The sequence below is a fragment of the Pedobacter ginsengisoli genome (assembly GCF_002736205.1).
GTDB lineage: Bacteria > Bacteroidota > Bacteroidia > Sphingobacteriales > Sphingobacteriaceae > Pedobacter > Pedobacter ginsengisoli_A.
The window spans coordinates 1,960,830-2,076,172 of the sequence record NZ_CP024091.1 but is presented as its reverse complement, the minus strand read 5'-3'; the positions used below and the strand labels follow the sequence as shown (position 1 = coordinate 2,076,172).

The 115,343-nt window shown below is 38.4% G+C and carries 93 protein-coding genes and 2 tRNA genes (1 of these 95 only partly in view); 62 read left to right on the top strand and 33 right to left on the bottom strand.

Translation table 11 applies throughout. The features are described from left to right. Positions 1 to 155: 155 nt before the first annotated feature. Entirely contained in the window at positions 156 to 800 is a 645-nt protein-coding gene (locus CPT03_RS08525) for an FkbM family methyltransferase (protein WP_099438457.1), read from the bottom strand. Between the two features lie 218 nt (positions 801 to 1,018). On the opposite strand from CPT03_RS08525, the gene katG reads away from it, so the two are divergent. Together katG and CPT03_RS08515 are read left to right on the top strand one after the other, a co-directional pair. Then, positions 1,019 to 3,295 (top strand): catalase/peroxidase HPI, encoded by a 2,277-nt coding sequence (katG, locus tag CPT03_RS08520; RefSeq protein ID WP_099438456.1) that lies wholly within the window; start codon positions 1,019 to 1,021, stop codon positions 3,293 to 3,295. A 230-nt stretch (positions 3,296 to 3,525) separates the two neighbouring features. Then, on the top strand, positions 3,526 to 4,461 hold the full coding sequence (locus CPT03_RS08515; protein ID WP_099438455.1) for an SRPBCC family protein: 936 nt from the start codon (positions 3,526 to 3,528) through the stop codon (positions 4,459 to 4,461). A 51-nt stretch (positions 4,462 to 4,512) separates the two neighbouring features. Here the strand turns inward: CPT03_RS08515 and CPT03_RS08510 are convergent, their stop codons facing one another. After that, positions 4,513 to 6,978, bottom strand: coding sequence for a glutaminase family protein (locus tag CPT03_RS08510; protein WP_099438454.1), 2,466 nt, complete (start codon positions 6,976 to 6,978; stop codon positions 4,513 to 4,515). Positions 6,979 to 7,162: 184 nt separating this feature from the next. Then, positions 7,163 to 7,267 (bottom strand): agmatine deiminase family protein, encoded by a 105-nt coding sequence (locus CPT03_RS08505; RefSeq protein WP_262497715.1) that lies wholly within the window; start codon positions 7,265 to 7,267, stop codon positions 7,163 to 7,165. 401 nt (positions 7,268 to 7,668) lie between these two features. On the opposite strand from CPT03_RS08505, the gene CPT03_RS08500 reads away from it, so the two are divergent. The 5 genes from CPT03_RS08500 to CPT03_RS08480 all read left to right on the top strand — a co-directional run bounded on the left by CPT03_RS08500 (position 7,669) and on the right by CPT03_RS08480 (position 12,399). After that, positions 7,669 to 8,256, top strand: coding sequence for an RNA polymerase sigma factor (locus CPT03_RS08500; RefSeq protein WP_099438453.1), 588 nt, complete (start codon positions 7,669 to 7,671; stop codon positions 8,254 to 8,256). 84 nt (positions 8,257 to 8,340) lie between these two features. After that, positions 8,341 to 9,465, top strand: a complete 1,125-nt coding sequence (locus tag CPT03_RS08495; RefSeq protein ID WP_099438452.1) for a FecR family protein — start codon at positions 8,341 to 8,343, stop codon at positions 9,463 to 9,465. A 444-nt stretch (positions 9,466 to 9,909) separates the two neighbouring features. After that, on the top strand, positions 9,910 to 10,647 hold the full coding sequence (locus tag CPT03_RS08490) for an HNH endonuclease (RefSeq protein WP_099438451.1): 738 nt from the start codon (positions 9,910 to 9,912) through the stop codon (positions 10,645 to 10,647). Positions 10,648 to 10,732: 85 nt separating this feature from the next. After that, entirely contained in the window at positions 10,733 to 12,220 is a 1,488-nt protein-coding gene (locus tag CPT03_RS08485) for a hypothetical protein (protein ID WP_099438450.1), read from the top strand. After that, complete coding sequence (locus CPT03_RS08480) at positions 12,217 to 12,399, top strand: hypothetical protein (protein WP_099438449.1); 183 nt, start codon at positions 12,217 to 12,219, stop codon at positions 12,397 to 12,399. Before CPT03_RS08485 ends, CPT03_RS08480 begins: the two co-directional genes overlap by 4 nt. A 75-nt stretch (positions 12,400 to 12,474) precedes the next feature. On the opposite strand, the gene CPT03_RS08475 is transcribed toward CPT03_RS08480, so the two are convergent. From CPT03_RS08475 to CPT03_RS08460, 4 genes are read right to left on the bottom strand one after another with little or no spacing between them, the layout of a single operon-like run. After that, positions 12,475 to 13,371 (bottom strand): HNH endonuclease, encoded by an 897-nt coding sequence (locus CPT03_RS08475; protein WP_099438448.1) that lies wholly within the window; start codon positions 13,369 to 13,371, stop codon positions 12,475 to 12,477. 5 nt (positions 13,372 to 13,376) lie between these two features. Further along, a complete protein-coding gene (locus CPT03_RS08470) occupies positions 13,377 to 13,757 on the bottom strand; it encodes a hypothetical protein (RefSeq protein ID WP_157766384.1) in 381 nt (126 codons plus the stop codon). Positions 13,758 to 13,798: 41 nt separating this feature from the next. Beyond that, positions 13,799 to 15,274: a hypothetical protein gene (locus tag CPT03_RS22945; RefSeq protein ID WP_216641622.1), complete on the bottom strand. Its 1,476-nt coding sequence runs from the start codon at positions 15,272 to 15,274 to the stop codon at positions 13,799 to 13,801. Between the two features lie 3 nt (positions 15,275 to 15,277). Continuing rightward, on the bottom strand, positions 15,278 to 15,832 hold the full coding sequence (locus tag CPT03_RS08460) for a hypothetical protein (protein ID WP_157766383.1): 555 nt from the start codon (positions 15,830 to 15,832) through the stop codon (positions 15,278 to 15,280). A 182-nt stretch (positions 15,833 to 16,014) separates the two neighbouring features. On the opposite strand from CPT03_RS08460, the gene CPT03_RS08455 reads away from it, so the two are divergent. The 9 genes from CPT03_RS08455 (at position 16,015) to CPT03_RS08415 (ending at position 22,636) form a co-directional block, all read left to right on the top strand. Further along, entirely contained in the window at positions 16,015 to 16,305 is a 291-nt protein-coding gene (locus tag CPT03_RS08455) for a helix-turn-helix domain-containing protein (RefSeq protein ID WP_099438445.1), read from the top strand. Between the two features lie 189 nt (positions 16,306 to 16,494). After that, positions 16,495 to 16,905 carry a plasmid mobilization relaxosome protein MobC gene (mobC, locus tag CPT03_RS08450; RefSeq protein ID WP_099438444.1) on the top strand — a complete coding sequence of 137 codons (411 nt, stop codon included), beginning with the start codon at positions 16,495 to 16,497 and terminating at the stop codon, positions 16,903 to 16,905. Beyond that, positions 16,890 to 18,158 carry a relaxase/mobilization nuclease domain-containing protein gene (locus tag CPT03_RS08445; protein WP_099438443.1) on the top strand — a complete coding sequence of 423 codons (1,269 nt, stop codon included), beginning with the start codon at positions 16,890 to 16,892 and terminating at the stop codon, positions 18,156 to 18,158. Before mobC ends, CPT03_RS08445 begins: the two co-directional genes overlap by 16 nt. A 13-nt stretch (positions 18,159 to 18,171) precedes the next feature. Beyond that, positions 18,172 to 19,449, top strand: coding sequence for a YWFCY domain-containing protein (locus CPT03_RS08440; RefSeq protein WP_099438442.1), 1,278 nt, complete (start codon positions 18,172 to 18,174; stop codon positions 19,447 to 19,449). Positions 19,450 to 19,452: 3 nt separating this feature from the next. Then, complete coding sequence (traK, locus tag CPT03_RS08435) at positions 19,453 to 20,070, top strand: conjugative transposon protein TraK (RefSeq protein ID WP_099438441.1); 618 nt, start codon at positions 19,453 to 19,455, stop codon at positions 20,068 to 20,070. Positions 20,071 to 20,072: 2 nt separating this feature from the next. Next, complete coding sequence (locus CPT03_RS08430) at positions 20,073 to 20,288, top strand: hypothetical protein (protein WP_099438440.1); 216 nt, start codon at positions 20,073 to 20,075, stop codon at positions 20,286 to 20,288. A gap of 20 nt (positions 20,289 to 20,308) precedes the next feature. Next, the gene (traM, locus tag CPT03_RS08425; RefSeq protein WP_099438439.1) at positions 20,309 to 21,370 is read left to right on the top strand and encodes a conjugative transposon protein TraM; all 1,062 of its coding nucleotides are present in this window, start codon (positions 20,309 to 20,311) and stop codon (positions 21,368 to 21,370) included. Between the two features lie 29 nt (positions 21,371 to 21,399). After that, a complete protein-coding gene (locus tag CPT03_RS08420; RefSeq protein WP_099438438.1) occupies positions 21,400 to 22,392 on the top strand; it encodes a hypothetical protein in 993 nt (330 codons plus the stop codon). A 67-nt stretch (positions 22,393 to 22,459) separates the two neighbouring features. Continuing rightward, positions 22,460 to 22,636 carry a histone H1 gene (locus CPT03_RS08415; protein WP_099438437.1) on the top strand — a complete coding sequence of 59 codons (177 nt, stop codon included), beginning with the start codon at positions 22,460 to 22,462 and terminating at the stop codon, positions 22,634 to 22,636. 33 nt (positions 22,637 to 22,669) lie between these two features. On the opposite strand, the gene CPT03_RS08410 is transcribed toward CPT03_RS08415, so the two are convergent. Then, positions 22,670 to 26,428 (bottom strand): PIN domain-containing protein, encoded by a 3,759-nt coding sequence (locus tag CPT03_RS08410; RefSeq protein WP_099438436.1) that lies wholly within the window; start codon positions 26,426 to 26,428, stop codon positions 22,670 to 22,672. A 551-nt stretch (positions 26,429 to 26,979) separates the two neighbouring features. Here CPT03_RS08410 and CPT03_RS08400 point away from each other — a divergent pair. The 7 genes from CPT03_RS08400 (at position 26,980) to CPT03_RS08370 (ending at position 34,675) form a co-directional block, all read left to right on the top strand. Then, positions 26,980 to 27,519, top strand: coding sequence for a hypothetical protein (locus CPT03_RS08400; protein WP_099438434.1), 540 nt, complete (start codon positions 26,980 to 26,982; stop codon positions 27,517 to 27,519). A 185-nt stretch (positions 27,520 to 27,704) separates the two neighbouring features. Beyond that, entirely contained in the window at positions 27,705 to 27,911 is a 207-nt protein-coding gene (locus CPT03_RS08395) for a hypothetical protein (protein ID WP_099438433.1), read from the top strand. After that, complete coding sequence (locus CPT03_RS08390; RefSeq protein ID WP_099438432.1) at positions 27,889 to 28,950, top strand: DUF932 domain-containing protein; 1,062 nt, start codon at positions 27,889 to 27,891, stop codon at positions 28,948 to 28,950. The genes CPT03_RS08395 and CPT03_RS08390 overlap by 23 nt, the downstream gene beginning before the upstream one ends. Before the next feature lie 188 nt (positions 28,951 to 29,138). Further along, a complete protein-coding gene (locus CPT03_RS08385; protein ID WP_099438431.1) occupies positions 29,139 to 30,167 on the top strand; it encodes a bacteriophage abortive infection AbiH family protein in 1,029 nt (342 codons plus the stop codon). Positions 30,168 to 30,368: 201 nt separating this feature from the next. After that, on the top strand, positions 30,369 to 32,615 hold the full coding sequence (locus CPT03_RS08380) for a Piwi domain-containing protein (RefSeq protein ID WP_157766382.1): 2,247 nt from the start codon (positions 30,369 to 30,371) through the stop codon (positions 32,613 to 32,615). Further along, on the top strand, positions 32,603 to 33,490 hold the full coding sequence (locus CPT03_RS08375) for a hypothetical protein (protein WP_099438429.1): 888 nt from the start codon (positions 32,603 to 32,605) through the stop codon (positions 33,488 to 33,490). The genes CPT03_RS08380 and CPT03_RS08375 overlap by 13 nt, the downstream gene beginning before the upstream one ends. Before the next feature lie 120 nt (positions 33,491 to 33,610). Beyond that, the gene (locus CPT03_RS08370) at positions 33,611 to 34,675 is read left to right on the top strand and encodes a PIN domain-containing protein (protein WP_245870007.1); all 1,065 of its coding nucleotides are present in this window, start codon (positions 33,611 to 33,613) and stop codon (positions 34,673 to 34,675) included. Between the two features lie 146 nt (positions 34,676 to 34,821). Here CPT03_RS08370 and CPT03_RS08365 read toward each other — a convergent pair whose 3' ends face one another. The 5 genes from CPT03_RS08365 to CPT03_RS08345 all read right to left on the bottom strand — a co-directional run bounded on the left by CPT03_RS08365 (position 34,822) and on the right by CPT03_RS08345 (position 40,572). Next, positions 34,822 to 36,111: a site-specific integrase gene (locus tag CPT03_RS08365; RefSeq protein WP_099438427.1), complete on the bottom strand. Its 1,290-nt coding sequence runs from the start codon at positions 36,109 to 36,111 to the stop codon at positions 34,822 to 34,824. 221 nt (positions 36,112 to 36,332) lie between these two features. Beyond that, a tRNA-Lys gene (locus tag CPT03_RS08360) sits at positions 36,333 to 36,405 on the bottom strand. Between the two features lie 38 nt (positions 36,406 to 36,443). Beyond that, positions 36,444 to 36,519 (bottom strand) — tRNA-Lys (locus tag CPT03_RS08355). A gap of 137 nt (positions 36,520 to 36,656) precedes the next feature. Next, a complete protein-coding gene (locus CPT03_RS08350) occupies positions 36,657 to 38,594 on the bottom strand; it encodes a KUP/HAK/KT family potassium transporter (protein WP_099438426.1) in 1,938 nt (645 codons plus the stop codon). 130 nt (positions 38,595 to 38,724) lie between these two features. Next, positions 38,725 to 40,572, bottom strand: coding sequence for a glycoside hydrolase family 2 protein (locus CPT03_RS08345; RefSeq protein ID WP_099438425.1), 1,848 nt, complete (start codon positions 40,570 to 40,572; stop codon positions 38,725 to 38,727). A 196-nt stretch (positions 40,573 to 40,768) separates the two neighbouring features. Here CPT03_RS08345 and CPT03_RS08340 point away from each other — a divergent pair, with 196 nt between their 5' ends. The 4 genes from CPT03_RS08340 (at position 40,769) to CPT03_RS08325 (ending at position 48,125) form a co-directional block, all read left to right on the top strand. Further along, positions 40,769 to 44,773, top strand: coding sequence for a hybrid sensor histidine kinase/response regulator transcription factor (locus CPT03_RS08340; RefSeq protein WP_099438424.1), 4,005 nt, complete (start codon positions 40,769 to 40,771; stop codon positions 44,771 to 44,773). An 8-nt stretch (positions 44,774 to 44,781) separates the two neighbouring features. After that, positions 44,782 to 45,966 (top strand): nicotinate phosphoribosyltransferase, encoded by a 1,185-nt coding sequence (pncB, locus tag CPT03_RS08335; protein ID WP_099438423.1) that lies wholly within the window; start codon positions 44,782 to 44,784, stop codon positions 45,964 to 45,966. Positions 45,967 to 46,053: 87 nt separating this feature from the next. Beyond that, complete coding sequence (locus tag CPT03_RS08330; RefSeq protein WP_099438422.1) at positions 46,054 to 46,845, top strand: NIPSNAP family protein; 792 nt, start codon at positions 46,054 to 46,056, stop codon at positions 46,843 to 46,845. 5 nt (positions 46,846 to 46,850) lie between these two features. After that, positions 46,851 to 48,125, top strand: coding sequence for a glycoside hydrolase family 71/99-like protein (locus tag CPT03_RS08325; protein ID WP_099438421.1), 1,275 nt, complete (start codon positions 46,851 to 46,853; stop codon positions 48,123 to 48,125). Here the strand turns inward: CPT03_RS08325 and CPT03_RS23365 are convergent. Beyond that, complete coding sequence (locus CPT03_RS23365) at positions 48,115 to 48,387, bottom strand: alpha-L-rhamnosidase C-terminal domain-containing protein (protein WP_410522629.1); 273 nt, start codon at positions 48,385 to 48,387, stop codon at positions 48,115 to 48,117. The two genes, CPT03_RS08325 and CPT03_RS23365, sit on opposite strands and share 11 nt — an antisense overlap. Before the next feature lie 62 nt (positions 48,388 to 48,449). Continuing rightward, positions 48,450 to 50,927, bottom strand: a complete 2,478-nt coding sequence (locus CPT03_RS08315; protein ID WP_099438420.1) for a family 78 glycoside hydrolase catalytic domain — start codon at positions 50,925 to 50,927, stop codon at positions 48,450 to 48,452. 93 nt (positions 50,928 to 51,020) lie between these two features. On the opposite strand from CPT03_RS08315, the gene idi reads away from it, so the two are divergent. From idi to CPT03_RS08235, 16 genes are all read left to right on the top strand, one after another. Next, positions 51,021 to 51,575, top strand: coding sequence for an isopentenyl-diphosphate Delta-isomerase (gene idi / locus CPT03_RS08310; protein ID WP_245870006.1), 555 nt, complete (start codon positions 51,021 to 51,023; stop codon positions 51,573 to 51,575). 28 nt (positions 51,576 to 51,603) lie between these two features. Next, entirely contained in the window at positions 51,604 to 52,797 is a 1,194-nt protein-coding gene (gene fabV, locus CPT03_RS08305; RefSeq protein ID WP_099438418.1) for an enoyl-ACP reductase FabV, read from the top strand. Positions 52,798 to 52,864: 67 nt separating this feature from the next. After that, positions 52,865 to 53,332: a hypothetical protein gene (locus tag CPT03_RS08300; protein ID WP_157766381.1), complete on the top strand. Its 468-nt coding sequence runs from the start codon at positions 52,865 to 52,867 to the stop codon at positions 53,330 to 53,332. 242 nt (positions 53,333 to 53,574) lie between these two features. Beyond that, the gene (locus CPT03_RS08295; RefSeq protein WP_157766380.1) at positions 53,575 to 55,809 is read left to right on the top strand and encodes a beta-N-acetylhexosaminidase; all 2,235 of its coding nucleotides are present in this window, start codon (positions 53,575 to 53,577) and stop codon (positions 55,807 to 55,809) included. A gap of 9 nt (positions 55,810 to 55,818) precedes the next feature. Continuing rightward, on the top strand, positions 55,819 to 56,616 hold the full coding sequence (locus CPT03_RS08290) for a HipA family kinase (RefSeq protein ID WP_099438415.1): 798 nt from the start codon (positions 55,819 to 55,821) through the stop codon (positions 56,614 to 56,616). Beyond that, positions 56,594 to 56,980: a DUF3037 domain-containing protein gene (locus CPT03_RS08285; RefSeq protein ID WP_099438414.1), complete on the top strand. Its 387-nt coding sequence runs from the start codon at positions 56,594 to 56,596 to the stop codon at positions 56,978 to 56,980. The genes CPT03_RS08290 and CPT03_RS08285 overlap by 23 nt, the downstream gene beginning before the upstream one ends. Continuing rightward, on the top strand, positions 56,980 to 58,887 hold the full coding sequence (locus tag CPT03_RS08280) for an AAA domain-containing protein (protein WP_099438413.1): 1,908 nt from the start codon (positions 56,980 to 56,982) through the stop codon (positions 58,885 to 58,887). The genes CPT03_RS08285 and CPT03_RS08280 overlap by 1 nt, the downstream gene beginning before the upstream one ends. A 76-nt stretch (positions 58,888 to 58,963) precedes the next feature. Next, on the top strand, positions 58,964 to 59,773 hold the full coding sequence (epsC, locus tag CPT03_RS08275) for a serine O-acetyltransferase EpsC (RefSeq protein ID WP_099438412.1): 810 nt from the start codon (positions 58,964 to 58,966) through the stop codon (positions 59,771 to 59,773). A 50-nt stretch (positions 59,774 to 59,823) separates the two neighbouring features. After that, a complete protein-coding gene (cysM, locus tag CPT03_RS08270; RefSeq protein ID WP_099438411.1) occupies positions 59,824 to 60,696 on the top strand; it encodes a cysteine synthase CysM in 873 nt (290 codons plus the stop codon). A gap of 140 nt (positions 60,697 to 60,836) precedes the next feature. Next, the gene (locus tag CPT03_RS08265) at positions 60,837 to 62,333 is read left to right on the top strand and encodes a tagaturonate reductase (RefSeq protein ID WP_099438410.1); all 1,497 of its coding nucleotides are present in this window, start codon (positions 60,837 to 60,839) and stop codon (positions 62,331 to 62,333) included. A gap of 36 nt (positions 62,334 to 62,369) precedes the next feature. Next, positions 62,370 to 63,743 (top strand): MFS transporter, encoded by a 1,374-nt coding sequence (locus tag CPT03_RS08260; protein WP_099438409.1) that lies wholly within the window; start codon positions 62,370 to 62,372, stop codon positions 63,741 to 63,743. 33 nt (positions 63,744 to 63,776) lie between these two features. After that, a complete protein-coding gene (locus CPT03_RS08255; protein WP_099438408.1) occupies positions 63,777 to 65,402 on the top strand; it encodes an NADP-dependent glyceraldehyde-3-phosphate dehydrogenase in 1,626 nt (541 codons plus the stop codon). A 659-nt stretch (positions 65,403 to 66,061) separates the two neighbouring features. Then, on the top strand, positions 66,062 to 67,396 hold the full coding sequence (locus tag CPT03_RS08250; RefSeq protein ID WP_099438407.1) for an alpha-L-fucosidase: 1,335 nt from the start codon (positions 66,062 to 66,064) through the stop codon (positions 67,394 to 67,396). A gap of 8 nt (positions 67,397 to 67,404) precedes the next feature. Then, a complete protein-coding gene (locus CPT03_RS08245) occupies positions 67,405 to 68,604 on the top strand; it encodes an SGNH/GDSL hydrolase family protein (RefSeq protein ID WP_099438406.1) in 1,200 nt (399 codons plus the stop codon). A gap of 8 nt (positions 68,605 to 68,612) precedes the next feature. Beyond that, positions 68,613 to 70,664, top strand: a complete 2,052-nt coding sequence (locus tag CPT03_RS08240; protein ID WP_099438405.1) for an alpha-galactosidase — start codon at positions 68,613 to 68,615, stop codon at positions 70,662 to 70,664. Between the two features lie 59 nt (positions 70,665 to 70,723). Continuing rightward, a complete protein-coding gene (locus tag CPT03_RS08235) occupies positions 70,724 to 73,384 on the top strand; it encodes an outer membrane beta-barrel protein (RefSeq protein ID WP_099438404.1) in 2,661 nt (886 codons plus the stop codon). A gap of 13 nt (positions 73,385 to 73,397) precedes the next feature. Here CPT03_RS08235 and CPT03_RS08230 read toward each other — a convergent pair whose 3' ends face one another. Continuing rightward, the gene (locus CPT03_RS08230) at positions 73,398 to 74,426 is read right to left on the bottom strand and encodes a phosphotransferase enzyme family protein (RefSeq protein ID WP_099438403.1); all 1,029 of its coding nucleotides are present in this window, start codon (positions 74,424 to 74,426) and stop codon (positions 73,398 to 73,400) included. 81 nt (positions 74,427 to 74,507) lie between these two features. After that, positions 74,508 to 75,527 carry a LacI family DNA-binding transcriptional regulator gene (locus CPT03_RS08225; protein WP_172954150.1) on the bottom strand — a complete coding sequence of 340 codons (1,020 nt, stop codon included), beginning with the start codon at positions 75,525 to 75,527 and terminating at the stop codon, positions 74,508 to 74,510. Positions 75,528 to 75,973: 446 nt separating this feature from the next. On the opposite strand from CPT03_RS08225, the gene CPT03_RS08220 reads away from it, so the two are divergent. From CPT03_RS08220 to CPT03_RS08210, 3 genes are all read left to right on the top strand, one after another. Then, positions 75,974 to 77,326 carry a Gfo/Idh/MocA family protein gene (locus CPT03_RS08220; RefSeq protein WP_099438402.1) on the top strand — a complete coding sequence of 451 codons (1,353 nt, stop codon included), beginning with the start codon at positions 75,974 to 75,976 and terminating at the stop codon, positions 77,324 to 77,326. Positions 77,327 to 77,437: 111 nt separating this feature from the next. Beyond that, positions 77,438 to 77,668 carry a hypothetical protein gene (locus CPT03_RS22775; protein ID WP_157766379.1) on the top strand — a complete coding sequence of 77 codons (231 nt, stop codon included), beginning with the start codon at positions 77,438 to 77,440 and terminating at the stop codon, positions 77,666 to 77,668. 250 nt (positions 77,669 to 77,918) lie between these two features. Further along, the gene (locus tag CPT03_RS08210; RefSeq protein WP_099438400.1) at positions 77,919 to 78,248 is read left to right on the top strand and encodes a helix-turn-helix domain-containing protein; all 330 of its coding nucleotides are present in this window, start codon (positions 77,919 to 77,921) and stop codon (positions 78,246 to 78,248) included. A gap of 43 nt (positions 78,249 to 78,291) precedes the next feature. Here the strand turns inward: CPT03_RS08210 and CPT03_RS08205 are convergent, their stop codons facing one another. The 3 genes from CPT03_RS08205 to CPT03_RS08195 form a co-directional block, all read right to left on the bottom strand. Further along, on the bottom strand, positions 78,292 to 78,945 hold the full coding sequence (locus CPT03_RS08205; RefSeq protein WP_172954149.1) for a bifunctional 4-hydroxy-2-oxoglutarate aldolase/2-dehydro-3-deoxy-phosphogluconate aldolase: 654 nt from the start codon (positions 78,943 to 78,945) through the stop codon (positions 78,292 to 78,294). Positions 78,946 to 78,956: 11 nt separating this feature from the next. Further along, positions 78,957 to 79,952 (bottom strand): sugar kinase, encoded by a 996-nt coding sequence (locus CPT03_RS08200; protein WP_099438399.1) that lies wholly within the window; start codon positions 79,950 to 79,952, stop codon positions 78,957 to 78,959. Positions 79,953 to 80,046: 94 nt separating this feature from the next. Further along, a complete protein-coding gene (locus CPT03_RS08195; RefSeq protein ID WP_172954148.1) occupies positions 80,047 to 81,084 on the bottom strand; it encodes a LacI family DNA-binding transcriptional regulator in 1,038 nt (345 codons plus the stop codon). 183 nt (positions 81,085 to 81,267) lie between these two features. Here CPT03_RS08195 and CPT03_RS08190 point away from each other — a divergent pair, with 183 nt between their 5' ends. The 4 genes from CPT03_RS08190 to CPT03_RS08175 all read left to right on the top strand — a co-directional run bounded on the left by CPT03_RS08190 (position 81,268) and on the right by CPT03_RS08175 (position 87,831). Further along, positions 81,268 to 81,867 (top strand): TetR/AcrR family transcriptional regulator, encoded by a 600-nt coding sequence (locus CPT03_RS08190; protein ID WP_099438398.1) that lies wholly within the window; start codon positions 81,268 to 81,270, stop codon positions 81,865 to 81,867. A 167-nt stretch (positions 81,868 to 82,034) separates the two neighbouring features. Then, the gene (locus tag CPT03_RS08185) at positions 82,035 to 83,159 is read left to right on the top strand and encodes an efflux RND transporter periplasmic adaptor subunit (protein ID WP_099438397.1); all 1,125 of its coding nucleotides are present in this window, start codon (positions 82,035 to 82,037) and stop codon (positions 83,157 to 83,159) included. A gap of 25 nt (positions 83,160 to 83,184) precedes the next feature. Next, on the top strand, positions 83,185 to 86,382 hold the full coding sequence (locus CPT03_RS08180) for an efflux RND transporter permease subunit (protein ID WP_099438396.1): 3,198 nt from the start codon (positions 83,185 to 83,187) through the stop codon (positions 86,380 to 86,382). A 39-nt stretch (positions 86,383 to 86,421) separates the two neighbouring features. Beyond that, entirely contained in the window at positions 86,422 to 87,831 is a 1,410-nt protein-coding gene (locus CPT03_RS08175) for a TolC family protein (protein ID WP_099438395.1), read from the top strand. Positions 87,832 to 87,905: 74 nt separating this feature from the next. Here CPT03_RS08175 and CPT03_RS08170 read toward each other — a convergent pair whose 3' ends face one another. Then, a complete protein-coding gene (locus CPT03_RS08170) occupies positions 87,906 to 88,709 on the bottom strand; it encodes a murein L,D-transpeptidase catalytic domain family protein (protein ID WP_099438394.1) in 804 nt (267 codons plus the stop codon). Positions 88,710 to 88,922: 213 nt separating this feature from the next. On the opposite strand from CPT03_RS08170, the gene CPT03_RS08165 reads away from it, so the two are divergent. Together CPT03_RS08165 and CPT03_RS08160 are read left to right on the top strand one after the other, a co-directional pair. Next, entirely contained in the window at positions 88,923 to 89,513 is a 591-nt protein-coding gene (locus CPT03_RS08165) for a GNAT family N-acetyltransferase (protein WP_099438393.1), read from the top strand. Continuing rightward, the gene (locus CPT03_RS08160) at positions 89,510 to 89,845 is read left to right on the top strand and encodes a cupin domain-containing protein (protein WP_099438392.1); all 336 of its coding nucleotides are present in this window, start codon (positions 89,510 to 89,512) and stop codon (positions 89,843 to 89,845) included. The genes CPT03_RS08165 and CPT03_RS08160 overlap by 4 nt, the downstream gene beginning before the upstream one ends. Positions 89,846 to 89,854: 9 nt before the next feature. Here the strand turns inward: CPT03_RS08160 and CPT03_RS08155 are convergent, their stop codons facing one another. Beyond that, complete coding sequence (locus CPT03_RS08155) at positions 89,855 to 90,577, bottom strand: class I SAM-dependent methyltransferase (protein ID WP_099438391.1); 723 nt, start codon at positions 90,575 to 90,577, stop codon at positions 89,855 to 89,857. Positions 90,578 to 90,752: 175 nt separating this feature from the next. On the opposite strand from CPT03_RS08155, the gene CPT03_RS08150 reads away from it, so the two are divergent. The 3 genes from CPT03_RS08150 to CPT03_RS08140 all read left to right on the top strand — a co-directional run bounded on the left by CPT03_RS08150 (position 90,753) and on the right by CPT03_RS08140 (position 94,191). Then, positions 90,753 to 91,319, top strand: coding sequence for a porin family protein (locus tag CPT03_RS08150; RefSeq protein ID WP_099438390.1), 567 nt, complete (start codon positions 90,753 to 90,755; stop codon positions 91,317 to 91,319). Between the two features lie 213 nt (positions 91,320 to 91,532). Then, the gene (locus CPT03_RS08145) at positions 91,533 to 92,894 is read left to right on the top strand and encodes a M16 family metallopeptidase (RefSeq protein WP_099438389.1); all 1,362 of its coding nucleotides are present in this window, start codon (positions 91,533 to 91,535) and stop codon (positions 92,892 to 92,894) included. 13 nt (positions 92,895 to 92,907) lie between these two features. Further along, a complete protein-coding gene (locus CPT03_RS08140; RefSeq protein WP_099438388.1) occupies positions 92,908 to 94,191 on the top strand; it encodes a M16 family metallopeptidase in 1,284 nt (427 codons plus the stop codon). On the opposite strand, the gene CPT03_RS08135 is transcribed toward CPT03_RS08140, so the two are convergent. Next, on the bottom strand, positions 94,185 to 94,808 hold the full coding sequence (locus tag CPT03_RS08135) for a phosphatase PAP2-related protein (protein WP_099438387.1): 624 nt from the start codon (positions 94,806 to 94,808) through the stop codon (positions 94,185 to 94,187). The genes CPT03_RS08140 and CPT03_RS08135 overlap by 7 nt on opposite strands. 277 nt (positions 94,809 to 95,085) lie before the next feature. Between CPT03_RS08135 and CPT03_RS08130 the strand changes: the two genes are divergently transcribed. The 3 genes from CPT03_RS08130 (at position 95,086) to CPT03_RS08120 (ending at position 97,249) form a co-directional block, all read left to right on the top strand. Next, on the top strand, positions 95,086 to 95,469 hold the full coding sequence (locus CPT03_RS08130) for a DoxX family protein (protein ID WP_099438386.1): 384 nt from the start codon (positions 95,086 to 95,088) through the stop codon (positions 95,467 to 95,469). A 24-nt stretch (positions 95,470 to 95,493) separates the two neighbouring features. Continuing rightward, a complete protein-coding gene (locus CPT03_RS08125) occupies positions 95,494 to 95,916 on the top strand; it encodes a VOC family protein (RefSeq protein WP_099438385.1) in 423 nt (140 codons plus the stop codon). A gap of 277 nt (positions 95,917 to 96,193) precedes the next feature. After that, positions 96,194 to 97,249 carry a patatin-like phospholipase family protein gene (locus tag CPT03_RS08120; RefSeq protein WP_099438384.1) on the top strand — a complete coding sequence of 352 codons (1,056 nt, stop codon included), beginning with the start codon at positions 96,194 to 96,196 and terminating at the stop codon, positions 97,247 to 97,249. Positions 97,250 to 97,638: 389 nt separating this feature from the next. Here CPT03_RS08120 and CPT03_RS08115 read toward each other — a convergent pair whose 3' ends face one another. The 3 genes from CPT03_RS08115 to dinB form a co-directional block, all read right to left on the bottom strand. Further along, complete coding sequence (locus CPT03_RS08115; RefSeq protein ID WP_099438383.1) at positions 97,639 to 97,950, bottom strand: hypothetical protein; 312 nt, start codon at positions 97,948 to 97,950, stop codon at positions 97,639 to 97,641. Positions 97,951 to 98,269: 319 nt separating this feature from the next. Further along, positions 98,270 to 98,848 (bottom strand): hypothetical protein, encoded by a 579-nt coding sequence (locus tag CPT03_RS08110; RefSeq protein WP_099438382.1) that lies wholly within the window; start codon positions 98,846 to 98,848, stop codon positions 98,270 to 98,272. A gap of 101 nt (positions 98,849 to 98,949) precedes the next feature. Next, entirely contained in the window at positions 98,950 to 100,005 is a 1,056-nt protein-coding gene (gene dinB / locus CPT03_RS08105) for a DNA polymerase IV (RefSeq protein ID WP_245870033.1), read from the bottom strand. Between the two features lie 119 nt (positions 100,006 to 100,124). On the opposite strand from dinB, the gene CPT03_RS08100 reads away from it, so the two are divergent. The 3 genes from CPT03_RS08100 (at position 100,125) to CPT03_RS08090 (ending at position 102,326) form a co-directional block, all read left to right on the top strand. Further along, the gene (locus CPT03_RS08100; RefSeq protein WP_099438381.1) at positions 100,125 to 100,367 is read left to right on the top strand and encodes a hypothetical protein; all 243 of its coding nucleotides are present in this window, start codon (positions 100,125 to 100,127) and stop codon (positions 100,365 to 100,367) included. 50 nt (positions 100,368 to 100,417) lie between these two features. Beyond that, positions 100,418 to 101,407 carry a Gfo/Idh/MocA family protein gene (locus tag CPT03_RS08095; protein ID WP_099438380.1) on the top strand — a complete coding sequence of 330 codons (990 nt, stop codon included), beginning with the start codon at positions 100,418 to 100,420 and terminating at the stop codon, positions 101,405 to 101,407. A 67-nt stretch (positions 101,408 to 101,474) separates the two neighbouring features. After that, entirely contained in the window at positions 101,475 to 102,326 is an 852-nt protein-coding gene (locus CPT03_RS08090; protein WP_099438379.1) for an HD domain-containing protein, read from the top strand. 281 nt (positions 102,327 to 102,607) lie between these two features. Here the strand turns inward: CPT03_RS08090 and CPT03_RS08085 are convergent, their stop codons facing one another. The 5 genes from CPT03_RS08085 to CPT03_RS08065 form a co-directional block, all read right to left on the bottom strand. Then, positions 102,608 to 103,072, bottom strand: a complete 465-nt coding sequence (locus CPT03_RS08085) for a hypothetical protein (protein WP_099438378.1) — start codon at positions 103,070 to 103,072, stop codon at positions 102,608 to 102,610. A gap of 24 nt (positions 103,073 to 103,096) precedes the next feature. After that, the gene (locus tag CPT03_RS08080) at positions 103,097 to 106,375 is read right to left on the bottom strand and encodes a hypothetical protein (RefSeq protein ID WP_099438377.1); all 3,279 of its coding nucleotides are present in this window, start codon (positions 106,373 to 106,375) and stop codon (positions 103,097 to 103,099) included. 67 nt (positions 106,376 to 106,442) lie between these two features. Next, on the bottom strand, positions 106,443 to 107,609 hold the full coding sequence (gene porV, locus CPT03_RS08075; RefSeq protein ID WP_099441046.1) for a type IX secretion system outer membrane channel protein PorV: 1,167 nt from the start codon (positions 107,607 to 107,609) through the stop codon (positions 106,443 to 106,445). A gap of 4 nt (positions 107,610 to 107,613) precedes the next feature. Then, positions 107,614 to 108,114: a T9SS type A sorting domain-containing protein gene (locus tag CPT03_RS08070; RefSeq protein ID WP_099438376.1), complete on the bottom strand. Its 501-nt coding sequence runs from the start codon at positions 108,112 to 108,114 to the stop codon at positions 107,614 to 107,616. A gap of 195 nt (positions 108,115 to 108,309) precedes the next feature. Beyond that, entirely contained in the window at positions 108,310 to 110,685 is a 2,376-nt protein-coding gene (locus CPT03_RS08065) for an ABC transporter permease (protein WP_099438375.1), read from the bottom strand. A gap of 188 nt (positions 110,686 to 110,873) precedes the next feature. On the opposite strand from CPT03_RS08065, the gene CPT03_RS08060 reads away from it, so the two are divergent. Further along, on the top strand, positions 110,874 to 112,658 hold the full coding sequence (locus CPT03_RS08060; protein ID WP_099438374.1) for a glycoside hydrolase family 15 protein: 1,785 nt from the start codon (positions 110,874 to 110,876) through the stop codon (positions 112,656 to 112,658). Positions 112,659 to 112,667: 9 nt separating this feature from the next. Here the strand turns inward: CPT03_RS08060 and CPT03_RS08055 are convergent, their stop codons facing one another. Together CPT03_RS08055 and CPT03_RS08050 are read right to left on the bottom strand one after the other, a co-directional pair. Next, positions 112,668 to 114,845: a bifunctional alpha,alpha-trehalose-phosphate synthase (UDP-forming)/trehalose-phosphatase gene (locus tag CPT03_RS08055; protein ID WP_099438373.1), complete on the bottom strand. Its 2,178-nt coding sequence runs from the start codon at positions 114,843 to 114,845 to the stop codon at positions 112,668 to 112,670. 44 nt (positions 114,846 to 114,889) lie between these two features. Beyond that, a protein-coding gene (locus CPT03_RS08050; protein ID WP_099438372.1) for a FadR/GntR family transcriptional regulator crosses the window boundary here: on the bottom strand, positions 114,890 to 115,343 show its 3' portion. The gene runs 251 nt beyond the window's last position; only the last 454 of its 705 coding nucleotides appear in the window; the start codon falls outside the window, past its right edge; the stop codon is at positions 114,890 to 114,892.

Here is a 115,343-nt window from a genome sequence, read left to right as displayed (position 1 = left end):
ATAGTTCTTATTAAATGGTTAAAGAAACAAATAAAAATTCAAATAAATTGTCAACTTAAATTACAGTATCTAAAGAGTAATAAAAAATGTTATTTTACGATTTAATATTTAAGATATGCGAAATTCTTACTTTGCATATACACTTAGCTGATTGATTATATATTAAGACAATTGTTTGGTCTATAAAACACAGAGGTGCATTTAGATATAATTACTCCGGGTGCAATTCCTGAAAACGGAATGTGTTTAAAACCATTTTGCATTAAAAAGGATACACCTTCTGCATACTGACTTCTTTCCGAATCATCTAATACTACAACACCTTTTTTAGTTAAAGCATTGATTGCATGTTTACAGCAATTTACCCTATCTCTTCCATCAATAATAATAACATCAAATTTCTTTTTAGTATGCTCTGCACTCCTGCAATAGTCTCCGTTAGGAATAAGATTGCAAAAAATAAGATGGACATTCCGGAGCATTGATGCCTTATTTTTCTTGAACCAAATTTTGTCATGCTCAACAGAGTAAACTTCTCCTGCCAGACCGGCATAAAAGAAAGTTGAATTACCTGAACCAAACTCAAATACGGATTGCAATTTATTAAGCCTTTCTTTAATAAAATCAATAAAAGAATACGTGACCCAGGCAATAGGTTTTCCGGCTTCATCAATAGCCGATTTTGTTTTATAGGCATCAAACCATCCTTTATCAGCCAGGTAACCTTTAAGACCTAAGGATAGTAAAACCCTTAGCTTGTTGGGCTGGAATAGGGTTAGGGGCGATATTTTGTTTTTCATAGGGGGTGGGATAGATTATAGTTTTTACATAAACTGTAACGGCCACGATTACCCTTTATTACTGAATTCTCTAAGCAGAAGCTTTTACTAATGCCAATAATAGATTTTAGCTATCGAAATATAGAATTAAATGATTGTGATTATTTATCCTAATGTCCTAAATTTATAATAATCAGAATAAGACCTGTAAATAAGTTCAATACCATAAATTAATAAAGATGGAAACAGAATCAAACGATATCAGTAAATGCCCATTTCATAATGGCAGCATGAAACACAATGTAGGTGGTGGTGGTACCAGAAATCGAGACTGGTGGCCAAATCAGTTAAAGCTAAGTATTTTGCGTCAGCACTCTTCACTGTCAAATCCAATGGGCAAAGATTTCGACTACGCAGAAGCTTTTAAAAGCCTTGATCTGGAAGCGGTAAAAAAAGACCTTCATGCATTAATGACGGATTCACAAGACTGGTGGCCGGCAGATTTTGGGCATTATGGTGGTTTGTTTATTCGTATGGCATGGCATAGTGCCGGTACCTATCGTGTAGGCGATGGCCGCGGTGGGGCAGGTGCAGGGCAGCAACGTTTTGCTCCCCTTAATAGCTGGCCGGATAATGTGAGTTTAGATAAGGCCCGCAGATTGCTTTGGCCAATTAAACAGAAATACGGCAGTAAAATCTCGTGGGCCGATTTAATGATTCTTACCGGAAACATAGCACTTGAGTCAATGGGCTTTAAAACGTTTGGTTTTGCCGGCGGGCGTCCGGATGTATGGGAACCAGATGAGGATGTGTATTGGGGCTCTGAAAGTACCTGGCTTGGTGGTGATTTGCGATATGCCCAAGGATCTGAAGGTGTGGAAGAGAATCATGGAGTAGTGTCGTCTGATGATAATGCTGATGGTAAGATCCACTCACGTAATCTAGAGAAACCATTGGCTGCTGTACAAATGGGACTTATCTATGTGAATCCTGAAGGTCCTGATGGTAATCCGGATCCTATTGCGGCCGCTAAAGACATTCGTGATACTTTTGGCCGTATGGCAATGAATGACGAAGAAACAGTTGCTCTGATTGCTGGAGGCCATAGTTTTGGTAAAACTCATGGTGCTGCACCAGCAACCAATGTAGGTAAAGAACCTGAAGCTGTAGATATGGATATGCAAGGCCTTGGCTGGAAAAACAGTTATGGCTCGGGTAAGGGTGCTGATGCTATAACTAGCGGACTTGAAGTAATCTGGACAAAAACCCCAACTCAATGGAGCAATAATTTCTTTGAAAATCTGTTTGGTTTTGAATGGCAACTTACTAAAAGTCCGGCTGGCGCACATCAATGGGTAGCTAAAGATGCAGAAGCCATTATTCCGGATGCTTTTGATAGTTCAAAAAAACATGCACCTAGTATGCTCACAACAGACCTATCCTTAAGGTTTGATCCGGCTTACGAAAAAATATCCAGACGCTTTCTGGAAAACCCAGACGAATTTGCTGATGCTTTTGCCCGTGCATGGTTTAAATTAACACACCGTGATATGGGACCGCGGGCAAGGTACCTTGGCGCAGATGTACCTTCAGAAGAATTGATTTGGCAAGATCCAATTCCTGCAGTCGATCATAAACTTATAGACGAAAATGATATTGCTGCGCTAAAAGCAAAAGTATTAGCATCTGGATTAACCGTTTCAGAGCTGGTTTCTACAGCATGGGCTTCAGCCTCCACCTTCCGTGGTTCAGATAAGCGTGGTGGTGCTAATGGTGCCCGTATTCGTTTGGCCCCACAGAAATACTGGCAGGTAAATAATCCCGGGCAGCTGCAAAAGGTTTTAGATGCTTTAGAAAGTATTCAAAAGGATTTTAATAGTGCACAGTCTGGTGGTAAAAAAGTTTCCTTAGCAGATTTGATAGTACTTGCCGGTGGGGCAGGTATTGAAAAGGCAGCAAAGGATGCAGGACATACTGTTACAGTTCCTTTTGCATCTGGTCGTGCAGATGCTTCTCAGGAGCAAACTGATGTTGAATCAGTAGGGTATCTGGAACCAGTTGCTGATGGTTTCCGCAATTATCGCAAATCAAAATTCCCTGTATCTACTGAGGAATTATTGATAGATAAGGCTAATTTATTAACACTTTCTGCGCCTGAGTTAACAGTATTAGTAGGTGGAATGCGCGCACTAAATACAAATTTTGATGGTTCACAATATGGTGTGTTTACTTCACGCCCCGGACAGCTGACCAACGATTTCTTTATAAACCTGCTTGATATGGGTATTTCATGGAAGGCTGTGTCACAAGACAGAGAATTGTACGAAGGAAGCGATCGTGCCACTGGAGAAATAAAATGGACTGGCTCTCGCGCAGATCTAGTGTTTGGGTCTAACTCAGAACTGAGGGCCATTGCTGAAGTGTATGGAAGTACTGATGCCCAAAGTAAATTTGTAAAAGACTTTGTAGCAGCGTGGACTAAAGTAATGAACTTAGATAGATTTGATTTGGCTTAATCAGGTCATTTTTTATAAATCATTTTCACAGGCACCGTTCCCAATTGTAATATAATTGTGGGCGGTGCCTTTTTTATGTACTTAAATTGTTATCATATTTTGTCTAAATCAGCCCCTATAAAAGTCTATTCTACACCTCTGATCGACCTTTATTTGTCAGTAATTTTGGATTAGAAAGCATCTGCTAAAGGATGCAGAACTACATTTTCTAATTTAAAATAACTATACCTATGAAAAATGAAGATTTCACAACAACGATTTTGGTCGATGCAGCCGCACAGGATGTTTTTAATGCAATTAATAACGTGCGTGGCTGGTGGTCTGAAAATATTGATGGCGATACAAATAAATTAAATAGTGAATTTTTATATCACTACCAGGATGTACATCGCGCCAAAATGAAGATTATAGAATATGTTTCCAATAAAAAAGTGGTTTGGCATGTGCTAGACAATTATTTCAAATTCACAAAAGACGAAACCGAATGGAAGGACACCAATGTGATCTTTGAAATTTCTGAAAAGGACGGTAAAACACAATTGAAATTTACACATCAGGGTTTAGTACCTGATTATGAATGCTTTAATGTTTGCCATGATGCATGGACACATTATATACAAGGGAGTTTAAAAGACCTTATTTTAACAGGTAAAGGTGGAGCAACACCTAAAGAGGTGGCTGAAACAGATGGTAATACAGAATTGGCAGAAAAAGAGAGTTCAACAAAACAAATGAACTCAAAAAGCATTTATCACAAACTACAAATTGATGCACCGGTTGAAACAGTTTATGGAGCCTTAACCACCCAGAAAGGTTTGGCAGGTTGGTGGACACCTGAAACAATTGCGAAACCGGAGGTAGGTAGTGTTTCGAGGTTCGCATTTGGTCCAACTTACTTTAAAGAAATAGAGGTAACTGAACTTAAACCCTACGGAAGTATAAAATGGCTTTGCCTTAAAGCCCACGAGGAATGGGTGGGAACTACAATTACTTTTGAACTGGAGCCAAATAGAAAAGGATCTTCTCTACTCTTTCATCACGATGGATGGGCAGAATGTACCCCTGAATTTGCAGCCTGTAGTTTTGACTGGGCGCTATTTCTGAGAAGTTTAAAATTGCTTTGTGAAACAGGTAAAGGATTGCCATATCCGGATTTTAATAAATAAAAAATTAGGGTGTATCATCATGATACACCCTAATTTTCAATAAAAAGTGATTTATTTTCCTTTCAGCTTATCTGCAAAAAGTCTCATATAAAATCCACCAACAACGCTTCTTGCTTTAAAGTTATCTCTTATACCCGTATTAGAGTCATAAAAATCGTTTAAAGGAACACGAGATTCCGTTTCAATTGAGTGTCTGTAAACCGGTTTTACCAACGCTTCAAACTCTTTCTGAGTAGGGGCAAAAGTCGCTGTCCACAATATCCAGTCATTCTTAGTATAAGCTTTTCTACTATCCAGAGGTAAGCCAAACTTATTCTGTTTTGTCAGGTAATATTTAATTTCTGTATCATAAACCTTTTGCGGAAATAAGTTCAAACCTAATACCTTATCCCAAACCAGGTTATATTTCTGGCTCCAGGTATTCTTGTTGTCAAAAGTCAAAGCATAATGGTCACCGGCATCAGCCATTTCAATCCACTTAGGTACCATACTTTCAGCGATAGCTCTGTATTTGGTGGCGATCTCGGTGTAGCCCAATGTCTCAGCCATTTGCGCATAGCATGCAATACCTACAATTGCTTTTACTGATAAGTTTGCATTTCTGGCCAGGTGGCCTGCAAAATCGTCGGTACATAATTGCGTTTTTGGATCCAATCCTTCTTTAGTCAGGTAGTCTGCCCAGATGGTCAGGGTTTTCCAATGTTTTTTTGCGTAATTTGCATTACCCTGAGCTTTGGCAATAGCTGCCGTAAGGATAATCATATTGCCCGATTCTTCAACCGGCATTGGCTCGCCATAAGTCTGGCCATTAGCTAATGGATATGTACCCAAATCATGAGCAGCCCAAGGATGCGGATATTTACCGCTTTCGCTGAAATAAAAAATACCATTCAACATGCCTTGCAGTAATGACGGATTATAGATTAAGTAAAGTGGGGCAGAAGGGTAAGTTACATCCACGGTATTGATAAATCCACCGCTATTGTTTTCTTTAGATAACCATAAGATTTCATTTTCAGGACTTTTTACCAAAGTGTGAGCCGCAATACTCTGACGATAACCAAGTATACATAAATGTGCATATTCCTTACCACCAGATTTAAGTGCATCTGCATATACCGCTTTATTAAAAGTCTCACATTTTTGCATAACCTCTTTGTACTGATTAGCTGCATCAGTTAGCTGACCTTCAATAGTTTCCTTGCCCGAAGTGTTCCACCAAGGTCTCAGGTCTCTTTTGAAATACTGAATAGAATAAATTTCATCGTAACCCAGTTCAATAAAACGCTCAACTGTTTTTTGGCCTACAGTTCCAAAAGGAACAACAGTGTTTAATGCAAGCGACTTACCACGAGAGGCTGTAGAAGCTGAAGATCCGTTTCTGAATGCATCAGCGGCAGCATTTCCGTTCGTAATAAACTGAACAGCATTGCTTGATTTTGGAGCCGCAACGTAAAAATATCCCCAATCTATTCGCATATCGTCTGCTCCCTTTTGTAGAATTGGTTGTTCTACAGTACCTGCTTTCAGGATAGATAATTTGGCAGTTGAATATTTTTTTGCAGTTACTTCCTGCGAAGGCTTATACACTGCAATGCTCGATGAAGCACTTAGAAAAACCTTCACCGCATGGGTTTTCTTGTCATTAGCCTGAACATTGTAAGTAATATAAGAAACTGGTCGGGCCAGCAATCCCAAATCATTCATAAGCAGCGGCGATGTAAACGTAACTTTAAGATCTACCTTGCCGCAAGTAAAATCGTAGATAGTTTGCGTAGCCGTTACGTCTACATTTTTCTGTTTCGCAACCTGAATCCTTGCCGCATTGTCTTTCAGTTTATCTGCTAAACCAAAGTCCAGATATCTGCCTCCGGCTGAGTTAGCAAGGTGGATGGCAATTATATTTTGACCAGCTTTTAAATCTTTTTTATCAAGAGGGAAATACTGGAACGTATTTGTCCAACCTTCTTTTTGATATACCTTTTTGCCGTTTAAGTACACTTCAATGTTATCATCGTGGTTCATTTTTAACAACAGCTCATTAATGCTGGCAGGGTTGGCAATATTAAATGTCCTTCTTACCCAGATGTCGTTAGATTTCCATAACGTTTTTACCTGCTTGGCATCATCACCAATAGGAGCCGAGCCCGATTTCCAGTTACTGGCAGCATAATTAGCGGTTTTCCAATCACCATCTGGCGCTGTCTCGGTATACTTTACAGCATAAGGAGTTTCCTCAGAAGTACCAAGTATTGTTTTATAATTCGCTTCTTCCTTACCCAGGAAACGATAGATATTACCATCTACATTGATCAGGCCTAAAAGCGAATGATCTGCACCAGTCCAATGGGTGGTTGTAGATGCATTGAGTTGGTCGGTATTTGACCAGATACTGAAATTGGGATTGTGTGTAATTAACGGATAGGATGGTGCTTTCCTATCCTGAGCCTGGGTTTGCCCTATTGCAAAAAAGCAAGCCAGCAAGCCCAGGGCCTTTAATTTGTTAGATTTGTTCATTTTGTGTATATAGTTGATTCTTGAGATTATTTTGGTTAATTAGATCGTAAAATTAAATGATTGAGGTTTGTTGAGGCCGTGTTTCTGTATCAAATTTTCGCGTTTGCGTCTCAATTTTTATAAACATCGTCTCATTGCCAAAAAAATGCCAACTGTTATTTAAAATGAACAGCGCAAAAAGTAATTACTTAGGTTGCTGTTGGGTTACACAATGAACCATTCCGCCGTTGGCAAATAAATTGCGACAGTCTATGCCAATAATTTCTCTTCCAGGATATAGTTTTTGAATGAATCATTTGGATCGTAATATTTTTCATCCTAATACCAAGTTACTAAAAACTGTAAAGTTTATAGCACCCCGCTTTTGCTATTCTTTTGCTATTCTTTTGCTTTTGTTTTGCTATCCTTTTGCTAAAGCAATAGAATAGCAAAGTTTTAGTAAACAAAACTCAATATTTTTGCAATACTAGGGTATGGGTCTTTATAGAGCCTGGGTAGATTATTCAGTTAAAAACACTGAGCCTAAAGTTATTGCGATTTTACCCTTGATAGTTTAGAATATTTTTTATAATCTTGAGGTGAGAGCGTTAATTTAAGAGGCGGCGACTGTCCATTAATTTAGGCAGCGCCGCCTTCTTCTTTTTAATTAAAGGAGCTCTAAAATATCATTGTTGAAAGAAAACCTAATAAATGACTGATTGTAGAACACTTTCAGACGCTCAGCTTGTAGACCTCCTGAAGGCAGGGGACCATCATTCATTTTCTGAGATTTATAAACGGTACAATACCTTGCTTTACATTTATGCTTATAAAAAGCTTCAGGACACCGAAAGTGCCAAAGATGTTATCCAGGAGATATATGTCCATTTATGGAATTCCAGAAGTAATTTAAATATTCAGACTACACTTTCCGGCTACCTTTACAAGGCTGTTTTAAACCGTGTACTGAATGTTTTTCGGCATGTAGCCATCACACAGGAATACATCTCATCATTCAAAGAAGTTACAGACAATGCACCTGCTCAAACGGACTATCGCATCCGGGAAAAAGATCTTGAAGCATTAATTGAAAAAGAGATCAACAACCTGCCAGAAAAAATGCGTGAAATATTTCAATTGAGGCGCCAGGAATATTTAAGCAACAAAGAAATAGCAGATCGCTTAAATATCTCCGAACATACAGTAGCTACTCAAATCAAAAGAGCATTGAAAACACTTCGGGGAAAACTTGGGCTGTTCCTTTTTATATATGCTTTTTTAACAGGGATGTTGAAATAAATATTTTTTTTCTCTTCATGTACCCGATTCCTAATTCTGAGGTGTCTTTGTTTTGATTATCTTAGAAAATGCATAGGGTAGATTATGAACGATAAACAAGTAAAGGACTTATTGGAGAGATTTCAGGCTGGGGCATGCTCCGATCAGGAACTCGAAAAAGTGCGTTACTGGCTGCACAAATTCCGTGAGGATGAGCAGTCCGGTTTATCACAGATTGATCTGGAAACTATCGACGATCAGATGTGGCAAACTATTCTTAAAGCTACTCAGCCAAAAACGGCCAGAATAATAAGCTGGCCATTACGGGTTGCAGTTTCGGTAGCATCAATCATTATTCTGGGTATTTTTATTTATTTCTTCACTAAAGATTCTTCGAATAAAACATTTGCAAATGACATTGATGCAGGAAAAAATACCGCAGTACTCATTTTGAGCGATGGTAAAAGGATCAATTTGTTAAATGCTAAAAATGGTTTGCTGGCCCTACAATCTACCACTCAAATTACAAAAACCGAAGAAGGAGAAATTATTTATACCTCTCGACGTGAGCTGCCCTCGTTACAGAACGGGGGCAAAAGCTCATATTCCGAATCAAATACCATTCTAACGCCACGTGGCGGACAATATAAGCTCTCGTTGCCGGACGGCACGAAAGTATGGCTAAACGCTGCTTCATCTCTAACATATCCGGTATCTTTTAGTTGGCTTAAAGAGCGTAGAATAGAGCTGAGCGGCGAAGCCTACTTTGAAGTTGCTAAAGATAATTTACATCCATTTTTAGTGCAAAGTAAAACTCAAACTGTAAAAGTACTTGGAACACGGTTTAATATCAGCGCCTATTCTGATGACCAGTTTACAAATACAACGTTGTTTGAAGGGAGTATTCTGGTTAATCAGGTTACTCTTAAACCCGGACAACAGGCTGTAAACTCGGGAACCACGATTAAAGTGAATGTTCTGGATTCCGATGATGATATTGCCTGGAAAGAAGGAGGATTTTCTTTTAGAAACGAACCTCTTCAAAATATCATGAAGAAAATATCAAGATGGTATAATGTGGATGTTGTTTATCAAAATAAAGAAGCCGGTAAGCAGGTTTTTGGCGGTACCATATCAAAATATGAAAAAATATCACAGGTACTTCACATGCTGGAGTTAACTGGTGACGTAAAATTCAAGGTAGAAGGAAAAACAATCACCGTGTTGTAGAAAATTTAATTTCCCGATAAACTACGCTACACATTTGTTGCCCCGAAAGGATTCGAACACAAAATATGCATTTATAGTATTGGGAGAAGGATTAAAATCACCTTAAAAAGAGAAAACCATCTTCAAGTTGCCTTGAAGATGGTTTTTAAATTTCTGTGATCCCGCTGGGATAATAACTTAATAATCCAAGCTGTACTAAATGAGCAAGTTATAAATAATAGTTAATCGTCATTTCTGATAGGGCACCAAATTGGGCACCAGTTATTTTGATATGAATTGACCAACTTTAAAGAACAATTTGTTATTAAACAAATATAAGTTATTTATTTGATATTGAGAGATTAATATGTTTTTTTTAGTAGGATAGCTATTGACAGCATTAGAAGATATAGAGTAATTCCCATATCTTTTATTGTTAACTTAGGCTCTTAAAATTTAGTGAAAATGGCGATCTCCGACAAAGCAAGAAAATTTTTATGGGCTAAATCTGGCAATAGATGTGCAATTTGTAAAACAGAATTAATAACGAATGAAGATAAATCAAGCGATTTTAATATAGGAGAAGAATGCCACATAATTAGTTCAAAACCAAATGGACCGAGACACATACACGGTCTAAAGGAGTATGACAATTTTGAAAATTTAATTCTATTATGCAGGAATCATCACAAGCAGATAGATGAGCTTACTGATACTTATACAGAGGAAATATTGCGCTACATAAAGGCAAACCACGAAAACTGGGTGAGGTCAACAATAACGAATGCCATTGAGGATACTTCTCAAAATGAAAAACCTCGTTTTTTAGCGCAAGTAACGTCAGGAAAAGAGTTGTTTAATATTATTAATGAAGCTCATGGCTATCGAACGGATTATGACGAGGTTAAAGATGAAGAAGAAATGAACTACATCGCAGGTATCATACAATCATTTGTTGATTATGGAGATATAAGTGGAATGGTAGAAGCTTATGATAAGGTCAGAATGGCTTACGATCTTCAAAAGTTATTGGATGAACTAGATGAAAAGGGATTCATGGTTTTTGCTGATAGAGGGCTCGAACCAATGTTTTCTGAGAATCCCAGAAGTTCTAAATGGACAGTGGCTACAATCCTTTTGAAGAAAAAAGAAAATCCGGAGATCATAAAAGTAGAATTCAACGGCAAGGAAGACGCTAAATGAAAGATGTGAGGCGGCAACTGAATCTGACTGATTTTTATACTTTCTGGAGTTTTACTTATTTTAGTTTAAAATAAATGCTCTAACAATGGCAAGATTGAATACTTGGACAGGGCCTATGGATGATGCTGTTGAAGCTATCCTCAGCTTTATCAAATTGGCATATGATCGAGATGATGATGGTCTTGAGCTATCAAATGCACTTCATGGTATTTTCGATGAACTTAAGGATGATCTTTGCGTACTAATTGAATACCCGTATGTAGATAAGGTTTTTAGAGATAGTTACTATTCTTATTTTTCCTCGAAACATCAGGATTACAGCCGATATTGTCTGAGAGTTGCACTATTTGCTCAGCCAATAAGGGAAAAGGACTTTAGATCTCCGGATAAATTTAATTACTTACAGGAGAATTTTTTAGGATATATAGTGATTAGACCGACATTTCCAAAAATCTTAGGCCGTTCTTTACTTTCAAAAAAGGCCATTGAAGATGATGGTTTTCTCTGCTGTACCTTTAAAGAAAATGTTGCAATTAATGGTGTAAAACTTGATGTGTCTGGATTTTCACACTGCTCCCAGGATGGAGAAACAATTACCTGCGCAGAAACTACCATTTGGTCAGTGATGGAATATTTTGGTCATAAATATGCAGACTATAAACCAACATATCCATCCAAAATCGTAAACGTTCTTCATGAGACATCAACTGAGCGGATGATACCCTCTCCTGGTTTAAGCGATTCGCAAATTAGTTATGCCTTGCGAAGATTTGGATTTGGTACCTATATGTACAGTCTCGATCTTAATACAAATCCTGCTGAAATGGAACGAATTATCTCAATTTATACAGATTCTGGAATTCCGACAATAGCAATACTTAATAATGAGTTTACTTCACATGCAATTGTGGTGATTGGCCATGAGACTGACAAAGCCCTAGATTTTGCAAAACAAAAAAAGACTAAGATTGATTATTTGGATGAGGAAATTGATTATATCGACTATGCAAATATTAAAAAGCGATTTGTTATTCAGGATGACAATTTAGCACCGTATCGGCTTATAGACCTTCGTAATCCTACGAGCGAAAATTACGAAGATCCAAAATTTGAAGGTTGTACTATACAGACAGTGGTAGTTCCACTCTACAAAAAGATATATCTAGAGGCTATCCGAGCAAAAAAACTTCTTCTTGCAGTACTTGTTGATAGAGATTTTGGATATAAGTTTGATAAAAATTTTGTGTTTAAAGCATTTCTTACTTCGTCTAGGTCGTTTAAGAACCATATCGTTCATTTAACAACTCTTGATCCTACAGTAAAGGATGGATTGTTGAAGACACCGATGCCAAAATTTATATGGTGTGCTGAAATTTACAGCAGCCATAATTTTAGTAGAAATATCGCAGGTGGACTAATTATTGTGGATGCAACAGAGCCTCTTGCAGGCAAAAAAGATGGTTTCATTTTCGGAGGCTACCCAGATAAGGTGATTATGAAAGATGGAAATAAGTTTATAAATTTGCAAAAAGGTTTTAAAACCTATAAAGAATTCAAAAATAACTTACAATGAAGCGAAAAAAAATAACAATAGTACTTAATGAGCTACCAAAGGGGGCTAAGTATGTTTCTGCCGAAGTTGTTAGTCAATTTCAGGTCAGATTATCTGAAGCTATGAAGACAGTGAATAATGATTTTGAAAAAAGGCAGAAAGTTACTGCTGAAAAAAGGGGTTACATTTCATTGGGATAAGTCGCACTCCGTTGTTCTACCTTGAAGAACCACTTCATTAGCAATTTATTCTATTTCATTATAACAATATATTCCTCATCTGTTAGACAGATAAATGCCCTGTAATTCTTCAACAGTATAAAAATCGTTATTTGCATTTTTTCTATGTAGCATTCGGTGGCAATTTGAGCAAACCAGTGCCAAGTCTTCAACTCTAGTTTTTCGTTCCCCATTACCGGCAATTGGTGTCCTGTGGTGACATTCTATAAATCCACTCCCATGCAAGCCATATCTTTCTGAGAAATCAAATTTACATACTTCACAGAACAGAATACCATCAGCCTCTGCCAATTTTTTTTTATCTCTTATAATCTTTGGATCACGTTCATAATATTTATGGAGACCTATTAGATATTTTTCCGCACCTTCGAGTGAACCATCTGATTGTTCACTGTCAGCTAATTCAATTGCCCTAATATTCGTTTGCTTAAGCTTAGGATCTTTATTGTCGAATAATTCCCAAAATATCCGTTGTTTTTCTCTAAAGGAAGCTTTTATATTAAACCGTGAAAAAGGTTTTATAGTGTCAAGACTACAGGCCCAGCCGCGATTGGGTTCACGAAAGTCAAATTCTGGAGGTTTAGGAATAGGTTTTTCTGCTCTAGCTACAACAGTAACTAAACGCTTAAATGGATGAGATCCTGTTTCATCCGTAGCAGATTTCTTGTCCACTGGTGTTACAATATGAGTCAGATAAGTACCAGCTGGATAACCAGAATGCCTATTTACTGTCTGGAAAATCAATATGAGTTCATTGATTTTAACTTTTTCAGCATCAGTTTTACCCATATTTCTATGACCTCTAGGCCAATTGAGGTAAAAAACAGATCCGACATTAATCTCTGGCTCTGTGTAAGCCCAAGAATTACCACCATCTCGTTTGACGTTTTTGGTCCATATCAAGTCATCAGATGTAAAATTTTGATCTGGCATACAGTTTAGACATTAAGGTCTTCGATTTTTAATTTGGTCTTGAGCTTATAAAGGTCTTTACGCATATGGACAGCAGTATCAAAAAACGTCTGCTCATTAGGGTTTTGCAGAAAGTTCTTCAACGAAGTAATGACTTCATCTGAAGCGAATAAGATCATGTTGTTTCTTTCGGTTCTAATCTCATCCGACAGTTCATTTATTCTACCGAAATTTCTCCCGTGTTCTTTCAACATCGGCTGGTTCTTCTCAAAATCGAGCATAGCCAACATAAGCATAATTAACGCTTTGTATCTTGTCTCCTTGAAATCATGCTGCTTCTGAGACAAATTCTGTTTTCTGTTGAGCGAAGAATCAACAAAACTCTTGATTATTGCACCGATTCCCATGAAACCGATTAGTGTAATTATATTGCTAGCATCCATAACTATTATCCAAATTTTAGTTCAAGGCCATGACCAATATTATGGAAGCTCTCAAAAATGGCTCTTTTAATGGCGTCCATTTTTTGACATGCATTATCAGTTAGCATCCACACTGGACAATCTTCTTGCCCACATCCACATGCCCTAATTTCATCATTGCGTCGTAGTTCAACAAATGTATCTCTCAATCCAACAGTAAGTTTGTAGATTGAAGATACTTTCGCTCTCAGTTGGTCGTTGGCGACCTCATGTCGAGATGAAATTTGCTTGATAACAGTTCCATCGCGCAACCTGTGCATCCCCGTATTCAAAACCTCGATCGTATCCGTAATCGCCTTTTCGAAATCAGGTATGCTCACTTCATTACGGAATGGTGTAGTGAACGCAGGTCTATCGAAACATTCGGCCAACTTATTAATAATATTTTTATCGTTTTGCAGCTCGCTAAGTTCTGGAAAAACTTCTCCGTCCACGAAACGACTTAAAAGTTCAGGGGTATCCCTACGAAGACGTTCTTCAAACTCCACACCGCTCCATACATTGGCCGATGATATCCCTGCGCCCTTAGCATAATTAATTATTGCAGTTCTGGTAACAGCACTTACCTTACCACCACAGACAACGGTAAAATAATCTGATATCAGGTCGGCATCCACAAGCTTGTCTATGTCATCGGTTACTTTTTTAAAGGTTAGATTACGATAGTTTGCGCATTGGTAACAGTAGGTTTTGTCACCGATTGTTCCCCATATATCCCTTCCATCATCACCTCCAGATTGACCGATCCAGTCCAATGAGTCCCAATTCTTCTCTCGGAAAAGATATGCAAACACCAACCGCTCAAATTCGTTACCACTTCGGTCTTCGAAATGAATGGGGTGCACGGATTTCTCGACTTTTAGTGAACTCGTCCTCCGAGAGCCAAGATAGCCAACGATATTTTCCATAGGGATTTCTGTACCTTTAGATCCTGGCTCAAGCGTAATCATATCGGCCATTGCAAACCTATTGTCTTTTTGATACTGCCTAGCAATCTTAAAATCTTTGAGCGCCTTTTGATTTTTAATATCTATGAAAATTCGCTCGATGAGCGCGACAACATCAGTTGCTGTTGTACAAAATTTTCTGAGCGGGATCAGAATCATCCTCAAGTCTTGTTCGATCGGTTCGGTTTGACCAGGGCCATTTGTTTCTTTGAACTTATGAGGGTTTCGGTTAGTAATCAAAATAGCTGGCAATAATTCCGTTGCATCCTGACCATTAATTTCGTGCCAAGAAAGCACTTCATCTTCGAAATGAACCCTATTCGTGCCACGAATAACTACTGCCCGATTTGATGCGGCAAGGGAAGCCATCTTTTCATAATTCTTTACCAGCGCATTGCCAATAGGTTCGTCCCAACCATAATCCAATAAGTAGATATAGTAATCGCGTCTTGCCTCGGATGGAATGTTATCTAATGTTTCAACATAAAGTCCCATATCTTAGATAATCCCTTGTCCTTTAAGTTGTTCTATTAGTTCTAAAACTAAGGTTCTTAGCTTCTCATAATAGTTAATCGCCTGTATTTTACTCGTGAAATATGAATTCACAAGTTCTTGTTTTACGCCGATAACCAGTTGTTTAAGTGGCTCATAGTCCCATTTATCTTTGGACATGTAAATTTGCACAATCGGATGCCCTCCCTCGAACTTTAGGGCAGTCTTGAAATCGGATAAGATCTGTCCAAAGAGAAATCCTCGTATGCTCATACCTTGATCAAGGTCTGGATAATACGAACCCCAGCCTTCTATTTTTGTAAAACTATCTAAAATACCGTTTGACACAGCTATAAATGCAGTTCTAATGGAATCGGCATCATCTGTATTCTTTGATAGCTCAACCTTAATTTTATCGAGTTGCTGATAAAGATTTTTATTATTGTCAATTTCTTTGATCAATTCTGATTCATCGCTTGGCTCATTCTGATATAGCCCTACTTTAAAATCACTAATACGTATTTCCTCTAACAGTTCGTAGTAATTTTCTATTGCACTCATTTTTGATAGCGTAAAGATTAATTCAAAGTAAATATACTTAAACTCCTCGTTTTCTTCCACCAAACTTTTTGTGAAGTCAAACGAAACTCAGAATATTTATTTTTGACAACTACCTACACAAGTACCCCAATAACTCTAAACCAACATTCTGAACTTCGTCTTAACATTTTAATACGCATGTTATGGCAAATATCGAATTTATAACCAAAGAAGATCTGGAACAGTTTAAACAGGAACTGTTCTCCGAATTAAGAAGACCAGGGCAAAAGCTGCACAAAAACAGCGAGCAAAAAGAGTGGCTGAAAAGCTATGAAGTTCGTAAACTATTGAGCATTTCACCTGGAACCTTACAGAGCCTCCGTGACTCTGGCACCCTTAAATTTAGCAAGGTTGGTGGCCTTATGTTCTATAAGTACGATGACGTGGCGGCATTGATAGATGGAAAAGCTAAATCCAATAGACTTATGCGATAAACTAAAAACTCCACCCATTCATTAATTAAAAATCCAAGTTCAGCACCACTGTTCCATGGGCCAAGTGCAAACACCCGAGTGTTTGGCAAGATGTATTTTTGTCCACAGGACAAAAACATCTTGCCGCCCTTACGGTCGGAGCAGGCACTCGGAACTCGTGCCTGCCTGAACTTCTTTAGATGTACCTATATGAGCATGAAAGCAGCCAATAAGGATAGCGACAAACTGATCCATTCCATTAGGACAAGGGTAAATAAGGAGACCTACCAAAAACTGGAAAGCCTACTTGCAAACAGCACCTGCCAAAGCATCGGTGAACTTGCCCGAAAGCTCATCACAAGGGAAAAGATCAACTGCACGTACAGGGACATTACCATGAACGCCCCAATGGAAGAACTCACCAGCATCCGCAAAGAGCTCAAGGCCATCGGCATCAACATTAACCAGATTACTCGGACGTTCAACCAGGAAAAGACCAGAGAAAACAACAGGCAAAATTATATCATGCAGATAACGGAGCTCTACAGAAAGGTTGATATCAAGGTCGAAAGACTGCTGATACTGATTTCCCAGCTTACCGAAAAATGGTTACAAAGATAATCAGCGGGCAGAGCATCAGAGGATTGCTGCTCTACAACGAAAACAAGGTTGCAGATAAGGAAGCAAAGCTCATCATGGCCAGCCGATTTGGTACCGAACTGGAAAGATTGGACTTCGATGCCAAACTTGCCCGATTTGAACACCTCACTTTCCTTAAACCAAACGTCAAGACCAACGCCATCCATATCATGCTGAACTTCGACAGGGATGATAAGCTAACACTTCCCGTTTACCAGCAGATTGCCATCAGCTATATGGATAAAATCGGTTTTGGCGAACAGCCCTTTCTTGTCTACCAGCACCAAGATACCAACCATCCGCACCTGCACATCGTGACCACCAATATCAATTCAGATGGAGAAAGAATGGATATCCACGGAATTGGCAGAACGGTATCTGAAACCGCCCGAAAGGAACTGGAAATCGAATATGGGCTGATCAAGGCCGAGGGCAGGCAAAAAAGCGAAGCATTCGCCATCCCGCCCATAGATATCGAAAAGGTGATTTATGGCAAAACGCCCACCAAAAGAGCGATCAACAACGTAGTTTCAGCCATCATGCGCAGCTATAAATTTACCTCTGTTGCCGAATATAACGCTATCCTGAAACAGTTCAATATCACCGCAGACCGTGGCAAGCAGGAAACGGTCATGTTCGAAAAACGTGGGCTGGTCTATTCCATTATTGACCAGAACGGCAAGAGAATCGGCATCCCCTTTAAGGCAAGCCAGCTTACTGGCAGACCAACCCTGGATAAGGTAGAAAAGAAATTTGAACGAAGCAGGGAAATCAGAAAAACGTATAGGGACAGCATCAAAGAGCGTATTGATAAAGTGCTGAATAGCTACCAATCGATAAGCAGGAATACCTTCATCTCCGAACTGCACAAACGACAGATTGCTGTAGTGTTCAGGAACAATGAACAGGGATATACCTACGGTGCGACGTTTATCGACCACCGTACCAAATGTGCCTTTAACGGCAGTGATTTGGGCAAGAGCTATAGAGCAAAGGAACTGATCGGACATTTTTCTGAAACCGACAGGCTGAAAAGCTATCTCAAACAGCCCGCCCAAACGACATTCATCAGGCAGCCCAATGCCGAGAAATCCTTTCTGGAACCAAATGAACAAAAAGGCCTGCTTGACATCGTGCTCGGCAAGACCGACCATGATCTGGCTGCCCCAATGGGAAGGCCGAAGAAGCGTAGAAAGGGCAAAAAAACCACACAGGACATACAACAGCGCCTTTAATTAAACGGAAAATATGAATACAGGAGAAGATATACAAGGATTAAGGAAGATAACGGATTTTACAAGACTGATCAGCATTTTTATACTGGTCATCCACTTTTACCTATGCTGTTATACAGCATTTTCCCAGTGGAACCTGACGGCCGAAATCACCGACAGGCTGATCGCAAACATTGCCAAAACGGGACTGTTCAAGGGAATATGGAAACCAAAACTGGCCGCATTGCTGTTGCTGGTCGTTTCCCTTATAGCGGTCAAGGGGAAAAAGGATGAGAAGATACAGCACAGGACCATATTCGCTTACCTGTTAACTGGACTTTTATTGTATTTGATGAGCATGTTGTGCCTGTACCTGTATGTTCCGCCAAAAATTATCGCAGTATCTTATATCATCGTTACAGCAATCGGCTATCTCCTCATTCTGACAAGTGGAACCTATCTGAGCAGGCTGATCAGGGACGGTCTCAACAAAGATGTGTTCAACTCTGAGAACGAGACCTTTCCGCAGGAAGAACGGCTTTTGGAGAACGAATATTCCATCAACCTACCCGCCACATATAGGCTTAAGGATAAGGTCAGGGACAGTTGGATCAACTTCATCAATCCCTTTCGGGGTATGCTCGTGGCGGGAACCCCAGGTGCAGGTAAATCCTATTTTGTCATCAGGCACATCATTGACCAGCATATCAAAAAGGGTTTCAGCATGTTTTTGTACGATTTTAAGTTCGACGACCTTTCCAAGATCGCCTATAACAAACTGCTCAAATACAGTACAAATTACGAGGTAAAGCCAAAGTTCTATATTATCAACTTCGATGACCTCAACCGTACCCATCGTTGCAATCCCTTAGACCCCAATGCCATGGACGACATTACCGATGCGACCGAGGCCAGCAGAACTAACATGATCAAACTGGACATCAACGAGGTGGCACAGAACGGCGATACCTTCTTTTCCAGCCAGGATACGGCATACATGGTCTTTATGCTTATCGGAATCGTGGGCTATTTCTGCGTACCTACCGTGGCCAACTATGTTGTACATGCCGGAGGCGGCAATTCGATCTTGGGCAAGGTCAACAGTATGGGCGGCGGATTGGGCAACTGGGGAAGCAATACGGGAAGTATGGCAGGCGGACTTGCCGCCAGTGGTGCCAAACGGGCGGGAATAGCTGTAGGTGGAATGGTATCGGATGCCTTCGGAGATGGCAAGAGGCAGATGGGCGGCATGGCCGAAACCTCGGGACAGGACTATTTCAGGGATAAATTACAGGGCAACTCTAAATCTTAAACCATGTTTACACAGTTCAAAAATATCGATACGGCCTTTAGGCATATCAAACGGTTCAGTCTCTTTGTGATCGTGGGATGCGTGCTGCTTTCTGGTTTTGCCATCCATAAAAGTTACGAGCAGGTTGAAAAGGCACAGAACCGTATCCACATCCTCTACAATGGCAAGGTACTGGAGGCCATCGCCTCGGATAAAAAGAGCAATCTGGAAGTAGAGTTAAGGGACCATATCAAGACGTTCCACCACTATTTCTTTTCGCTCAGTCCCGATGACAGGGCGATTAAGGCTACCATTTCCAAAGCCCTCTATCTGGCGGACGAATCGGCAAAAAAGCAATCGGACAACCTTCAGGAATCGGGCTACTATAACAACATCATATCGGCCAACATCTCACAGGAAATCGAAATTGACAGTACAAGGCTCGATATCAACCAATATCCCTATGCCTTTATCTGCTATGCAACCCAGAAGCTGATACGCTCCACAAGTACGGTGTCAAGGAAACTGGTGACGCAGGGCAAGGTCAGGGATATCAAATCACAGACCGATAACAATCCACACGGTTTTCTCATACAGCAATGGGAAATATTGGTCAATCAGGACGTACCCCTAAAACCTTAACGATGAAATTCTTTAGAAAAACAAAGCGTGAAAAGGGACAGATTACACTGACCGGTCACTTGGCTGCATATCTGGAAAACTGGCAGCGTAGCCTAGCGGATCGGCTGAACGAAAAGATCAGAAAGCTTTCGGGAAAGGCATTGCTCTATTTGCTCATCCTGTTCTGCGTACTGGTCGGAAGCTATCTGCTGTACATCATCTTACGGGCATTCAATTAAAAAATCAAAAACATATTCAAATGGACAAAAAATCAAAAAAAGACAGACGAAAGGTACTGCTTTTCCTTCCGCTACTGATCGTACCGCTATTGGTACTGGTATTTTATTACTACCGAAAAGGAAAAAATAACGAACCGATAAAAAATGGCTCGGAAGGCATCAATACCCGATTGCCCGACGCATCCTTCTCATCGGACACGCCCAAGACCAAGGCGGACTATTATGCAAAGGCAGAACGTGACCAGGGTAAAGGGGAAAACGGGATTGCTGTTATCGCAGGCCAGTTCGGTTTTGAAGTCGATGGCAGCTCTGGCACGTCAAACGGTCAGGAAAAGGCCCAGCAGATCAATGCCAAACTTGAAGCATTGAACAGGGAAATCAACAGGCCCGAGCCCGACTATGTCAGACCAACAACATCGGTCAGACCGCAATCCCCATCGATGAAATCGGACGTTGACCGTTTGGAAGCCCTGATGAAGGCCATGCAGGAGAACAAGGCCGAAGACCACGAGATGGCGCAGCTCAACGGCATGATGCAGAACATATTGGACATCCAGCACCCCGAGCGCATCACAGAAAGGCAACGCTTTGCCCGCTCGCTTTCGACCGATAGCCAGTTCAGGGCAACACCTGCCATACTGGTTGACAACCAAAAAGCGGTGCAGGGTGCTACGGTCAAGATCAGGTTGCAGGACAGCCTGCGTATCGGTAATATGGTCATTCCGAAAGGGCATCTCATTTTTGGTGCCTGTAGGATTACCAACCAGCGCCTGCTCATCGATATCAGCAACATCAGGCTGGGTACTTCCATCATCCCAGTAGACCTTTCGGTGTACAGCTTGGACGGAATGGTCGGGCTTGTTGCGCCAGAGGCCGCCCTGACGGGCGCAATCAACGATGGAACCGACAATGCAGTTCGTAGCGTGGGCTTTGGTTTTGACCAATCGGTTGGCATGCAGGTAGCGGGTGCGGGCATTGATGCGGCACGCCAGCTCATCAGCAGAAAGGTAAAGAAAGTAAAGGTCAAGCTGAACTCGGGTACGCAAATCTTGCTGCGCGACAATAAGCAGAAAAACAGATAACAGGATCGTTCACTAAAAACACAGAAAAGATGAATCTCAACAATCTAGAGGATCTCAAGGATGAGATGAAAAAACTGGGCTTCGGAGATGCCCACATTGTAAAAATGGAAGAGCACATGAGGAACAACGAACCGTTCTTCAGGCTCTACGATGAGGTAAAGGCTACACGTGGGCAGGTCGATATTACCCTGCACTTTAAGCAGTCGGGCCAGTCCGACTATTATTACCTTAACCGTTTGGAGGCGGTACATAACCAGGCCAAGCCATTGGAGGAAGGCCAAAAGTACCTCATCATCACCCATACGCCAGAGGGACAGGACAATGGGGTGAAAAAGATGGAGAACCTGAACGAGGCGGTAGCCTATTTCAAGAAACAGAGCGGTAACGTGGAGCTTGCCGTTGGCAAAAGTGCTGCTAGCAAGACCATGCTGGCCAACATGGAAAATGGCAAGATCAACTACGTTGCAAGGGACTTCGACCGTTCGTTCAAATCCCCGCCGATGCCACAGATTTTCTGGCTGAACCATGGCGAAGGGTTTGGCCGTGAACATGCTGCAAACCTTGTACAGGGCAGGTCGGTCTACCGTGACGACCTGTTGAACAGGGACGGCATCCACTACAATGCGTGGGTTCAGCTTGATACCGATAAGCCAAGGGACAGGAACGATAACCTTCCCATGCGACATTTCACCGATTCCTATGGCTATGATGTTAAGGCGCAGTTGGGCGACTATAGAATAAAGGAAATGGAAGACCCCAAAACAGCGCTGAAGCTGGAGAACCAGCTCCTGAACGGCCACAGGCCTTTGGTCACGGTTTTCAAGGATGGCGAGGAGACGAAGCTGTATCTGGAAACGGCAGTACGCTATGGAAAACTGAATTTCTATCGTGAAGACGGCAAGCCTGAGAAGCGCGAACAGTTCCAAAAGGAGACCGGACTTGAGGTCAGCAGTTCGTTCAACAAGAAAATGGATCAGGGCAAGGAAAAAGAAGTTGCCCAAGGCCAGGGAATGGCAATGTAGCGGAGAATTGATATATTCGTTCTACCAAAACATAAACCAATTCATTAAAACATAAAAAATAATCATCATGGAAAAATTCGGAAAGGTTAAGGAGCTTATCGCTTCGATCGAGGCGGACGCCGACAAATTCTACAATAAGGCCAATAGTGCTGCTGGAACAAGGGTACGTAAAGGTATGCAGGACCTAAAAGTGCTGGCCACTGAAATTCGGAAAGAAATTACGGACAAGAAGAACACTAAATAACTATTGTAAAAAAGTTATAGCCCCTGGATTATTTCAGGGGCTTTTTTTATTTTCCATTTCTAAAATAATATAAGCAGAATCAAGCGAATGTAAAACTAAGTCGAGTTTTAAACCCAGTAATGCAAATTCCATTCTAATTCTTCCTTCTAAATTCTGCCTAATCGAAGTATTGATATTTCTTAAAGTTCCTACCCAAACTGAGGTAACATCTCTTTGCATTTGATCTTCAGTAATAACGGCATTTAAAGTGATGTACTTAATATGTTTGATAGCAGATGATAAATTCAAACTGCTGTTTTTTGCAGAAAGATTTTCTAAGCAAAATGCATAATTGTTTGGTAGTCCCGATAAATGTTTTGAGTACATTTCATTCAGCTGATGCTCATTTGGAGAAAAACCAATATATCTATTATTGATGAACTCATTTAAGCAATTATGATTTTTGCCCAGGAGATTTTTGATGAAAAGCTCAGTGCTCCTCATCATATTAAAATTTAAAAATCCATGTTTGAGATAAAAGAAATCATCTGAAATTAAAACGTGATTGGATTGTTGACCCAATAACATCGTGCTAATAATAATGTCGACTACAAAATTTTCTCCAATCACAAGGTTGTTTTGCCTGATTACTTCTAGAGTGTTGCTAGCAAGTTCGATATTACAATTCTGATCTATCCATGTCAATAACCCCTGGGTGTAACTGATTCTATTATTCTTAAAGTTTTCTGGCGTATTATTAACCACTGGCTTATCTCCCCCTATTGATATGGACATCTCACTTGGTTGCTCTAATTCCATTTGTTGCAATAGATGCTTAATATGTTCATGGAGATATCTGGAAATCTTGAATTTTCTTCCATAATCCACCTGATGATTGCTTGAAATCTGATATAGCATCAATGTTGAACTGAAATCAATTATTAGCTCTTTTTCGGTAATATCATCGTTGACAAAGTCGCGAATGGGAATTGTTGCAAAACCTTTGCCTGTTACCAAATTTGCATAAGCGTCTAAATATTTCTTATCGTAGGGATTGAGCACAACCTCAGTAAACGAAATCTGGTATTGATAATATTTTTTCAGCTCTTGCTGTGCCATTATCTTTGCCTTTGCCCCACTTTCGCCGAACATTTCCTGCAAAGTTTGGAAAAAGCTTCCTGGGTTATTAGGGTCGATACTAATTACGGCAAAAGGAATTCCCGAAAATGGATCAGTAGCCACTTGCTCGTAAATTTCGTCATGGAGAGATAGATATTTGTTCATTACCCTTTCTATTCTTATAGTATCCTCCTGATTTGTCATGGGTCTTTTAACTGTAAAATGATCACCAGACTTACGCCCTAAAAATTTTGCAAATACATTGTTTATGCAATTAGTAGGTGTCATCTCTATGAAATGCACTTTTCCATCGCGTGTATATTTTACAAAAGCCCCTTCCTCAACAGTTTCAAATTGTTCCATTGGCTCGATATCAGAACTCATCCTAGAAGAAATTAAACATGCTTGTAAATAAGCAGTCCTTATTTCAATTTGTGAAGGATTCTTAGCATACTTGTGTAATAGTTCAAATCCTAATTTAGAAAAGCCATTTTTTATTAGGATTGTTCCAGCATTCGTGATATGGTGGGGATGGGTAAAACCATAATCTAAAAGTTGGGTTGCTACTTCTTTTAGCTTATTTGTGCTTTGCTCTGTACTCAATTCATTTAATGCGATTAAGTAAAGATTCATTACACCTTCATTTTTGGGAATCTCTTTTAAATAAGCTTCACAAATGCTTATAACTTCATCCCATTCCCTCAAATCACTTCGCATCTGTAATTCTTTCAAAAGGAACTCTTGGTCAAAATCAACATCAGTTCTCCACAATTTTAGTAACCTAAGGACTTCTGCATCATCCTTGCCATTCGCTGCAAGTGCATGTATGTAATGATGAAGTGCTCTTCCTCTGTCTTCGTGAGCTCCAGATTTTCTAAATAGTTTAATAGCTAGAGGGTATCTCTTTGCAAAGAAAAAACCAGATGCTATCATAGAGCAAGTAAAACTGTCATCCAAATTAGTCCCAAACTCCAATAACTTATTCGCATCTTCATCACTAATGTTTCCATAAAGAAGGTCAGCAAATAGTGAAATGATTTCTTTATGTATTGGATTAATAAAGGACTTCTTTTCCGTAAATTCTAAAACTGAGAATTCAGAACCAAATCCACGCATAGCGGTTTCAATCATTGCATTGATATAGGTCGTAAGATAATTGTCAGGTAATTCATCTATTGACGAAAAGAAACTTTTCATAGCACGGATATGCGGACCGTCTTCATTTGTTCTTGAATAACAATGAGCAAGAAGCATAAACATTTCAGGTTCGGTCGTCTCGCGACCCTCTATTATTTTTATAGCTTCATGATATCTTTCAGTTTGTTGGAGCGCATTGGCACATTGTAGAGCGTTGAAAAATGTTTTGCCAGGCATGTCTTCGTAATGCTTTTGCATCTCTAAGGCAAACTTGTCCTCTCTGGTGATCATAAAATTGGTAAAAGCTAGTAGAAACTTAAAATCCAAAGTTTCCTTTTCAATTTCTGTTCCTTTAGTGACACCAATTAATATCTTAAGCCTTTCATTAAGGAATACGATAAGTTCATTATCCCGTGCTGCAGGTTCTCTGAAGTCTACATACATATTTTTGTAATATCGATTTACAGCATTGAGAATCCAGAATATGTATAGGTTATAACTCGCTATCGTTATTTCAAATTCTTTAAAATCAGAAAGGGAACATAATTTATTTTCCTTATAAAGTACATTGAGTATTTCAATCCTATCCTTATTCATTAACATGTTGTGAACGATTTTTTGAAAATCATCGTTTTTTGCAACAAGCGTAGGCACTTGGTCGATTAATACTTTAAATTCTTCATCAGTTGAACCTAAAAGCTTTAAAGCCCATCCCATAATACTATATTCATCCTGATCAATCAGCTCTGAAGCCATTTCAGTAGATTTTCCAATATTGTCAAGTTTGAAATGAGCTAAGGCTGCCTGCTCTTTATAAAGCCTATTTTGAGGTGCTAAACGAAATGCTTCTAAATAATTTCTTGCAGACTTTTCAGCCTCTCCTAAAAATTGTTGACATATTCCTTTTTGATATGCTAACAAGGCTATGAAATGCTCGTTTGGTTTATTGATGCTGGTGGAAAAACTTTCTTCAAGCTGCTCAAGTAGCCTAATAGCAGTAGCTGGTTTAAATGCTTTCAAAGTTTCAGTATAGGAATCAAGTCTGTTCTTCCATTGCAACTGAAGATCACCATTCATTGCCAATTTCATACTTTCTATTTGTCTGCCTACTTCATCGACCTTTTTTGAAATATTAAATATCTCCTGGTCAAATGTTTGTTTGATTTCAAGCTTTTTTAGCTCTGGGTCAGCAGCTATATTGGCAAGAAAGATTTCATAAAAATCTTCTATATTCTTTTTAGTGGGTGGAGCAATCCCAGGTTCATTTTCTAATACGTTCGTAAGTTGAACAGGATCATAGTCCTCTGGGTGCATTACTCGAAACTTTAATAATTCGTCGATCACATTCACCGAATGATAAAAAGGCATCAGCTTACCGCTATCCTGACCATATTTTTCATCATATTTCTCAATTGTATTATCTATAGCATCTCTTAGATGATCCTTAAAATCATCATCTTTTGGAAACGCTAAATCAAATCCTCGCTTAAGGAAATAACTGACAAGGGTATTCGCTGAGAAAGTGGCTATGCCAAGCGCTGTCGCTGGGTCTATCATAAACGTTAATTTATTGTAATAATGTATCTAATCTCTTCACCCTTCTACTTCAAGAATTCGATTAAATAGTCGTTCATCTCTCTTGTATTATGTTGCTGATTTCTTCTTTGCTTTCATAACGAAGAGCGAATTCAAATTAAGTAAAAATAAGGAAATGTGATGAAAGAGGTGTAATGTGAAAAAAATTACCCCCGAACCTTTTTGAGCCAAAATTTCCGAACAATCCCTTGGGCTGGACAAGACTTCCCCTTTGGGTTTGCTGAAAAAAAATCTCCACACCTCGCTGCGCTCGGGTTGTATTTTTTTTCGCAAAGTCTTGCCAGTCCACTGGATTGTATCAGGTGCTGGCTTCTATCAAAAAGGCAGGAGGCTTCAGCCGACAGCATTTTTTAAAGGAGATAGACCCATGCACAGCACAAAAGGCAGAAGCCCACCCACAGCACCCACAGCACCCACCGCCCGAACGGTCAGACCACAGGGCACAGCGAGAACCGCCCTATTGGGGCAGATAGTAGAAATATTTATTGAACATAAAATTAAAATTAGAAATCATGAAAACAACAGTAATCGGAAGCGGAAAAGACAACGCAACAACAACAGTTAACAAATCGACAGAAAAAGGGGCAATCCGTCCAAACCTGCCTTTAAAGGATGCGGACAAAAAAGAGGTTAAGGAAGAACCAAAGGGCGAAGCGGTAAACGTAAAACCTGTAGAAACCAAGACCGAAGCGCCAAAGGCAGAGCCGACAAAAGCGGAATTAAGGGAGCAATTGCAGGAGCAAAAGCCACAACTTAATTTAGATGCCACTATCAAATTTGCGTTGGAGCTGAACCGCCGTATCAACCAAAGGGGCAAGTTGCTAGAGACGATTAGCACATTGGAAGAGTTCGAGGTAATGCAAAAAGATGATGCGGACGAGACCGAGAGCAACCACTATCAAAGATGCGAATTGACCATTGAGGACGACAAAGGCAGGGAATTTACCACAAAAAACCCTTTTATCATCAATGCAGTTGCTACGATGGTGAACAAGCTTTGCATAGACAAACTTGCAGAAATCGAGGGGGATATACATTTCCCCATCAGATAGTTAGTGACCGCCCCCAAATCGGGGGCGGTTGGTTTTTTATTTAAACTTTATACAATGTTCGAAGCATTCATAGAATTTTTGGACCAGTTGTACTGGCCTGGCTATGGGGTAGAATTTGAGGAAGATAACCCCAAGGCCTTTTATCAGCAACTTGACAAGTTCAAAAAACAGCATATCCAAAAGCGATGAAATACGAAACAATTTTTATCATGGTACGTGTGGCAGTCCATGCAGACCATCAGAATTTATCAGATATGGTACATGAAATAGAGACCCAATCGAAATTGACCCTTAGCGATACGGCAAACATCATTGTACTTGAAACAGAGATTTTATTATCAAGGGTTAGGAACGTTAAAAACATCAATCATGGCACACAACATAAATTATAACAGTAAGACAGAAAAGCATAGTTTTTTTAGTGTAAAGGAAAAAGCTTGGCACGGTCTGGGTACGATCATAGAGGACTATCCGACAAGTAGCGAAGCCATCAGACATGCGGGATTGGACTACACCGTTGAAAAACGCACCTTGTTTACAGTTGACAATGGACAGCCCCACGCGGACGAACCCGATTTGTTGGTGCATTCGGAGATTGAAGTTCCCGACTACTTTGCCACGATTAGAACCGATACGGAGCAGGTTTTGGGCGTGGTAGGCAAGGATTACGAAGTGGTACAGAATGTTGACGCCTTTTCCTTTTTTGATAGCATCGTTGGCGGTGGGGACGGCATTTTGTACGAAACCGCAGGAGCATTGGGCAAGGGAGAACGCATCTTTATAACCGCAAAACTGCCCGAATTTATCAAGGTGGGCAAATCGGATTTGATAGCACAATATTTGTTTTTGACCACTTCCCATGATGGTTTTGGCAGTATTACCGCATCATTTACACCGATTCGGATTTGTTGCCAAAATACATTGAATGCCGCATTGAGAAGCCAAACGGGGGCGATAAAGATTCGCCATACCGCAAACGCACACGAGCGTTTAAAACAGGCACACCAGTTATTAGGCATCACTAACCAGTTGGGCGGAGAAATGGAGCAGATTTTTAACAGGTGGGCAAAAGTTAGGATTACCGATAAGCTGGTGAAAAAATTGGTACAGATGGCAATGGCACCGAACAAAGAAACTTTGGAAAACGTAAAAAAAGGAAAGCATGACGAATTCTCAAGTCTTTTCACCAATGTGATTGACAAGGTTTTGGAGTATGCGGAGACCAGTCCAACACAGCAGTTTGAAACCACAAAAGGTACTTTGTTCGGGGCTTACAACTCCGTTACTGGCTACTTTCAGAACGTGAAGAACTATAAAACGGATGAAGCAAAATTCAATTCCATTATGTCGGGCAATGCATTGGGAAAGGCACAGGCAACGTTTAATTTGTGCAATGATTTTGCAAGGATTGGGGTAAATGCGCTGAATTAAACATCTTTAAAAGCAAAATTGGCACTAAGGGCAGATTGTTCTTAGTGCTTTGCTGTGCCAAAAATTCACGGGCGGCCCTTGCGGGCATGAAGTGCTGGATAAGGTTTGAGAATCAGATTTACGATGTTACTGGGTTAAAACTTATTAAATTAGCTTCCAAACATTCCTGTATATAAACAAAACAATCGATGGAAGAAACGCTCTATATAATAGGGAATGGATTTGACCTACATCATGGCATACCTTCAAAATACTCCGATTTTAAGTCGTATCTATCAAAGCGTGATAAAAGTCTACTATATGCTTTAGAAAACTTATATGATTGTAAAGATATCTGGGGAGACTTTGAGAACAACCTGTTAACAATTTCCAGAGAAACCTTTATTGATTTTATAAGCCCCTTTTTCCCTTCAAACGAAGTAGATGATGATGATTTTACTTATGCGGAATTATTCTTTTCCCAAGATCATGCTGGTGAACTGGTTGATAATCTTACGGAAACCTTGAGAAAGCGTTTCCATCAGTGGGTTAGGACATTAAATAATCCTATCGAGAATAAAAAGAATATGATTGTTTTAGAGAATAATGCCTTGTTCCTTACTTTCAATTATACTGATTTTATTGAAACAGCCTATAATGTACTTTCCAATCAAATTTGTTATTTACATGGTAAAGTAACGGATAGAACAGGGAGTATCATTTTGGGTCATGGCGAAAGCCCAGAAAATAGTTTGGAGAACTGGCTTAAAAGCAATGAAAGAAAACGAAAGTTTCAACCTCGGCTAAAAAACAGAAGAAATAAATACTATAACAATTCGAATCCCACATATCTGGCCTATTTTCTTGAAGATGAGAGTAAGGGTAATTGGGGTTCGGAAGCTAAATACCATGCTATCAATTTCGCAGTAGAAAGAATAGAGCATTATTACGAGCAATCATTTAAAAATTTTGGTAAGGTGCTAGAATCACATAAAGGCTTCATTTCATCTTTGAATAAAATAAAAAAAATTATTGTCATTGGGCATTCGCTATCTAAAGTAGATATGCCTTATTTTAAAGAAATTATAAAAGTCAATGAAAATCCAGAAAATATCGATTGGGAAATCAGTTATCATTCTGATTGGGATTTAGATCGTATAAAGAAGTTTTCAGAGGAACTAAATATTATTTCCGCCAATGTAAAATCATTCAGACTGAGTGAGCGCTTACAACCTTAAATAAATGAATTTTTATCGTCTTTTTTTGATGATAGATTTGATTGAAAAGACTCATCCATTTGTTAAAATGTTGAAACTATTATTCGTTTTAATTTCTATTAACTTATTAACTTGCAGTTATCGCACTCATTCAAATAGTTGTATCACAATGCATAACTAAGTTAGATGAGTTCTGTGACATCATCAAAACCAACTAGAAGAATGAATTTAAAAAGTAATATTTTTCCAATAGAAATCCCATTCGACGACTTTCAAATCCAGCGCATACCTTGGGAGGAAGGAAAAATAGAAGAATTAAGAGAACAACATAACCAACAATATTCATTCTTCAAGAAAGATAGCTATATCTATATTTCGCCTAGCAAAGAAGATTTGCCGATGCTAGGCCAACTGAGTAAAATTAGAGTAAAAGATGAGGCGTCTATTGTAGGATCTCTCATACGCCATATTTTTTTTAGAGCTTTCAAGGAAAGGTTTCCACAAATCAAGCCTTCATTTAATCCGTTTACCTTTCCTTCGACTAAAGACGACCACAATCTCATATTAAATGAATTACCTTCGAATCTAAAAGCTACTATAACTTATAAAAAACTAAATGAACTCGAATTAAAAAGATCAACCATACAAGGTGTCAAGACATTTTTACTTGTGATTGGAAGTTCATATAAATGGGCTCTTCGCCAAAATTGCCAAAAATTGCAGGATAGTGGGTTTGACATAAACACGCTTGAAGTCGCAAATCTTGTACGTTATGAAACTAGTCAGGATGTTGTGGCTCCAATATTTCGTACAGTAGGTAGAGTTAAGAAACTGGAAGGAAATCAAGCGTTAGTTGAAACGAATCAAGGCGATCAATTTTATCTATTGAAGGATTTATATTTAAATAAGACCTATGAAAATATTCGTCTGTATTTAGAATTTGTGGTGGGGTCTGCAAGAGCAGAAAGTATTCTCGCTAATGTAAAGCAAAAGGAATTTCAAAGAAATGACCCTGCTATTTTATATAGTGAAATATCCCGATTAGCAGGCGTACTTTCACAACTCGAGTATAAAAATGGAGATGGTTTTTGTTTTACCATAAGCAGAAATAGTACTACTTCTTTTCCTTCTCTAAGTCTAGACAGTCCTAGATACCTTTTTGATGTTTCTTTCAGTAAAACTGATATTTCTCCAATAAAGGGCTTGGCACAATATGGACCCTATGACTACGGTAAATTTTTTGAAGTTAGTAGTCCAAAAGTTCTTGTTGTTTGTCACAAAACTTCAAGCGGAGCTTTTACGCAATTCTTAGGGAGGCTTAAAGACGGATTTGATGAGTCCCCAACATTTACTAAAGGATTTCTTGCAATGTATAGGCTACACTCGATAAATTTTCATTTAGTCGAAGTGGACAGCTATGATAATAGCGTGTTTTTAAATGCGATCAAGAAAGCAGTAGAAACTCACAATGAAAATTTTGACATAGCTATCATTGAAACCAGAGATGAGTTTAAGAAAAAAATCCCATCCGAAGATAGTTATTGGCTTTCAAAAGCATATTTACTTCAACGCGGCATAACTGTCCAGTATATCAAAGAACCTAATGTTAGAAGTCCAAAATTTACTCTCGATTCCTGTGCTCTGCAAATGTATGCTAAGCTAGGTGGCACACCTTGGATACTTCCTTCAAGCCCTAATATTGCTCATGAGTTAATTGTTGGTGTTGGAAGTTCTCTCATCAGATCAAATTTATATGCTGGTGCTCAACAACACCGGATGGTTGGAATAACCACTTTTTTTAATGCTGATGGAAAATATATCTTCAGTAATCGTTCTAGAGAAGTGGCTTATGAGGATTATTTTAAGGAACTTTTGTCTAGCTTAAAAGGTTCCATAGATACAATTTCCGATGAGCAAGGCTGGAATGATGGGGAAATTGTCCGAATCATTTTCCATGTTTTCAAGCCAATGAAGGATTTGGAGGTGGAAGTAGTTGGAGAATTGGTTGCTCAATATCCGCAATATGACATCAAATTTTCATTTGTTTCGTTTGGTGAGAATCATCCATTTATGATTTTTGATGTAGACCAAAAGGGATTATCTTCTAGATATAGTAATTCGGTTAAAGGAAAATTTACCCCAGAGAGAGGAACTAATTTATTGTTGGAGCCTGGAGTATGTTTGTTACAATTAAAAGGCCCTGCGGATGTTAAAACGGATAGGCAAGGCTTTACCGGACCTCTTGTAATTCGGGTTCATCCTAAATCCACATTTACTGATGTAACTTATATTGTACAACAAGTTTTTCGCCTCACTAACATTTCCTACAGAACTTTTAAGCCATCCCAATTACCTGTATCATTATTGTATGCTTCATTGATTACAGAGCAATTAAACAAGCTCAACACTATTGATGGATGGGACTCCTTGTTTGTTAAACCTCTTCGAAATAAAAAATGGTTTATTTAGAACAGCAATCAGGATATTTGAGCCAATTTGCCGATTCGCAAATTGCTCCATTATTAAATGAAATCTTGAAACAAGAAGTTGGAGAGTTTTCTGATGATATTCATAATGCTGGTGATTTAGCTCTAAATTTACTGATATGTCTCAAATCTAACGATGATCAGAACGCTTTAAAATATTATACAATATTTAATAAACGACAGCCAACTAAAGACAGCCATTGGATTTACGACAACTATGTTTTATTTGCCATAGTTTGTACGGTTAGAAAATTTAATTTTGATACTCAGTGGATTAGAAATGTGATCTCCATTTCATACAATGGTGCTGATTCGATAAATAAGAGAATAAAGGACACTTTCAGAAATATTCTTGCTGAAAATTATAACGCTAAAGGGGATTTTCATCAAGTGTCGCTTGTTTACCAATATCTTGCAAATGATGGCCACTATCAAAATGAGGCTATCAATAAAATGTTCCACCATTTATGGTTAAAATCGTTCCCTTTCTTTGAAGAAGACTTTCTAAATGTTTTGTCGATTAAAGCGATTGAAATAGCTTTTTCGAAAAAAGCATTGTTGACTGATAGAGAATTTTATTATTTGAACGGATTTGTGCCAAGTTTTAATGCTAGGGCTGATTTGTTTGCAAAAATCTTTTCTCGTCTGATAATTATCGGACTTATAGCCCTAGTGTTTTATGTGATTTGGAAACTTAATAATAGTGAAAAAGATTATCCATTAACTGTAAAAATGATAGTATTTTTAAGTAGTTTCTCGGGTGTGGGTGTCTTTGCCATTTGGGGATGGAAAGGAAACTTCGCAAGTTTTTTCAGAACATTTATTAACAAGCTCTTCAATTATAATGAGCAACGTTAACTTGAATAACAATAATTAAGTGATAGTTTCATAGAGCTTATAGAACAGACTAAAAAAATGTATATTATCATCGACACCAACGCTGTCAATGCCGATCTCAATCTAAAGAATGCGAGTATCATGAAGTTGACTAGTAAAGCCAAAGATGAGGGGTATAAGGTATGCTTTCCAAAGGCCGTGATTGAGGAAATGGTTAAGCATTACTTAGAAAATACTTCGAAGGCTTTCAAAGACCTCAAGCGTGCTGCAAAAATTTTATATGATGAAACAGAAATATCTGTACTCAATGAAACTGAAGTAGAAGCCGCAAAAAGCATAACAGACGGCTATATCACTAAATTAAGAAAGCGAATTAAGGAACTGAATTGTGAAATCCTTAAACTTCCATCAAGGGGTCAACAGAATGAAATCTTAAAAAAGGCCGTTAAACGAATTAAACCATTCAATTCTGCTGGGGTAGGATATCAAGATGCAACAATTTGGGCCAATATAATGGACATCATGGAAAGATATTCTGAGCATGAAGGCATAGTAAAGCCCAAGGTAATTTTGGTTTCAAATAACCACACAGATTTTTGCAATAGTGACAAATTTGACCTTCATGAAGACTTGGTCGAAGAGCTGGATGAAATAGGTGTTCCAGAAGTTGCCGTGAAAGTCGTTAAAACCTTAGAGGACGCCTCGGCTGAACTTACGATACATACCGATAAAATCATTTCCGATGAAACATTGGCATTCTTCAAAGACCCCGTATTTGCTTCATCAATCTTCAGGACAAAGGTCGAACATATGATCTTAAACAAACTTTCTTTCAAATCTTTTAATAGTTCTGAAATTGGATTGGGGGATATTTTCGAAGACCCCACGATTGATATGATGTATGAAGATTTCGATTATAAGGACATCGAGGCTGAAATACTTTCAGAAGAGGAAATCTCAATTTCACTAAAAGTTTCTCTTACTTGCCAATTGGATGTATTTGTTGATAAATCCGAAGCATACCATATTGAAGAGGGTATGTTAAGCATCTACGATCATGATTGGAACAACTACTATGTTGCCGCGCAACTTGAAAAGCGAGTATGGTTTGAGGTGAATTTAATTACATCAAACAATTTTCAGGAAATCTCAAGTTTTGAAATTGAAGCTTCCGAAGAGCTGAATGATGTACTCGATTTTGAGTGATACAACAAACTATATAATAGTTGTAAATTCCCATCTTATACATATACTTTCCTAACCAACTTTACTGTTCCAAAATAGTCCTGTCAAGGTATTACATATCTTAACAGGACTAGATATGTACGAAAATTTAAATAATTTTTTTAGCGCTAGATCATGGCAAACCGCTTTAATTCTCCAGCTTCATCAAATATTATATTTTTTGCTTCTTTCATCTTTTTACCGATCCGACTTTTCCTAATCCTAGCATACCTTTGGGTGGTACGGATGTTTTTATGTCCGAGCATTTTGCTCACATCCTCTAAAGGAAAGTTTAGTACATTCAGCATCATATCTGCAAATGTATGGCGGGCAAGGTGGCTGTTTAGGGGCTTTCCGATATCACACACATCAGAAAGTTCTTTGAGATAAGAATTGTACCTGAAATTACTGTTTACAGGAATAAGGCGATTATATATCATACAGTATGGACTGTTTTCATATTTAGTGATTAGTTCATCCACGATGGGTAAAATGGGAACCATCTCAGTCACTTTAGTCTTGCCCCGTTCTTTCACAAGCCATTTTTCATTGTCAGAGCCGACATAAACAATATGCTCTTTGGTAAGATTATAGATGTCCTGATATGCAAAGCCCGTAAAACATTGAAATATAAAGGCATCCCTAACTTTAACAAGACGGTCAATTGTAAGCTTTTTGCGCCATATTTTTTCGACTTCAAAGATTTCCAAGGGCTTAATTTCGGGATCTTCAGAACCACATTTAAATTTCTCAATAGGGTTCTTTAATATCCATTGGTTTGCTTCTGCTATATTTAAAATTTGCTTCAGGTTTTTGATCTGCTTCATTGCGGCGGCATCTTTCAAGGAGGGAAATCGCTTTAAAACAAGATAATTCAAGAACTTTTGGGCAAATGAATATTCAATATCATCTAATTTGATATCGTTAACCTTTAATTGTGTGTCCAAAAATTCGGCTATTTTTTTCTTAGTGGCATTCCATTGCTTCAAAGTTTCCTTCGATCTTAGGCCTTTATCTACCAACATGCCGAATTCATTTATATGGATACCGACTAACTCCATTAATGAAGGAATTGTGTGAGGATCATCTTGTTGCTTGACGTCAATGGTGACATTTTTGTAGGTGTTTTTCAGCATTGATGGGGTAATTAACGCGTACTTGGTTTTCAGAACCGTGAAATTGACCTCCAACAAACTTGCAATACGATTAAGTTCCGTATTGATTTTCTTTGAATTTTCAGACTTTATTACCTTTTTTGATTTAACGTCCCAATTGTCTACATGTACCTTTTGTCCCGTAGAAATTTCGACATCTTCACCATCAATTGATATTCTGCAAATAATTGGTGCATAGTTTTTTGAATCCTTTTTTGACTTGCGGTGCCAGAACAGGATTTTAAGATTTTGGTTGCTTTTCATTTCTCAATCTTTTGATAAAACATTTTGTTTTTTCAGATTGTCTCCAGTCGTTAATCAAGTTTTCTTGATAACTGGTGCCCAAAATTACCGATTACATTTGGGCACCAGAAGGGGCACCAGTAGTAGTGGATTATTATGGGTAGAAATGACCTATTATTTTTAACAGATGACCGTTTAAACTGCCATATAAACAGAAAAGGCGCAATCTCTTGCGCCTTTTGTGATCCCGCTGGGATTCGAACCCAGGACCACTACATTAAAAGTGTAATGCTCTACCAGCTGAGCTACGGAATCATTCTCATCAAACAAAAACTTTAAACTTCTTTAAAGTTTGGTGATCCCGCTGGGATTCGAACCCAGGACCACTACATTAAAAGTGTAATGCTCTACCAGCTGAGCTACGGAATCATGCTCCTTTGTTTGATGAGGGTGCAAAGATAGGATTATAATGTTATTCTACTAAATAAATTAAGAAATATTTTTGAGTATTTACTTAACTCATTAATTCTCATTACCCTTCATTTTTCTGCTCTCACAAAATAAACCTATTTTATCCTTTTTAAGATGATCGGCTCGGGTATATCCACCAGTAATGGTACCTTTTCTACGGTAACAAAACTAGAGTCTAGTCCAAAACCTCTCTTCTCAGAAATACTTAAAAGCTTTAATATTCTGTGATAAGACATAGTAACCCTTTCAATAAATTTCAAGCTGTTAGAGTTCGAAATAATCTTCTCTAAAACAACAAATCTAAAATCTCCGGGAATCTTTTGAGCCTTTAACGACTCATATTTACTTGTGATATCAATTTCACCACTGTGAACCAATTCTTCAACCACTTTTCTAAACAATGCATTCACCCTTTGTTCAACCCTAAAACCTAGTCTAAAATCAATTCTAATCAATTTTCCAGGTATCATTTGGTCTACTTCATATTCAAGGGTATAAGGCTCATCAGTAACGTCTACGTGCAGCAACCAATAAACATCTGCTCTTTTAGGGTGTTTTTGAATAATAGAATAAATAACCGACGACTCAATTTCGGTGTTAAAATTGGCACTGGTTAAGTATACCAGGTTAGATGAGTATTTGGCAATAGATTTATCAGCACTTATGTTCCTAATCAGCGGATAAAAATCCTGAATATCCACAAACTTCATGTATCTGTTTCTAATTCTGCGTCCGTTATGCCATGTCCACATAACCGAGAACAATGTAATACCCAGAATTAAAGTAAACCATCCACCATGAAGAATTTTTGCAGCATTTCCAGCCAAAAACGTAAGTTCAATAATGCCATATATAAGCAGGAATATACCTATTAAATATTTTGGAACCTTTTTCCTTAATAGGAAAACAGAAACCAGAATAGTAGTCATTAACATGGCAACCGTAATAGATAAACCATATGCGGCCTCCATATTTACTGATTTCTGGAAAATCAACACAACAATTATACAACCAACCATTAATATCCAGTTCATTGATGGTACATATAACTGACCTTTCTGCTCACTCGGATAATTAATTTTAACCTTAGGCCAAAGGTTTAACCTTACAGCCTCTGCAATAAGCGTAAACGAGCCCGAAATAAGGGCCTGACTGGCAATAGCAGCAGCAACAGTTGCAATAGCAATACCGTATATCAGGAACCAGTCTGGCATTAAGTGGTAAAATGGATTTACATCGCCCAGGTGTGTACCTTGTAAATTCCACAACCAAACACCCTGGCCCATGTAGTTTAGTATTAAACATATCTTTACATAGATCCAGCTAATTCTGATGTTAGAGCGTCCACAATGGCCTAAGTCTGAATACAGGGCCTCGGCTCCGGTAGTACATAAAAATACCGCTCCGATTATTAAAAAGGCCTCTGGGTTAGTAGTAAGAATATGGTAAGCATAATAAGGATTAATAGCCTTTAATATTATTGGCAACTCCATAATATGAACAAAACCCAGAACAGCAATCATGGTAAACCAAAGCCACATAATAGGACCAAAGGCCTTACCCACAAGCGAGGTTCCAAATTGCTGTAAGCCAAATAGAAAAATAATTATGGCCAGTACAATAGGTACAGTAGGTAAATCTTGGTAAATAAGCCCTAAGCCTTCAATAGCGGCCGAAACCGTAACGGCCGGAGTCATTATTCCGTCAGCCAGTAAAGCAGCCCCACCAACCATAGCAGGTATAATCAGCCATTTGGCTTTTCGTTTAACCAAAGAGAAGAGAGAAAAAATTCCACCTTCACCCTTGTTGTCCGCCTGTAAAGTAATAACAACGTATTTAATGGTGGTTTGTAAGGTAAGTGTCCACACTATACACGATAAACCTCCTAAAATAAGGTCCTGTGTAATCAGCCGATCACCGATAATTGCCTTAAATACGTAGAGAGGAGAGGTACCGATATCTCCGTAGATGATACCTAGACTAATTAATAAACCTGCAGCACTTAGCTTTTGGATGTGTTTATGATGACCCATGGCTTCTAAAAATATTGCGGCAAATGTATGAATAATATGGAATGAAAAAACCCCGGTCGAAAATTAGCTGTAAAGCCAAGATTCTTACCGGGGTTAGGTGAAAAAAACACCTCTCCGTACAAATCGTTTTTTATGGGTTCATTTTAACAAGATCAGGGTTGTAAAGTTTGTCTGTAACCTCTTTTAACTTGGTTGCAGGCACTTTAATAACCTTTCTGTCATAAGTCATTAGTCCATTGGTTTCTTGTTCAACATCAGTAGTTTGAGTATATACCGCTGCCGAAAGTCCTTTTTTAATTAGTCCTTCCATCTCTTTCATAAATGAAGCATACTTATCAAATAGCTCATCGGCAGTCTTAAATGTCTGATATCCCCAGTTGTCTTTTTCTTTCCAGCTATGTCCGGGTACAGGCAAACCTAAGCCACCATATTCACCTAAAACAATAGCATGGGTTGGGCCGAATAAATCAGGGCGAGGCATTCTTGGGTTAGGGTAGTGGTGTAAATCAACAATATCGCCGGTTACAACGTGGTTACCACCACTGGCACTGTTTACCAGGCGCGAAGGATCTTTTTCTTTAGTCCATTCTGCAATTTCTTTGGTTTTAAACTGTCCCCATGCCTCATTAAACGGAGTCCACACAATAATACTTGGGAAATTGTGTAAATCGTCCATGATTTTGCTCCATTCCTTACGGTATATGGCTTCAGACTCTGCAGAGCGATCTTTATCAGTACCACCCATAGTGCCTAAATTAGGTTCCCATTGGTTACCCAAATCACCGCTTGGCATATCCTGCCACACTAAAACACCTTGTTTATCGCATTCATAGTACCAACGTGCTGGCTCAACTTTTATGTGCTTGCGGATCATGTTAAAGCCCATTTCTTTGGTTTTAACAATGTCGAATTTCAAAGCTTCATCAGTAGGGGCAGTATATAAGCCATCTGGCCACCATCCCTGGTCTAATGGTCCGTATTGAAACACAAATTTGTCATTCAACAGCATTCTTTGGATCCCATTGGCATCCGGACCCATTGATGATTTGCGCATAGCAAAATAGCTCTTCACCTCATCAACAGTTTTTCCATTACGTACCAATGCAACTTTTAAATCATATAGGAAAGGGCTTGATGGCGACCATAATTTAGGGTTTGCAATAACCAATGTAGCCGTTTCAGTAGCATCTACCTCTTGTTCCGAAACTTTGGTAGCTCCATCAAAAGCACTAATTTTTAATTTATCACCAGCTTGTGCAGCTTGCACATCGGCCGAGACTGTTAAAGATTTTGCATCAATATCTGGTGTTTGTTTGGTTGATGCAATATAGCTTTTAGCAACACCTTCTAACCAAACTGTTTGCCATATTCCGGTAACCGGAGTATACCAAATACCTTCTGGTTTTATTTGTTGTTTACCTCTAGGCTGAGGGCCATTATCCGTTGGGTCCCAAACACTAACAGTTAATTCTTGTTTACCGCCTTTTTTTAAGAAAGGAGTAATATCAAACGAAAACGGATCAAATCCACCTTCATGTGTACCAACTTTTTTGCCGTTTAAATAAATTTCCGACTTCCAGTCTACCGCACCAAAATGCAATAAAACGGTGTTTTTCATGTTAGCTGGTACAGCAAAACTGGTTTGGTACCATAACAAACTGTCCTTACCAACTGTTTTGCCTACACCAGATAAAGATGATTCAACTGCAAAAGGAACCAATATTTTGCCTTGGTATGCTTTGGGTTCACTTTCATTTTTATGGTTGATAGAATAGTTCCATAAACCATTTAAATTTTTCCAGTTATTGGCTCGTACCAATTGTGGTCGTGGATACTCAGGTAGTGGGTTTGCAGGATTTAGCTTCTCAGCCCAGGGTGTCGAGATTTTTCCTGGCACCGGCTTCCAGTTTTGCGACTGTGCCGATACGATTAACGACTGGGAAAGGCAAAGCCCGATTAAGTAAGAGAATAATTTCATAAATGAATACTTGGTTTAATGATTTGTGTGTTCATCCTTGTCAAACAGGCCGAACGAATATTCAAATAAAGGAATTATGTTTTGACAAATTGGCTCAAAATTTATTCAAATCGTCGCAATTTGTTTTGAAATTAATTAATTTGGCCCATTCAAGAACCGCCTGGTAATTGTAACCTTAACCATTTACAAACTAAACTTGAAAAAGCTAATTACTACTGCTCTTTTCCTCTTTGTTTTTTTGAACCTTATCAAGGCTCAACCTTATTATTTCAGGCATTATCAGGTAGAGCAAGGCTTGTCGTACAATTCAGTTTTTAGTATAGTTCAAGATTCAAAAGGCTTTTTATGGTTTGGTACAAAAGATGGCTTAAACAGGTTTGATGGCTACAGCTTTAAGGTATTTCGTAGCAAACCAGGCGATACTACAAGTCTCAGAAATAACGTGATCAGGGCGATTTTTGAGGATGCAAAAAAACAACTCTGGGTAGGTACATCAAATGGTCTGTATTGTTATAATGATACTACACAGCAGTTTAAACTTGTTCCAATAACTATTAATAAAGGAGTTTGGGATATGAAAAGCCATGGCAATGGCGAAATTTGCTTTATTGCCGATCGCAAACTTTATAAGTATAACAAGAGCAAAGGCGCTTTCCAGGAGTTTAGTAAGCATCAGGATTTCGAAGCAACAGCAACAACCTTTTCTAAAGATGGAACATTATGGGTATCATCACCAGATGGATTGCTAAGAAAGTATAACAAAGCAAATGATACTTTTACCTCATTCAACGTTTTTAAAGATTCGGCACCGGTTATCTCGCATTGGATAGATAAAATATATGCTACCGAATCAAATTCAATTCTGATTGCTACCTCTCATCAGGGCGTAAAACTGTTTGATCTTGCCACTTTAAGCTATAAGGATATTTTAACCTTTAATAAAGATAAAACAAGCATTTATGCTAAAAACTTTATTCATAACGAGGGCGATGAGTACTGGGTGGCTACAGAATCAGGCGTGTTTGTTTGCAATATAAAAACAGGAAAGTATACTAACCTGCGTAAAAATCCAAACGATCCATATGCCATATCAGATAATGCAGTTTACACCTTTGCAAAAGATAAGGAGGGCGGTATATGGGTAGGAACATATTTTGGCGGGGTTAATTATTACCCAAAACCATTTACTTTTTTTGATAAGTTTTTCCCTCAGAATAATAAGCGGTCGCTAAGCGGAAATGCCATCCGCGAGATATGTAATGATAAATACGGAAACCTTTGGGTGGGTACAGAAGATGTTGGAGTAAACAAGATCTCGTCAAATGGCGATTTCTCAGCATATATACCCGACGGCTCTAAAACCAGTATTGCACATACCAATATTCATGGTTTAAAAGCTATAGGCGATGAATTATGGATTGGTACGTACGAGCAGGGGCTGGATATACTGGATATAAAATCGGGCCAGGTAATAAGACATTACGATAAAAGCAATCAACCAAACGCACTTAAAAGTAACTTTGTCGATTGCATTTATCAAACCCGTTCCGGAGAAATCCTTGTTGGTACTTCATATGGATTGCACCGCTATAATAAAGCCACCCGCGATTTTAGTCTCATTACTCAGGTTCCTCACGATTTTCATTATACAGCCATAACAGAGGATGACAATGGTACCATCTGGACAGCAACCATAGGCGGCGGTCTTTTATATTTTAACGCTAAAACGAATAGGCAGGGTATCTATAAAAACGATCCTAAAAACGAAAATAGCTTAAGTGATAATTTTGTGAACGGCGTATTTATATCGGCCAATAAAATGCTTTGGATTACCACAGAAAATGGCTTAAACCAATTTAATCCTTCAGATAAAACCTTTAAAAGATATGGTACTAAGGATGGCTTCCCGAGCGATGTTTTCTATAAAACTGAAGAAGATAAAGCAGGCAACCTGTGGATAAGTTCATCTAAAGGACTAATCAGTTATAACCCTGCATCAAAAAAAATAAGGATTTATACTACGGCCAACGGCCTGTTAAGTGATCAGTTTAATTATAATTCATCATTTCAGGATGCTGCAGGTCAAATTTATTTTGGTAGTGTAAACGGATTGGTAAGTTTTAATCCCGCTAAGTTTAAGCAAAATACCATTATACCTCAGGTGTACATTACAGGATTTCAGGTGTTTAATCAAGAGTTATTAATCAATACCGAAGGCTCTCCACTTAAAAAATCAATATCCTATACAGATAAGATCAAGCTTAAATACGACCAGTCTACCTTTAGTATTGATTTTGCAGCATTGGCATACACTGACCACGAAACAGCAGAATATGCCTATAAACTGGAAGGGGTCGATAAAGATTTTACCTATCTCAAAAAGAACAGAAGGGTGTTCTATACAAAACTTAGTCCCGGTAATTATACCTTTCTGGTAAAGGGGGCAAACAGCAGCGGGGTATGGAACGAAACTCCCAGAAAACTGATTATAGAAATATCTCCGCCATTTTGGTTAAGTGGTTGGGCTTATTTTCTTTATCTTATTTTATCTATTGCTACGGTTTATGCACTTGTACTATACACAAACAATAAAATCAAGCTCAGAAATAAGCGAAGGATAGAGCAGCTGGAGAACCAAAAAGAAAAGGAAATCTACGAAGCTAAAATTGAATTCTTTACCCAGATAACACATGAGATTAGAACTCCGCTTACTTTAATAAAAGGGCCACTGGAAACAGTTATAAAAAAATATGCCCCTGCGCCGGAGGTACTTAACTATCTCCTAACCATGGAAAAGAATGCCGACAGGTTATTGCATTTAACAAACCAGTTGCTCGATTTCAGAAAAATAGAGTCCAGAGAGTACAGCCTTAACCTGATGAAAAGTAACATCAGTGAAATTTTGAGGGAGCATTACCTGCGGTTCAAAAATGCCGCCGAAGAAAAGCAGATCTATTTCCAGCTCAATTTGCCACAAACAGAATTTTACAGCAATGCAGATGAAGAAGCATTAAATAAAATTTTAAGCAATTTATTGAGCAATGCCATAAAATATTCAGAAAAAAGGGTCGAGGTGCTGCTACTTAATCCAGAGCCAAACACCAATCAGTATACCATTACAGTTAAAAATGATGGCTTTTTAATCCCTCAGGAAATGAGGGAAAGAATTTTCGAATCTTTTGTACGATTAAAGGAAACATCAAATCAAATAGGCACAGGTATAGGCCTGGCACTTGCCCGGTCTTTATCAATATTACATGGCGGTACTTTAACTTTTCATGCCGATGAAAACGACATGAATGTATTTGAACTGAATCTGCCATTTTACCCATCAACCCCAACATTCACAGAAAAACCAGTTCAGCAAGAAGTTATAACAATTCCAATTCAGCAGGAGCAGGATTTTGAAACAGAAAACATAACAAAAGAAGGCAGGCCATTAATATTATTGGTAGATGATAACGCAGACATCCTTCAGTTTATCGCAAAGGAATTAGGTGATACCTACAATTGCATTACAGCATCTAATGGCCAGGTTGCACTTGATATGCTAAAGGATAATGCCGTACAATTAATAGTTAGTGATGTAATGATGCCGGTTATGGATGGTTACGAATTATGCCGTCAGGTAAAAACCAATCTCGATTATAGCCACATACCACTTATCCTTTTAACCGCAAAAAGTGCATTTCAATCAAAAATAGAAGGATTGGAAATTGGGGCCGATGCTTATATAGAGAAACCGTTTTCACCGCAGCACTTACAGGTTCAAATTCAAAACCTGTTGTTCAATAGAAATCAGCTAAAAGATTACTTTGTTCGCTCGCCTCTAATTCATATAAAAAGCATTGCACATACCAAACCTGATGAAATCCTCTTAGAAAAGCTAAACGATTTTATTGTTAAAAACATTGCAAACCGAGATTTGGATGTAGATAAACTTGCCGAAACGCTAAACATGAGCCGGGCAACATTCTATCGCAAAATAAAGTCTGTTTCTAATCTTTCGCCAAATGAGCTCATCAACATCACACGACTTAAAAAGGCGGCAGAACTACTTGTCGAAACAAATTACAAAATTCAGCAAATAGCTGATCTTACAGGTTTTACTTCTCAATCTCAATTAGGCAGGGCTTTTACAAAACAGTTTGGTGTAACACCGTCAGAGTATGCTAATAATTTCTTCAGGAAAAATGAATAAATTAGAACATGAATTTATCTCTTTTGCCAGTGCTATCATCAATTCTCGATAACGATTTTTATAAATTTACCATGCAGCAGGGGGTAATTCGTTTATTCCCGTCGGCAAAGGCTCGGTATGCATTTATAAACCGGGGTAAGCATTCTTTTCCAGATGGTTTTGCTAAAGCTTTAAAAGAAGCTGTAAATGAAATGGCAACATTAAAACTAAGCAAAGAAGAGAAACATTTTTTGGAGGTAAATTGTCCATATCTTGATCCTGTATACCTTGATTTTTTAGAAGGATATCGCTACAATCCCGAAGAGGTACATGTTACGCAAAACGGAGATCAGCTAGAAGTGCATGTAGAAGGGCTATGGTACCGTACCATTTTATGGGAAGTGCCATTAATGTCGCTCATTTGCGAACTATTCTACATTCTTAATGATTCTCAAAGAATATCTAACGACGAGGTAATTAACCATACTAAAGAAAAGATAGAAAACTACCGCCGTTTGGGCGTAACAGTAGCCGAATTTGGTACACGTCGCCGATACTCTTACCAGGTACACAGATTAGTACTTCAATCCCTTAGCCAATATGGAGAGGGTTCATTTATAGGCACCAGCAATGTTCATATGGCCATGATTCACAGAACAAAACCCATCGGAACCCATGCCCATGAATGGTTTATGTTTCATGCCGCCCGTTATGGGTTTAAAATGGCTAACGCTACCGGATTAGAACATTGGGTGGAGGTGTACAGGGGCGATTTGGGCATAGCACTATCTGATACTTACACCACCGAAGTATTCTTTAAGCAGTTCGATAAAATGTTTTCAAAACTATTTGATGGCGTTAGACACGATAGCGGCGACGCATTGCTTTTTGCCGATAAAGTGATTTCGCATTACAATAGCATGGGTATCGATCCTAAAACCAAAACCATAATTTTTTCTGATGGACTGAACTATGAAAAGGTAGCACGCATTGCCGATCATTGTCGCGATAAGATTGGAATGTCATTTGGCATAGGTACAAATCTTACAAACGATGCAGGGCCTGCAGCAATGAATATTGTTATAAAAATGACTGAAGCCCAGCCAAAAGACGGGGAGTGGACAGAGGTAGTAAAACTTTCAGATGAACACGGCAAGTATACTGGAACTGAACGGATGATTAATCTTGCCAAAACCATTCTTGAAATAGATTAGAGTAGTAGAGTAACGCAACGAATTTGTTGTTATTTCTTTAATTTGCAGTAAATTATCTAGTTTTAGTACATAAATCAAACTAAGCACATGAAATCAAAAACTTTGTTTAATCGCTACACAGCGGTTATTGTCTTTCTTCTTGGTAGTGTAATGCAATCGATTGCTGTTGCGCCTCCAAAACAATTTTATCAAATAACAGTATACCATCTTAAAAGTAAAGTTCAGGAAGATAGGGTAGATAAGTATCTTTCAGAAGCTTATGTGCCTGCCGCACACCGCTTGGGCGTTAAAACCGTAGGTGTATTTAAAGCTGCGGATATAGACACAGCTACTGATAAAAAGATCTATGTTTTTCTTGCGTTTCAATCGCTAAAACAGTTTAGTGAGGTGTCGCAATTGCTTTTAAAGGATAAAGAACTGGCAGTAAAAGGAGCAGAGTATGTAAATTCCGCTTATAATGATGCCGCGTTTGTAAGAAAAGAAAATATCATTTTAGAAGCATTTTCCGGAATGCCAATGTTAAAGAAACCAGTATTCAGTAATGCCAAAAGCGAGCGTATTTATGAATTACGTAGCTACGAGAGTGCTTCCGAAAAACAGCATATAAACAAGGTTCAGATGTTCAATAATGAAGAAGTAGAAATATTTGATCGTATAGGCAGTCAGGCAGTGTTTTACGGAGAGGTATTGGCCGGTAGCCGTATGCCAAATCTAATGTATTTAACCACTTACAGCGACAAAAAATCAAGAGATGAACATTGGAAGGTTTTTAGTGCCGATCCTAAATGGAAGCGAGTATCAGCTTTGCCCGAATATCAAAATAACGTTTCCAGAAATGATACCCAATTCATAGTTCCAACCGATTACTCTGATTTTTAAATTTTATGAATATAAAGCATACAGTTTTACTTACTGCATTATTGTTTACGGGTACTGTATTTGCGCAAAGTAAACACAGTAAAGCATCTCGGTTTAAAAGTTATAAAGGTTTAATAATGGCCGGCTATCAGGGCTGGCATAACGCACCTGACGATGGTGCCGGCCGCGGCTGGTATCATTACCAATCTAAAGGAAAATTTGAACCGGGAAGTACAAATGTTGATTTATGGCCCGAAACAAGTGAGCTAAAAAAAGTATATCAAACATCTTTTGTACATGCTGATGGCAGCCCTGCCTACCTGCCCAGTGCTCATGATGCATCAACTGTTGAAACTCATTTTAAATGGATGAAAGATTATGGGCTCGATGGTGTTTTTATGCAACGGTTTGTTGCAGAAATCAGAGGGAAATCTGGTCGCAACCATTTCAATAAAGTACTTGAAAATGCTTTAAAATCCTCACAAAAGTATGGAAGGGCTATCTCCGTAATGTACGATTTGTCGGGTACAAGAGATAGTGTTGATGTACCTGTACTCATTAACGATTGGAAAAACCTGGTTGATAGCATGAAAATAACCAGTCAGGGAAACAACCAAACCTATTTGTACCATAACGGCAAACCTCTGGTAGTTTTATGGGGCGTCGGATTTAACGACAACCGTAAATACACCCTTAAGGATGTAGAAAAAATGGTCGATTTTTTAAAGAACGACCCTGTATACGGAGGCTGCTCTGTAATGTTAGGCGTACCAACTTACTGGCGTGAATTTGGAAACGACACAGAGAAAAACCCAAGGCTTCATGACATCATAAAAAAAGCCGACATTGTTCATCCCTGGACTATTGGGCGGTACAGCAATGAAGCTACTTATAGCAAATATGCAGAAGTGCAGAAAGGAGATATTGCCTGGTGCAAACAGAATAAACTGGATTATGTTGGGGTAGTGTTTCCCGGCTTTAGCTGGCATAATATGAACCCAAAATCGCCTTCAAATCAAATCCCAAGAAATAGGGGTAGGTTCTTTTGGAAACAACTCTCTACCGCAATAAAAAATGGTGCAGAGATGCTTTATGTAGCCATGTTTGATGAAGTAGACGAAGGGACAGCTATTTTCAAAGTCTCTAAAAATCCACCGATTGGAGCAAGCACCTTTGTGAAATTTGAGGATGATATACCATCAGATTACTACTTATACCTTTCCGGCTATGCAGGTAAAATGCTCAGAAAACAGGTTCCTTTTAATGAAGATGTTCCTTTGCCCTTAAAGCCTAAGGATTAGTTACAGCCTTAAAATTGTAACTGCCCGAGCCGACCTGTAAAACTGCTAAACCATTTTTAAAACCTTTAAAAGTAACCTCTTTCAAATCTTTGATAGGGGTTACTCCTTCATAAAGAGCAGCACTTTGAGTAGCTGGAATATAGATAGTTGCTTTAGAATTTACCGGAATATCAACTCTAAGTTCAAAGCTGTTTGCAGTTTTGTTCCATGCCGAAACAACTTTCCCGTAAGGAGTTTTATAGCTGGCCTGTGCATGTGTTATATTGCCTACCTGTTCCGGTTTTATTTCAAGCTTATCAAAAGCAATAGCATCATTTTCCGCCTTTATGCCCCTAGGCCACTATATTGCCATTCCATTAAATGGCCCAGCATAAAATGATTGTTTGATACAAAACCATAAGCCTGCCACGATTCTGTAAGTGCAGTTGCCCCATGTTCAAGCTGCCAGCCATAACCCGGCACATCAGATTTGCTGTTCATGTCGTAAATTATGTCCGAACGTCCTGCATCATCCAACACTTTTAGAACATACCGGTAACCAATATCGCCTGCTGTAAGGCTGTTGTTTCTACCTTTAATTTCATTAACCAGATTAGCTACTACAGCCTCTATATATTCAGGTTCAACAAGATTCATATAAAGGGCCATGGCGTAGGCAGTTTGGCTCCCAGTAGAATATCGTTTGGTTTCTTTGTCAAAAAAAGTTGCGTTAAAAGCATTTTTCACTTGTAAAGCTAGTTTTTCATACTTTTTTGCATCCTCAGTTTTACCCAACAACCTGGCAACTTTAGTAATAATGTCAATATCATAGTAGTAAATGGCAGTTGCAGTAAGCTTTTTGGGAGTGAGCTGAGCTTCGCCCGGCGAATTTGGCCCTATATCATACCAATCTCCCAAACCATGATCAAGCATATGATTGGTTGCTTTTGAGCTTAAGTAAGCAACATATTTCTGCATCATTGGGTAGCTTTCTTCAAGCACATCCTTATCTCCGTACCATTTGTAAGTATACCATGGCACTATTACACCACTGCTTCCCCATTCCGGAGAATCTCTAAAACCGCCATCAAAATGAGTATATTCCGGAGCAATATCAGGGATTAAGCCTTCCTTGGTCTGGGCTGCCATCATATCTTTAACTATTTTCCTGCAAAGCGAGGCAATATTATAATTGTATTGAACTGAGCCTCCCATCAGGTGCGCTTCTTCTAGCCAGCCTAATTTTTCGCGATGCGGACAATCTGTAAAAACACTTACCATATTGCTTTTAATTGCCCAATCTATAAGTTTAAATGTTTTGTTGAACAGCTCATTTGAACAATTGAAACTGCCAATGTTCTCAGCTGAATTTCTAAGATGAAGACTTTTTAAGGAAGTTAATACAGGTAAATTGTTAGGGTTTTCTTCTTTTTCAGGAACAGCCCCTTCAACCTGCACATATCTAAAACCATAATAAGTAAAACGTGGCTGCCATTTCTCGTTACCTACTCCTTTCAAGGTATAATCGTAATAATGTGGCACGCCCGAGGCAGATTGGTTTACAGTTCCATCAGGATTTAGCAGTTCAGCAGGAGTAATCCGTAATACCGCACCTTTTTTACCATTTACTTCTATTGCCGGAATTGCAGAAGCATTTTGACCCATATCGTAAACCCATATGCCGGGCTTAGGACTTGATATTTTGATTGGTGTAAAGTTCTCAAATATCCTTACCGGCTCTGCGGTTTGCGAGTTTAAAACGGGCGAACCCTGTACAATTATTGCATTCTTCCATTTCGCATCATCAAATACAGGTTTATCCCAGTCTTTTTGTTCAAGGTTTGCATTGTAATCCTCGCCGCCATAAATACTGGTATAGGTTATTGGAGATGGAGAAGTTTTCCAGCGCTCATCACTCACAATGTTCTCTTTACTACCATCACTATACTCAAGCAGAATACGGCAAATTAACTTAGGAAATCCATAAGCACCTGTTAGCTTTCTGTATCGATCATCTCTTGGTATAAAATAGAAACCATTGCCCAGCATAACACCTATGGTATTTTCGCCTTTTTTTAGCTGATCTGTTAAATCAAAAGTTACGTACAGCGCATGCTTATCATATTCAGTCCATCCGGCATCCAATATATGGTCGCTAACTTTCGATCCGTTAACGCTAAGGTCAAAATGGCCTAATCCCGAGATAAATGCAGTTGCACTTTTAAGTTTTCCTTTAATAGAAAAGTTTCTTCTAAACAGAGGGAGTATATCGTTTTTCGGAGTAAAGTTACCCCTTAAATGTATTGCAGGTACAATACGTTCAGCAGCAGGTAATTCCTCATAGCCAATCCACTTAGCCCCAATCCAGTCGCTGCTGTTCAATAAACCCATTTGCCACATAGCAGGCTTGCTCCATACTGAAACATTTCCGTGGTTGTCCCATACTTTTACTTTCCAGTAGTAGACTTTTGCAGGTTCCAAAACCTTTCCTTTATAGGCAATTTGGATGGATTGATTAGAGGTAACCTTCTTAGAATCCCAGATATTCCCAATGTTTTTATCAAGAGTAGCCTGGTTATCAGCAACCAGTATTTGCCATGCAATTTGTTGCGTGTTTCTTTGCTCGGCATTTATGATCCAGCCTAATCTGGGAGCTTTAGATTGAACACCCAGCGGATTATTTGCATATTCACAAGTTAAGGTACCTGTTGTTAAAATTTCATTGGCGTACGTTGTAAATGGAAAATAACAAAGTAATACAAGCGAAATAAGCGTTAACAATTTCTGTTTCATGTAAATAAAAATGCATGTTCTTTTACTCATATCAAAACATTTATATCATTTTTGCATTCGGATTCGATTTTGTACAGTTCTGTTTAACAACTTTAGGAAGTTTAAAAGCAGACAAAAATTATAATGATGACAGAGAAACCAGTGGATGAAGAAAGCGTAATACTTGTTGATGAGCATGATAATGTAATTGGAACAATGCCAAAAATGGAAGCCCATTTGGCAGGAAAGCTTCATCGTGCATTTTCCGTTTTTATATTTAATACGAATGGCGAGTTGCTTTTACAAAGAAGGGCCGACGATAAATACCACTCTGGAGGTAAATGGACCAATACATGTTGCAGTCATCCCAGATTGGGAGAAGAAACACTTGAAGCAGCCCACCGAAGATTAAATGAAGAGATGGGGATGGAATGCAACCTTGAATATGGTTTTAACTTTACCTATCATGCTGAACTTGCAAGCGGCCTTTCGGAGAATGAATACGACCATGTTTTTTTTGGCATAAGCAACCAGGAGCCCCATCCAAATGCCCAGGAAGTATCTGAATTCAAATATATAAATATGACAATGCTGGAAGAGGATATAAAAGCCAGACCCGAGCTGTATACCGAATGGCTTAAGATATGCTTTAACAGGATAATAGAATATTATAACAGATATCTTTTTAAAAAACCTTAATATTGCCACTCAAACGAAAAATATAAATATGATTATAGAACCTAGAATGCGCGGTTTTATTTGCCTTACGGCACATCCAAAAGGATGCGAGCAAAATGTAATAAACCAGATCAATTATGTAAAGTCAAAAGGCGAAATTGACGGGCCTAAAAGGGTTCTCGTAATTGGAGCCTCTACAGGATTTGGATTAGCATCAAGAATAACAAGCGCATTTGGATCTGGCGCAGCCACTGTTGGCGTTTATTTTGAAAAACCACCTGCACCAGGTAAAACGGCTTCGCCGGGATGGTATAACTCTGCTGCATTCGAAGATCAGGCTCAAAAGGCTGGTTTATATGCTAAAAGTGTAAATGGTGATGCTTTTTCAACTGAAATTAAGCAAAAAGTGATTGACCTGATCAAAGCTGATTTAGGGCAAATTGATCTTGTTGTTTACAGTCTGGCTTCTCCAAAAAGAGTGCATCCAATAACAGGTGTAACGCACAATTCGGTTTTAAAACCAATTGGCGAAAATACATTTACTAATAAAACTGTTGATTTCCATACCGGAGTAGTTTCTGAAGTATCTATTGCACCTGCAAACGAAGAGGAAATAGAAAATACTGTTGCCGTTATGGGCGGCGAAGATTGGGGAATGTGGATCGACGAATTAAAAGCTGCAAATTTACTGGCTCCAGAGGCCATCACTGTTGCTTATTCATATATAGGCCCTGCGGTTACTGAAGCGGTTTACCGTAAAGGAACTATCGGCAGAGCAAAAGATCATTTGGAAGCTACTGCTTTTGCCATTTCCGATAAGCTTAAAGACATTAACGGAAAAGCATTTGTTTCTGTAAACAAAGCATTGGTTACCCAGGCAAGTTCTGCAATCCCAGTTATACCTTTATACATTTCGTTGCTTTATAAAATAATGAAAGAAAAAGGTACGCACGAAGGATGTATAGAGCAGATGCAACGCTTATTTGCCGATCGTTTATACAGTAAAGACGGTATTGCTACTGATGAGCAGGGCAGAATCCGTGTAGATGATTGGGAAATGGATAGTGATGTGCAAGATAAAGTTGCAGCACTTTGGGCTGAAGCTACCGAAGAATCACTTCCTACAATTGGCGATCTGGCTGGTTATAAAAGAGATTTCTTAAACCTGTTTGGCTTTGATGTTGATGGTATCGATTATACAAAAGATACTGACGAGATGGTTGCTGTTCCCGGATTGGTTTAAATTTTTTTAATGGTGTAGCGTTTGCTTGTAAATATTGGTATAGGTTATTAAAACTAATTAGATAATTATGAGAACCAAACCATTAAAACTAGTCATGCTTTTTTGCCTTATGGCAGTAGCTGCGGTGTTTAGCAGTTGCAAAAAAACAGACGAGAATAAATTAAAAGTTAGTTACGGTACTTCATTTGGCATGTGTGTAGGTTATTGCAATAACCAGCTTTTTATTTCCAGTGGAAAACTGGAATATAAAAGGTACGAAAACAAGCCAAATGCTGTTCCAAAAGTATGCACCGGAACTATCTCAGAAGCTGATTGGTCTAAACTTGCCGATAGCATTGATTTGAGTGTTTTTAATCAGTTAAAGGAAGTTTATGGCTGCCCTGATTGTGCTGATGGTGGTGCTGAGTGGGTTGAAATAGAATATGGAGATAAGAAACATAAGGTTACTTTTGAATATGGCAGGGAGCCAAATGAAATGAAACCATATATTTCGGCTCTGCGTGCGCAGGCGGCCACTTTTAAAGATTGTAAATAGTTTGTCATTGGCACGAACGCTAAAAAAATGTAAAAAAGAGGATGTTATTTAACATCCTCTTTTTTATTTACTTTTTGCGCAAACGTTTGCATCAATCCATGCAACCGTTTGTTTCCCCTTTTCTCTAAAATCCTTATTATTTTCTCTTAAAATAATTGATTAACATTGTGTTAAGGGATCAAAGTAAAAACTTTGTTCCTGAAGTTAAGAACCTAAACACACAACCAAAACTAAATATTACCATGAAAACCAGATTAACAAAATGGGTGATGCTTGGCGTATTGCTAATAAGCGCTTTGCCTATGTATGCCCAGCTCAATATTATACCGCTTCCGGCAAGTATTAAAGAAAACGGAGCCTCATTTACCCTTAACAGTCAAACAAAAATATATTACGAGAAAGGTTTAAAGCAACAGGCAGAGCTGCTTTATTCGGCTTTATCACCTGCAACAGGCTTCAACTTTGAAGTTACAGACCAGAAAAAAGCAGTAAAAAACATAATCGTGCTAAAGGTAAGCAAAGGTGGAGCCCCAATGGCCAAAACCGATGCCCTAAACAAAGAAAGCTATAAACTAAGCGTTAAAAACGATGTAATCACAATTGAAGGTACAAGTCCTGCCGGCGTTTTTTATGGTGCCCAAACGTTATTGCAAATGCTGCCTGCAGAAATTTACAACAAACAACTTCAAAGAAAAACCATCTGGAAAATTAAAGGTGCTGAGATTGCTGATGCCCCATCATATGAGTGGCGCGGGATGATGCTCGATGTTGCCCGTTATTTCTTCGGAAAGCACTTCGTGCTTAAATTTATCGATATGATGGCAATGTATAAAATGAACGTTTTACATTTCCACCTTACCGATGATGCCGGATGGCGTTTGGAAATTAAAAAATACCCAAAACTTACATCAGTAGGCGCATGGCGAGGCGAGGGTGCAGAACGTACCGGCGGCTACTATACTCAAGAAGATATTAAAGAAATAGTAGCCTATGCTACTGCCAGAAATGTAGATGTTATTCCGGAAATTGAAGTGCCTGCCCATGCTTTGGCTTCAATAGCTGCTTATCCTGATTTGTGCTGTACCGGCGAACAATACACAGTTCAAACGCAACACTCTATCAGTAAAGAAATTTATTGCGTAGGTAAAGAGTCTACTTTTGATTTTCTGGCCGATGTATTTAAAGAAACCTTCGCTTTGTTCCCTTCCAAATACATTCACATAGGTGGAGATGAGGCACAGTACGACCGCTGGAAAACCTGCCCGCATTGCCAAAAAAGAAAGCAGGAGCTAGGTGTTAAAACCGAAAAAGAAATGCAGGTTTACTTTAACCAGCGCATCCAGAAAATGGTAAAAGGATACGGTAAAACCATTGTAGGCTGGGATGAGATTATAGAAGATGGTTTAAAGGACAAAGCCGTTGGTATGATCTGGCACGATCAGAAAAAAGCTTTTAAAGCATCAGAAGCCGGTCACTATTCAGTAATGGCACTAACAGGGTATTGCTATTTCGACGTTGCAGAAAGTAACATACCTGGCGAGGTAAAAGCGGCAACATGGTTGCAGCCAATTTCTTTAGAAAAAGCTTATCAGCTAAACCCGATGTTAGAAGGTTTAGACCCCAAATACCGCCCGCAAATATTAGGAGCAGAAGCTACACTATGGTCAGACCAGTTTATTCATGGTACAGTACTACAGGAAATTGCCCCAATTAACGAAGATCGCTCTGAAAAATATTTTGAATATTTAACCTTCCCAAGGATGTCGGCTTTAGCAGAGGTATGCTGGACAGCCCATGAAAAACAAGCATGGCCAGATTTCGAAAAAAGAATAAGAACCCATTACAAACGCTACGACAATGCAGGTTTTGGCTATCGTGTGCCTTTGCCTAAATTGATCAGTAACGAAAAAGGGGCAAATGGCTTTACTATAAAACTGGAAAGCGACGTAGAGGGTGCACAGATCAGATATACTACTGATGGTACCCGCGCCAATGTATATTCGCCGGTTTATACACAAGCCGTAACCGTACCTAAACTTTCCGATTTTAGTGCAATTACAGTAGTAAACCGTAACCAGTATTCGTTACCGCTTTATTTCCCTGAAAAATACGACAAGTTTAAAAAGTACGGTGCCTTGGTTGCAGAGTGGAAACCATCAGCAATAAAAGGAAAAGACTTTGGTACATTAGAAATGAATGCTACCGGAAAGATCAATGAAAACGGAGAGTATGTGCTTTCATTCTGGTACACAGAAGGACACTCGCGTTTAGAAATCAAATCTGTAGAGCTTTATAAAAATGGCGTTAAAATAGCAGAAGACGTTCATGATGGCTATACAGGATCAAGTCAGGAAAACAATCAGTATAAATTTAAAGTTGATGCTTACGAGACAGGAGCAGCCTTTACCTTAAAGGCTGTGGTAAGGGGCGATGTTGACAATGATTCGAATGGTGCTGTTTTTATTAAAAAACAGTAATTTCGTGGCATGAATAAAATCCATCCTCAATTGAGGACTGTTAATGTAATTCGATATGTTACCCCTTTGCGCGAGGGAGGCTCTATGCCTGCCATTGCAGAGGCCGACGATGAATTCCTATATGTACTAAAGTTTCGGGGCGCCGGACAGGGTGTAAAAGCCCTTATTGCAGAAATTATTGGAGGCGAAATTGCCAGGGCACTTGGATTTAAAGTGCCCGAAATAGTTTTTGCAAATCTGGACGAAGCCTTTGGACGCACCGAACCAGACGAGGAGATTCAGGATCTGCTTAAAGCCAGTGTAGGTTTAAATTTAGCCTTACATTATCTTTCAGGAGCAATAACATTCGATCCTACGGTTACCGTTGTTGATGCCAGGCTGGCCTCGCAAATTGTGTGGTTAGATTGTTTATTAACCAACATGGACCGTACCGCGCGCAATACCAATATGCTGATCTGGCATAAAGAATTGTGGCTTATAGATCATGGCGCATCATTATACTTCCATCATTCTATGCAAAACTGGCAAGAGCAGGCTATAAGGCCTTTCGCGCTGGTTAAAGATCATGTATTGCTGCCTCGGGCAAGTGAGCTTAACGAAGTTGATACAGCGTTTAAAGCTATTTTAACTGATGAACTGATCACATCAATTGTATCATTGATTCCGGAAGAGTGGCTTACAGATGAGTCGGGCCAGGAAACCGCCGAAGAAGGCAGACAGGTTTATCGTCAGTTCCTGATTTCGAGAGTTGCCAATTCAGAAGTTTTTGTAAAAGAAGCACAAAATGCAAGAGAGTCACTTATTTGAGTACGCAGTTATTCGTGTGGTTCCAAGGGTTGAACGCGAAGAATTCATTAATGTGGGTGTGGTTGTGTATTGTGCAAAACAAAAGTTTTTAAGAGCGCTGATCTCTTTAGATGAAAGCAGATTGGAAGTTTTTAAAGCAGATCTGGACTGCGATGTTTTAAAAGCAAATCTGATTGCTTTTGAGCGCATCTGTGCGGGCGAAAAGGATAGTGGCCCAATTGGCAAATTGGATGCCGCTTCGCGCTTCAGGTGGCTTACGGCTACGCGTAGTACTGTTGTGCAATCATCAAAAGTACATCCCGGATTTTGTAAAGATGCAATGGAAACACTTAATAAGCTGCACAAACAGCTAGTGCTTTTATAATGGAGTATTTTAAAAAACTCCTCGATTTACTTAAAATTGAGCGACAGGAAGACCTCGATTCTTACCTGAAACTTACCGCATCGGCTTCGGTAGCCGATCGTCGTGAAAACGGATTAACATGGTATCCTATTGCAATTCGTGGATCTGAAACCGGTAGGGGCGATTACCTTACAGTTGTGGTTGAACGCACTACCCATCATGATATTTCGCATCAGCTTAGGTTTGGTGCATCGGCCGTATTGTTTTCTAATCACGATCCTAAAAACGACAGGGTTGAAGGGACAATAAGCCACCAGAGCGGGAACAAACTTAAAATTACATTACTAACAGAAGAACTGCCAGATTGGGCCAGCGATGGCAAATTAGGTATAGATCTGCTGTTTGATGACAACAGCTATAATGAAATGCAAAATGCGCTTAAACTGGCGCAAAAACCAAAAGATAGAGTAGCGGATTCTGTTTTAACAGAAGTATTAACAGGGCAAAAAGCACCTACGTTTGATGCCAGTTTAACAGCTGTTGCAGTACCGCAGTTAAATCCTGTTCAGCAAAAAGCAGTTAACAAGATTTTGCAGGCACAGGAACTGGCCATAGTTCACGGCCCACCGGGAACAGGTAAAACAACCACCCTTGTACAAGCCATTAAGGCGCTAATTGCAAATGATGGACAGAAGGTACTTGTGGTTGCACCAAGTAATACAGCGGTAGATCTGTTAAGCGAAAAACTAGCTGAAGAAGGATTGAATGTATTGCGCGTGGGGAATCCGGCAAGGGTTTCTGAGCGTTTGGTATCCTTAACTATGGATAGTAAAATTGCCGGGCATAGCGCTACCAAAGAGCTAAGATCACTTAAAAAACAGGCCAACGAGTACAAGAACATGGCCCATAAGTATAAGCGCAATTTTGGCAAGGCAGAGCAGGAACAGCGCAAAGCACTGTTTAACGAAGCACACAAAATAATGAAAGAGGTGAACAATGCAGAGCAATACATTATTGATGATGTTGTAGCAAAAGCCCAGGTCATTACTGCTACCTTAATTGGTGCCAACCACTATACAGTTAGAGACATTAAATATAAAACTGTTGTAATTGATGAAGCCGGACAGGCTTTAGAACCAGCTTGCTGGGTACCAATTTTAAAGGCCGAAAAGCTGGTGCTGGCCGGCGATCATTGCCAGCTGCCACCAACCATTAAATCTACACAGGCAGCAAAAGAAGGCTTAAGCAATACATTAATGGAAAAATGTACCTTAATGCATTCAGAAGCTGTAGTTCTACTCCAGGAGCAATACAGAATGAATACGCAGATAATGGGCTACCCATCTTTAGTATTCTACAATGATCAATTAACCGCTCATCCTAACGTTGCACACGGCTTATTGTTAACCCAGGAACCACCGCTTGAATTTGTAGATACCGCTGGTTGTGGTTTTGAAGAAAAACTGGAAGGAACAAGTACTACCAACCCAGAAGAGGCCGTGTTTTTATTAAAACATTTAGCACAATTGGTTGCTAAGCTAACTGATCATTATACAGCGGCTAATTTTCCTACAATAGCGATTATATCACCTTATAAACAGCAAATCCGTATACTTAATGAGCTCATTACAGGGTCAGATCAGCTAATGATATATAAAGATAAAATCAGCATTAATACTATTGATAGTTTCCAGGGGCAAGAGCGAGACATTGTGTACATTGGTCTAACCAGAAGCAATACCGATGGTGCAATAGGCTTTTTAGCCGATACAAGAAGGATGAACGTAGCAATGACGAGAGCCAGAAAGAAACTGGTTGTTGTTGGCGATAGTGCTACACTTTCCAGATCAGAGTTTTATTCGGGCTTTATCAGCTATGCAGAAAAGCAAAATGCCTATATAAGCGCGTGGGAATTTGTCGGTTTTTAATCATAGAAACAATCAAATTAGCATGATTGTGATTTGTTTCGTTTCTTTACGCTAAAATCAAACACCACTCATTAAAATGAACGAGGAATTTTATCTTCATATTTATAAGAAACAGCTTGAAATTGAGGCTGTACCATCCAATCATGAAGTTGCAGAATGGGCAATGAATTTGATGAATTTGTTGTATCCCGAACGCTTAACCTCGCCAGATTATTCAATTAATGAGATCAAACGCTTGTTTTTAAAACAAGAAAAAGAGCTGGTACGAATATTAAACGGCACAAAAGCCTGCGAGCATTGTAACAACGAAGCAAAAGCAAAAAAGATATTTGAAAGCATCCCTGAACTATACAGAAGGATGAATACAGATCTTTCAGCAATTCTTCAGGGAGATCCGGCTGCCAAAAGCGAGTTTGAAATCATCAGAAGTTATCCCGGTTTCCTTGCTATTGCCATATATAGAATTGCCCATGCTTTGCTGCAGGCCGAAATTCCAATAGTACCCAGAATCCTTACCGAATATGCACACTCAATTACAGGTATAGATATTCACCCGGGTGCAGTAATTGGCGAATACCTTTACATTGACCACGGAACGGGCCTTGTTATTGGCGAAACCACTGTTATCGGCAATTATGTAAAAATGTACCAGGGAGTAACCCTTGGGGCATTAAGCGTAGAAAAGTACATGGAGGGTATTAAAAGGCACCCAACCATTGAAGATCATGTAATTATCTATTCTGGTGCAACTATTTTAGGTGGCGATACTGTTATTGGGCACGATTGTATTATTGGAGGAAACGTTTGGTTAACCAAAAGTGTACCTCCGCATTCAACGGTATATCATCAGTCGGCAGTTAAGGTAATCGAAACCAAACAGTCTTAAAATCAGAGTCTTTAATAAAATTGTAAACCAGAGAATAGCATAGTTTAATAATGGGAAATATAGTTGAGTTTGTAGGAAACACACCACTTGTAGAAATCCAAAGGTTACATACCAATCCGAATGTTAAAATTTTTGCCAAGCTGGAAGGGAACAACCCCGGCGGCAGTGTAAAAGACAGGGCAGCATTAAACATGATCCGCAGTGCGATGGACCGCGGAGATATTAAAAAAGGAACTAAACTGATAGAAGCTACCAGCGGAAACACAGGTATTGCCTTAGCTATGATTGCCGGTATTTACGACCTGGAGATTGAGCTGGTAATGCCCTCCAATTCAACCCGCGAACGTACCCTTACCATGGAAGCCTATGGCGCAAAGGTTACCTTGCTTGAATCTATTGAGGTGTGCCGCGACTATGCAGAAGAAAAAGGAGCACAACCGGGCTATTTTTTATTAAACCAATTCTCTAATCCTGATAACTACCTTGCCCATTATAAAACTACCGGTCCGGAGATCTGGAGAGACACCAATCAGCAAATTACTCACTTTGTTAGCTCAATGGGCACAACCGGAAGCATTATGGGGAACTCTATGTTCTTAAAGGAAATGAACCCGGCTATACAGATTGTGGGTTGTCAGCCAACCGAAGAATCATCAATTCCCGGAATAAGAAGGTGGCCAGAGGCTTATTTGCCAAAAATATTTGACCCAAGCAGGGTTGATAGGGTAATGGACGTTTCGCAGCAGGAAGCTACAGAACTTGCACGCAAGCTTGCCAAAGTAGAAGGCATATTTGCAGGTATGAGCACAGGTGGAGCACTGGCATGTTCACTAAGGCTGGCCGAAGAATTGGAATCGGGCCTTATTGTATTTATTGCATGCGACAGGGGAGACCGCTACCTGAGCAGCGATCTTTTTGGCTAACACAGCTTTAATTTTTTGCAATTTTAGAAAGCAGTTGCAATCAATTGTAACGATAACGATTGCGTAAATAATTTCGTCTTAAAATGGCTATTCCTTATAATAATTATGTAGAATTGTTTTAGACAGACCGAAATTTCAACATGATTATTTCTAAAAATATTTTAAAGAGCATAAATAATGAAAACGTTATCATTCCAGATAACACATTACTAAATCTTCCTGAAAAGGTATTACAGTTTGGAACCGGCGTTTTACTACGTGGCCTTCCAGATTATTTTATTGATAAAGCTAACCGTCAGGGCATATTTAACGGTAGGGTAGCTGTAGTTAAATCGACCAGTAAAGGCGACTTGAACGATTTTAATGAGCAAAATGGTCTGTATACCATCTGTGTTAGAGGCTTAGAGAATGGCCAGACTATTAAAGAGAATATCATATCTTCATCCATCAGCAGGGTATTATCGGCTGATAAAGAATGGAGCGAGATATTAAAGATAGGACAGAGTGTTGATTTACAGGTTGTTGTTTCGAATACAACCGAGGTAGGTATTACCTTATTAAAGGAAAACATTAATTTAAACCCTCCCGTTTCTTTCCCAGCAAAACTATTGGCTGTACTACATGCCAGGTATAAAGCATTAGGCGATACCAAAGCTGCCGATATTGTTATTATAGCAACAGAACTAATCCCCGAAAATGGCAAAAAACTAGAGTCTATTGTAATTGAACTGGCAGAATTTAATGTTCTTGAACCTGAGTTTTTAAGTTGGTTAAAAGCCCATGCTCACTTCTGTAATTCTCTGGTTGATAGGATAGTGCCCGGTAAACCCGATGATGCTACTTTAGATAAACTTAAAGAACAATTAGGGTATAGCGATAACTTATTGATTATGGCCGAACCATATAGGTTATGGGCCATAGAAGGCGATGAAAAAGTTGCTGAACTGTTAAGCTTTAAACAAGTTGATAATGGGGTAATTGTAAAGCCCGATATAGAAATTTACAGAGAGCTAAAAGTAAGGCTGTTAAACGGTTCGCACACGTTAACATCAGGAATTGCCTATTTATCTGGTATAGATACGGTAACAAATGCAATGAACGATCAGGCCATAAAAAGCTATGTAGTAAAAGTAATGCAGTCAGAAATTGTACCTGCTATACCTTATAAGGTCCCGGGCGATGAGGCCATGGTTTTTTCTGCTGCTGTTTTAGACAGGTTTGCAAATCCATACATTAAACACCTGTGGCTCAACATTACTTTTCAGTACACCATGAAAATGAAAATCAGGATTTTACCTGTTTTAAGCCAATATTATAAGCTGTTTAATAAAGTTCCATCAAGCATAGCATTTGGCTTCGCGGCATTCTTATGTTTTATGAGATCGCATAAAAAGGAAGAAAATCAGTACTTTGGGCAATATAATGGTAATGAATATTTAATTACCGACGATCAGGCTGCTTATTTCTATGAAAAAAGCAAGCTAAGCGAGGCCGATTATGTAAGCTCCGTATTGTCTGACCAGCAATTATGGGAAACGGACCTGACAAGTTTAACAGATTTTATTAAAACAGTACAAGAAAATTATAACAACATAAATAACCTTGGCATAACAGAAGCATTAGCCAAGGCAAAATAGAAGAAAATAACACAACCAAATACTAAACCAAATATAATGAACGACAAAAAAGTAGGTAACTACAGGTGGACTATCTGTGCTCTATTATTTTTCGCAACTACTGTGAATTATCTTGACAGACAGGTATTAAGCTTACTAAAACCACATCTGGAAGAGATTTTTGGCTGGAGCAACAGCGATTACGCAAACATTGCTTCTGTTTTTCAATTTGTTTACGCCATATCAATGCTTTTTGCCGGGCGGATAATAGATAAACTTGGAACCAAAAAAGGATATGCCTGGGCCATCATTATATGGTCTATAGGTGCGGTTATACATGCCTTTGCTATTCCAATAGGACAAAGTATATCTACCGTGCTTGGTTTTATGGGTATCGGCGTTGCCTCAGTTTCTATAGTTGGGTTTATGGTTGCAAGGGCAGTATTAGGGTTTGGTGAGGCAGGGAATTTTCCGGCTGCAATTAAAGCCACTGCCGAGTATTTTCCTAAAAAAGAGAGATCTTTTGCCACCGGATTTTTTAACGGTGGTACCAATATTGGTGCTGTACTGGCACCTTTAAGCGTTCCGTTTATTGCCGCAAAATGGGGCTGGGAAGCCGCCTTTTTATTTATAGGTGCAATTGGCTTTTTGTGGCTTATTTTCTGGTATAAATATTACGATAAACCAGAAGATCAGAAAAGACTATCGGCCGAGGAACTTGCTTATATAAAATCCGATAACGACGAAGCCCCGGTTGTAAATAACGAAGGTGTAATTGAAGAAAAGAAAGTATCCTGGTTTAAACTGCTTACCTACAGACAAACCTGGTCATTCGCGGTTGGTAAATTCATGACCGATGGTGTGTGGTGGTTTTTCTTGTTCTGGCTACCGGCTTATCTGAAAGATCAGTACGGTATGGTAGACACCCAGATTATGCTTCCTTTGGCCGTATTGTACAGTATGACCATGGTTGGCAGTATTGGCGGTGGCTGGTTCCCTATGTATTTTATTAAAAAAGGATATGAACCTTACGATGGCCGTATGAAAGCAATGCTCATGATTGCCGTAATCCCGCTGGTTGTACTAGCTGCCCAGCCTTTGGGCCATATATCATTCTGGATGCCGGTTTTGTTAATAGGAGTTGGTGCATCGGCCCATCAGGCCTGGTCGGCAAACTTGTTTACCACAGTTTCAGATATGTTTCCTAAAAAAGCCATAGGCTCAGTAGTAGGTATTGGTGGTATGCTTGGAGGCCTTGGCGGAGTGGTTATGACAAAGCTGGGCGGAGGATTATTTGATTACTACAAAGCATTAGGGCATATCGAAACAGGTTATACAATTATGTTTACCATTTGCGCCGTAGCCTATCTGGTAGCCTGGGTAATGATGAAAGCATTGGTGCCTAAGTACAAGGTAATTACCGATCTTTAGTCTGTAACTATTTTAATCTCTAACTATATATTAATGACTTTTAAAGATCACCTTGACTCTATTTTTGTTGCTGAAAGCGAGATTCCTGAGGAATTTAGGCTAACCCACGAGGTTCATCAACGAGAATATTTAAGCAATGGAAAAATGCATTCGTGGAGTGGCGAAGTGCATGAAGTGTTGTCGCCAATTTGCATTAAAACCCCAAGCGGGTTAAAGCGCAAAGTAATTGGCACCTATCCGTTGTGTAATGAAGCCGAAGCGGCCGAAGCACTTAAAGCTGCAGTAACCGCTTATAACAATGGCAGAGGCGAATGGCCTACCATGAGCGTTGCCGATAGAATTACCTGCGTAGAGAAGTTTACGCACAGAATTATTGAAAAAAAGAACGAAGTAGTAAAGCTGCTCATGTGGGAGATTGGTAAATCTCATGCAGATTCTGTTAAGGAATTTGACCGCACGGTAGAATATATTTATGCAACCATTGATGCGCTGAAAGATTTAGACCGTCAGTCGTCTAAATTTAGCATAGAACAAGGTATTGTAGCTCAGATCAGGCGTTCGCCATTAGGCGTAGTTTTGTGTATGGGACCCTTTAACTATCCATTAAACGAAACTTTTACCACCTTAATTCCTGCTTTAATAATGGGCAACACGTTGTTGTTCAAGCCACCTAAACATGGTACATTATTGCATTATCCGTTGTTGGAAGCATTTAGAGACTGTTTTCCGAAAGGTGTAGTAAACACCATATATGGTCGCGGTAATAAAATTATTCCTGACCTGATGAAATCGGGCGAGATCAATGTGTTAACCCTTATTGGCTCTAGTAAGGTTGCCAATGAGCTTAAAAAGTTACATCCTAAGGTAAACCGTTTACGTGCAATACTGGGCTTAGATGCTAAGAATGCGGCAATTATAACTGCCAATGCCGACGTTAAGTTAGCAGTACAGGAAACCGTGCTGGGCTCTTTATCATTTAACGGACAAAGGTGTACGGCTTTAAAAATTGTATTTATTCATCGCAGCCTTGCCGATGTGTTTTTAAACGAACTATCAGAAGCCGTTGCTCAGCTTAAATTTGGTATGCCATGGCAAAGTGGTGTAGCTTTAACTCCTTTACCTGAGCAGCACAAACCTGCTTATATACAGGAGTGTATAGCTGATGCAATTGCCCATGGTGCCCAGGTAATGAACGAAAACGGTGGTGCAACAAATGAGTCGTTTGTGTTCCCGGCAATAGTTTATCCAGTTAAAAAAGGAATGAAACTATATACCGAAGAGCAGTTTGGCCCGGTTATCCCTGTTGTTCCTTTTGATGATCTGGAAGAAACAATTGAGTATTTAATTGAATCTACGCATGGCCAGCAGGTAAGTATTTTTAGTAATGACGATGAGGAAATTGCAGAACTGATTGATCCTTTGGTAAATCAGGTGAGCAGGGTAAATGTGAATTGTCAGTGCCAGCGTGGCCCTGATGTGTTTCCGTTTACCGGCAGAAAAGATAGTGCCGAAGGTACGCTTTCTGTAGTTGATGCTTTAAGATCATTTTCTATAAGATCATTGGTAGCTACCAAGCTAAACGAAAATAACAAGCACCTGATAAATGCAATTGTTGATAGCAATAGCTCTAACTTTTTGAGCACAAAGTATTTATTTTAAAGATAGTTTAATCGTCGTCATTTCTAGACCATTATGCAGCAAAACCTGGGCATGGAGTTTCCAGACTATAAAATAACCATTGAGCAAACTGATAATAAAACTTTTATGATCATTACAGACGAAGATACGCCTGGATAATTATTTTTTTGCGTTTGTTTTGGGAGGTTCAGGTCATTCGGGCCTGGCACCTCCTTGGTTCGATACATATTCGACTCTGGTCGAACGAGGGCCGTACAAGGTCCGTTTGAGCATGGTGCAAAAAGCGACTATAGTATAGGCTGAAAAACGTGTTTTCCCCCAATCTGGACTTAAGCCAAATTCAATCTAATTTTTTTAATAATTAATTCTAAAATTAAATATATAAGAAATTTAAATGCGCTTTTGCGCTTTAGGCGTTTTACAGCACTTATTAACGGATTATGCATAATAAGACACATTATGCGCTTTATATGGTTTTAAAATGATTTTTGAGTATTAAGCTAGTTAAGACCGGGAAAAAAGTCTACCACAAATTTGACTACAACTCAAGATCGCTTCAAACAACATCAATCTCATCATTACTCTAATGAAACGTGCTAATATTGCTTAATGAATTGACATAATAATAGAATTATTAAGTGTCAATATCCTTTTCTTTGCTGTACCAAATTACTAAATGTATGAAAAAGTTAAGTTTGCTTATTGCCGGGCTGGTTATGTCAGTTTCGGTATTTGCACAAAAAAATTACCTAAAAGAACCTGCAGCGGCTAAAAATAAGCGTATGCAATGGTGGACTGATGATACTTTCGGGATGTTTATTCACTGGGGACTATATGCTGTTCCAGCCGGAGAATATAACGGAAAAAGTGGTGGGGCTGAGTGGATTATGGAAACTCATAATATCCCAACTGCTGAATATGAAAAGTATGCTGCTCAGTTTGATCCTGAAAAGTTTGATGCTAAGAAATGGGTAGCGATTGCTAAATCGGCTGGCGCTAAGTATATCGTTATCACATCTAAACACCATGATGGTTTTAGCCTTTGGGACAGTAAAGTAACCAAGTATGATATTATGGATGCTACTCCTTTTAAAAGAGATATTTTAAAGGAACTTTCTGAGGCTTGTAAAGCTGCCGGAATTAAATTCGGATTGTATCATTCTATTATGGATTGGCATCAGCCAAATGCTAACCCTAAGCAAAAACCTGATGTAAAACCTGATTTTAATAAGTACAGAGATGAGTATTTAAAACCTCAGCTGGCAGAATTGATTAAAAAATACGATCCTACCATTTTATGGTTTGATGGTGAGTGGATTGGGGAATGGACTGAGGAGCAAGGCAAAGATCTTTATAACTATTTGCGCAACCTTAAACCTTCTTTAATTATAAACAACCGTATTGGCAAAGCCCGTGGCGGTATGGAGGGAATGAACAAATACCAGGATGCTGCCGGCGATTTTGGAACTCCGGAACAAGAGATTTTAAAAACCAATTCTCAGGATTATTGGGAAAGCTGTATGACAATTAACAACAACTGGGGGTTTGCTAAGTACGATCATAACTGGAAATCGGCCCAGGTACTTATTGATAATCTTGTTGATGTTGCCGCTAAAGGTGGTAATTACCTGTTAAATGTTGGCCCAACTGCCGAAGGTGAGATACCTGCACCAAGTGTAGAGCGTTTGGGTGAAATGGGTAAGTGGCTGGATGTGAATAAACAAGCTATTTATGCTACCAAAGGTTTAGAAACTTACAAACAAGGTGATAATATCAGATTTACGAAAAGTAATGACGGTAAAACTACTTATGCTATATTTAACAAGGCTGATAATAATGAACTGGTTTTAACTGCTGTGCAGCCAAAAGATGGTTCAAAGGTTTATATGCTTGGCGTAAATAAGCCATTGGAGTGGACTAAAAGCAACGGATCTGTTGTTGTAAAACTACCGGCCGAATTGCCTTGTAAATATGCCTGGACTTTAAAAATGCAAAGTTCTTCTGACGCTAAATAATTATTAAAATGAAAAAGGTAATACTCTGTTTTTTAGTAAGTTTAATTTGCAGCGCCCAGGTTATTGGGCAAAATAAAACTTTACCATTTAGCAACTATATTACCCAACGCAAAGGACTTGCAAATGCTTACGCTGCTATTTCTGTAAAGAAAAATGCTACTGTGGCTTTTTTAGGAGGTTCTATAACTTACAATGATGGCTGGAGAAACAAGGTATGTGCTTATTTAAAAGAGCGCTTTCCGGCTACTAAATTCCATTTTATTGCGGCAGGTATTCCCTCGTTAGGTAGCCTGCCGCATACTTTTAGGCTGGGTCAGGATGTGCTGGATTCTGGTAAGGTTGACCTGCTTTTTTTAGAGGCAGCAGTTAACGACCAGGTTAACGGAACTGATAGTATAACGCAGGTGTGCTCGCTTGAAGGTATTGTGAGGCATGCCAAAACCAGCAACCCTTTTATGGACATTGTACTGATGTCGTTTGCCGATCCTGATAAAACTAAACAGTACAACTCTGGCATTACACCAACATCGGTAGCCAACCATGAGCTTATTGCCGGTTATTATCAACTGCCGTCAATTAATCTGGCTAAAGCAATAAGGGATAAGCTTGCAAATAATGAGTTTAGCTGGGAAAAAGATTTTAAAGATCTGCATCCTTCTCCATTTGGGCAGGAGCTTTATTTTGAGGCTATAAAAGATCTGTTATCATCGAACTTTGCATCTTTAAATAAGCAGGGCATTAAAAAACAAAAGGCCTTAAAATTGCCCGTTTTGCTTAATAAAGGGAGCTTTACACGTGGCAGGTATTTAAACATTGAAAATGCCTTTGATAAAAGGGGCTGGGAGCTGGTTAAAAGCTGGATACCGGCAGATGGATTGGGTACACGCCCAGGGTTTGTGAAAGTGCCCATGTTGGTTAGTACCACCGCCGGATCGTCTTTTACATTAAAATTTAAAGGCAACGCCATCGGAATGGCAATTGTATCAGGATCTGACGCAGGTATATTAAATTATTCAATTGATGGTGGCCCTGAAAAACAGGTTAATCTGTTTACGCAATGGAGCCAATCGTTACATTTGCCCTGGTATATTTTGCTTGGGGCCAACTTAAAAAATGCTGATCATGTTTTAAAAGTTAGCATCAGCACAGAAAAGAATCAAAACAGTAATGGAACCGCTTGCAGGATAGTTAATTTTTTAGTTAATTAACACCCATTATGTGTAAACGTGTATCCCTATTATCAATCTTTGTATTGCTTGTAACTTTTGTTGATGGTTTTTCTTATAACAAAAGGAGTAATACCCCTCGCTTTATTAATATTGCTTACGGAACAGCATCGGAGATTGTATACGATCTGAATTCGGGCACTTACGAGGTATTTGCAAATAAACGAACTATAATATCTGATGCTTATGCTGTTGTTAAAAACAAGGAGCAACTTATAAGCAGTAAAGATTATGAGCTGATTAAATATGCAGAAACAGCTGTTAAAGACAAGTTTGGCGTTGGTAAAAAATATACAATAGCTTTAACTAAAAGTGGTTTGCCACAAATGGAACAGGTATTTTTTGTTTATCCTGGTCATGATTATTTTTTTACTGAAGTGGCTTTAAAAGGAAGCAATATTAGTAGCAATTATATGGCTCCATTGGTAAGTAAAAAGGCCAGTATTTATGCCAAAGGCGATAACAGGACGCTTTTTGTACCTTTTGATAACGATACTTTTATTAGGTATAACGCTAAATCGATTGGGGTAACGCCGGTAGAAAATACTAGTGCTGAGGTAGGTGCAGTGTACGAAAACCACAGTAGAAAAGGCCTGATAGTTGGCTCTGTTGAGCATTTGATTTGGAAAACAGGGGTGCTTACCAGAGGAACGAATGATGACTTGTCGGACTTGTGTGTTTGGGGTGGATATACCGATCAGAAAGTTACAAGGGACAACGGCGCTCATGGTTCAATTTCTGGCTCGGTTGTGAAATCGCCTAAGATATTTGTAGGTTATTTTTCTGACTGGCGGACCGGTTTAGAAGCTTATGGCAAGGCAAACAGGATAGCAGAACCTCCTTTTGTTTTTGACTGGACAAAGCCTGTGCCTTTTGGATGGAACAGCTGGGGCGTGATACAAGAAAAACTTACCTATGACAAGGCAATAAAGAACGTAGATTTCTTTGCCAATGAGCTTCCGAAGTTTAGAAATGGCGAAACTGCATATATTGATCTTGACTCGTTTTGGGATAATTTTACCGGTGGTATGCGTGGCGATTTTAGCAAATTGAAAGAATTTGCTGATTACTGCAAAGCCAAAGGTTTGCAACCCGGTGTATATTGGGCACCATTTACAGACTGGGGCTTTAAAGGAGGAGCCGAGAGAGAGGCCGAGGGCAGCAAGTATAAATTTGGCGAGATGTGGACTAAGGTTGGTAATGCTTATCATGATTTTGATGGTGCCAGGGCACTTGATCCTACTCATCCGGGAACTAAGAAAAGGATAGACTATATTATCGATAAGCTAAAGACTTGTGGTTTTAAAATGATCAAGATTGACTTTTTAGGACATGCAGCCGCCGAATCTGATAGTTTTTACGATAAATCTGTTACTACAGGTATGCAGGCTTATAGGGTTGGTATGGAGTATCTTATTAACAGGATGGATGGGCAAATGCTTGTGTATGCTGCTATATCTCCCAATTTAGCTACTGGTAGGTATGCACACATTAAACGCATTGCCTGCGATGCCTGGAAAACCATAAAGGATACTGAGTATACTTTAAATAGTGTTAATTATGGCTGGTGGCAAACCTATGTTTACAATTATGTTGATGCTGATCATATTGTGTTTGCCAGTGAAAAGGAGGGGGCTAACAGGGCAAGGTTAACATCGGGCCTTATTACCGGAACTTTAATATTAGGTGATGATTTTTCGGCAGCAGGTGTGTGGAATGAAACCGCTAAAAAACTATTGCAGAATGAGGAGTTGTTGGCTATTCCAAAATCGGGAGTTGCTTTTATGCCGCTAAACGGAAATACCGGAGACAAGGCTAACGAGGTATTTGTTAGAAAGATTGATGGTAGCTTATATATGGCTGTTTTAAACTTTGATGGTAAAAAGAAACTTTTTACTGTTCCGCTGGATAGATTGGGGATTAAAAATTCATCGTACCAGGCAAAAGAACTGTTTTCGGGCAAAGATTTGAAGATCAATAAAGTACTTAAGTACGAGTTAAATGGTGCTGATGCTGCAATTATCAAAATAGCTTTGCGCTAACCTAGTAATAGGTTTAATGTATTATATTTATCGCCGAATAGATATAATATTGAAGTAATTTGAACGCTCAGAGAATTATTCTTTTGCTTGTATTTATTTGTACGCTCTCGAATCAGGAATTAACAGCGCAAATAAAACGTACAATTAAAGGTAGTGTTAAAGACAGTACTAATCAGGGAATCCCCGGATCTCATATCAGGGTAATTGCAGGTAAGGATACGCTGACCGCAATTGCTGATAAGGATGGTGGCTTTTCTATAGCCAATATTACAGTGAAACGCCTGGATTTGATGGTGCGCAGTATTGGATATAAGGCGTATGCATCAGACATTACTTTTGAAGATGACCAAAATCAATTTGACCTTGGCGATATTGTTTTAAAAACAGCATCAAACATGCTTGATGAGGTGGTAATTAAGGGAAAAATTACGCCCATTAGGGTAATGAAAGATACCATTGAGTACAATACCGAAGCATTTGTTATAAGAGAAGGTGATTACGTTGAAGACCTGTTAAAGCAATTTCCTGGCATGATTGTAAGTGATAATGGGAAGGTTACTGCAATGGGCAAAGAGCTTACCAAGCTTAGGGTAAATGGCAAAGATTTTTTTACCAGTAATGTAGCTGAGTTTATTAAAAAATTGCCATCGAGCATATTTTCGCACATTCAGGTAATTGATGATTATGGTGATGAAGCCAATTTTACAGGGATAAAAGTAGGACAGCCAAAAAAGATTCTTAACCTGGTTACTAAACCGGGAAAAGACAAAGGAACATTTGCAAACATAAGCACCAGTGCTGCAACCAGTAATGCTTATGGGTTAAATGGCAACGGTAACTTGTGGAAAGGTGCCAGACAAATAGGGATAAATGCTGCACTTGATAATACAAGTAATGCTGCTTTGATTAATAAAGGTATAGCTGGTTCTGCAACTTTTGCTAATAACATAGCCAAAAAACTTAATTTAAGATCTCATTATAATTTGGGTGGTGGTACTATTGAAAACACAAATTTTAGTAACATGGAAAGTATTAATAGTCTGGGTTCTATTAATAGTGTAAATGAGAGTAAAAATAATTCCAGAAATGCTGCCCATCGTTTGAGTATGGCTGTTTCAAGTACCGAAATTGGGGAGTATTTTGATGTGCACCTTGCAGGTGGTTTGTCAAAAGCCAATTCAGAAAATACTTCGTCATCTTTGCAAACAGGGGTAATCCGTCAGGATTTATTTACCAGCAGTGGCAATAAGCAAAATAACCCAAATTTAAGTCTAGATGTGAGTTGGGGATTTAAAGGCAAAAAGAAAGATGGTAAAGATAAAAGAGGCCGATTGTCGTTTAATTTATCGGCAAGGTTAGTAGGTTCCAGAAACGATCAGGATATCCTTACTGATATTGATTACTATGATCAAACAACGAATAAAAAAATTAAGGATTCTTTACTAAACAGGCTGGTTGAAACCCGAAATGCAGATAGGGGATTAAATACTGGTTTGAACTATTCAATTCCTTTAAATAAAACAACTGATACAATACATAAGAGCCTGGAGTTTTCTTATTCATTTAATTTGACCTCTAATAATAATGCCTTAGAAACTAGGGTTAGAGATGCCGCCGGCAAAATAAGTTTTATTGATTCGTTAAGCAATGTATATACTTCAACATTTATAAACCATAGCATAAGGGCCGGCTATAGGTATGGTTCAAATAAAATCAATTACAGTATTGGTTTTTCACTACAGCCAAGTGCGCTAACGGGCAGTTATGAAGGACGGACGGATAAGATTAATCAAAAAACTTTTAATTCATCTCCATCAGCAAACTTTAGCTATGTGATTACCAAAACACAGTCTATAAATATGAATTATAACGGGAGTAGTTATGCACCAAGGTTTGATCAGCTTCAGCCTGTGCCTGATACCCGAAACCTGCAAAATGTAATTATTGGGAACCCCGATTTGAAAACATCATTTTACCATTCGGCCAATATTAATTATAGCTTGTTTGGTTTAACTAGCGGAAGAACATTGGAGGTAAGTTTTGGTGCATATGCAATGCAAAATCAGGTGGCGAATAATATTATTCTGATTAAGGATACTTTGAATAGTTTAAAGCAGGAAACACGCTTTGTAAACGTAAATGGTAATTATAATATTAATAGCGGTTATAATGCCAGCTTGCCTTTTGCTGAGCGGAAATTTGTTGTTTCGATAGCGGGAAATGTTGCGCTTTCGAACGCGGTAATTTTTACCGATAATATAAAAAACAATAACAAAGGGCTTGCTTATTCTCAGAATGTGAACTTACATGTTCAATTGAAGTCATTATCAGGTGGTGCCGGGGCATCATACTCGAACAGTGAAAACAATTACAGTCATTCAACTTTTAGGCCTCCTAATCTTGAAAGCTTGTCTTTTAATATGAATTGTTCATTTAAAATACGTAAATCATTTAATACATCTGTAGATGTTTCAAAGAGTTTTACAAGTGGTTACACTATGGGTGCCAACAATCCTTTGTTGATTAATGCAAGCGTGTATAAGTCGTTTTTTAAGAATAACCGGGCTTCTGTAAATTTAAGGGTTGCTGATTTGCTGAACCAGGGAAACAATTTATTCAGAACAGTATTTGACAATACAATAGTTGAAAACCGAAGTAAACAAATAACCAGGTATTTTATGGCTACGTTTTCTATGAATTTAGAAAAGTTTGTTAAATAATTAAAAAGGAGAGCTATAGCTCTCCTTCTAATTTTATGTACTCTTTTAAAAGTTGGATCTGATTCAGCGCCCTGTTAAAGTTATGGCCTTCGTATTTTGAACCATAGTAAACGTCGTTTTGCAGGTAATCGGCTAAAAAGCGGATGGCTTGCATGTAAATGATAAACTTACCTGAATAAGTAAAGTATTGTTTTTCAGTTTCTGTAAGTACATCATTCATTTCTTCCATATAGCCATCGTAAATAGCGTTAAAGAATTCTTTTCTGATGCTTATTTTCGAAAGATCTGTTTCTTCTTCGCTGGCCTCAGCAAGATAGGTTCTCATCATATCACCTACATCGCTAATAAAATAGCCGGGCATTACAGTGTCCAGATCTATTACACATAACCCATTATTCTTATCATCGAACAATACGTTGTTTATTTTTGTATCGTGGTGTATTACTCTTAAAGGTATTTCGTTGTTGGTAACGATTTTTATATAAGTATCAACAATTCCTTTATGCGCTGTAATAAAGGCAATGCTATCCTTTGCTTTTTCGAGTCTTTCTGCAGATGCATTTTCGCAAGCTGTAAGGAATTGGTTATATCTTAATTCCAGGTTGTGGAAATCGGGGATGGTAATACTGAGTTGTTTTGCATCAAAACCATCAAGAATTTTAGAGAACTTGCCAAATTGCTTTGCAGCCTCATATGCTTCTTCTTTATTGGTTAAGGAATTAAGCGAGGTTGAGCCTTCTATAAAAGGGAATAATCTGTAATAGCCACTTTCGGTATCTAAAAGAGATCTTCCTTTTAAATCGCTAACAGGAGATACAAACAAATAGTTGGGATATTCTACGTCCAGATATTGCTTTATCAGTGAGATGTTTCTGTCAATATCCTTAGGCATTTTAAATACCTCGTTGTTTACTTTTTGTAATATATAATTTTGGGTATCGGTAGTTACTTTCCAAGTATGGTTAATTAACCCGTCGCCAAATAACTTCACGGTAGCTTTATCAGAGTTTAGCCCATACAATGGTAAAATATTTTCGAACATGCGTTTAATAGAATTATGATTGTTTTACCCAAACCTAATTAATTCAGTTTATTAAACTGGTGTGCAAACGATTGCGCAAAATTACTTGGTTTCATTTACAACAAGTACAGACTCTACAACTACGTTAAAGAAAGCTTGGTCGGCACCTGATTCGGTTTTAGGTTTGTTTATAAGATCGATAAGGATATCAGCTGCTTTTTTGCCCTGCTTGTAAGGAAACTGCTCTACAGAGGCTATTGGGGTATAGTCCATGTAGTTGATAATGGGTAGGTTAGCATAGCTAACAAAATCGATCCCGTTTAAATTAATAGATCTGGTATATCTGATGGCAAATAGCGCCACATAGTCGTTAAATGTTACAATAGCAGTAGGTTTTCGGCGGTGATTGAGCATGTTGTCCATCACTTCAATAGTTCCGGCTTCTGTTAGATCTGAGTTGATGATTAAGGTTGGGTCAAATTTTAAACGGTTTGACAGCATTGCCTTAATGTAACCTTCTTTTCTTTCGTGGCTGGCAACCAATGTATTTGGACCATTTATCATTCCAATGGTACGGTGGCCCTTTTTTAAGAGGAAATTTACTGCTTCGTATGTTCCTGTTTCCAAATTAGAGGCTACATAGTGTATATCTTTAATAGGAGGTATACGGTCGAAAAATACTACCGGTATGTTTAGTCGCTTAAATATTTCAAAATGTTCATAGGTACTTGTAGTTTTCGATACAGATACAAGTAAACCATCAACACGTTGGGTTTTCATTTTCTCTACCAACAGCTTTTCTCTTTCAGCATCATCGTGCGACTGAGCCAATAATACCGTATAGTTTCTTTTGTAGGCTATGTCTTCTATACCGCTTATTGCAGTAGAAAAGAAAGATTCTGATAGTTCTGGTAATATAACACCTATAATAAATGATTTTCCGTGTAAAAACTGGATTGCCTTTTGGTTTGGCTCGTAGTTGAGCTCTGAGGCAAGTTTCTTAACACGCATTTTTGTTGTTAATCCGATGCTTGAATGATCATTTAATGCCCTTGACACGGTTGATACCGAAATCTTGAGGATCTTTGCAATTTCTTTTATAGTTGTTGGTTTATCAGACATTATGGTCAAATATTATAATAAACTTTGAATAACCTTACAATTTTAATAAAAAACTGTTTTATTAATTGATTTAGACCAATATACGTATAAATTCGCGCAAACGTTTGCCTGTAAAATATTTAATATTTCTATTGCTAAGGCTGGTGTATCCGCTACAAAAATACGGCTGTTGGGTAAAAAAAAGCAATTAATATTCGAAAAAAAGTCACGAGTGCAGGATTTTGAAAAAAACTGTTGAGATTTGATAATCGCCGACTGATAATTTTTAATCGCAGCTTTAAAAAATGGCTATATTGATAAAATATCAAACGTTTGCGTGTTTTTTTTATGCTTTTGATTTAACGATTGATGATATAGTCTATACCTTGTGATCTATTCTTCGCAATGATTATAGGGGAGAAAGGAAATATTAGCTTACCGAAACGTACAAAAGAACTAAATAAATTATGAACAGAAGAGAATTTGTTAGAAACTCAGGGCTAACTGCAGCAGCTGTTACTATTTTGCCGGAGAATCCATTATTTGCCAGTACAAAGGCAGAGAAGGTTAAAATAGCAATAATTGGTGTGGGCTTGCGTGGTCAAAATCACCTTGATTTACTATTAAAGAGAGATGATGTAGATTTAGTAGCCATTTGTGATGTAGAGCCAAGAATGCTTAACATGGCTAAGGCTATCATTGCAAAGAGTGGAAAACCAATGCCTAAGATTTTTACAGGTGACGACAATGCCTGGAAAAAAATGTTGGAAACGAAAGGCTTGCAATCAGTATTAATTGCTACACCATGGGAATTGCATAAGGAAATGATCATCACTTCTATTGAAGCTGGTATTAAATATGTAGCTTCTGAAGTTATTATCGGTATAACCCTGCAAGATCATTGGGATGTTGTTCAGGCAGCTGAAAAGCACAATGCCCATGTAATGATGCTTGAAAACGTATGTTACAGAAGGGATGTACTTGCCGCTTTAAATATGGTTAGACAAGGTATATTTGGTGAGCTTCTGCACCTGCAAGGTGGTTATCAGCATGATTTACGTGAAGTTAAATTTAACGACGGTGTAAAACCTTATGGTGGTGGTGTTGAGTTTAATGAGAAAGGTTTCTCTGAAGCAAAATGGAGAACAAATCACTCTGTACATAGAAATGGCGATTTATACCCAACTCATGGTGTGGGCCCAATTGCAAATTATATTGACATAAACCGCGGTAACAGATTTTTGAAACTAAACTCTTTTGCTACAAAATCAAGAGGTTTACATAATTATATAGTAGAGAAGGGTGGTGCTGATCATCCAAACGCAAAAGTTAATTTCCGTTTAGGTGATATTGTTACCACAACTATTGACTGTGCCAATGGCGAAACTTTAATTTTACAGCACGATACAAACTTACCTAGACCATATTCAATAGGATTTAGGGTTCAGGGTACTAAAGGCTTGTGGATGGATGTAAACAAAGGTATTTATGTTGAAGGCGAAAGCAAACCACACCAATGGGATCCGGCAGATAAATGGTTAGAAAAATATGACCACCCGCTTTGGAAGAAATACGGAAATGATGCACAGGGTGCAGGCCATGGTGGTATGGATTTCTTTGTTATTCACGCTTTTATTGAGTCTGTTAAACGTAATTTACCTACTCCATTAGATGTTTATGATGCAGCTGCATGGAGCGCAATTACTCCTTTAAGTGAGCAATCTATTGAGCTTGGAAACGCTACTGTAGAGTTTCCTGATTTTACAAGCGGTAAATGGATGCACAGAAAGCCTGTTTTTGCATTAAATGATGATTATTAATTTTAGTTAGAAACAATAAATAGTTAGTGTTGGAGGCCTCTATAAGTAATTATAGGGGCTTTTTTACTTCTAAATGGTTCGGAATTGAGTTTTGTTAACATTAACTTAACATTGAAAAACTCATCTTTGCATATGTTTTTAAATATCCTGGCTTTAGCCCTTCTTATTTTAGTTTTAGTTACAGCATTTAAAATGGATTCACCTATGCAAGGTGTATTGTTTTTGTTGGCAATCGCTGTAGTGTGTGGCCTTCTGTATTTATTTATTTCTTTTCCCGGATTTTCTGGTTTAGCCGTTGCTGTAATGCTGGCCGCCTTCATTTTCAGACAAAATAAGCGATAGTAAGCTATCTGTTTAGCTATCAGTTTGTTTTGCTTGTTTTGATGGATGTAGTGTGTTTTTTGGGTATATTAACCTTTAACGAATGATGTCAGCAGAGGAAATCTGAGGGTAATAATTTATAAAATTTAATAACGAATAATCCGGTTCAATAATTATTATAAAAATATTATATTAATATCATAATATTTTATTTAATAATTCTTAAATTTATTTCAATTAAAACTAGGGGGCGTTTTTAAAATTATTGATTATGAAAACATTAGGGGAGAAATTCAGAATCTTACGTCAGAAAAAGGGAGTGAACCAAAAAGCAATGGCCGACCTGTTGGAAATATCTATTCCGGCGTATTCAAAACTTGAAACCAGTATCACAGATCCTAACTTCAGCAGGATTAATCAAATAGCAGAAGTACACAATTTAACTTTAAGGGAATTACTAGATGTTGGTGAAGAAGGGGTTAATGAACAAACGCAATTGATAAAACAGTTGAAGGAAAAAGTGAGCGAGCTTGAAAATTCGGTAATTAGGTTACAAAGTAAACTAATTGACTTGTATGACAAGGACGAACAAAAAAAGTAATTCGACCAGTAATATCGTTAAAACTTGTAAACAAGGATATTTGCTATCCTTTGTTTACAAGTTTTAGTAATGATGCACAGCGTTCTGTAAGCCAGCTAAAATCGTTTGCATCCTGAGGGGCCTGAAATAGCTTAGAGCCAAATCCTAAAGCAGTGACACCTGCATTTAACCAGCTATCAATATTTTCCTTATTTACGTCAACACCACCGGTTGGCATAAACTTTAAACCAGGAAATAATGGTTTTATTGCTTTTAAGAAACTGGGGCCAAGGGTATCGCCCGGAAAAAGTTTAACTAACGAAGCACCAAGCTCTTCTGCAAAGTTGATTTCTGTAGGGGTCATACAGCCAGGTACCCATAGAATGGCATTGGTAAATGCCAGTTTTGCTATATCTTCTTTAACAATTGGGCTAACAATAAAATCTGCACCAATGCTAATATATTGCTGAGCCTGCTCTACAGTTTTTATGGTACCTATACCCAGTTTAAGATCAGGTAAATTTGCATTTCTGTATTCAAGCAATGCTTTAAAGTTTTCAGGAGCATTGCCACCTCTGTTGGTAAATTCAAATACCCTGATGCCACCGGCATAGCTGGCTTTAAGCACATTTATACAGGTATCTTTATCTTCATGATAATAAACCGGAATAACCGGGTAATTACCTATAATTTCTAATGTATTGGTTATTGCATTCATTTTAATGTTTTTTAAAGAGCACCATCACCAAAATCTCCTTTGACAAAGAGTTTCTGATAACCGGAATTTGTTGCTTTGTTAATAATTTCCTGTCCGCCTTCATTACTGATCAGGCCGTATATAAGGCCAGCCATAAAAGCATCACCACTTCCAATTCTGTCTATCACCTCATTGGTTTCGTAGATAGGCGAGATGAAGCTATTTTCTGGTGTATGGTAAGTTCCATAAAACAGATTATGCTTAGGGTTATCCATAAAACGGAAAGTATTAGCAATGTGTTTACACTGAGGGAATAGTTTAAAAATCTCTTTGGCCGATGCCTCTGAGTGATCAAAATATTCCTGAGGAGTTGTTTGGCGGTTTAAATGTTCACTAACATTGGTGCCCAGCATTTTGTTGGCGGCCCAAATGTTACCCATTATTACATCACAATATTGAACCAGCTCAGGCATTACCTCTATAGGTTGTTTGCCATAGTCCCAAAGCCTGTTCCTGTAGTTTAAATCAACCGAAATGGTTATTCCTTTTTTTCTTGCCACAGCTAAAACTTCTTTACAAATGGCAGCTGTATTTTCATTTAAAGCAGGGGTAAGGGCTGTCCAATGAAACCAGGTATATCCATCTAAAACTTTATCCCAATCAATTACACCGGGTTTAAGAGAACTGAACGACGAAAACTTCCTGTCGTATACTACCTGCCCGTTGGTAAGCCCATTGGCTGATAATAAAAAGTACAACCCCAGTCTACTGCCTTCTAATATGGTTTTGGAGGTATCAACCCCTAATTCAGAAAGGTATTGCAAAGCATTAGTTGTTAATGCATTGTCTGGAGCACAAGTGAGATAAGAGACCGGTAACTTCCATTGGCCTAAAGATGCCGAAACATTTGCTTCGGAGCCTCCCGGAAATAAAGCTACCGTATGGTTTTTAGAAATAAATTGATCTTCAGTTGAACTGAACCTTAAAAGCAGCTCACCAAATACCAATATGTTCTCTTTATTTTGCATGGTTTTAGATATATTCAGTATACAATTATACAGGATAAAGCGCTAAAACAGCAGGGTTGTTTAATATATAAAAACGCAAACGATTTCGTGGATGTTAATCTTTGCTTTGTGTAGATGCTCTGGCCTGAATGTAAGTTTCGAGCATTACTGTTTCGTACTCCTGATCGTGAACTTTACTTTCTATCAGCGAGATGAGTTTTTTTGCTGCCAATTGTCCCATTTCAAATGCCGGTTGGTGTACAGTACTTAAAGCAGGGCTTAATGCCTCGGCAAGATCTGTGTTGGTAAATCCAATTAAAGCAATGTCGGTAGGAATATGATAACCCAGTTTATTAAGCAGGGTAAGGCATCTGGTGCTAATCTGATCAGTAGCTGTAAAAATAGCATCGGGTTTATCAGGCAAACTCATAAAATACAGAATCGCTTCTCTAAGATCAGAATTAAGCTTTTGCGTGTCAGAGTAGTCGCACGATCTGAGTAATTCAGGTCTGTAAGTGATTTCACTATCCATTAATGCTTGTTTATAACCATTTAAACGTTCGGTAGCTATACTTAAAGTTGTATTGGTGTTTAAATGAGCTATATTTTTGTAGCCATTTTTTATCAGGTGCATTGTAGCATCATAAGCACCCTGGAAATTATCGGCCCCCACTTTATGTGTATCTATCTGATCGCTAAGTCTGTCGAAAAGAACAATGGGCAATCCGCTTTCCTGTAAAGAGCGTAAGTAGCTAAAATCAACAGTTTCGCAAGCGGGCGAAATCAGTATGCCATCAACACCACCAGAGTATAGTAATTCAATGCATGCTGCCTCTTGCTTTTGAGATTCTTTGCTCTGCATAATAATAATCTGATACGAATTGTCGGCACTAACGGTATCTATACCATCCAGCATCTGTGCAATCACATTATTATCCAGTGAGCATACTACAATACCAATAGATCTGCTTTTTCCTTCTTTAAGGCCTTTTGCCAAACGATTTGGCGAATAGTGGTGTTTTTGGGCATATGCCAATACCTTCTGCTTGGTATCAACACTAATCTCATAACTATCGTTTAAAGATTTAGATATTGTAGAAATAGATAAATTGAGCGCTTTTGCAATGTCTTTTAAGGTAACGCTATTGTTCATGCAGATCTCTTTTTTGTGCAAAGGCGAATTTGCAATTTATATAATGAATAAGGTAAAGATACTTTTTTTATTTTTTTAAAGCCTTTAATTCGGATTTGACAAATGGATTACATTAATAATAATAACTGTTTATACATTTGCTTAACGGTGTTAAATTAATTTACACGCTATATAAATAATACGATGGGAAGTAAAGAGCGCATAGCAAGATTAAAAGAGGAAACAAGACTCAATATCCTTGATGCTGCCTTAGACATAGTGAAGGATGAGGGATGGCAATCATTAAGTATGAGAAAGATTGCAGATAAGATTGAATACACTGCCCCAATTATTTATGAATATTTTGCCAATAAAGAAGGAATATTACTTGAACTGACCCGTAAAGGATATATTATTCTGGCCGGAGAGGTTAGAGCTGCAAGAGACAAACACGATACGCCTGAGGTTCAGTTAGAGGCAATGTGGGTAGCATACTGGAATTTTGCATTTAAATATAAAGAGCTTTATCAGCTGATGTTTGGTGTAGATATGAACTGTTGTGAGTTGAAGAAAAAGATGCCGGAGGCAGAACTTTCTGATGACCTGATCTGGGATGTAATAGAGAAGGTAATTACAGTAGAAAACCCAACTGAAGATTTTGTTTGCAGAAAGTACTATACCTTTTGGTCAATCATTCACGGCTTAATTTCAATTAACCTTGTAAACAAGGGCCGTGATGCAGAGATGAACCAGCGTATTTTAAAAGATGCCATCAGAGGAATCATAAAATATATAAACGAATAATACCAAAAACTCCAAAGGCTTAAAAAAGCCTTAATTTTTTAACATTTACTTAACGCTGTTAAACGGCTTACAGTCGTTATACAACAAACCTTTTAATCTATCATATTATGAAATACTACCTCCCTAATTCACAATTATTTAACACTGTTAAACGATCTAATTACGTTATGAAATCAATACTTATATTTTCCGCCATGTTTTTATTGGCTTGTTCCAATAAAACCCCTCAGGCTGCAGCACCTGCACCGCCTGCCTTACCTGTTGCCAGCGTTGTTTCTGGTACAGAAACTACATTTCAAGAGTACCCTGCATCTATCGAAGGTTCTGTAAATGTTGAAGTTAGACCACAAGTTAGTGGTACCTTAGAAAAAGTATATGTTGATGAAGGGGCTTATGTAAAAGCCGGACAGCCTATATTTAAAATAAACGATCAACCATACAGGGCTTCATTAAACAATGCCCTTGCAGCTCAGCATTCAGCCGAGGCAAGTTTAATAAACGCCCAGTTAGAGGTTGAACGCTTAACATCTCTGGTACAGAACAAAGTAATCTCAGATTTTCAATTAAAATCTGCTAAAGCTACTGCGCTTGTTGCCAAAGCAAATATTGAACAAGCTAAAGCAAATGTTTCAACTGCATCAATAAACTTAGGTTATACCTTAATTAAAGCCCCGGTTAGCGGTTACATTGGCAGGTTAATTAAAAAACAGGGAAGCCTTGTTGCACCTGTTGATGCTGAGGCGCTTACCCAATTATCTGATGTACACGATGTACACGTATATTTTGCACTTGGCGAAAAGGATTTTGTGAATTTTAAAGATCAATATCCAGGTCAAACCTTAAGCGATAAACTTAAACAGCTTCCTGCAGTTTCATTGATTTTAGCTGATGATACCGAATACGGTACCAAAGGAAGAGTTGATGTTATTGATGGCCAGTTTGATAAAAATACAGGTGCAATTACTGTTAGGGCAAAATTTGCTAACCCACTGGGCTTATTAAGATCTGGCAATACAGGTAGAATCCGTTTGAGTTTGCAACACAACAACACGCTTGTAGTTCCTCAGTCGGCAACTATTGAAGTGCAGGACAAAATATTTGTTTATGCCCTTGCCGACAGCAATAAAGTTAAAAAACAAGCGATTAACGTTATTGGCAAAACAGGTACCAACTATCTGGTAAAAGATGGTGTTAAAGCCGGTGATCAGATTGTGTTAAGCGGGTTAGACCGCCTGCAGGAAGGTGCAGTGATTGCACCACAGAAAGCAACAGATAAAGTTGCTAAAAACTAATTACCCAATTAAATAAAAAACAATCATGTTCAAAATATTTATACAAAGGCCCGTATTAGCTACAGTAATCTCCATATTATTGGTGATACTGGGGGTGCTAAGCCTTACCAAATTGCCGTTACAGCAGTTTCCAGACATTGCGCCACCATCAGTACTGGTAACTGCTAATTATCCTGGCGCAAATGCCGAGACCGTACTTCGTTCGGTAGCCCCGTCACTCGAAGAGTCTATCAACGGTGTCGAAAACATGAGCTATATGAGTTCAACAGCCAGTAATGATGGTACATTGGCTATTACAGTTTACTTTAAGTTGGGTACCGATCCTGATCAGGCCGCTGTAAACGTACAAAACCGTGTGGCACAGGCTACTAGTCAGCTGCCGACAGAGGTAGTACAGCAAGGTATTATTACTGCCAAACAACAAAATAGCTTTATTATGGCTATTGGTATGTATACCGAAGATGAGTCCAAATACGATCAAACTTTTATTGCCAACTATGCTCAAATCAATATTATACCCGAAATTAAAAGGATTCCGGGTGTTGGTTCGGCCAGTATATTTGGCGGTGTAAAGGATTACTCTATGCGTATATGGCTTAATCCAACTCAGATGGCTTCTTATCATATTACGCCTAACGAGGTAATGTCTGCTATACAAGATAAGAGTTTGGAAGCTGCACCGGGTCGTTTTGGTGAAAGAAGTAACGAGGTTTTTGAGTATGTTATTAAATATAAAGGCAAGCTTACAAAACCTGAAGAGTACGAAAACATTGCTATCCGCGCAAATGAAGATGGTTCTACACTACGTTTAAAAGATGTAGGCAGGGTAGAGTTTGGTGCATATTCTTATAACAGTCTTACCCGCCTGAATGGTAAAAAGGGTGTTGTTTTAGGTATTATACAATTAGCCGGTTCTAATGCCAACGAGATCCAGATTGAGATAAACAAGTTGATGGAAAAAGCGGCTAAGGACTTTCCACAAGGCGTTAAACACAATATTTTTTACAGTACAAAAGTTGCCTTAGATCAGTCAATTGAACAGGTACAGCACACACTTATTGAAGCATTTATTTTAGTGTTTATTGTTGTGTTTATCTTCCTTCAGGACTTTAGGTCGACCTTAATTCCTGCTATTGCAGTTCCTGTAGCCATTTTGGGTACATTCTTCTTTATGCAGTTGTTTGGGTTCTCTATTAACTTATTAACCTTGTTTGCCCTTGTTTTGGCCATTGGTATTGTGGTAGATGATGCCATTGTGGTGGTAGAGGCTGTGCACGCCAAGATGGAACATAAGCGAATTGGTGCAAAACAGGCTACTGCCGAAGCGATGCATGAAATTAGCGGTGCCATCGTATCAATTACCCTGGTAATGTCGGCCGTGTTTTTACCTGTAGGTTTCCTTGAGGGTTCAACCGGGGTATTTTACAGACAATTTGCCTTTACCATGGCAACAGCCATTATCATATCGGCTATTAATGCCTTAACCTTAAGTCCGGCATTGGCAGCATTGTTCTTAAAAGATAACCATGCAGGTCATTCAGATGAACCTAAAAAAGGATTTAAAGAAAAATTCTTTGCAGGCTTTAACAGAAGTTTTAACTCGATGACCGATAGGTATATAGGTGGTTTAAAATTCCTGATCAAGAACAAAGCTGTTAGTTTAATTGGTCTGGCAATTATTGTTTTAGCCACAGTGTGGATGGTACAAAAAACACCTACCGGATTTATACCAACAGAAGATCAGGGCTTTGTGGCCATTGCAGTAAATACACCATCGGGAACTTCGTTAGATGGAACTTCGAAAGTAATGAAACAAGCCGAGGCTGAGTTGGGTGCACTGGATGCATCAAGATTTGTTACCTCAATTACAGGGTTTAACTTGCTTACCTCATCAACAAGTCCATCATCGGCAGTTGTGTTTGTGTTGTTAAAACCAGCTAAAGAAAGAGGTAAAATACAGGATATTAATGAAATTATGAACCTTATACGAGGTAAACTAGGTGCCATAAGCGGTGGTAGTTTCTTCGTGTTCAGTTTCCCTACAGTTCCTGGTTTCAGTAACGTAGAGGCATTGGATCTTGTATTGCAGGATAAAACCGGTGGTAAGCTTGATAAGTTTAGCGGTATAGCTAATGGTTTTATTGGTGAATTAATGAAACGTAAGGAAATTGCTGTTGCATTTACCACATTTAAAGCTGATTACCCACAATTACAACTTGAGGTAAACGACGAGAAAGCAAACCAGCTTGGTGTAAATGTTCGTGATATTTTACAAACCATGCAGGCTTATTTTGGTAGTGCACAGGCATCAGATTTTAACCGTTTTGGTAAGTACTACCGTGTATTGGTTCAGGCTGATATTGCCGATAGGGCAGATCCAAGTGCTATTGACCGTGTATTTGTTAAAAACAAAAGCGGAGAGATGGTACCAATAAAAACATTGGTAAAATTAACCCGTGTTTATGGTTCTGAAACTGCATCACGTTATAATTTGTTCAACTCTATTCAGGTTAATGCCATTCCTAAACCAGGGTTTAGTTCCGGTGATGCAATTAATGCCATCCAGGAAGTTGCAAAAGAGCAATTGCCTGCCGGATATGGTTTTGAATTTTCTGGACAAACCAGAGAGGAGATCTCATCAAGCGGACAATCTACTATAGTATTTATTTTATGTTTGGTGTTTGTATATTTCTTACTGGCAGCCCAATATGAAAGCTATATTTTACCATTAGCGGTAATACTATCTATTCCAACAGGGGTATTAGGTGTGTTTTTTGTAATCGGTTTAACCGGTATCGAAAATAACATTTATGTACAGGTAGCACTGATTATGCTTATTGGTTTGCTCGCTAAAAATGCCATATTAATTGTGGAGTTTGCTGTGCAGCGCAGAAAAGCAGGTCTTACGTTGGTAAGTGCTGCAATTGAGGCTGCAAAGTTAAGGCTGCGTCCTATTCTAATGACATCATTAGCGTTTGTTGTAGGTTTGTTCCCAATGAGTATTGCTACAGGGCCATCGGCACAAGGTAACCACTCTATCAGTATTGGTGCAGCAGGAGGGATGGTTTCGGGAGTTGTTCTAGGATTATTCCTTATCCCGGTTCTCTTTGTTATTTTCCAGCACCTGCAGGAAAAGATATCAAGCAAACCTGCTATTATTAGTGATGCACAAGACACCAATGGTGTTAAGGTTAAACCAGAATCAGAAATTATCTATTCTTAAGGTATTGGCCATTAATTAAAATATAAATAACAGATACTCATGAAAAAGTATATAAATACATTGGCTCCGTTCCTAATTTTAGTAATACTTGCCGGATGTAAAGTTTCTAAAGATGTAGCCATACCAAAGGCTGCAATTCCTGAATCGTTCAGGAATGCCAGTACTGCTGATACAAGTAGTATTGGCAGTATTTCAGTAAAGGATTTCTTTACTGAAGAGGGTGTACAAAGACTGATAGACACTGCATTATTAAGAAATTATGATATGCAGATTGCCTTAAAAAATATTGAATCGGCAGAGGTATTGTTTAAACAATCTAAACTGGGCAATATTCCGGAACTGACTTTGCAGGTAACTGCAAATGCCAATCGCCCGTCTGATAATAGTTTAAATGGATTAAGTGCTGGTCAGTTTTTAAAAACCAATGTTATTCAGGATTACAATGCTAACCTGGGTTTGGCTTGGGAAGCCGATATATGGGGTAAAATAAAAAGCCGTAAACAGGCAGCCCTTGCAACATATCTGCAAACTGCCGAGGCCAGAAAGGCTATTCAAACAAGAGTGATAGCAAATGTTGCCCAAGGCTATTACAGATTGTTAATGATGGATGCCCAAATGGCTGTAGCTAAAAAGAATCTATTGTTAAACGACAGTACATTGCGTATTATACATATGCAGTTTGATGCCGGACAGGTAACTTCTTTGGCTATACAACAGGCAGAAGCTCAGCAACTGGTAGCTGCACAATTGATTCCTGAACTTGAACAAAACATTACCATTCAGGAAAATGCATTGCGCATCCTTACCGGTCAGTTGCCTGGTGCGGTTGAGCGTTTAGCTACGCTCGAAAAAACAAGTATTCCAACACAATTGCCTGCAGGTATTCCTTCGGCAATGGTTAGTAGAAGACCCGATGTGAAAAGTGCTGAATTGTCTTTAAATGTTGCCAATGCAAAGGTTGGAATTGCTAAAGCCAGCATGTATCCATCATTAAGTATTACTGCAAGCGGTGGCCTTAATTCGTTTAAAGCCAGCAACTGGTTTAATATTCCTGCATCATTATTTGGTGTTGTAGCCGGCGGGGTTACCCAACCTATATTTCAGCGCAAGCAATTGAAAAGCCAGTATGAAATTGCCAAAATAGATCGCGAAAAGGTAGTGCTTGAATTCAGACAATCTGTTCTTAATGCTGTAGGCGAGGTATCTGATGAGTTGGTTAAAATTGAGAAGCTAAAACTGCAATACGATATTTCTGCTAAACGGGTAACTACATTACACGAGGCTGTAAAAAATGCCAACCTATTGTTTAAAAATGGAATGGCAAGCTATTTAGAAGTAATTACAGCTCAAAGTAATTCGTTGCAAAGCGAACTTGAACTGGCAGCTATTAAAACTGCGCAGCTAAATGCATCAGTAGAATTGTACCGTTCTCTTGGAGGCGGAATATAAGAGTATGATTATAAAAGGTGTATCATAAATACGATCGTATTTATGATACACCTTTTATAATTATATAAAGCTAATTAAATATTCAGTGTAGAATCTTGATAGCTGGTTGTATCTTGTTGATCAAAATTGCTGGCAAATGCCGCCGCCATATGTTCATCAAGATATCTGGACGTATATCTCTGATCGGTAACGTTTATAAACAATACCGTTTTTCCCTCGATAGTGTTAATTACCAGATTCGATAGTTCAGCTGGTACGGCAGGGCAGCCCTGACTGCGTCCGAGCCTCCCTAAGGCATTAATAGTACCCTGGCTAACATAGTCAGCACCATGCACTACAATAGATCTTCTGCGGGCATTAGAATTAAATCCCTCATCCATACCATCCAGACGCAGGGAACGACCATGTTGTCCGCGATAAACCTCGGCAGTAAGGTAAAAGCCTATGCTACTCTGAAAAGAATCGCTAGAGTTCGAAAAACGGGTAGCTTTATCAGCTCCGCTACGTTGTCCGTGAGCAACCCAGGTATTTAAAATTAATTTCTTTTTATCCAGATCAATAATCCAAAGTCTTTTCTGAGTACTGTTTTTATCAAAATCAGCTATTGAAAGAATGGATTTATCTTCTGAAACTTTACCAGACTTTTTTAGGTTATAATAGCCGGTTAGTGCTTTTTCAAAAACAGCCTGGCTTAAACCTGTATACTCCAGATTTATTTCGTTGTAAAGATTGTTTACATGACTGTTATATAAACTGTCAGTAGTGATTTTGGCAACACTTATCTGCTCTAATGGCTTGGCAGGTGTTCCACCATCAATAATTGTTAAAGAAAGGCTGAGCGCTAACATCGATACTCCCCCCAAAATGCATTTCATCATAAAAATTTACTCCCCCGATATGTTATAAAATTGCGCTAACTAGCTTGTGTTTCTTCAAATACAGTCGTTTAGATATTTTCAAACATAATAAAAATAAAATAGTATTAATACATTGAAAATGATTCTATTACGTTTTTATGACTTAAAAATCGAGTAAAAACATGTTGCCAAATTCATACATTCGCTAATATTAATTGGCCAAAAAAGTATAAAATGATCGACTTTGATTTTACTGCAAACTATATTTTGGAAGATGAAATAGCGCTTCTAAGGCCTTTAGAGGAGGCTGATATAGTTCACTTATTGCAATTTGCCCATCAGCCTGATATATGGCGTTTTTCTACCCAAAAAGGCGATACGGAAGTTGCATTAAAAAAGTATCTGGAATTGGCTATTGAGGCAAGAACAGCTCAAAAAGAATATCCGTTTGTTATTATAGATAAAAGAACCAACGCTTATGCCGGATCATCAAGGTTTTACGATGTAAAGCCCAATCAGCATAATTTAACGCTGGGGTATACCTGGTATGGGCAGCAGTTTCATGGAACGGGCTTAAATAAGCACTGTAAGTATTTATTGTTTGATTTTGCTTTTGGCAATGGATTTGAACGTGTAGAATTTGCAGCAGATACTACCAATTTAAGAAGTGTTGCTGCCATGAAGAGTATTGGCTGCACTGAAGAGGGTGTTTTAAGAAGTAATATTATCCGCCTTGATGGCAGCAGAAGAGATACCATTGTTTTAAGCATGTTAAAAGATGAGTGGGAAAATAATTTAAGACAAAAACTTGAAAATAAATTATGATAGAAAGCGGTCTTTTTCAAATAGATGATGAAACCCCCTGGGAAGATTTGGGGAATGGAATTAAAAGACAGGTTTTTGGTTACAATGACCAAATTATGCTTGTAAAGGCAAAGTTTGAAGTTGGTGCGGTTGGCGATTTACATGAACACCATCATACGCAGGTAACTTATGTAGATAGCGGTGCATTTGAAATGACCATAGGGGCCGAGGTACGTATTATTAGAAAAGGCGATGGTTATTATGTACCACCCCATGTTCTTCATGGTTGTGTTTGCTTGGAAGCTGGTATTTTAATAGATGCATTTACGCCTCACAGAGAAGATTTTTTATAAGAAGAGGGGTTATTTAACCCCTCCGAATGCTGCAAAGCATAAATTTTTGTGAAGTACCTCTGTATCTTTAAAACCAACTTTTTGCATTAAATTAAGCTGATAGTTTATTGATCTGGGGGTATCCTCGTAATCGATGTAATCGAACACTTTCTGACGAAAATCTGCACCGCCTAACGATTCCAGATAATTGCCGTATTTTTTTTGAAATAAGCTATTTAATGGTTCACTATCGTGTGTAACTAAATCTGAGATCCATAAACAGCCACCTGGTTTTAGAGATTTGTAAAAGTTAGAAAAAACCAATTCCCAGTCTTCGTCTGTTCTTAAATGATGTAAAGTGGCTGCTGCAAGTATAATATCATATTTCTCTGCCTGTAAATCAAGCTCCTTCATGTCTAGCTGAACGGTAGTTACCGTACCGTTAGTTTGAGCTGATACCCTTTGTTTGGCCCGCTCTAGCATTGGTAAGCTCAGATCATTTAGCGTACAATTCAGATTTGGGATCTTGCTAAGCATTTTTAGGGTATAATTACCGGCTCCACAACCAATATCTAAAAGCTCTGTGGCATTGGGAACAATATATTTTGCTGCCTCTGTACAAAGCTCCATGGTTAGTGGTGCATCTAAAGTTGTTTGCTGACCTGTGTTGAGGTTCGAAAAACGTTCTACATCGTTATCAAATCTCTCTTTAATTTCTTCATTGGTTGCTTTACTGGAATAATCTGTTTTCATTTTTAGGAATTCTATTCCTTCAAAATTAGTATTGTTTGGGGTATTTGAAGGGTGCTAATGGCATCTTAATGTCATTAAAAACATTTTTTTAAAGGGATAGGGGTAAACACAGAATGAGTTGTCATACTATCAAATCACAAAAAAATAAACAACTATTTTAACAACACAGACAAGTATGAAAACAAACAAGTTCTATTTAATGATTGCAATAATCATGGTAAGTATTTCAGTAAAAGCGCAACAATCTGGTGTTAATTTTGGACTAAAAGCCGGAATTAATTATGCAACATTGCCAACCAGTTTTAAAGAAGTAAAAGAGAAGGAAGGTAAAGCGGGTTATAATATTGGTGTTTTTGCCCGAGTTGGCGATGCATTGTATTTTCAGCCGGAGTTAAATTATACTGCCTTTAAAAGCGAGTATTCTTACAATTCAAAAGTATACACCCCTAAATTTAAACAGGTTAATATCCCTTTAATGGTAGGTTACAAAATCATTAATACAGAGGCATTGAACTTTAGAATATCTGCAGGGCCTGATTTAAGTTATTCTCTAAATAAAGCCGCCGGACCAGCCCAGTTCGATTATAAAAAGTTTACAGCCGGTGGTGTAGTTAATGCAGGTGTTGATATAGGGAGTTTAACTATTGATGCCAGATACAGCAGGGGGCTAACAAAGATTAATAAAGGCCTTGATGAGAAAACAGGGATATTTAATCTTTCAGTAGGTTTTAAAATATTCTAATATCGACAGTAGCACCTGCCTTTATCTTGCCTTTGGGGTGCTTAAGGGTCAACTAAATATTACCATAATACGCAGTTGACCCTTAAGCACCCCAAGAGCAAAGTAAAGCCATAGTAGAAGAAGAAGAAGATGCAATCTACTATGAAAAAATTTGTTAAATTAAAAGATTTACCCGTATTTGTATAGTTAATCTGGTATATCAATTTTAACTATATGCGCTCTAAATTTTTACTTGCGATAGCCCTCGTAATGAGTTGTATTTCTGTTTTTTCTCAGAAAAAAATAGCTGATAATATGTATTTCAAGAAATTACCAAACGGACTTGAAATATTAGTGGTTACTGACAATACTGTTCCCCTTGCTACAATTGAAATGGCTTGCAGAAACGGATCGTTTACAGAGTCTGATGACTACAATGGGTTAAGCCATCTTTATGAGCATTTGTTCTTTAAAGCAAATAAGGATTATCCAAATTTCGAAAGCTTTACCAAGAGAAGCAATGAGCTTGAAATTACCTCGAATGCAAATACCAGAGAGGAGGTTGTAAACTATTATTTTACGCTTCCTTCAGCTAACCTGAAACCGGGTTTAAAGTTTATGAACTCAGCCATTCGATACCCTATATTTATTAAGGAAGATATGGCAATGGAAAATGAAATTGTAAATGCTGAGTTTACTAGACAAGAGTCGAGCCCGATTTTTCCTTTAATTGATGCCGACAAAAGGCACATGTGGGGAGATAATTATTCAAGAAAGAATGTTATTGGAAATCATGATGTAATCCTATCGGCAACGCCCTCAAAAATGGATTCAATAAAGAATAAATACTACTGGCCTAACAATTCGGTTCTGGTAATTGCGGGTGATGTAAAAGTAAACGAGGCATTTAAAAGTGCCGAAGAAATATTTGGCAGCTGGAAGGCGTCGCCATTTGATCCATTCAAAAAGTGGCCTATCCCAGAATTTAAGCCACTCACTAAAAATGATTATTACATAATCGAATCGACCACAATGCCTGTGCCTTATATGCTTTTTAGCTGGCATGGACCAGATACACGTAATGATATTCCGGCCACTTATGCGGCCGATGTGTTTTCATTTATTGTAAATCAGAATGGGTCAAAACTTAAAAAAGCTTTAATCAATTCCGGATTAGCGCAAGAAGCAAGCGTAAATTACTATACACAGAAGTACACTGGGCCAATTAGTTTTATGGTAAGCCCTAATCCGGCCAAAATTAAGGAATGTTATGAAGAAGTGCTAAAGCAGATTGCACTATGGGATGAGGATGATTACCTGTCGGAAGTTCAGATTGAACGTGCAAAACGATTACTTTCTATATCTCAGGTCGAACGCAGGGAAGTAACTTCAGATTATGCCCATTTGCTCTCTTTCTGGTGGGCATCGGCCTCCGTTGATTACTATACCCATTACGAAGAAAATTTGAATAAGATAACCCGGGCCGATTTGCTTAATTACGTGCGCAAATACATTAAAGGTAAACCTTTTTGTGCAGGCATGATTATCAATAAAAACAGTGTTGACGCTGTAAAACCTCAAGAATTCTTCAAATAAAATCTCTGAACTGATGAAATCATATATATTAACTTTCATTTTTGCTTTATTTCTTTTTTCAGCTAAATCTCAAACCAAGGCTGTATCATTTGATGTGAATGGTTTAAAGGTAATTTTAAGGCCTACCCAAAAAGAAACCATCAGTATGAGTATGTATTTTAGGGGAGGGGTAATGAATTATAGTCCGGCGCAGGCAGGTATAGAAAACCTTGCGCTGTCCGCAGCAGCCTCGTGTGGTACAAAGAATTATAGTGTTGATGATTATAAGGAACTGGCAGATGAGTATGGTATTGATATAGGAGGATCGTCTGGAACCGACTACGGAACAATTAGTATGAACTGTATTTCGAAGTATTTTGATCAGGGCTGGAAGTTGTTTTCTGATGCTGTAGCCAATCCGATTTTTGATAAGACAGAGTTTCAGTCCACTAAAGAAAAAATCATTTCAGGTATTTATCAGATTCATGCCTCTCCGGAGTCGCGGATTGATCAAATGTCTATGGAGGCAATATTTAAGGATAGCCAGTATAGTACCGACCCTAAGGGTAAAGATTTAACGGTTAATGGTTTTACGGCGGATAGTGTTGCTAACTATTACCATAAAGAACTGTTAAATAAAAGCAAAATGTTTTTAGTTGTAGCTGGTAAAATAACTAAAGAAGACCTGGAGAAAAGGATAGCTGAGGCGTTTAAAGGAATTGTTGCTAAACAGTATATTCCAAATATTCCTATTAGAACGACAATTGAAGGGGAGCGTTTGGTTACCGAACAAAGAGATCTGGCTACAAACTACATAAGCTGTGTTATGAATGCTCCGATGATGAGTAGCCCTGATTACGCGCCCTTTATGCTTGCCATAAATGCTTTGAGTGGTAATTTACATTATGAGTTACGTGTAAAACAAGGTCTTTCTTACGCTCCGGGAGCTACTATAAAAATGCAGCAGTTACCTTATACATCAATGTATGTAAGCACTACGCAGCCCAAAAAGTCGTTTCAGGCAATGGTAGCCGTTTATAATAGTATTAAGAGCGGACGTTACAGTCAGACTTTTCTAGATGGGATTAAAAAAGACCATCGTTTAAGGTATTACAGGCATCAGGAAAGCTCAAGTTCTATTGTTGAGGATCTTGGTGAGGCTGAAATATTAGGCGGTTATAAGCTGGAAGAAGACATGCTTAGTAATATTGACAAAGTAACGCTTGAACAGATACGCGAAGCCTTTGCAAAGTATGCAAAGGGTGGAATTTGGTTATATCTGGGTGATGAGCAATTGGGTAGGCAGGCTTTTCAATAGGTTTTAGCTATAGTTTTACCCAGATACCAGCAAATCCAGCTAAAAAAAGGAGCGGCAATAACATCGGCAGTATAGTGTACATGCTGTACAAGCAGTAATATGCCAACAATTACAGCGGCCGTAAAGGATATGATTTTATCTCTTTTTCTTTGCATACATAAGCCACCAATAACTAAAGTAGCGGTATGGCCCGAAAAGAAAAGGTCTTTCGTTATTACATTTGATCTGTAAAAGAGAATGGAACAAGGATCGGCCAGTTCTATAATACCTGTTGGAGCATTAAGAGGTACCAATGTAATGGTTAAAATGCGGGCACTGCATAAAAATATGAATGTCCACAGTGCAGTTAAGCAGATAGATGTATTTGTTGACATCCTGATCAGGAACAGGATAATCAATGCGTAAAGTATGATAAATATGTAGAGGGAAACATCAACAGCAGGTATTCTTTTCAATACCCAGTCGTTTAATATGACACCTTCTCTTAATTCTATGTGATGAAAAAACTGCGGTATAAATAATAATATTCCTATAAGTATAATTGTTCCTAGTATTAGTTTTAACCTAAATGGTGGATAATCCCAGGCAATTTGCCAGGAGAATTGTTTAGAATGCATTATTTAATCTAAGTTTTGTTATTTTTTTATAAAAAGTATGTCTTAATTACCCCCTAATATTGTCGTACGCTGCCTCTCAAAAAAATAGATTATAGCTGTAAGTTAGTAATGTTAAACATACTCAGTAAAAGTGAGAATTTATATACTGTTTACACTAAATTAACACTAAAAAATTAAAATATAAATAGCGGTTACAAAGCGATTAAAAACGGGGCGAAAAAATATTAGAAATTGAGTAAATTTATGTTCACAAAATAAAACTAAAACTTAAAAAACTATGAAAATTGCAGTTATTGTTGTCCGCACCTTGGTAGGCTTGTTGCTATTATTTGGTTCTGTAGCTTATTTTTTTAAGCTTTTTCCGCAGCCGGAACTTCATGGCGATATTAAAACATTTATGTTGGGGGTTAATGCTACCGGCTACCTTATGGACTTTATTAAAGGAACGGAACTTGTTTGTGGACTTGCTTTTATAACAGGCCGTTTTGTAACACTGGCTAATGTTGTGATATTCCCGGTCGCAATAAATATTGTGCTTTTTCATGTTTTTCTGGATCCTACAGGCATTGGGGGCGGTGCATTTTTATTACTAGGGGTTTTATTTTTAGCATGGTATCATCGTAAAAACTACGAATCCTTATTTATTGCAAAATCATTTTAAAATACTTTGCCTAAATGATTGGTGATGGCAATTTTAAATTCATACTTGAACTTTGATGGAGATGCTGAAGCTGCATTTAATTTTTATAAATCGGTATTTGGGGGCGAATTCCTGGCATTAACCCGATTTAAAGAAATTCCTGAGTGTGAACTGATGTCGCCAGAAGACCAGGAAAAGATTATGCATATTTCGCTGCCAATTGGTGATTTAAGCGTATTAATGGCTACAGATATTTTGAGATCATTGGGGCAAACATTAAATCCGGGGAATAATTCTTACATTTCTATAAGTGCTGATACCGAGGAGGAAGCCTTAAGGTTGTTTAAGGGATTATCAACAGATGGTGTGGTTACCATACCACTTGAAAAGTCATTTTGGGGTTCCTTTTTTGGAATGTTTACCGATAAATTCGGAATTCAATGGATGATAAACTATGATTTTAAATAAAAGCAAAAGCCGGGGTTCAATCCGGCTTTTGTTTTTCTCATAGGGAGGTGATTTTGTAATTGATTTTGAGAGGCGTGATTGATATTTTTAATAATTACATTTCAAATTGTAGTGCTGGTTACAAAGTACTAAAGAGGCCTGCACAATTCGCATTTGTATTAACCAAATAGCTAATACAAACTTAATAATTGGATATTTTTTTAACAACTGTGTAAATACGCAGGTAAGTTTTGCAATAAAATATAAGTAAGTATATTTACTGCAACCCAATTGTATTATGAAGAAAATCCTTTCTATAGATGGTGGCGGGATAAGAGGAATTATTCCGGGGATGCTTTTAGTTGCTCTAGAGGAAAAGTTAAAGAAGGAAAGCAAAGATCCGGCAGCAGCTATTGTTGATTATTTTGACTTTTTTGCAGGAACAAGTACGGGTGGTATTTTAACCTGTTTATTGCTTTGCCCTTCTGAGGATCATCCAACCCGACCGCGGTTTTCGGCCAAGGAAGCATTGGATCTGTATCTGGAGCATGGTAATGAAATTTTTAAGATGAGTTTCTTTAAACGCTTAAGGGCAAAATTTGGCCTGGCTGGCGAACGATATAACAGTAAGATTTTTGAGGGGGTACTAAAAAAGTATTTTGGAAAAACCAAACTGAGTCAGCTCATTAAACCTTGTATTATAAGTGCTTATAATATTGAGTTGCGTAAAACTCACTTTTTTAGGCAGCAAAATGCTATTGTACGTGGTGACGTGCGCGATTTTTATTTAAAAGATGTTTGCAGAGCAACTTCGGCAGCCCCCACTTATTTTAGTGTGGCCGAAATACACTCAATAGCTAATGTACGGTATCCATTACTTGATGGGGGAGTGTTTGCTACAAATCCGGCATTAAGTGGTTTGATAGAAGTTACTAAGGCGTTTAACCAAACCAGGATTAATGATATTCATTTACTTTCGTTAGGAACCGGACGCTCTAAAAGATCTTATGATTATGATCATTTTAAAAAGAGCAGTGCTATGGCTATTGTACCTGCCTTAATAGATATTATGATGAGTGGGGTGGCCGAAACCAGTGATTTCTTTTTACAACAGCTTTTTCACTCAGCAGGTAAAGAAAAGAATTATGTACGTATAGAACCCGGAAGTTTGGAAAGTATTAAAGAAGGACTGGACGCGGCCAGTCCGGCGAATATTGAAAAATTAATGGCTCTTGGAGATAAAACCGTAAGTGAAAACGAGAATTTATTAAATCAGATTGCTAAGTTCCTTGTAGAGGAACAAAAGAGATCTGCATCTAAAATGCCCTGGGATTTTTTAAAAGTTGCGCGCTAGTTCCAAATAGTTATACCATTATGGCGTAGTTATTTTACATGCCTGATAAAAACAGAATATGAATAAAATAAATGCTATAACTTTTAATGCGCCAATAGTATAACGGGTTAAAGATGATGGTTTTTGCTTTTTAAGATGCATGATGTTGAATTTTATTTAGCGTTTTTTTATTTAGACTCAAAATTAACAGGGAAACCACCTTCAAGCAACTGTGAAAATACGCAGTTGTGAAATTGTATAAAGAAAAAACGCGCTTATTTATTAGGTAAGCGCGTTTTTATTGTTCAAAGTTAAATTTGTAGGTAGATATAGGGAAGTAACCACAAAGCCAGATTGCTCTGGCTTTTATGGTTTGTTAATTAAACTTTAGGGATTTTTGGTTCTTTATATTATTGGATAATTTTTCCGTCTTTGTCTATTTTCAAAGAACCGGTTTCTGTTTCTTTTTTAACGTCAACCTGGTAGTAGGTAGATTTATCAGGATTTGTTACCAGAAAGGCAGCTGTAGGAGTCCATGCTTTAACCGGCTCAGATTGTAAAGTTTTTTGAACTGGCTCAGGAAGGTCTTTTAATTCAACCGGAGTTTTTGTAACACTATCTTGTTGAACAGCAACTCTAACTGGGTTTTTGATGTCGCTTGCTTTTACTGTAGTTAATCCTGCTAATGCTAAAAATGCTGCTGATAAGATGATCTTTTTCATAATAGTTATTTTAATATTTCAGTTAAAAATTCTTGTTGTTTATGTTTAGACTATGCTACATAATGGTGCCTAAAATGTTTTGTTTTGGTACGAATCTGATTTACAGTCGTTTATGTGTTTTTGTGTGTTTTATATGTGTAGAGAAACTCCACAGTTTGACGAATTGGTAAACAGAAATTAATGTTTCTACTATTATGTTGTACGATGAGAAAGTAGTTGTTATAGAAAAAGAGTTGTATAAATAATTGAGATGGAAACAAAAAAGGGAGGCCGTATCATTATGATATAGCCTCCCTTTTTAGGATTAAATGTGTAAGGATTACTGCATGTCTCTTTGTACTTTACGTACAGTACCTTTTCCTGGAAGATAAATTTGGAAACCTACAGCAAGACCCAGATTATGTGCATAAGCACTGCTGCCAAAGCCTACAACACCATTGTATTTAAGTAATGCCTCTAAACCAATGCTAGGTGTTACAAAATAAGTCCACCCGGGGCCAAAGCTAAATCCTAAACCATTTGTTGAACCCCCAACCGAAGGATTTACACCTGAAATACCAACTGTGGCTTCGCCAAAGAACCTGGAATTGTTAACTACTTCATTAGCGCCGGTTGCGCCATAATAACGTCCAAGAGCCCCTACACCGTAACTAATGTCGGTTCCTGCATTTTTAGCTGTTGCCAAACCAAAAGAAACATCGCCACCAAGGGCTAAACCATCTTGCACAAACCATGCTGCTTTAGGGTTTATTTTTAAACTAAATACATTTGGCTTATCTAATCCGAAAGAAATGTTTGAGAGATTGGCGCCCATCATTACGTTGCCTTTTTGTATCTGTGCATTTGCTCCAAATAACACCGCAACACATAAAACAAGAGTTAAAGTTAATTTTTTCATAGCTAGATTTTTTAATTATATAATAAGTTAACAAACTGAGCGGTTTTTTGTTTACAAAATATATAATTGAGGGTTGTGCTGTTGCTAAATTGTTACTTTGATTAATCGAAAAGCTGAAGCTGATATGGATCTCCGGGGCGGGAGTGGATCTGAATTTCGTTAAAGTTGGAAAGAGATATTCCGAGAAGCCTTACCTTTTTATCTATCAAGTCTACATTTTCAAGAAGCAGTTTAGCGGTATCAACAATGGTTTGATAATCTGAAACAGGGTTAGGAAAAGATTGGTTTCGGGTAATCTGCTTAAAATCGCTATACTTTAGTTTAAGTGTAATGGTACGCCCTTTTAGTTGATGTTTATTTAAACGAATTGCCACTTTATCTGCTAGTTTGCTTAGTTCAGTATGCATTTCTTCAATCGTGATAAGGTCATGTTCAAAAGTATCTTCTGCTGCCAGAGATTTGGTTTGTCGCTCTGCCTGCACGGTACGATTGTCTATTCCTCTTACAATAGCATAGTAGAATTTACCCACTTTGCCAAAATACTTAACAAGATCCGGCTCCGAGAGTTTTTTAAGATCAGCACCCGTATGCAGCTGCATACTTTTCATTTTTTTTGCAGTGACTTTACCGACGCCAAAAAAACGCTCAACAGGAAGTTTTTCTATAAAGCTTTCGATTTTTGAAGGCCCAATAAAGGTTAGGCCATCGGGTTTATTCATATCAGAAGCTATTTTTGCAACGAATTTACCTGATGATACACCTGCAGAAGCAGTGAGGTTAAGCTCATCTTTAATGGCTTGTTTTATTTGTTTTGCTATTTCTAATGCTGAGCCAATATTCAGCTTGTCTTCAGTTACATCAAGGTATGCCTCATCTAACGATAGAGGTTCTATAAGATCAGTATATCTGCTAAAAATCTCTCTGATATGTGTTGAAACTGCTTTATAAGCATCAAATCTTGGTCTGACAAAGATGAGCTCAGGACAAAGCTGTAGTGCTTGCCGGGATGGCATTGCCGATTTAACTCCAAACCTTCGTGCTTCGTAACTTGCCGTAGCTACAACACCACGACCATCAGGAGAACCGCCAACTGCAATAGGTTTTCCTTTATATTCCGGGAAATCGCGCTGTTCAACTGATGCATAAAATGCATCCATATCAATATGGATTATTTTTCTGATCACAGTTTAAATTTAGACATTCCATTGCAAAAGTATTTTAATGAAGAAACAATAAAGTTGTTTATGTGTTTTTAAACAAAATAAAGACAATTATTATGCAAAAAGATTTAAATCCATATGAGTTTACACTGGAGATTAATGGTGATCCGACCGCTATAAGGGTAGAAATACCAAAAGAAGGAGATTATATTGTATATATTAATGGGGAAAGGACAGGCCATATTTATTGTATAAAAGGCGGGAGCGGGGTGCAATGGAAAACAACAGATCATATTAGTAAGGATTTAGTTGATGAGATTGGAGCTCACATTGAAGTTTTGGAAAGTAAAGTTGGGTAATCTTTAATATATTGCCGTGAAAACCAGTTGTTGAACTGAGGCAATAAACTATGAAAGAAATTAAATGGGGAATTATAGGTTGCGGAGATGTAACTGAATTAAAAAGCGGCCCTGCTTTTAATAAAGTGCCAAATTCATCTCTTGTGGCTGTAATGCGAAGGGATGCTGAAAAGGCTCGGGATTATGCGATAAGACATAATGTTCCGAGATGGTACAATAAGGCCGAAAAATTAATTAATGACCCCGAAGTAAACGCTATTTATATAGCAACCCCACCGTTGCAACATGAGGAATACACATTGCTTAGTTTGGCTGCCGGAAAACCTGTTTATGTAGAAAAACCGATGACATTAAATACGGAATCGGCTTTAAGAATGGAAAATGCAGCAGCTAATTTTAACGTGAAATTATGTGTAGCACATTATCGCAGGGAGCAGCCTATGTTTTTGAAGGTGAAGCAGCTATTGCTGGATAAAGTGATTGGAGATATTAGATTTGTGCAATTGCAAATGCTTCAGTCCAGGGCACATAATTTAATTGCAAATACAGGTAATAACTGGCGTCTTGATCCGTCTGTTTCCGGGGGTGGTCTTTTTCATGATTTGGCACCCCATCAGTTAGATTTATTGATTTATTATTTTGGAGAGGTAAGGAGTTCATCAGGTATTTCAATTAACCAATCAAATGAATATCCGGCAGATGATCTGGTTAGCGGGCAAATTTTATTTGAAAATGGAATTGTATTTAATGGAATGTGGTGTTTTACCGTTTCGGAAAAAGATAAAAAAGATGTTTTTGAAATATCAGGTTCTGCAGGTAAAATAAGCTTTCCGGTATTTGGTAATAGGATTACTCTTAAAAAGGATGGACATGAAGAGGAGTTTATTTTTGAGCCTTTACAACATGTGCAACAGCCAATGATAGAGAAAGTGACAGCTTATTTTTTGGATAAGGGAGATAATCCTTGTTCAGCCGGACAGGCAATATCGTCTATGAAGCTAATGGATAGCTTTACAAAAAAAAGTGAATTTTTAAGCTAAAATAATTGTCATTTATTTTCATTAAAACTAAAATTATTAGTATTATTGTGCATTAATAAAATGTACTATGGTATTAATTAATGATATCTTTTTCGACAAAGTTGAGGTTCCGGGAATATTTGATGATCTGATTAACTCTGCCTGGGTTAAGAGACTTGGCCGGATTCACCAAAGTGGCGCTATTTTTCTAGTTAATCCGAATATTTGTCATACCAGACTTGAACACTCTATTGGAGTAATGCTGTTGATCAGGCATTTGGGCGGGTCTGAACTTGAACAGGTTGCCGGGTTGTTACATGATATTTCACATACTGCATTTTCGCATGTTGGAGATTATGTGTTTGATAATATTGAGGAAAATTATCATGAACAGGTTTTTGAAGATATTTTGCGTTCATCAGATATTCCTGAAATTTTATCGTGGCATGGATACGATATTGATCAGGTAATTAATGGCACTTTTAATATTTTGGAACAGGCTATACCGAAACTTTGTGCAGACAGACTTGATTATACTTTAAGAGATTCTTATCATGCAGGTCTTGTTTCAAGAAAGGAAGTAAAAGATTTTATTAAACACCTTAGTGTTGAAGATGGTATAATTGTAATTGAGAAGGAAGAAAAGGCAGAGTGGATTAATAATTTGTATAAGAAGCTAATTAATGATGTGTTTAATTTGCCTCTGCATATTTATGCCAACAGAAAACTTACTGAATTAATTAAATTCGGATTGCAGCGCAATGAGCTTGTGCATGGCGATTTGCTAAAGGATGATACTTATTTGCTCAATAAAATCAGAAGTACAACCTTTGGTTATGAGGGTGTTAAAGCAATTAAGCAACAAAAAGGCTTTGATATGTTTGTTAAAAAGGGGATGGGTTTAAAGATGAAAAACCGTCAGCTAAATGCTTTAATTTAGTTTTAGAACCTTAATCCCCTATGTCTTGCTGTGTTTAGTGGCCTGAATGATGTGTATCTTTCTTTTTGCGAAAAGTTAAATAGAATGCTGTAACGATAATTATTACGGCTAAAGTAACCAATACAATTGTGATTTCAAGACCGTGTGCTGACTGATGTTGTTCCATGATATTAAATTTTGGATGAAGTTAAAAATAAAATAATAGTTCAGGGAAAAAAATATAAAAACCCGACTGCAAGATCTGCAAGCCGGGCCTTGTCTAACCATTATTAAAAAATATCTTATTTTGTTTTCTTACTCCCATTTTTAGTGGAAGTAGCTTTTACAGGTGCTGTTTGCTGAGGTGTTTCTTCAGGTTCTTTTACGTTGCCTTGTGATGGGACAATGTTTTTTACTTCCTCTTTGTTTTTTTCCGGTTCAGTGGCTTTTTCGTCGCTCGATAATTTGATGTTTGAGGACTTTGCCGATATATTCTTATTTGCTCGGGATACTTGTGATTTGTTTGTCGGCACACCACCGGTAAAGATAACATCTCTGATATTTCCGGTAGTATTTTGTTTTGAATTAACAGATTGAATGCTTCGCTTCTGTTTTGAGGAAGGACCATATTTCAACCCAGGTACCTTATTGTTAAGGTATTGCTTCCCAAGGCTCTCCTTTGTATTTTGCTCTTGGGCAGTAGAAATTTTTACATTCAGCATCAAGGCAATAATTGTTATTGTTGCTATTTTATATAACGTTTTCATGTGTTTCATTTTATAGGTCAAACTTTATTTAATGCTTACCAGAACTTTGATCTTTCCAATGTTTCCTGTTGTATAAGATTCCAGAGCTTTACCAATTACCTGCCCAACTTTAACTTTATCCGGATCTGCTTTCATAGCTACACCAGAGGTAGAGGATGTAACCAGAAGGTCGCCTCTTTGAATGGAACCACCTTCAAGACAAACTTTAGTTGGGATGACCCCAATAACTCCCATTGGTACCTGTCCGCTCAAATCTGTATCAATATTCTCTTCGGTTAGCAATACTCCTGGTTTTGTTGCATAAACACCGGCAACGAGGCTGGAATAAGGTGTGTTCGATTTTTCTACAGCTCTGTCTTTGTCGACTGAAATGATTAAGATGTCTCCTGGCTCGTATGTTGATATATGCCCCGTAACATCAAATGATTCGGCAATATCGGCTCCGCTGTTTTGTGTACCTCCATTGAAAAAACCTCTTCCTGCCTTATTGATACGGGCTACGTTTACGCTTGCGCTTTGGTAAACGGCTATACTTCCAGATGGCCCCTGATGGTTAACCAGCAGCGTATTTCCTGTTCCGTTAGTGGTAACATGTACTACTGGTTGTCCATTAGCACTGTTGAAATTCGCAAATCTGCCTGCTTTTCCGGTACCGAAATTGGGTACAAATCCAGATATCGCATTTCCCCCTCCATCAACCGATGCTTCAACTCCGTCGCCATTACCTCCAGCATTTGCTGTTATACCATTTCCGTTTCCTTCTGAAAGTGCAAGGATAGCGGGGCCATTACCAGCAGGATTTGATGAATAGAACAGGCCTGCATAGCCACCGGTCCCTGAAGATTCACCAAATATACCTGCAGTACCGAAGTTTGCAAACTGTGAATTGACTTCACCTTTAACGGCAGGCGATGTGCCTGTGGTACGATCTACCATGAAATTACCGGCAGTACCATTACCCACTGTTTTAACTGAAATAACTTCATTATCATTGTCTTCATTGAAGATCTCAAATCGGCCTGCCCGGCCTTGCGAAAATGTAGGTACCCAGGCATATAATGCATTACCGGCTCCATCTACATTAGTTTCTACTCCATTACCATCTTTTCCTGCATTTGCGGTAATGGCGTTGCCATTACCATCGGTAATTGATATTAGTGATGCTCCATTACCTGCCGGATTGGATGCATAAAACAAACCTGCACGACCACCCGTACCGGAGGACACACCAAAAACACCGGCTGCTCCAAAATTTCCGAATATAGTATTAACTTCTGCACGAACGGCTGCACCAACACTATTTGTATTATCTAATTTAAAAGATGATGCATTACCTAAGGTATTATCAGGAATATTTCCATTTGAGTTACTGACTACATCAAGAATATTTGCTTCTGTATTGGTTTGGTTGAAGTTCTCAAACTTACCTGCCATACCAGTACTGTTATTTAAACCTACCTGGCCAAGTACACCCACACCAGTATTTGAAGTATTAGTGGCTATAAACCCTCTTACACCATAGCCACCGCCATCATTACGGCCTACTACGGCACCAGCAATATCACTGGTTGTGCGGCCTACAACCGCTTCTCCGGCACCCTTATTATCTCCTATTATACCTGCTGATATTTGTTCATTTGTAATACCATGGATGGCAAATCCTGATCCGGTAGTACTTTTAACACCGGCTCCATTTCCGGTAGTGGTTACATTTAATACAGTTCCGTTACCGACTGTAGAAACACTTAATGCACTGTTAGCGTTGGCATTATTAAAAATCGATATACTTGCTGGAACACCGTTATTACTTGTGGCTGTGAGTCCTGTTCCTGTATTGCTATTGGCATATACACCTGTACCATTTGCCGATGAATTTCCATATACACCTAAACCGTTTGGAGTTGATCCGTATACACCCCAGCCGCTGCCTGCCTGTGAGCCCCATACGCCTATACCCAATCCTCCCGTTCCATTGTTAATACCACGTACAGCACTTGAAAAACCTCCTGGAGCGGTACTGGATATTATACCCCTTACTGCGGCAATACTGGAAGTAGTGGTTGAATTTATACCTTCTATTGATGTTCCATCTCCGGCATTATCTATGGAGAATAAAGTGGCAGCACTATTTTCATTAGCAATAAATGGCAATGTTAAGCCACCTCCGCCAGGAGCACCTGGAAGCCATTGAGCTCCATCAAATTTGAGTATCTGACCTGCAGCCGGTGCAATGTTAGAAACCGGTTTGCCTTGAATTCCAGCTACAACAGGACTCGGGTAGGTCCCTGTAAGATCGCCGCCTGCCGGTAAACCATTTATATCTCCTTGTGGACCCTGTGGACCTACTGGACCAATAGGTCCAATAGGTCCAACTGCTCCTGGGTTACCCATAGCACCTGCCGGTCCTACAGGACCCATTGGTCCGACTGCACCTGCAACTCCAGGATCTCCCTGATCACCTTTTGCACCCTGAGGTCCAACGGCACCCGCAGGCCCAATGGGTCCGACTGCACCTGCAACTCCAGGATCTCCCTGATCACCTTTTGCACCCTGAGGTCCAACAGCACCCGCAGGCCCAATGGGTCCGACTGCACCTGCAACTCCAGGATCTCCCTGATCACCTTTTGCACCCTGAGGTCCAACGGCACCCGCAGGCCCAACAGGTCCGACTGCACCTGCAACTCCAGGGGCTCCTTTATCACCTTTTAATCCCTGAGGCCCAACTGCACCTGCAATACCCTGTTCACCCTTAGCGCCAATAGGACCAGCTGCACCCACTGGACCAGCAGGTCCGGTATTACCTATATCTCCTTTGTCGCCTTTGTCACCTTTAGCACCAACAGTACCCTGAATCCCTTGTACACCTTGCGGACCAGCTGGGCCGGCAGGACCAGGGTTCCCGGAAGCAGCGTATAAAGCGTAGGGAACACTCATTAACTGTGTGTTACCCAGTGCATTGTATGAGCCACCACCAACCGCCAGTTCAACTTTAGCAAATTGATTGGCATTTTGCCATGGTATACCAGCAAATGTACCTGTTCCAGGTGTTCCCTTGCCTATCTGAAGCGTAAAGAGTCCCAGTTGGTTTGTGTTTACAGAATGTTCTTCCATATACTGTACAGGACCATTAGCTGATCCTCCCAGTATTGAGATTTTAACTTTTACAGCCTGATTGGAGAGGACTGTGCCATTGGTATTCCTGGCAACGGCCTGGTAATTTATTCCTTTAAAACCATCCTGAGCATTGGCCCATTGCAGTCCTGCAAAAAGAATAAATACTAAAGTAAAAAATGTACTTCTCATAGCTTATGATTTTAGATGCGTTGTAGTTTAGATTTGTTGATCACCTTTTAATATTTCAAGTCATTCGTTAATTTCCTGATAGTTTAGAAGCCCCGGGGGTAAAGCATAATGTAAATCGCATGGAATTTCTTAACACGTAGCGATCCTCTGTAGGGAACACGTAACTAACATCTATCCTTATTGGATGTACATTAAGGCCTATCCCAGTCGCAAAATGTTGCCTGTTCCCTTTCTCCGGGTCTTCATAGAAATATCCTGTTCTGATAAAAAAACGGTTGTAGTAAGAAAATTCCAGTCCACCTGCAATTGTAAACTCTGATAGTTCTTCCTTAAATCCACCTGGTGCGTCAAAAAGAGAGGTGAACAAGGCACTGGTAACACTTCTGTTTGGGTCTTTACCTTTTTCTATTTCATTAGTGAAATTTCCATTTATATCTTTTTTGTACCTTGGAGGAGTTGGAACCATTAATTTATTTACATCGAGCAAAAGGGTAAGTCTGCTTTCTGGTGCTGCATAAAAGTTGTAACCTGCACCCAGCCTAAGATTCATAGGTAAAAATGTAGTTTGGCTGTCTGAATATTTAAGCTTAGTGCCAATATTGCTTAGGTTTATACCCCAACTAAACGTTCTTGAATATTGGCCGTTTTGAAGTTCTCTATTTGAGTAAACCGATATATCGGCAGCAAAGGCGTCAGTCGGTGTGAGTTCTAAATTATTATAAGTCCCACGTCCAATATCACTTCTAAAATATCGAGCTGTTAAGGCCATACCAAAAGTTTCGCCAAATTTGCGGGCGTAGCTGGCATCTATTGAGAATTCGCTGGCTTTGTATTGCTCAATAAGTGCTCCCGATTCATCCCTGAATGAGATTGATCCTAAATCTAAATACTTAACAGATAGCCCAATGGCTTCCCTGTTATTCAGTTGTCTGAATGCGGAAAGGTAGCCCAAATGTGAATCTTTACTAAGTTGCTTCATCCATGGAGTATAGGAAGCGCTTATGCTCATCATTTCTCCGAAAGTTATTTTTGCCGGATTAATGTATAAGGAATTGGCATCTACACCCAATCCTGTACCAGCCTCAGCTACTCCTGAGTTTCTGGCATCTGCACTTAGCATTAGGAAAGCTGCACCACTTTGAACTACTCGGTTGTCTTGTTGTGCAAAACTGTTCTGGTACCAACATACCAGGCAAACCAAAAGGCTTGCAGCAAGGTAAATGTTTGTTTTCATAAGCTTATTGTATAACCAGTTTTTCGGAATATGTTCTTCGACTGGCTTTAAGAACAACATAGTATAAGCCAGAAGGGTAGCCACCTAAAGGCAAGACATAGTTGGCTTTTCCAGCAAGCATTTTTAAAGAAATGTTTCTGACGGTTTGCCCTGCATTATTTACAAGCTGTATGTTTACCAGATCATCCATTACCAGGTCAAATTCAAGTTTAGTTTGTCCGTTTGCAGGGTTTGGATATAGAATAAATCCGGTAATTAAAGGAGCTTGAGGCTCAGGGCTACTACCGTTTACTTCGGGTTGCTGGAAACCCTGAGTTAATAGTAAAGGAGAGTTTTCCATGGCAGTAACTAAAACTTCGCCTATGGTATATTGAAAAATGGTATTATTGATTTCAGCTGATCCTCCGGAACTGGCTACGACGGACCGCTGGAGCTCTACTTGCTGGGCATTTGCAATAGCAGTAAAGCCGAACATGCCAAGTATTGGCAAATATCTTCTTTTCATCGGGAGAGGGATTAATTATAGATATGATTCAAAATTACATATTAGTAAAGCTGGGTTTCGCCAGAAGTATGCAACGCGTAGAATCAGGTTAGTGAAGTGTAACTTTTAATTAGTAAACTGCGTCCCGAAAAGAAAAATATATTGCAAGTTGTTTATATTCAGTTATTTGTTGTTTTTTTTGTTAGGAGATTAAAATCAATCTGTTTTAATTGCTTCAATCGGGCTCATTTTTGCTGCCCTTAATGCCTGAAAAAAAACAGTTGCTAAAGAGATAATAAAAGCTAAAAATCCGGAAACTATAAAGAACCAAAGTTTTAAGTCAATTCGATAGGCAAAGGAGTTTAACCAGTTTTTACCCAGTAAATATCCGACTGGTAAGGCAATAAGAATTGAAATGAGCACAGGTTTGGTAAAGTCTTTAGACAGGATATATATTACATTGAACTCTGAAGCACCTAGAATTTTTCGGATTCCAATTTCTTTAAATCGCTTCTCGGCAGCGAAGGTGGTGAGCCCAAACAGACCTAAGCAGGAAATAACTATTGCTAATAAAGCAAAATATCGTGATAGTATTGCAACCCGGGTTTCTGCCATATATTGTGCCTGAAAATCCTGATCCAGAAATTTATAATCGAAAGTGTATTCCGGATTATATTTGGTATTAAACTTTTGAAGCTCTTCTAGCACAGGCTTTATCTTTCCTGCTTTTATCTTTACCATTATCCTGTTAGTGTGGGTAGGTTTATATCTGATAAACATTGGGCCTACCTTACGATGAAGAGATTCAAAATGGAAATCTTTTATGATGCCAATGATTTGCATGTCGTTACCCCATAGCTTAAATATTTTACCCACAGGGTCTTTTAAGCGCATTGCCTTAATGCCGGCTTCATTAATGATGATGTTTGATGTATCTGCACCGTATTGTTTAGAAAAGCTTCGCCCCGCTGCCATTTTTATACCCAGAGTTTCTATAAATCCGGCATTTACATCGGCACGTTGAAATTTAATAACTTCCTTAGGATTTCTTCCTTCCCAACCAAATTCCCCAAGTGTGTAGCTCAAGTCGCCAAGCAACTCTCTGTCTATACTTGAAGCATTTGCAACGCCATCTATTTTTTTTACTTCATCGATCACGAAATCTATGTTGTTTCTTAATTTACCATTTGTTTCAAAATACAACACATTATCTTTTTTGTAGCCAGGGTTGGATTCTTGTATATATTCAATTTGCTTATAAATGATAAGTACGGCTACAATAAGAATTGCTGAAAAGGCAAATTGAAAAACTACCAATCCTTGTCTTGTAAGCAATGCAGCGGCAGTAAGTTGCAGCTTTCCTTTTAAAGCAGTAGATGGCTTAAGTCCGGAAAGGTATAAAGCAGGGTAACTGCCAGAAAGTAAACCTGTAAAGATGGTTACACCGATTATAGCAAATATAAGAGCAGGGCTAAATTGTAAGATTAAGTGCTTTCCTGTAATCTGATTAAACTGCGGCAGCATAAGTTCTACTGCCAGCAAAGAGATAAACACCGCTATAATGGTTAATAGCATGGATTCTGAAAGATATTGTAGAATTAATGATCCTCTTGGTGCACCCATTACCTTTTTGATACCAACTTCTTTTGACCTTCTGGATGCTTTTGCAGTTGAAAGGTTCATGAAATTGATACAGGCTATGATGAGAATAGAGATTGCAATAAGCGAAAATAGTTTTACATAAGCAATTCTTCCCCCTGCAACCTTACCGTTTTCAAACTGGTTATGTAAATAGCTTTCGGCAAAAGGCCTGATAAATAAGGTATAGTCTTTTACACCCTTTGTTTTTAAATAATCCTTGATTTTGGTATTGAATAACACGGGATCTGCATCTTTTTTAAGAATAACAAATGTGCTTGGGCCATAATTTGTCCACTTACGATAACCAGAATTTCCTTCCGGCCCCAGTAGTACATCGTAGGATACTAAAAAATCAATTTGTTCCGAAGAATTGGCACCTGTATCCTTAAAAACACCAGATATTATTGCATGGTTTTCGGCCTCCATTTCAGTATTGCTCCATACCATTTCTTTTCCAACTACATCGGTGCTATTGAATAACTTACGGGCTATGCTTTCTGAAATAACAACGGTCTTTTTACCTTTTAGCACTTCGTTTTTGTTGCCGGTAATAAGGGGATAAGAAAATACCTTAAAGAAATCAGGTCCTGCGAATTTACCTGCTGCTTTTATTGCGGGTTTATGATTTGCAGAAACTTTACTTTGACCCAGCCAAAAACCCGGTGAGGTTGCAACTGCAGTTTCAACTTCGCGTAGTTCCTTTGCCATTGTTTCGGCGAGAATTCCGGGAGTACCCTCCACTGTTTGTACTCCATCGGTAAGGTGCTCATTCTGGATCACCTGATAAAGCCTTTCATTATGAAAGCGATCGATCTGCATTTCATTGTTTACCCACAGATAAATAAGTAAAGCGCAGGACAGTCCGGCACTAAGACCAATCAGATTAATAAAGAATGAACTTTTATATCTTTTAAAATTTCTGTAGATCAGAAGCAGGTGATGTTTAAACATGGCTTGGTTGTTTGTTGAAGCTTAGTCAATCGTTATGCCATTTCAAAAAAAGCTATATAAATACGGCAAAGGCCTATTAAATAGAAATTTATTCTGTTCGTATATGAACAGTTCGTGTTCATATACGAACAAGTAAGAACAATATAAAGGTTATCGTGTTATTATATAATACACCAATTGAATAATAGATGATAGAAAGACACACGTATCAAACAGGAATTATTGGCAATTGTGCTTACCTGGCACATGTAAATAAAAATACAAATGTTGATTGGCTTTGTTGGCCAAGGTTTGACAGTTCGTTTGTTTTTGGCGGATTATTGGATGATACTAAAGGCGGAGAGTTTTCGATTAGGCCAAATGGTGAATTTACTTCTAACCAATTTTATCTGGAAAACACAAATGTTCTCTGCACAGAAATTACCAATGCTGAAGGCAAATATAGAATAACTGATTTTGCACCCAGATTTTACCAGTTTGAACGCTATTTTAAGCCATTAATGCTGATTAGAAAAATTGAACCTATAGAAGGGAATCCAAGGGTTGTGGTGAAATGTAAACCGGTTTATAATTATGGCTCAATAAAGCAAAAAGGACATCGGGGAAGTAATCACATAGAGTTTAATGGAGCCGACGAAGATATGCAGCTAAGTACAAATATCTCGTTAAGTTATATTGAAGACGAGAAGTTCTTTGCCTTAAATGAACCTAAATACTTAATACTGACTTATGGCCATGAGCTTGACGCTCCAATAATAAGCACTGCAGAACGTTTTTTGAGAGAAACAATAAAGTATTGGAGAACATGGATTAAACATTCAACCATTGCCGGCTTTTACCAGCATATGGTAATCCGCTCTGCTCTTGTTTTAAAAATACATCAGTATGAAGACACCGGGGCAATAATTGCAGCCAGTACAACAAGCCTACCCGAATCACCAGGTAGCAAAAGGAACTGGGACTATCGGTTTTGTTGGATGAGAGATACTTATTACGTAATTACTTCCTTAAATCATATTGGCCATTTTGAAGAGATGGAAAAATACTTTGGATATATTACGGATATCTCTTTTAGAGATGATGTAAGGTATCAACCTTTGTTTGGTATTGCCGGCGAAAGGATACTTACTGAACGGATATTGAAAAATATTAAAGGCTACCAGGGGAATAAGCCGGTTAGAGTGGGTAATCAGGCTTATGAGCATATTCAAAATGATATTTACGGACAAGTATTGGTTTCTATGCTGCCTTTATATACTGATCATCGTTTCATTTTTAGGGAAAGGCAGGATTCTGCTCAGTGGTTAGATTATTTGTTAACTAAAATTGAGCGTACTATTGATGAAAAAGATGCAGGCCTTTGGGAATTTAGAAATATAGCCAACACGCATTGTTATACAAATTTGTTTCAGTGGGCTGGGGCTAATGCAGCTCTAAAAATGGCTAAAACTATAGGAAATAAAGAGTATGAAGACCGGGCAACCATACTGATTAATAAGGCAGCGAAACATATTGAGGATTGTTATGACCCGGTTAGAAAGGTTTACACCCATGCTGTAAATAGCCCTCATTTGGATGCGAGTACTTTGCAACTTATACTAATGAATTATCTGGACCCACAATCGCAAAAAGCAAAGGATCATTTGATTGCCTTAGAGAAAGAACTTATGGCTGAAAATGGCCTGTTTTACAGGTATCTTCATACAGATGATTTTGGAAAACCTAAAACTACCTTCTTGATTTGTGCTTTCTGGTATATTGAAGCATTAGCTTGCGTTGGCCGATTAGATGATGCAATGCGAGAATTTGAATCTATTATTAATTATGCTAATCATTTATTATTGTTTAGCGAGGATGTAGATGAAAAGGATGGAAGCCAGTGGGGCAATTTCCCACAGGCTTATAGTCATGTTGGGTTAATGAATGCAGCGCATCGTATTGCAATTAAATTGGATAGACCAGTTTTCTTATAAATCGAGAGATTATATCAAGGATTTTAGTAGCTCTCTTACCTCTTTAAAATCCCTCAAATAATAACGGGCAGCAGAAATATTGCTGCCCACTTTTATTGTATAGGCCTCAGGAGGTAAGGCTTTGAATATATCTTCGTCTGTATGGTCATCACCTAAAGCAATTATAAAATCTGGATTATGCCCATATAACCAATTTTGTGCTGCCTTGCCTTTGTTTACTTCGATATTTTTAAATTCAATCACTTTATTTCCGGGCATCATTTGCAGGCCTTTATCTGCAATAAATAATCGCAAATGATTGATGATTTCATTGGAACGCAATTCTCCTAATCCTTTTTCTACCTTTCTGTAATGCCATACCAGTGAATAACTCTTTTCTTCTATAAAAGAGCCGGGGGTTCTGTCTGTATAGGTATCCAGTACAGCTTTAACTTCTTGTTTCCATTTATCTGTTAGTAAGGGGAGCGCTTTCCATTCTTGATTAAGCTGTTTCTGCCAGGCACCATGCTCTGCAATCATGTCCAGATTTAAATGTCCAAACCATTGTTGTAAGGTTTGATACCTGCGACCACTGATTAGGATTACCCGATTTGCAGGATCAGAGCTTAGTTTGTTTAAAATGTTGTAAAGTTCTTCATCAGGCGAAGCTTTGTCTATATCGCCATGGAAACCTACAAGCGTACCATCATAATCTAAAAATATATAGCGATCTATTGAGTTTTTATAATCTGAGGCTATCTGATCTTTTATTAATTGGCCTGCATGTTTTGTTAACAGAGATTCTTGCAATTGTTTTACTTCTTTTAGTTTATCCATAAAATTTTTAACCCATAAGTGAATGTTGAACTTTTTAACAATATGCCTCATACTGGACATACGCATGTTTTGTTCTTCAACAGGCATGTCTATTGCACACACAATTGCACGCATAATGTCGCCTATATTATTTGGGTTTACAATTAGTGCATCATTTAATTCTTTAGATGCCCCAGCCATTTCACTTAATACTAAAACACCATCATTATTAGTACGCGACGCAACATATTCTTTACTTACCAGGTTCATTCCGTCGCGCATGGGGGTTACCAAACAAATGTCGGCAGTACTATAAAGTGCAGAGAGAAATTCTACAGAAAATGATCTGTAGAAATAATGAATAGGCAACCAATCTAATGTTCTAAACCTTGCGTTAATGTTGCCTACCAGTTGATCTATGTGATCTCTAAGTTCTTTATATTTTGGTACTGTATCCCTTGAAGGTACTACAATCATATAAAGGGCTATTTTTTCCTTATACTCCGGATGGAGTTGTAACAAAAGTTCTAAAGCTTGTAAGCGCTGAATTATACCTTTACTGTAATCTAACCTGTCGATGGTCAGCATTATTTTAAGACCTTCCTGACTTGCTTTAAACGAGGCTGAATGCTTAGCTACTTTGGCATGCATTGTAAGGTTTTCAAATTTATCAGCATCAATTCCCATAGGAAAGGCCTCTACTACAACTTGCCGATCTTTGTGGATAATAACATTATCTAGTAGTTTACTTGTTGATAATCGGGAAGCTGCACTTAAAAAGTGTCTTACGTCATCAAAGGTATGGAAGCCAAGTAAATCGGCTCCAAGCATGCCTGATATAAGCTCCTCTCTCCATGGAATCAACCTGAAAATTTCATATGACGGAAAGGGTATGTGCTGAAAGAAACCAATGGTAACTAACGGTTTTTCCCTTCTGATAAGACAAGGTAAAAGGAGTAGTTGATAATCATGTATCCAAATGGTATCTCCATCATCAACTGCTTCTATAGCCGCATTCTTAAACTTTTCGTTTACGGATTTGTATGAATCCCAATATTGCTGTTCAAAATTAGCGTAAGTGGTAAGGTAATGAAAAACAGGCCAGAGTATTTCGTTTGAGAATCCTTCGTAGTAGAGGTTAATTTCGTCTGTGGTTAAAAAAACCGGGATTAGATTAAGAGAAGCAAGTAGTTTTTTTACCTCAGCCTGTCGTTCTTGAGGGACATCTATACCTGGCCATCCGATCCAGACATTGTTTCCTTGTTTGTAAACTGAACCTAAGCCGGTGGCTAATCCGCCTTCGCTTGATCGAAGTATGTACTCACCGTTTTGTTCTGTAATCTTAACCGGTAAACGGTTTGATAGGATGATTGTTTTGTTATTAGTTAGCATATTATACTAAAACAACCAAGATTAAGCCTGATTGTTTTAATAAATTAACTAAAGATCCTTAAGAAATGATTTTCAAGATGATTTCGCATGCCGTTTCTAAACAGTTCAGGTGAGCCATTTTCCAGGATATCGATCAGTCCTTTGTGAGATACGAATTTTTGTATTAGAGTGGTTTTTTTCAATAAACCACTATTGTGTACATAATCAAAAACCGGCAGCAGCATTTTTTGAAAACGTTTTAATGTTTCATTTCCTGCTATTTCGTAAAGTTTTCCGTGGAATATAATTTCATGGTCTATATGAAAGATATAATCTTTTGCGGTATCGGGCTCAGTTTTTACAATGTCTTTTAACTCTTCTATATCCTTTGGTGTGATGCGTTGAAACAAAAGATCAGCCATTCCTATTTCTAATACCAGTCTTAATTCAAATATTTCTCTAAGTGTATCCTGATCCAGAATATGAGGATTCATGCTCTTGCTCATTATACCAAATATG

Coding starts and splice junctions, on each gene's coding strand:
- CPT03_RS08175 (WP_099438395.1), top strand. CDS start 86,422: ATGAAAAAGTATATAAATACATTGGCTCCGTTCCTAATTTTAGTAATA.
- CPT03_RS08525 (WP_099438457.1), bottom strand. CDS start 800: ATGAAAAACAAAATATCGCCCCTAACCCTATTCCAGCCCAACAAGCTA.
- traK (WP_099438441.1), top strand. CDS start 19,453: ATGTTTACACAGTTCAAAAATATCGATACGGCCTTTAGGCATATCAAA.
- CPT03_RS08440 (WP_099438442.1), top strand. CDS start 18,172: ATGAATACAGGAGAAGATATACAAGGATTAAGGAAGATAACGGATTTT.
- CPT03_RS08225 (WP_172954150.1), bottom strand. CDS start 75,527: ATGTCTGATAAACCAACAACTATAAAAGAAATTGCAAAGATCCTCAAG.
- CPT03_RS08195 (WP_172954148.1), bottom strand. CDS start 81,084: ATGAACAATAGCGTTACCTTAAAAGACATTGCAAAAGCGCTCAATTTA.
- CPT03_RS08415 (WP_099438437.1), top strand. CDS start 22,460: ATGGAAAAATTCGGAAAGGTTAAGGAGCTTATCGCTTCGATCGAGGCG.
- CPT03_RS08185 (WP_099438397.1), top strand. CDS start 82,035: ATGAAATCAATACTTATATTTTCCGCCATGTTTTTATTGGCTTGTTCC.
- CPT03_RS08380 (WP_157766382.1), top strand. CDS start 30,369: ATGAATTTAAAAAGTAATATTTTTCCAATAGAAATCCCATTCGACGAC.
- CPT03_RS08485 (WP_099438450.1), top strand. CDS start 10,733: ATGGCAAGATTGAATACTTGGACAGGGCCTATGGATGATGCTGTTGAA.
- CPT03_RS22945 (WP_216641622.1), bottom strand. CDS start 15,274: ATGGGACTTTATGTTGAAACATTAGATAACATTCCATCCGAGGCAAGA.
- CPT03_RS08240 (WP_099438405.1), top strand. CDS start 68,613: ATGTGTAAACGTGTATCCCTATTATCAATCTTTGTATTGCTTGTAACT.
- CPT03_RS08165 (WP_099438393.1), top strand. CDS start 88,923: ATGATCGACTTTGATTTTACTGCAAACTATATTTTGGAAGATGAAATA.
- CPT03_RS08295 (WP_157766380.1), top strand. CDS start 53,575: ATGAAAACCAGATTAACAAAATGGGTGATGCTTGGCGTATTGCTAATA.
- CPT03_RS08400 (WP_099438434.1), top strand. CDS start 26,980: ATGAAAACAACAGTAATCGGAAGCGGAAAAGACAACGCAACAACAACA.
- CPT03_RS08515 (WP_099438455.1), top strand. CDS start 3,526: ATGAAAAATGAAGATTTCACAACAACGATTTTGGTCGATGCAGCCGCA.
- CPT03_RS08140 (WP_099438388.1), top strand. CDS start 92,908: ATGAAATCATATATATTAACTTTCATTTTTGCTTTATTTCTTTTTTCA.
- CPT03_RS08205 (WP_172954149.1), bottom strand. CDS start 78,945: ATGAATGCAATAACCAATACATTAGAAATTATAGGTAATTACCCGGTT.
- CPT03_RS08350 (WP_099438426.1), bottom strand. CDS start 38,594: ATGGGTCATCATAAACACATCCAAAAGCTAAGTGCTGCAGGTTTATTA.
- CPT03_RS08145 (WP_099438389.1), top strand. CDS start 91,533: ATGCGCTCTAAATTTTTACTTGCGATAGCCCTCGTAATGAGTTGTATT.
- CPT03_RS08210 (WP_099438400.1), top strand. CDS start 77,919: ATGAAAACATTAGGGGAGAAATTCAGAATCTTACGTCAGAAAAAGGGA.
- CPT03_RS08475 (WP_099438448.1), bottom strand. CDS start 13,371: ATGCCAGATCAAAATTTTACATCTGATGACTTGATATGGACCAAAAAC.
- CPT03_RS08200 (WP_099438399.1), bottom strand. CDS start 79,952: ATGCAAAATAAAGAGAACATATTGGTATTTGGTGAGCTGCTTTTAAGG.
- CPT03_RS08420 (WP_099438438.1), top strand. CDS start 21,400: ATGAATCTCAACAATCTAGAGGATCTCAAGGATGAGATGAAAAAACTG.
- CPT03_RS08110 (WP_099438382.1), bottom strand. CDS start 98,848: ATGAAAAAATTAACTTTAACTCTTGTTTTATGTGTTGCGGTGTTATTT.
- CPT03_RS08065 (WP_099438375.1), bottom strand. CDS start 110,685: ATGTTTAAACATCACCTGCTTCTGATCTACAGAAATTTTAAAAGATAT.
- CPT03_RS08060 (WP_099438374.1), top strand. CDS start 110,874: ATGATAGAAAGACACACGTATCAAACAGGAATTATTGGCAATTGTGCT.
- CPT03_RS08395 (WP_099438433.1), top strand. CDS start 27,705: ATGAAATACGAAACAATTTTTATCATGGTACGTGTGGCAGTCCATGCA.
- CPT03_RS08125 (WP_099438385.1), top strand. CDS start 95,494: ATGGCAATTTTAAATTCATACTTGAACTTTGATGGAGATGCTGAAGCT.
- CPT03_RS08470 (WP_157766384.1), bottom strand. CDS start 13,757: ATGGGAATCGGTGCAATAATCAAGAGTTTTGTTGATTCTTCGCTCAAC.
- CPT03_RS08055 (WP_099438373.1), bottom strand. CDS start 114,845: ATGCTAACTAATAACAAAACAATCATCCTATCAAACCGTTTACCGGTT.
- CPT03_RS08345 (WP_099438425.1), bottom strand. CDS start 40,572: ATGAAATTATTCTCTTACTTAATCGGGCTTTGCCTTTCCCAGTCGTTA.
- CPT03_RS08385 (WP_099438431.1), top strand. CDS start 29,139: ATGGAAGAAACGCTCTATATAATAGGGAATGGATTTGACCTACATCAT.
- CPT03_RS08510 (WP_099438454.1), bottom strand. CDS start 6,978: ATGAACAAATCTAACAAATTAAAGGCCCTGGGCTTGCTGGCTTGCTTT.
- CPT03_RS08130 (WP_099438386.1), top strand. CDS start 95,086: ATGAAAATTGCAGTTATTGTTGTCCGCACCTTGGTAGGCTTGTTGCTA.
- CPT03_RS08100 (WP_099438381.1), top strand. CDS start 100,125: ATGCAAAAAGATTTAAATCCATATGAGTTTACACTGGAGATTAATGGT.
- CPT03_RS08255 (WP_099438408.1), top strand. CDS start 63,777: ATGACTTTTAAAGATCACCTTGACTCTATTTTTGTTGCTGAAAGCGAG.
- CPT03_RS08180 (WP_099438396.1), top strand. CDS start 83,185: ATGTTCAAAATATTTATACAAAGGCCCGTATTAGCTACAGTAATCTCC.
- cysM (WP_099438411.1), top strand. CDS start 59,824: ATGGGAAATATAGTTGAGTTTGTAGGAAACACACCACTTGTAGAAATC.
- CPT03_RS08260 (WP_099438409.1), top strand. CDS start 62,370: ATGAACGACAAAAAAGTAGGTAACTACAGGTGGACTATCTGTGCTCTA.
- CPT03_RS08170 (WP_099438394.1), bottom strand. CDS start 88,709: ATGATGAAATGCATTTTGGGGGGAGTATCGATGTTAGCGCTCAGCCTT.
- idi (WP_245870006.1), top strand. CDS start 51,021: ATGATGACAGAGAAACCAGTGGATGAAGAAAGCGTAATACTTGTTGAT.
- dinB (WP_245870033.1), bottom strand. CDS start 100,005: ATGGATGCATTTTATGCATCAGTTGAACAGCGCGATTTCCCGGAATAT.
- traM (WP_099438439.1), top strand. CDS start 20,309: ATGGACAAAAAATCAAAAAAAGACAGACGAAAGGTACTGCTTTTCCTT.
- CPT03_RS08115 (WP_099438383.1), bottom strand. CDS start 97,950: ATGAAAAAGATCATCTTATCAGCAGCATTTTTAGCATTAGCAGGATTA.
- CPT03_RS08315 (WP_099438420.1), bottom strand. CDS start 50,927: ATGAGTAAAAGAACATGCATTTTTATTTACATGAAACAGAAATTGTTA.
- CPT03_RS08325 (WP_099438421.1), top strand. CDS start 46,851: ATGAATATAAAGCATACAGTTTTACTTACTGCATTATTGTTTACGGGT.
- CPT03_RS08155 (WP_099438391.1), bottom strand. CDS start 90,577: ATGAAAACAGATTATTCCAGTAAAGCAACCAATGAAGAAATTAAAGAG.
- CPT03_RS08300 (WP_157766381.1), top strand. CDS start 52,865: ATGAGAACCAAACCATTAAAACTAGTCATGCTTTTTTGCCTTATGGCA.
- CPT03_RS08160 (WP_099438392.1), top strand. CDS start 89,510: ATGATAGAAAGCGGTCTTTTTCAAATAGATGATGAAACCCCCTGGGAA.
- CPT03_RS08365 (WP_099438427.1), bottom strand. CDS start 36,111: ATGAAAAGCAACCAAAATCTTAAAATCCTGTTCTGGCACCGCAAGTCA.
- CPT03_RS08445 (WP_099438443.1), top strand. CDS start 16,890: ATGGTTACAAAGATAATCAGCGGGCAGAGCATCAGAGGATTGCTGCTC.
- CPT03_RS08070 (WP_099438376.1), bottom strand. CDS start 108,114: ATGAAAAGAAGATATTTGCCAATACTTGGCATGTTCGGCTTTACTGCT.
- CPT03_RS08085 (WP_099438378.1), bottom strand. CDS start 103,072: ATGAAAACGTTATATAAAATAGCAACAATAACAATTATTGCCTTGATG.
- CPT03_RS08190 (WP_099438398.1), top strand. CDS start 81,268: ATGGGAAGTAAAGAGCGCATAGCAAGATTAAAAGAGGAAACAAGACTC.
- CPT03_RS08460 (WP_157766383.1), bottom strand. CDS start 15,832: ATGAGTGCAATAGAAAATTACTACGAACTGTTAGAGGAAATACGTATT.
- CPT03_RS08480 (WP_099438449.1), top strand. CDS start 12,217: ATGAAGCGAAAAAAAATAACAATAGTACTTAATGAGCTACCAAAGGGG.
- katG (WP_099438456.1), top strand. CDS start 1,019: ATGGAAACAGAATCAAACGATATCAGTAAATGCCCATTTCATAATGGC.
- CPT03_RS08265 (WP_099438410.1), top strand. CDS start 60,837: ATGATTATTTCTAAAAATATTTTAAAGAGCATAAATAATGAAAACGTT.
- CPT03_RS08220 (WP_099438402.1), top strand. CDS start 75,974: ATGAACAGAAGAGAATTTGTTAGAAACTCAGGGCTAACTGCAGCAGCT.
- CPT03_RS08250 (WP_099438407.1), top strand. CDS start 66,062: ATGAAAAAGTTAAGTTTGCTTATTGCCGGGCTGGTTATGTCAGTTTCG.
- pncB (WP_099438423.1), top strand. CDS start 44,782: ATGAATTTATCTCTTTTGCCAGTGCTATCATCAATTCTCGATAACGAT.
- CPT03_RS08290 (WP_099438415.1), top strand. CDS start 55,819: ATGAATAAAATCCATCCTCAATTGAGGACTGTTAATGTAATTCGATAT.
- mobC (WP_099438444.1), top strand. CDS start 16,495: ATGAGCATGAAAGCAGCCAATAAGGATAGCGACAAACTGATCCATTCC.
- CPT03_RS08150 (WP_099438390.1), top strand. CDS start 90,753: ATGAAAACAAACAAGTTCTATTTAATGATTGCAATAATCATGGTAAGT.
- CPT03_RS08330 (WP_099438422.1), top strand. CDS start 46,054: ATGAAATCAAAAACTTTGTTTAATCGCTACACAGCGGTTATTGTCTTT.
- CPT03_RS08370 (WP_245870007.1), top strand. CDS start 33,611: ATGAAGTTGACTAGTAAAGCCAAAGATGAGGGGTATAAGGTATGCTTT.
- CPT03_RS08280 (WP_099438413.1), top strand. CDS start 56,980: ATGGAGTATTTTAAAAAACTCCTCGATTTACTTAAAATTGAGCGACAG.
- epsC (WP_099438412.1), top strand. CDS start 58,964: ATGAACGAGGAATTTTATCTTCATATTTATAAGAAACAGCTTGAAATT.
- CPT03_RS08090 (WP_099438379.1), top strand. CDS start 101,475: ATGGTATTAATTAATGATATCTTTTTCGACAAAGTTGAGGTTCCGGGA.
- fabV (WP_099438418.1), top strand. CDS start 51,604: ATGATTATAGAACCTAGAATGCGCGGTTTTATTTGCCTTACGGCACAT.
- CPT03_RS08095 (WP_099438380.1), top strand. CDS start 100,418: ATGAAAGAAATTAAATGGGGAATTATAGGTTGCGGAGATGTAACTGAA.
- CPT03_RS08410 (WP_099438436.1), bottom strand. CDS start 26,428: ATGATAGACCCAGCGACAGCGCTTGGCATAGCCACTTTCTCAGCGAAT.
- CPT03_RS08500 (WP_099438453.1), top strand. CDS start 7,669: ATGACTGATTGTAGAACACTTTCAGACGCTCAGCTTGTAGACCTCCTG.
- CPT03_RS08490 (WP_099438451.1), top strand. CDS start 9,910: ATGGCGATCTCCGACAAAGCAAGAAAATTTTTATGGGCTAAATCTGGC.
- CPT03_RS08230 (WP_099438403.1), bottom strand. CDS start 74,426: ATGTTCGAAAATATTTTACCATTGTATGGGCTAAACTCTGATAAAGCT.
- CPT03_RS08080 (WP_099438377.1), bottom strand. CDS start 106,375: ATGAGAAGTACATTTTTTACTTTAGTATTTATTCTTTTTGCAGGACTG.
- porV (WP_099441046.1), bottom strand. CDS start 107,609: ATGAAAACAAACATTTACCTTGCTGCAAGCCTTTTGGTTTGCCTGGTA.
- CPT03_RS08375 (WP_099438429.1), top strand. CDS start 32,603: ATGGTTTATTTAGAACAGCAATCAGGATATTTGAGCCAATTTGCCGAT.
- CPT03_RS08430 (WP_099438440.1), top strand. CDS start 20,073: ATGAAATTCTTTAGAAAAACAAAGCGTGAAAAGGGACAGATTACACTG.
- CPT03_RS08390 (WP_099438432.1), top strand. CDS start 27,889: ATGGCACACAACATAAATTATAACAGTAAGACAGAAAAGCATAGTTTT.
- CPT03_RS08120 (WP_099438384.1), top strand. CDS start 96,194: ATGAAGAAAATCCTTTCTATAGATGGTGGCGGGATAAGAGGAATTATT.
- CPT03_RS08245 (WP_099438406.1), top strand. CDS start 67,405: ATGAAAAAGGTAATACTCTGTTTTTTAGTAAGTTTAATTTGCAGCGCC.
- CPT03_RS08495 (WP_099438452.1), top strand. CDS start 8,341: ATGAACGATAAACAAGTAAAGGACTTATTGGAGAGATTTCAGGCTGGG.
- CPT03_RS08455 (WP_099438445.1), top strand. CDS start 16,015: ATGGCAAATATCGAATTTATAACCAAAGAAGATCTGGAACAGTTTAAA.
- CPT03_RS08135 (WP_099438387.1), bottom strand. CDS start 94,808: ATGCATTCTAAACAATTCTCCTGGCAAATTGCCTGGGATTATCCACCA.
- CPT03_RS08285 (WP_099438414.1), top strand. CDS start 56,594: ATGCAAGAGAGTCACTTATTTGAGTACGCAGTTATTCGTGTGGTTCCA.